Origin of the sequence: Janibacter sp. Soil728, from assembly GCF_001428305.1 — a bacterium.
Lineage (GTDB): Bacteria > Actinomycetota > Actinomycetes > Actinomycetales > Dermatophilaceae > Janibacter.
Map to the genome: position 1 here is coordinate 288,358 of NZ_LMRZ01000003.1, position 112,022 is coordinate 400,379.

At 71.0% G+C, this 112,022-nt stretch carries 113 protein-coding genes and 2 riboswitches (2 of these 115 only partly in view); of the genes, 39 read left to right on the forward strand and 74 right to left on the reverse strand.

The window, feature by feature from the left end; genetic code table 11:
- The 8 genes from truB to rimP form a co-directional block, all read right to left on the reverse strand.
- Positions 1-393: the start of a tRNA pseudouridine(55) synthase TruB gene (truB, locus tag ASG73_RS05545; RefSeq protein WP_055992072.1), read on the reverse strand. The gene continues 528 nt to the left of window position 1, outside the view; 393 of the gene's 921 nt are visible here — the first part of the coding sequence; its start codon is at positions 391-393; the stop codon falls past the left edge of the window.
- Complete coding sequence (gene rbfA, locus ASG73_RS05550; RefSeq protein ID WP_055992075.1) at positions 390-845, reverse strand: 30S ribosome-binding factor RbfA; 456 nt, start codon at positions 843-845, stop codon at positions 390-392. Before rbfA ends, truB begins: the two co-directional genes overlap by 4 nt.
- Before the next feature lie 91 nt (positions 846-936).
- Positions 937-1,434 carry a DUF4190 domain-containing protein gene (locus ASG73_RS17820; RefSeq protein ID WP_156466153.1) on the reverse strand — a complete coding sequence of 166 codons (498 nt, stop codon included), beginning with the start codon at positions 1,432-1,434 and terminating at the stop codon, positions 937-939.
- Between the two features lie 81 nt (positions 1,435-1,515).
- Positions 1,516-1,968, reverse strand: coding sequence for a DUF4190 domain-containing protein (locus tag ASG73_RS05560; protein WP_082567059.1), 453 nt, complete (start codon positions 1,966-1,968; stop codon positions 1,516-1,518).
- 186 nt (positions 1,969-2,154) lie between these two features.
- A complete protein-coding gene (infB, locus tag ASG73_RS05565) occupies positions 2,155-5,016 on the reverse strand; it encodes a translation initiation factor IF-2 (RefSeq protein ID WP_055992084.1) in 2,862 nt (953 codons plus the stop codon).
- Between the two features lie 133 nt (positions 5,017-5,149).
- Positions 5,150-5,500, reverse strand: coding sequence for a YlxR family protein (locus ASG73_RS18610; RefSeq protein WP_442905329.1), 351 nt, complete (start codon positions 5,498-5,500; stop codon positions 5,150-5,152).
- A complete protein-coding gene (gene nusA / locus ASG73_RS05575) occupies positions 5,497-6,594 on the reverse strand; it encodes a transcription termination factor NusA (RefSeq protein WP_055992087.1) in 1,098 nt (365 codons plus the stop codon). The genes ASG73_RS18610 and nusA overlap by 4 nt, the downstream gene beginning before the upstream one ends.
- Before the next feature lie 3 nt (positions 6,595-6,597).
- A complete protein-coding gene (gene rimP / locus ASG73_RS05580) occupies positions 6,598-7,158 on the reverse strand; it encodes a ribosome maturation factor RimP (protein ID WP_055992092.1) in 561 nt (186 codons plus the stop codon).
- An 85-nt stretch (positions 7,159-7,243) separates the two neighbouring features.
- Here rimP and ASG73_RS05585 point away from each other — a divergent pair, with 85 nt between their 5' ends.
- Together ASG73_RS05585 and ASG73_RS05590 are read left to right on the forward strand one after the other, a co-directional pair.
- Entirely contained in the window at positions 7,244-8,098 is an 855-nt protein-coding gene (locus tag ASG73_RS05585; protein ID WP_156466154.1) for a hypothetical protein, read from the forward strand.
- A complete protein-coding gene (locus ASG73_RS05590; protein ID WP_055992098.1) occupies positions 8,095-8,994 on the forward strand; it encodes an aminoglycoside phosphotransferase family protein in 900 nt (299 codons plus the stop codon). The genes ASG73_RS05585 and ASG73_RS05590 overlap by 4 nt, the downstream gene beginning before the upstream one ends.
- 91 nt (positions 8,995-9,085) lie before the next feature.
- On the opposite strand, the gene ASG73_RS05595 is transcribed toward ASG73_RS05590, so the two are convergent.
- On the reverse strand, positions 9,086-10,009 hold the full coding sequence (locus tag ASG73_RS05595) for a hypothetical protein (RefSeq protein ID WP_156466155.1): 924 nt from the start codon (positions 10,007-10,009) through the stop codon (positions 9,086-9,088).
- A 237-nt stretch (positions 10,010-10,246) separates the two neighbouring features.
- Between ASG73_RS05595 and ASG73_RS05600 the strand changes: the two genes are divergently transcribed.
- Complete coding sequence (locus ASG73_RS05600; protein WP_055992104.1) at positions 10,247-12,226, forward strand: thioredoxin domain-containing protein; 1,980 nt, start codon at positions 10,247-10,249, stop codon at positions 12,224-12,226.
- Here the strand turns inward: ASG73_RS05600 and ASG73_RS05605 are convergent.
- The 3 genes from ASG73_RS05605 to ASG73_RS05615 form a co-directional block, all read right to left on the reverse strand.
- On the reverse strand, positions 12,214-13,236 hold the full coding sequence (locus ASG73_RS05605; protein WP_055992107.1) for a pirin family protein: 1,023 nt from the start codon (positions 13,234-13,236) through the stop codon (positions 12,214-12,216). The genes ASG73_RS05600 and ASG73_RS05605 overlap by 13 nt on opposite strands.
- A gap of 68 nt (positions 13,237-13,304) precedes the next feature.
- Positions 13,305-13,970: a response regulator gene (locus ASG73_RS05610; RefSeq protein ID WP_055992110.1), complete on the reverse strand. Its 666-nt coding sequence runs from the start codon at positions 13,968-13,970 to the stop codon at positions 13,305-13,307.
- A 4-nt stretch (positions 13,971-13,974) separates the two neighbouring features.
- Positions 13,975-15,207 (reverse strand): sensor histidine kinase, encoded by a 1,233-nt coding sequence (locus tag ASG73_RS05615; RefSeq protein WP_082567031.1) that lies wholly within the window; start codon positions 15,205-15,207, stop codon positions 13,975-13,977.
- 164 nt (positions 15,208-15,371) lie between these two features.
- Between ASG73_RS05615 and ASG73_RS05620 the strand changes: the two genes are divergently transcribed.
- Positions 15,372-17,219: an alpha/beta-hydrolase family protein gene (locus ASG73_RS05620; RefSeq protein ID WP_055992116.1), complete on the forward strand. Its 1,848-nt coding sequence runs from the start codon at positions 15,372-15,374 to the stop codon at positions 17,217-17,219.
- On the opposite strand, the gene ASG73_RS05625 is transcribed toward ASG73_RS05620, so the two are convergent.
- Positions 17,216-17,818, reverse strand: a complete 603-nt coding sequence (locus ASG73_RS05625) for a histidine phosphatase family protein (RefSeq protein WP_162253964.1) — start codon at positions 17,816-17,818, stop codon at positions 17,216-17,218. The two genes, ASG73_RS05620 and ASG73_RS05625, sit on opposite strands and share 4 nt — an antisense overlap.
- Before the next feature lie 38 nt (positions 17,819-17,856).
- Between ASG73_RS05625 and ASG73_RS05630 the strand changes: the two genes are divergently transcribed.
- From ASG73_RS05630 to ASG73_RS05640, 3 genes are read left to right on the forward strand one after another with little or no spacing between them, the layout of a single operon-like run.
- Complete coding sequence (locus ASG73_RS05630; protein WP_055992121.1) at positions 17,857-19,326, forward strand: cobyric acid synthase; 1,470 nt, start codon at positions 17,857-17,859, stop codon at positions 19,324-19,326.
- The gene (gene cobF / locus ASG73_RS05635; RefSeq protein WP_082567033.1) at positions 19,323-20,123 is read left to right on the forward strand and encodes a precorrin-6A synthase (deacetylating); all 801 of its coding nucleotides are present in this window, start codon (positions 19,323-19,325) and stop codon (positions 20,121-20,123) included. Before ASG73_RS05630 ends, cobF begins: the two co-directional genes overlap by 4 nt.
- Entirely contained in the window at positions 20,123-20,674 is a 552-nt protein-coding gene (locus ASG73_RS05640) for a hypothetical protein (protein ID WP_055992123.1), read from the forward strand. Before cobF ends, ASG73_RS05640 begins: the two co-directional genes overlap by 1 nt.
- Before the next feature lie 88 nt (positions 20,675-20,762).
- Here ASG73_RS05640 and bluB read toward each other — a convergent pair whose 3' ends face one another.
- The 3 genes from bluB to ASG73_RS05655 all read right to left on the reverse strand — a co-directional run bounded on the left by bluB (position 20,763) and on the right by ASG73_RS05655 (position 27,316).
- Positions 20,763-22,508 (reverse strand): 5,6-dimethylbenzimidazole synthase, encoded by a 1,746-nt coding sequence (bluB, locus tag ASG73_RS05645; RefSeq protein WP_055992126.1) that lies wholly within the window; start codon positions 22,506-22,508, stop codon positions 20,763-20,765.
- Positions 22,505-26,188: a cobaltochelatase subunit CobN gene (gene cobN / locus ASG73_RS05650; RefSeq protein ID WP_055992129.1), complete on the reverse strand. Its 3,684-nt coding sequence runs from the start codon at positions 26,186-26,188 to the stop codon at positions 22,505-22,507. Before cobN ends, bluB begins: the two co-directional genes overlap by 4 nt.
- Positions 26,189-26,270: 82 nt before the next feature.
- Positions 26,271-26,332, reverse strand: a riboswitch (cobalamin riboswitch).
- An 84-nt stretch (positions 26,333-26,416) separates the two neighbouring features.
- Positions 26,417-27,316, reverse strand: a complete 900-nt coding sequence (locus tag ASG73_RS05655) for a 3-hydroxyacyl-CoA dehydrogenase (protein WP_055992756.1) — start codon at positions 27,314-27,316, stop codon at positions 26,417-26,419.
- Positions 27,317-27,471: 155 nt separating this feature from the next.
- Between ASG73_RS05655 and ASG73_RS05660 the strand changes: the two genes are divergently transcribed.
- From ASG73_RS05660 to ASG73_RS05670, 3 genes are read left to right on the forward strand one after another with little or no spacing between them, the layout of a single operon-like run.
- Positions 27,472-28,644 carry a hypothetical protein gene (locus tag ASG73_RS05660; RefSeq protein ID WP_055992132.1) on the forward strand — a complete coding sequence of 391 codons (1,173 nt, stop codon included), beginning with the start codon at positions 27,472-27,474 and terminating at the stop codon, positions 28,642-28,644.
- On the forward strand, positions 28,641-29,309 hold the full coding sequence (locus ASG73_RS05665) for a precorrin-8X methylmutase (protein ID WP_055992135.1): 669 nt from the start codon (positions 28,641-28,643) through the stop codon (positions 29,307-29,309). Before ASG73_RS05660 ends, ASG73_RS05665 begins: the two co-directional genes overlap by 4 nt.
- Positions 29,306-30,910, forward strand: coding sequence for a precorrin-2 C(20)-methyltransferase (locus ASG73_RS05670; RefSeq protein WP_055992138.1), 1,605 nt, complete (start codon positions 29,306-29,308; stop codon positions 30,908-30,910). The genes ASG73_RS05665 and ASG73_RS05670 overlap by 4 nt, the downstream gene beginning before the upstream one ends.
- Positions 30,911-30,946: 36 nt before the next feature.
- Here ASG73_RS05670 and ASG73_RS05675 read toward each other — a convergent pair whose 3' ends face one another.
- Positions 30,947-31,513 carry an acyl-CoA thioesterase gene (locus tag ASG73_RS05675; protein WP_055992141.1) on the reverse strand — a complete coding sequence of 189 codons (567 nt, stop codon included), beginning with the start codon at positions 31,511-31,513 and terminating at the stop codon, positions 30,947-30,949.
- 63 nt (positions 31,514-31,576) lie between these two features.
- Between ASG73_RS05675 and ASG73_RS05680 the strand changes: the two genes are divergently transcribed.
- Entirely contained in the window at positions 31,577-32,200 is a 624-nt protein-coding gene (locus ASG73_RS05680; protein WP_055992759.1) for a dihydrofolate reductase family protein, read from the forward strand.
- Here ASG73_RS05680 and cobM read toward each other — a convergent pair.
- Both cobM and cbiE read right to left on the reverse strand, forming a co-directional pair.
- Positions 32,179-32,952, reverse strand: coding sequence for a precorrin-4 C(11)-methyltransferase (gene cobM, locus ASG73_RS05685; protein WP_055992144.1), 774 nt, complete (start codon positions 32,950-32,952; stop codon positions 32,179-32,181). The two genes, ASG73_RS05680 and cobM, sit on opposite strands and share 22 nt — an antisense overlap.
- Positions 32,949-34,166 (reverse strand): precorrin-6y C5,15-methyltransferase (decarboxylating) subunit CbiE, encoded by a 1,218-nt coding sequence (cbiE, locus tag ASG73_RS05690; protein WP_235499366.1) that lies wholly within the window; start codon positions 34,164-34,166, stop codon positions 32,949-32,951. The genes cobM and cbiE overlap by 4 nt, the downstream gene beginning before the upstream one ends.
- A gap of 20 nt (positions 34,167-34,186) precedes the next feature.
- Positions 34,187-34,314, forward strand: a riboswitch (cobalamin riboswitch).
- Between the two features lie 53 nt (positions 34,315-34,367).
- Between cbiE and ASG73_RS05695 the strand changes: the two genes are divergently transcribed.
- From ASG73_RS05695 to cbiB, 7 genes are read left to right on the forward strand one after another with little or no spacing between them, the layout of a single operon-like run.
- On the forward strand, positions 34,368-36,470 hold the full coding sequence (locus ASG73_RS05695; protein WP_055992150.1) for a magnesium chelatase subunit D family protein: 2,103 nt from the start codon (positions 34,368-34,370) through the stop codon (positions 36,468-36,470).
- Positions 36,470-37,084 (forward strand): cob(I)yrinic acid a,c-diamide adenosyltransferase, encoded by a 615-nt coding sequence (cobO, locus tag ASG73_RS05700; protein WP_055992153.1) that lies wholly within the window; start codon positions 36,470-36,472, stop codon positions 37,082-37,084. The genes ASG73_RS05695 and cobO overlap by 1 nt, the downstream gene beginning before the upstream one ends.
- Positions 37,078-39,717, forward strand: coding sequence for a cobyrinate a,c-diamide synthase (locus ASG73_RS05705; protein WP_055992156.1), 2,640 nt, complete (start codon positions 37,078-37,080; stop codon positions 39,715-39,717). Before cobO ends, ASG73_RS05705 begins: the two co-directional genes overlap by 7 nt.
- Entirely contained in the window at positions 39,714-40,472 is a 759-nt protein-coding gene (gene cobA, locus ASG73_RS05710) for a uroporphyrinogen-III C-methyltransferase (protein WP_055992159.1), read from the forward strand. Before ASG73_RS05705 ends, cobA begins: the two co-directional genes overlap by 4 nt.
- Positions 40,469-41,290: an adenosylcobinamide-GDP ribazoletransferase gene (locus tag ASG73_RS05715; protein ID WP_055992162.1), complete on the forward strand. Its 822-nt coding sequence runs from the start codon at positions 40,469-40,471 to the stop codon at positions 41,288-41,290. Before cobA ends, ASG73_RS05715 begins: the two co-directional genes overlap by 4 nt.
- Positions 41,291-41,292: 2 nt before the next feature.
- On the forward strand, positions 41,293-41,838 hold the full coding sequence (locus tag ASG73_RS05720; protein WP_055992761.1) for a bifunctional adenosylcobinamide kinase/adenosylcobinamide-phosphate guanylyltransferase: 546 nt from the start codon (positions 41,293-41,295) through the stop codon (positions 41,836-41,838).
- Positions 41,835-42,818 (forward strand): adenosylcobinamide-phosphate synthase CbiB, encoded by a 984-nt coding sequence (gene cbiB, locus ASG73_RS05725; RefSeq protein ID WP_235499368.1) that lies wholly within the window; start codon positions 41,835-41,837, stop codon positions 42,816-42,818. The genes ASG73_RS05720 and cbiB overlap by 4 nt, the downstream gene beginning before the upstream one ends.
- 13 nt (positions 42,819-42,831) lie before the next feature.
- Here the strand turns inward: cbiB and ASG73_RS05730 are convergent, their stop codons facing one another.
- On the reverse strand, positions 42,832-43,587 hold the full coding sequence (locus tag ASG73_RS05730; RefSeq protein WP_055992767.1) for a cobalt-precorrin-6A reductase: 756 nt from the start codon (positions 43,585-43,587) through the stop codon (positions 42,832-42,834).
- 62 nt (positions 43,588-43,649) lie between these two features.
- Between ASG73_RS05730 and ASG73_RS17825 the strand changes: the two genes are divergently transcribed.
- A complete protein-coding gene (locus ASG73_RS17825; RefSeq protein ID WP_156466156.1) occupies positions 43,650-44,351 on the forward strand; it encodes a M50 family metallopeptidase in 702 nt (233 codons plus the stop codon).
- A gap of 3 nt (positions 44,352-44,354) precedes the next feature.
- Positions 44,355-44,789, forward strand: coding sequence for a DoxX family protein (locus ASG73_RS17830; RefSeq protein ID WP_055992165.1), 435 nt, complete (start codon positions 44,355-44,357; stop codon positions 44,787-44,789).
- Positions 44,790-44,795: 6 nt separating this feature from the next.
- Here the strand turns inward: ASG73_RS17830 and ASG73_RS05745 are convergent, their stop codons facing one another.
- From ASG73_RS05745 to ASG73_RS05755, 3 genes are read right to left on the reverse strand one after another with little or no spacing between them, the layout of a single operon-like run.
- Positions 44,796-45,602, reverse strand: a complete 807-nt coding sequence (locus tag ASG73_RS05745) for an HAD family hydrolase (protein WP_055992167.1) — start codon at positions 45,600-45,602, stop codon at positions 44,796-44,798.
- Positions 45,599-47,374: a proline--tRNA ligase gene (locus ASG73_RS05750; protein WP_055992773.1), complete on the reverse strand. Its 1,776-nt coding sequence runs from the start codon at positions 47,372-47,374 to the stop codon at positions 45,599-45,601. The genes ASG73_RS05745 and ASG73_RS05750 overlap by 4 nt, the downstream gene beginning before the upstream one ends.
- Before the next feature lie 51 nt (positions 47,375-47,425).
- Entirely contained in the window at positions 47,426-48,334 is a 909-nt protein-coding gene (locus ASG73_RS05755) for a LysR family transcriptional regulator (RefSeq protein WP_055992169.1), read from the reverse strand.
- A gap of 72 nt (positions 48,335-48,406) precedes the next feature.
- Between ASG73_RS05755 and ASG73_RS05760 the strand changes: the two genes are divergently transcribed.
- Positions 48,407-49,333: an EamA family transporter gene (locus ASG73_RS05760; RefSeq protein WP_082567034.1), complete on the forward strand. Its 927-nt coding sequence runs from the start codon at positions 48,407-48,409 to the stop codon at positions 49,331-49,333.
- Positions 49,334-49,395: 62 nt separating this feature from the next.
- On the opposite strand, the gene ASG73_RS05765 is transcribed toward ASG73_RS05760, so the two are convergent.
- The 4 genes from ASG73_RS05765 to poxB are packed head-to-tail and all read right to left on the reverse strand — an operon-like array spanning position 49,396 to position 53,246.
- Complete coding sequence (locus ASG73_RS05765) at positions 49,396-50,178, reverse strand: SIR2 family NAD-dependent protein deacylase (RefSeq protein ID WP_055992175.1); 783 nt, start codon at positions 50,176-50,178, stop codon at positions 49,396-49,398.
- Positions 50,175-51,095: a GNAT family N-acetyltransferase gene (locus tag ASG73_RS05770; RefSeq protein WP_055992178.1), complete on the reverse strand. Its 921-nt coding sequence runs from the start codon at positions 51,093-51,095 to the stop codon at positions 50,175-50,177. Before ASG73_RS05770 ends, ASG73_RS05765 begins: the two co-directional genes overlap by 4 nt.
- Before the next feature lie 4 nt (positions 51,096-51,099).
- A complete protein-coding gene (locus tag ASG73_RS05775) occupies positions 51,100-51,492 on the reverse strand; it encodes a DoxX family protein (protein ID WP_055992181.1) in 393 nt (130 codons plus the stop codon).
- 11 nt (positions 51,493-51,503) lie between these two features.
- Positions 51,504-53,246, reverse strand: a complete 1,743-nt coding sequence (poxB, locus tag ASG73_RS05780) for a ubiquinone-dependent pyruvate dehydrogenase (RefSeq protein WP_055992183.1) — start codon at positions 53,244-53,246, stop codon at positions 51,504-51,506.
- A gap of 181 nt (positions 53,247-53,427) precedes the next feature.
- On the opposite strand from poxB, the gene ASG73_RS05785 reads away from it, so the two are divergent.
- A complete protein-coding gene (locus ASG73_RS05785; RefSeq protein ID WP_055992186.1) occupies positions 53,428-54,399 on the forward strand; it encodes a zinc-binding dehydrogenase in 972 nt (323 codons plus the stop codon).
- Positions 54,400-54,457: 58 nt separating this feature from the next.
- Here ASG73_RS05785 and ASG73_RS05790 read toward each other — a convergent pair whose 3' ends face one another.
- From ASG73_RS05790 to ASG73_RS05825, 8 genes are all read right to left on the reverse strand, one after another.
- Positions 54,458-55,303, reverse strand: a complete 846-nt coding sequence (locus ASG73_RS05790; protein ID WP_055992189.1) for a GNAT family N-acetyltransferase — start codon at positions 55,301-55,303, stop codon at positions 54,458-54,460.
- 60 nt (positions 55,304-55,363) lie between these two features.
- Entirely contained in the window at positions 55,364-56,521 is a 1,158-nt protein-coding gene (ispG, locus tag ASG73_RS05795) for a flavodoxin-dependent (E)-4-hydroxy-3-methylbut-2-enyl-diphosphate synthase (RefSeq protein ID WP_055992776.1), read from the reverse strand.
- Between the two features lie 46 nt (positions 56,522-56,567).
- Positions 56,568-57,902, reverse strand: coding sequence for a M50 family metallopeptidase (locus tag ASG73_RS05800; protein WP_055992192.1), 1,335 nt, complete (start codon positions 57,900-57,902; stop codon positions 56,568-56,570).
- Between the two features lie 76 nt (positions 57,903-57,978).
- Entirely contained in the window at positions 57,979-59,154 is a 1,176-nt protein-coding gene (gene dxr / locus ASG73_RS05805) for a 1-deoxy-D-xylulose-5-phosphate reductoisomerase (protein WP_055992195.1), read from the reverse strand.
- Entirely contained in the window at positions 59,151-59,654 is a 504-nt protein-coding gene (locus ASG73_RS05810; RefSeq protein ID WP_235499369.1) for an acyl-CoA thioesterase, read from the reverse strand. Before ASG73_RS05810 ends, dxr begins: the two co-directional genes overlap by 4 nt.
- A gap of 238 nt (positions 59,655-59,892) precedes the next feature.
- Positions 59,893-60,252 carry a barstar family protein gene (locus ASG73_RS05815; RefSeq protein ID WP_055992201.1) on the reverse strand — a complete coding sequence of 120 codons (360 nt, stop codon included), beginning with the start codon at positions 60,250-60,252 and terminating at the stop codon, positions 59,893-59,895.
- On the reverse strand, positions 60,249-60,758 hold the full coding sequence (locus ASG73_RS05820; protein WP_055992204.1) for a ribonuclease domain-containing protein: 510 nt from the start codon (positions 60,756-60,758) through the stop codon (positions 60,249-60,251). The genes ASG73_RS05815 and ASG73_RS05820 overlap by 4 nt, the downstream gene beginning before the upstream one ends.
- Positions 60,759-60,776: 18 nt before the next feature.
- On the reverse strand, positions 60,777-62,240 hold the full coding sequence (locus tag ASG73_RS05825) for an NAD-dependent succinate-semialdehyde dehydrogenase (RefSeq protein WP_055992207.1): 1,464 nt from the start codon (positions 62,238-62,240) through the stop codon (positions 60,777-60,779).
- A 96-nt stretch (positions 62,241-62,336) separates the two neighbouring features.
- On the opposite strand from ASG73_RS05825, the gene ASG73_RS18530 reads away from it, so the two are divergent.
- The 3 genes from ASG73_RS18530 (at position 62,337) to ASG73_RS05840 (ending at position 66,586) form a co-directional block, all read left to right on the forward strand.
- Positions 62,337-64,550, forward strand: a complete 2,214-nt coding sequence (locus ASG73_RS18530; protein WP_327077479.1) for a DUF6421 family protein — start codon at positions 62,337-62,339, stop codon at positions 64,548-64,550.
- On the forward strand, positions 64,547-65,623 hold the full coding sequence (locus ASG73_RS05835) for a threonine aldolase family protein (protein WP_055992210.1): 1,077 nt from the start codon (positions 64,547-64,549) through the stop codon (positions 65,621-65,623). Before ASG73_RS18530 ends, ASG73_RS05835 begins: the two co-directional genes overlap by 4 nt.
- A gap of 69 nt (positions 65,624-65,692) precedes the next feature.
- Positions 65,693-66,586, forward strand: coding sequence for a phosphatase PAP2 family protein (locus tag ASG73_RS05840; protein WP_055992213.1), 894 nt, complete (start codon positions 65,693-65,695; stop codon positions 66,584-66,586).
- Between the two features lie 116 nt (positions 66,587-66,702).
- Here the strand turns inward: ASG73_RS05840 and ASG73_RS05845 are convergent, their stop codons facing one another.
- A complete protein-coding gene (locus ASG73_RS05845; protein WP_055992216.1) occupies positions 66,703-68,148 on the reverse strand; it encodes a gamma-aminobutyraldehyde dehydrogenase in 1,446 nt (481 codons plus the stop codon).
- Positions 68,149-68,317: 169 nt separating this feature from the next.
- Between ASG73_RS05845 and ASG73_RS05850 the strand changes: the two genes are divergently transcribed.
- From ASG73_RS05850 to ASG73_RS05860, 3 genes are all read left to right on the forward strand, one after another.
- Entirely contained in the window at positions 68,318-68,776 is a 459-nt protein-coding gene (locus ASG73_RS05850; RefSeq protein WP_055992219.1) for an Lrp/AsnC family transcriptional regulator, read from the forward strand.
- A complete protein-coding gene (locus tag ASG73_RS05855) occupies positions 68,773-70,167 on the forward strand; it encodes an aspartate aminotransferase family protein (protein ID WP_055992222.1) in 1,395 nt (464 codons plus the stop codon). The genes ASG73_RS05850 and ASG73_RS05855 overlap by 4 nt, the downstream gene beginning before the upstream one ends.
- Positions 70,168-70,263: 96 nt before the next feature.
- Entirely contained in the window at positions 70,264-71,418 is a 1,155-nt protein-coding gene (locus ASG73_RS05860) for an LOG family protein (RefSeq protein WP_156466157.1), read from the forward strand.
- A 153-nt stretch (positions 71,419-71,571) separates the two neighbouring features.
- On the opposite strand, the gene purU is transcribed toward ASG73_RS05860, so the two are convergent.
- The 5 genes from purU to pyrH all read right to left on the reverse strand — a co-directional run bounded on the left by purU (position 71,572) and on the right by pyrH (position 75,920).
- Positions 71,572-72,435 (reverse strand): formyltetrahydrofolate deformylase, encoded by an 864-nt coding sequence (gene purU / locus ASG73_RS05865; protein ID WP_235499370.1) that lies wholly within the window; start codon positions 72,433-72,435, stop codon positions 71,572-71,574.
- An 8-nt stretch (positions 72,436-72,443) separates the two neighbouring features.
- Positions 72,444-73,667, reverse strand: a complete 1,224-nt coding sequence (gene rlmN / locus ASG73_RS05870; RefSeq protein ID WP_055992784.1) for a 23S rRNA (adenine(2503)-C(2))-methyltransferase RlmN — start codon at positions 73,665-73,667, stop codon at positions 72,444-72,446.
- Positions 73,668-73,680: 13 nt separating this feature from the next.
- Positions 73,681-74,556 (reverse strand): phosphatidate cytidylyltransferase, encoded by an 876-nt coding sequence (locus ASG73_RS05875; protein ID WP_082567036.1) that lies wholly within the window; start codon positions 74,554-74,556, stop codon positions 73,681-73,683.
- A 1-nt stretch (position 74,557) separates the two neighbouring features.
- Positions 74,558-75,115: a ribosome recycling factor gene (gene frr / locus ASG73_RS05880; protein ID WP_055992230.1), complete on the reverse strand. Its 558-nt coding sequence runs from the start codon at positions 75,113-75,115 to the stop codon at positions 74,558-74,560.
- Between the two features lie 76 nt (positions 75,116-75,191).
- Entirely contained in the window at positions 75,192-75,920 is a 729-nt protein-coding gene (gene pyrH, locus ASG73_RS05885; RefSeq protein WP_055992233.1) for a UMP kinase, read from the reverse strand.
- A 213-nt stretch (positions 75,921-76,133) separates the two neighbouring features.
- Here pyrH and ASG73_RS18535 point away from each other — a divergent pair, with 213 nt between their 5' ends.
- Positions 76,134-77,597: a fatty acid desaturase gene (locus ASG73_RS18535; protein WP_055992236.1), complete on the forward strand. Its 1,464-nt coding sequence runs from the start codon at positions 76,134-76,136 to the stop codon at positions 77,595-77,597.
- Positions 77,594-78,172: a TetR/AcrR family transcriptional regulator gene (locus ASG73_RS05895; RefSeq protein ID WP_055992239.1), complete on the forward strand. Its 579-nt coding sequence runs from the start codon at positions 77,594-77,596 to the stop codon at positions 78,170-78,172. The genes ASG73_RS18535 and ASG73_RS05895 overlap by 4 nt, the downstream gene beginning before the upstream one ends.
- 72 nt (positions 78,173-78,244) lie before the next feature.
- Here ASG73_RS05895 and tsf read toward each other — a convergent pair whose 3' ends face one another.
- The 7 genes from tsf to ASG73_RS05930 form a co-directional block, all read right to left on the reverse strand.
- Complete coding sequence (tsf, locus tag ASG73_RS05900) at positions 78,245-79,075, reverse strand: translation elongation factor Ts (protein WP_055992242.1); 831 nt, start codon at positions 79,073-79,075, stop codon at positions 78,245-78,247.
- Positions 79,076-79,127: 52 nt separating this feature from the next.
- Entirely contained in the window at positions 79,128-80,114 is a 987-nt protein-coding gene (rpsB, locus tag ASG73_RS05905; protein WP_055992246.1) for a 30S ribosomal protein S2, read from the reverse strand.
- A gap of 273 nt (positions 80,115-80,387) precedes the next feature.
- Positions 80,388-81,722, reverse strand: coding sequence for an ABC transporter substrate-binding protein (locus ASG73_RS05910; protein WP_055992249.1), 1,335 nt, complete (start codon positions 81,720-81,722; stop codon positions 80,388-80,390).
- Positions 81,719-82,792 (reverse strand): branched-chain amino acid ABC transporter permease, encoded by a 1,074-nt coding sequence (locus tag ASG73_RS05915; RefSeq protein WP_055992252.1) that lies wholly within the window; start codon positions 82,790-82,792, stop codon positions 81,719-81,721. The genes ASG73_RS05910 and ASG73_RS05915 overlap by 4 nt, the downstream gene beginning before the upstream one ends.
- Positions 82,792-83,667 (reverse strand): branched-chain amino acid ABC transporter permease, encoded by an 876-nt coding sequence (locus ASG73_RS05920; protein ID WP_156466159.1) that lies wholly within the window; start codon positions 83,665-83,667, stop codon positions 82,792-82,794. Before ASG73_RS05920 ends, ASG73_RS05915 begins: the two co-directional genes overlap by 1 nt.
- A 12-nt stretch (positions 83,668-83,679) precedes the next feature.
- Positions 83,680-84,384 carry an ABC transporter ATP-binding protein gene (locus tag ASG73_RS05925; RefSeq protein ID WP_082567037.1) on the reverse strand — a complete coding sequence of 235 codons (705 nt, stop codon included), beginning with the start codon at positions 84,382-84,384 and terminating at the stop codon, positions 83,680-83,682.
- Positions 84,377-85,225 (reverse strand): ABC transporter ATP-binding protein, encoded by an 849-nt coding sequence (locus tag ASG73_RS05930; RefSeq protein ID WP_235499371.1) that lies wholly within the window; start codon positions 85,223-85,225, stop codon positions 84,377-84,379. The genes ASG73_RS05925 and ASG73_RS05930 overlap by 8 nt, the downstream gene beginning before the upstream one ends.
- 216 nt (positions 85,226-85,441) lie before the next feature.
- Between ASG73_RS05930 and ASG73_RS05935 the strand changes: the two genes are divergently transcribed.
- The 3 genes from ASG73_RS05935 to ASG73_RS05945 all read left to right on the forward strand — a co-directional run bounded on the left by ASG73_RS05935 (position 85,442) and on the right by ASG73_RS05945 (position 88,406).
- Positions 85,442-86,656: a PucR family transcriptional regulator gene (locus ASG73_RS05935; protein ID WP_055992261.1), complete on the forward strand. Its 1,215-nt coding sequence runs from the start codon at positions 85,442-85,444 to the stop codon at positions 86,654-86,656.
- Between the two features lie 10 nt (positions 86,657-86,666).
- On the forward strand, positions 86,667-87,824 hold the full coding sequence (locus ASG73_RS05940; protein WP_055992264.1) for a pyridoxal phosphate-dependent aminotransferase: 1,158 nt from the start codon (positions 86,667-86,669) through the stop codon (positions 87,822-87,824).
- Between the two features lie 87 nt (positions 87,825-87,911).
- Positions 87,912-88,406 carry a murein hydrolase activator EnvC family protein gene (locus ASG73_RS05945; protein WP_055992266.1) on the forward strand — a complete coding sequence of 165 codons (495 nt, stop codon included), beginning with the start codon at positions 87,912-87,914 and terminating at the stop codon, positions 88,404-88,406.
- Between the two features lie 65 nt (positions 88,407-88,471).
- Here ASG73_RS05945 and ASG73_RS05950 read toward each other — a convergent pair whose 3' ends face one another.
- From ASG73_RS05950 to rplS, 9 genes are all read right to left on the reverse strand, one after another.
- Complete coding sequence (locus ASG73_RS05950) at positions 88,472-89,416, reverse strand: tyrosine recombinase XerC (protein WP_082567038.1); 945 nt, start codon at positions 89,414-89,416, stop codon at positions 88,472-88,474.
- Between the two features lie 46 nt (positions 89,417-89,462).
- The gene (gene dprA / locus ASG73_RS05955; protein WP_156466160.1) at positions 89,463-90,650 is read right to left on the reverse strand and encodes a DNA-processing protein DprA; all 1,188 of its coding nucleotides are present in this window, start codon (positions 90,648-90,650) and stop codon (positions 89,463-89,465) included.
- Entirely contained in the window at positions 90,647-92,191 is a 1,545-nt protein-coding gene (locus ASG73_RS05960; protein ID WP_055992792.1) for a YifB family Mg chelatase-like AAA ATPase, read from the reverse strand. Before ASG73_RS05960 ends, dprA begins: the two co-directional genes overlap by 4 nt.
- Positions 92,192-92,193: 2 nt before the next feature.
- A complete protein-coding gene (locus ASG73_RS05965; RefSeq protein WP_055992274.1) occupies positions 92,194-92,571 on the reverse strand; it encodes a YraN family protein in 378 nt (125 codons plus the stop codon).
- 105 nt (positions 92,572-92,676) lie between these two features.
- Positions 92,677-92,991, reverse strand: a complete 315-nt coding sequence (locus ASG73_RS05970; RefSeq protein WP_055992277.1) for a DUF2469 domain-containing protein — start codon at positions 92,989-92,991, stop codon at positions 92,677-92,679.
- Positions 92,988-93,770, reverse strand: coding sequence for a ribonuclease HII (locus ASG73_RS05975; RefSeq protein WP_055992280.1), 783 nt, complete (start codon positions 93,768-93,770; stop codon positions 92,988-92,990). Before ASG73_RS05975 ends, ASG73_RS05970 begins: the two co-directional genes overlap by 4 nt.
- On the reverse strand, positions 93,767-94,588 hold the full coding sequence (gene lepB / locus ASG73_RS05980) for a signal peptidase I (RefSeq protein ID WP_055992283.1): 822 nt from the start codon (positions 94,586-94,588) through the stop codon (positions 93,767-93,769). Before lepB (ASG73_RS05980) ends, ASG73_RS05975 begins: the two co-directional genes overlap by 4 nt.
- 108 nt (positions 94,589-94,696) lie before the next feature.
- Complete coding sequence (gene lepB / locus ASG73_RS05985; RefSeq protein WP_082567039.1) at positions 94,697-95,377, reverse strand: signal peptidase I; 681 nt, start codon at positions 95,375-95,377, stop codon at positions 94,697-94,699.
- Between the two features lie 33 nt (positions 95,378-95,410).
- Positions 95,411-95,767: a 50S ribosomal protein L19 gene (rplS, locus tag ASG73_RS05990; RefSeq protein WP_055992286.1), complete on the reverse strand. Its 357-nt coding sequence runs from the start codon at positions 95,765-95,767 to the stop codon at positions 95,411-95,413.
- 252 nt (positions 95,768-96,019) lie between these two features.
- Between rplS and ASG73_RS05995 the strand changes: the two genes are divergently transcribed.
- On the forward strand, positions 96,020-96,313 hold the full coding sequence (locus ASG73_RS05995) for a hypothetical protein (protein WP_055992289.1): 294 nt from the start codon (positions 96,020-96,022) through the stop codon (positions 96,311-96,313).
- A 13-nt stretch (positions 96,314-96,326) separates the two neighbouring features.
- Here ASG73_RS05995 and trmD read toward each other — a convergent pair whose 3' ends face one another.
- The 4 genes from trmD to rpsP all read right to left on the reverse strand — a co-directional run bounded on the left by trmD (position 96,327) and on the right by rpsP (position 98,989).
- Positions 96,327-97,526 carry a tRNA (guanosine(37)-N1)-methyltransferase TrmD gene (trmD, locus tag ASG73_RS06000; RefSeq protein ID WP_055992292.1) on the reverse strand — a complete coding sequence of 400 codons (1,200 nt, stop codon included), beginning with the start codon at positions 97,524-97,526 and terminating at the stop codon, positions 96,327-96,329.
- A 4-nt stretch (positions 97,527-97,530) separates the two neighbouring features.
- Positions 97,531-98,079 (reverse strand): ribosome maturation factor RimM, encoded by a 549-nt coding sequence (gene rimM / locus ASG73_RS06005; protein ID WP_055992295.1) that lies wholly within the window; start codon positions 98,077-98,079, stop codon positions 97,531-97,533.
- A gap of 93 nt (positions 98,080-98,172) precedes the next feature.
- Positions 98,173-98,415 (reverse strand): RNA-binding protein, encoded by a 243-nt coding sequence (locus ASG73_RS06010; protein WP_055992297.1) that lies wholly within the window; start codon positions 98,413-98,415, stop codon positions 98,173-98,175.
- 1 nt (position 98,416) lies between these two features.
- Entirely contained in the window at positions 98,417-98,989 is a 573-nt protein-coding gene (gene rpsP / locus ASG73_RS06015; protein WP_442905334.1) for a 30S ribosomal protein S16, read from the reverse strand.
- A 267-nt stretch (positions 98,990-99,256) separates the two neighbouring features.
- On the opposite strand from rpsP, the gene ASG73_RS06020 reads away from it, so the two are divergent.
- Positions 99,257-100,618 (forward strand): alkaline phosphatase PhoX, encoded by a 1,362-nt coding sequence (locus tag ASG73_RS06020; RefSeq protein ID WP_055992302.1) that lies wholly within the window; start codon positions 99,257-99,259, stop codon positions 100,616-100,618.
- 57 nt (positions 100,619-100,675) lie between these two features.
- On the opposite strand, the gene ASG73_RS06025 is transcribed toward ASG73_RS06020, so the two are convergent.
- Complete coding sequence (locus ASG73_RS06025) at positions 100,676-101,137, reverse strand: RrF2 family transcriptional regulator (protein ID WP_055992305.1); 462 nt, start codon at positions 101,135-101,137, stop codon at positions 100,676-100,678.
- 165 nt (positions 101,138-101,302) lie between these two features.
- Between ASG73_RS06025 and ASG73_RS06030 the strand changes: the two genes are divergently transcribed.
- Positions 101,303-102,223: a sulfite exporter TauE/SafE family protein gene (locus ASG73_RS06030; protein ID WP_055992308.1), complete on the forward strand. Its 921-nt coding sequence runs from the start codon at positions 101,303-101,305 to the stop codon at positions 102,221-102,223.
- An 11-nt stretch (positions 102,224-102,234) separates the two neighbouring features.
- On the opposite strand, the gene ASG73_RS06035 is transcribed toward ASG73_RS06030, so the two are convergent.
- The 4 genes from ASG73_RS06035 to ASG73_RS06050 form a co-directional block, all read right to left on the reverse strand.
- Complete coding sequence (locus tag ASG73_RS06035) at positions 102,235-103,008, reverse strand: hypothetical protein (RefSeq protein ID WP_055992310.1); 774 nt, start codon at positions 103,006-103,008, stop codon at positions 102,235-102,237.
- 68 nt (positions 103,009-103,076) lie between these two features.
- Positions 103,077-104,165: an amidohydrolase family protein gene (locus tag ASG73_RS06040; RefSeq protein ID WP_055992313.1), complete on the reverse strand. Its 1,089-nt coding sequence runs from the start codon at positions 104,163-104,165 to the stop codon at positions 103,077-103,079.
- Between the two features lie 68 nt (positions 104,166-104,233).
- Positions 104,234-104,875 carry an SDR family oxidoreductase gene (locus ASG73_RS06045; RefSeq protein ID WP_055992316.1) on the reverse strand — a complete coding sequence of 214 codons (642 nt, stop codon included), beginning with the start codon at positions 104,873-104,875 and terminating at the stop codon, positions 104,234-104,236.
- Between the two features lie 65 nt (positions 104,876-104,940).
- The gene (locus tag ASG73_RS06050; RefSeq protein WP_055992319.1) at positions 104,941-105,741 is read right to left on the reverse strand and encodes an alpha/beta fold hydrolase; all 801 of its coding nucleotides are present in this window, start codon (positions 105,739-105,741) and stop codon (positions 104,941-104,943) included.
- Positions 105,742-106,029: 288 nt separating this feature from the next.
- Here ASG73_RS06050 and ASG73_RS06055 point away from each other — a divergent pair, with 288 nt between their 5' ends.
- The 3 genes from ASG73_RS06055 to ASG73_RS06065 all read left to right on the forward strand — a co-directional run bounded on the left by ASG73_RS06055 (position 106,030) and on the right by ASG73_RS06065 (position 107,455).
- Complete coding sequence (locus ASG73_RS06055; protein ID WP_055992322.1) at positions 106,030-106,437, forward strand: hypothetical protein; 408 nt, start codon at positions 106,030-106,032, stop codon at positions 106,435-106,437.
- A gap of 103 nt (positions 106,438-106,540) precedes the next feature.
- The gene (locus tag ASG73_RS06060) at positions 106,541-106,810 is read left to right on the forward strand and encodes a hypothetical protein (protein ID WP_055992325.1); all 270 of its coding nucleotides are present in this window, start codon (positions 106,541-106,543) and stop codon (positions 106,808-106,810) included.
- A 390-nt stretch (positions 106,811-107,200) separates the two neighbouring features.
- Positions 107,201-107,455, forward strand: coding sequence for a hypothetical protein (locus tag ASG73_RS06065; protein WP_055992328.1), 255 nt, complete (start codon positions 107,201-107,203; stop codon positions 107,453-107,455).
- 433 nt (positions 107,456-107,888) lie between these two features.
- Here the strand turns inward: ASG73_RS06065 and ASG73_RS06070 are convergent, their stop codons facing one another.
- The 8 genes from ASG73_RS06070 to ASG73_RS06095 all read right to left on the reverse strand — a co-directional run.
- Positions 107,889-108,278: a hypothetical protein gene (locus ASG73_RS06070; protein WP_055992331.1), complete on the reverse strand. Its 390-nt coding sequence runs from the start codon at positions 108,276-108,278 to the stop codon at positions 107,889-107,891.
- A gap of 196 nt (positions 108,279-108,474) precedes the next feature.
- Positions 108,475-109,254, reverse strand: a complete 780-nt coding sequence (locus ASG73_RS06075) for a hypothetical protein (protein WP_055992334.1) — start codon at positions 109,252-109,254, stop codon at positions 108,475-108,477.
- Positions 109,255-109,256: 2 nt separating this feature from the next.
- Positions 109,257-109,529: a hypothetical protein gene (locus tag ASG73_RS06080; RefSeq protein ID WP_156466161.1), complete on the reverse strand. Its 273-nt coding sequence runs from the start codon at positions 109,527-109,529 to the stop codon at positions 109,257-109,259.
- Positions 109,526-109,690, reverse strand: coding sequence for a hypothetical protein (locus tag ASG73_RS17835; RefSeq protein WP_156466162.1), 165 nt, complete (start codon positions 109,688-109,690; stop codon positions 109,526-109,528). The genes ASG73_RS06080 and ASG73_RS17835 overlap by 4 nt, the downstream gene beginning before the upstream one ends.
- On the reverse strand, positions 109,687-109,947 hold the full coding sequence (locus ASG73_RS18615) for a WhiB family transcriptional regulator (protein WP_082567040.1): 261 nt from the start codon (positions 109,945-109,947) through the stop codon (positions 109,687-109,689). Before ASG73_RS18615 ends, ASG73_RS17835 begins: the two co-directional genes overlap by 4 nt.
- Positions 109,944-110,165 carry a hypothetical protein gene (locus tag ASG73_RS06085; protein WP_055992340.1) on the reverse strand — a complete coding sequence of 74 codons (222 nt, stop codon included), beginning with the start codon at positions 110,163-110,165 and terminating at the stop codon, positions 109,944-109,946. The genes ASG73_RS18615 and ASG73_RS06085 overlap by 4 nt, the downstream gene beginning before the upstream one ends.
- Positions 110,162-111,892, reverse strand: coding sequence for a hypothetical protein (locus tag ASG73_RS06090; RefSeq protein ID WP_055992343.1), 1,731 nt, complete (start codon positions 111,890-111,892; stop codon positions 110,162-110,164). The genes ASG73_RS06085 and ASG73_RS06090 overlap by 4 nt, the downstream gene beginning before the upstream one ends.
- Positions 111,889-112,022 carry the 3' portion of a hypothetical protein gene (locus tag ASG73_RS06095; RefSeq protein WP_055992346.1) on the reverse strand. 121 nt of this gene lie beyond the right edge of the window, so the window shows 134 of its 255 coding nt (coding positions 122-255); the start codon falls outside the window, past its right edge — the gene reads right to left on this strand; it ends in the stop codon at positions 111,889-111,891. Before ASG73_RS06095 ends, ASG73_RS06090 begins: the two co-directional genes overlap by 4 nt.

Consider the following 112,022-nt stretch of genomic DNA (forward strand, 5'->3'; position numbering starts at 1 on the left):
GCGGGCATAGGAGCGCTCTCCCTTGATCTTGATCGCGCTCACCGAGCTCGGGACCTGCTGGATGTCACCGGTCAGGCGCGCGACCGCGGCGTCGATCGCCGCGCGGTCGATCCCGGCCACCTCGCCGACGGTGGTGATCTCCCCTTCGGCGTCGTCGGTGATCGTCGCCTGCCCCAGGCGGATCGTCGCCGTGTACTCCTTGTCGGCACCGACGAGGAAGGTCAGCAGCTTGGTGCCGCGACCGATCCCGAGGACGAGGACACCAGTGGCCATCGGGTCGAGGGTGCCGGCATGCCCGACCTTCTTGGTCCGGTAGAGCCGCCGGCCCCGAGCGACGACGTCGTGGCTCGACCAGCCGGCCGGCTTGTCGACGACGACGAGACCGTCGCTCACGCCTCGGGCGAAGGGGGCAGCGGCTCCCCTTCGTCGTCCTTGGTGCGGTACGGGTCGGCCTCGCCGGCGGGCTCGGCCCCGGAGCGCGAGCGGGCCAGGTCCTCGTCACGCTCGCGGGCGGACCGGAGCAGGTCATCGATGTGCGAGGCATTCTCCGGGACGCCGTCCGGGAGGATCTCCAGGGTCGGCGTGAGCCGGATGCCGAGCTGCTTGCCGACGAAGGAGCGCAGCTTGCCCCGGTTGGCCTCGAGGACCTGGGCGCTGCGCTCACGCTGCGCCGCGTCACCGAAGACGGTGTAGAAGACGGACGCGTTCTGCAGGTCGCCCGTGACACGCACATCAGTGATCGTCACGAACCCGAGGTCGGGGTCCTTGACGATCTGCTGCAGGTTGGCTGCGATGAGCTCCTGGATGCGATCGGCGATCTTGCGGGCGCGGGCCGGGTCGGCCATGGCACACCTCCGTGAGGGGCTGGGTGGGGACAGGGTCCACGGTATGCGAAAGGCCCACGGTCCTTGGCCACCGTCACCCGACCGGGGACGATCAGCCGCCGGAGAAGATGCTCGCGACTCCCCACACCGCGGTGATCGCCGTGAGGAAGAGACTGATCGCCCCGAGCACGATCCCGGCGATGAGGTAGGGCTTGGCGTCGGCCGTCGACGGGTCGTGCTTGACCTCGCTCAGGCCGTAGGCGCCGGTCCCGAGAGCAGCGAGCGCGGGGATCCAGGCGAGGAACCAGCAGCAGCACCCGGCCGGGATCGCGAAGATGCCCATGCCGAGCGAGAGATAGCCCAAGGTCATCGGGGTGCTGGTGCGCCGCGGCGGCGCTCCGTAGGGGCTGGGCGTCCCGTAGGCGCTGGGCGTCCCGTAGGGGCTGGGCGTCCCGTAGGGGCCCGGCTGCTGGCCGTACTGCGGTCCTGCCGGACCTGGCGCGGGATAGGGCTGGCCGGGGGTCTGCCCGGCCGGGTACGGACCCCGCTGCGGCTCCTCCGGGTCGGGCGGAAGCGTCCCGTAACCGGGCGGGGGTGGTGGCGTACTCATGCAGCGTCCTGGCTCGAAGGTGGTGTGTGCGTAGTACAACGCCCCCGGCGCGCAAGGCACCGGGGGCGTCGACGAGGCGACCTAGCTCATGTCGGAGTAGGCGTCGAGGTTGATGACGCCGGCAGCCAGGAGGATCCAGTACAGGATCGCGATGGCCAGACCGATCGCACCCGTGATGAGACCCACCATGAGGAAGGTCTTCAGGTCGGGACGAGGAGCGGTCTTGGTCTTGTTCTTCGCGATGAACCCCGTGACGAGCGCGGCGATCGGGAAGATCGGCAGCGCCCAGCAGAAGCACAGGACGAGACCGGCGATGCCGGTACCCATCGAGACGAGGGACAGGATCTTGGTGGAGTCACTGCCTCCCTGCTGCTGCGGGTAGCCGCCGGGAGCCGGCGGAGGAGCCTGCGGCGGCATGCCACCACCTGGGGCGGAGCCGTAGCTCGGGGCGCCCGTGGGCGGGTTGGGCGGCGTGCTCCCGGACCCCGAGGAGGGGTAAGGGTTGTCGCCGGGCGGAGGAGGTGGCGTCGTCATGATCGTCCCCTTGATGTCGAGATTGTGGTCAGGCACACCCTAGTGCGCGACCGCCCTTCTTCCCTGCATTTGGTGGAGGGGAGCGCTCCCCGTCCCGACCTGCTGCATCTGCCCATGACGAAGGGGGACGGGCAGCTCGCGCTGCTCGTCCCCCTTCGCGGTGGTGCGGTGAAGGTGTGCGCGTGATCAGGCGCGCGGCTTCTCCCGCATCTCGTAGGTGGTGATGAGGTCACCGTCCTGGACGTCGTTGTGGCTGCCCAGGTTGATACCGCACTCGAAGCCCTCGCGGACCTCGGTGACATCGTCCTTGAAGCGACGCAGACCGGTGAGCTCGAGGCCCTCGGTGATGACGACGCCGTTGCGGGTGATGCGCGCCTTGGAGCCGCGCTTGATCTCACCGCTGCGGACGATCGAGCCGGCGATGTTGCCGAACTTGCTCGAGCGGAAGATCTCGCGGATCTCCGCCGAGCCGAGCTCGACCTCTTCGAACTCCGGCTTGAGCATGCCCTTGAGCGCCTGCTCGATGTCGTCGATCGCCTGGTAGATCACGCCGTAGTAGCGGATCTCGACGCCCTCGCGCTCGGCGACGTCAGCGTTCTGACCCTCGGCCCGCACGTTGAAGCCGAGGATGATCGCGTCGGAGGCCATGGCCAGGTTGATGTTGTTGAGCGTGATCGCGCCGACGCCGCGGTCGATGATCCGCAGGTCCACGTCGTCGCCGACGTCGATCTGCAGGAGGGCATCTTCCAGAGCCTCGACGGAACCCGACACATCACCCTTGAGGATGAGGTTGAGGGTGTCGATCTTGCCCGCCGCGATGACCTGGTCGAGGTCCTCGAGGCTGATCCGCTTGCGCGCCTTGGCCAGGCTGGCCTGACGGTCCGCGGCCTCACGCTTCTCAGCGATCTGGCGAGCGGTCCGGTCGTCCGGCGCCACGACGAAGGTGTCGCCGGCACGCGGGACGGAGGACAGACCGAGCACCTGCACGGGGCGGGAGGGCCCCGCCTCGTCGACGGTGTTGCCGTGCTCGTCGAGCATGGCGCGCACACGACCGAAGGCCGAGCCGGTGACGATCGCGTCACCGACGCGGAGCGTGCCGGACTGGACGAGGACGGTCGCGGTCGCACCGCGGCCCTTGTCGAGGTTGGCCTCGATCGCGACACCGCGGGCGTCACGAGTGGGGTTGGCCCGCATGTCCAGCTCGGCGTCGACCGTGAGCAGGACGGCGTCGAGCAGGGTGTCGATGTTGGTCCCCTGCTTGGCGGAGACGTCGACGAACATCGTGTCGCCGCCGTACTCCTCGGCCACGAGGTTGTACTCGGTGAGCTGACCGCGGATCTTGCCCGGGTCAGCCCCCTCGACGTCGATCTTGTTGATCGCGACCACGATCGGGACGTCGGCAGCCTGGGCGTGGTTGAGCGCCTCGATGGTCTGCGGCATGACGCCGTCGTCGGCAGCGACCACGAGGATCGCGATGTCGGTGACCTTGGCTCCACGGGCTCGCATGGCCGTGAAGGCCTCGTGACCCGGGGTGTCGAGGAAGGTCAGCGCCCGCTCGGCACCTTCGTGCTCGGTGTGGATCTGGTAGGCACCGATGTGCTGGGTGATGCCACCGGTCTCGCCGGAGCCGACGTCGGCCTTGCGGATCGCGTCGAGGAGACGCGTCTTGCCGTGGTCGACGTGACCCATGACGGTGATGACCGGCGGACGAGCCACCAGGTCCTCGTCGTCCTCGTGCTCGAGGCCGATGTCGAGGTTGACGTTGTAGGCGTCGAAGAGCGCGCGCTCCTCTTCCTCCGGCGAGACCATCTCGATGACGTAGCCGAGCTCGGCTCCGAGCAGCTGGAAGGTGACCTCGTCGAGGGACTGCGTCGCCGGGGCCATCTCACCGAGGTTGAACAGCACCGTGACCAGCGATGCGGGGTTCGCATCGATCTTCTCGGCGAAGTCGTTCAGCGAGGCACCCTGACGGATGCGGATGACGGTCGAGCCGTTGCCGCGAGGAACAATCACGCCGCCGATCGACGGTGCGGACATCTGCTCGAACTCTGCCCGCTTCGCGCGCTTGCTCTTGCGCTGCTTGCGCTTGCCGCCACCGCGACCGAAGGCACCCTGGGTGCCACCACGGCCACCGGGGCCACCGCGGTATCCACCGGGACCGCCGCCGGGGCGGGCGGGGCCGGCACCGGGACGACCACGACCGGCACCGGGGCCGCCACGGCCGCCGGGACGCTCACCCGGCCGCGGGACGGCCGAGCTGGCCGGCATCATGCCGGGCGACGGGCGGGCACCACCGGGGCGCGGGGCGCCGGCGGGGGGACGGGGACCACCGGTACCGGCGGGCGGGCGCGGACCGGCCGCACCTGCTGCTGCCCCACCACGACCAGCGGGACGCTGGCCCGGACGGGGCATGCCCTGGCTGGAGGCGAAGGGGTTGTTGCCCGGACGGGTACCGCCACCCTCGCGACGGGTCCCCATGCCCTGGCTGGAGGAGAAGGGGTTGTTGCCCGGACGGGGACCGCCCGCCGGCTTGGCGGCCGGCGGCGGCTTGGGTCCGGGCGTGGCCGGCTTGGGGCCGGGGGTCGCGGACGCAGCCGGCTTCTCCGGGGCGGCGGGCGCCTCGGGAGCAGCCGGAGCCTGGGCAGCCGGAGCCTGGGCAGCGGGAGCCTCGGCAGCGGGCGCCGGAGCCTCAGGCGCCTTGGGAGCCTGCGGACCGGGGGCGGGGGCCTTGGGGCCGGGCGTCGGCGCTGCCGACGGGGCCGCGGGGCCGGGGGTGGGTGCGGACGGCTGCGCCGCAGCGGGCGCCGCGGCAGCCGGCGTCGCCGGAGCCTGAGGACCTGGCTTGCCGGCCGGGGCCGGCTTGGCCGCAGCCTTCTTCGCCTTGGGGTCGGCGGCGGGCGGGTTGTCCTTCACCCGACGCACGACAGGTGCCTCGATCGTCGAGCTGGCCGACTTCACGAACTCCCCCATGTCGCCCAGATGGGCGAGGAGGGCCTTGCTGGAAACCCCGAGCTCCTTGGCGAGCTCATGGACACGGACCTTAGCCACGTTTCTCCTTCATCTGGTCCGTACCGGATGAAGGCGCGGACCGTCGTCAATTGAGGTGAATGCTCATTGCTGAGTACTCATCGGGTGCTCATCAGCGTCAAACCCGCTCTCGGTTGCTGTGCGAACTTGGTCGTCATTGCTGGTTGCTGCTCAGGTCCTGGATCCAGGCACGAAGGGCGTCGGTCTCCTCGACCCGTTGCCGGAAGGCTCGGGAGAGGGCCCGCCGCCGGACGGCGAGGTCCAGACAGGCGATGTCGGGATGGAGCCACGCCCCACGACCCGGCAAACACTTGCGTGGATCCGGCGCGGCCGTGGTCTCCCCACGGTCGTCCCTCACCACGACGATGCGCAGCAGTGTCGACCGGCTATCCCGTCCACGACACCCGATGCAGGTCCTCGAGGGACCGGCAAGGGCGGCGTCGGACTGGAGTCCAGCCCGGTCGACCTCAGACAGTCTACCGCCTGCCGGGTCCGGCTCGGTCACGCGCCCGGCTGACCGGGGACGGCGACGCCCCCGCTCGAGTCCGGCGCGGTGTCCGGGCGGATGTCGATGCGCCAGCCGGTGAGCTTGGCCGCCAGCCGGGCGTTCTGACCTTCCTTGCCGATGGCGAGCGAGAGCTGGTAGTCGGGCACGACGACGCGCGCCGAGCGCAGCTTGGGGTCGACGATCGTCACGGACACGACCTTGGACGGCGAGAGCGCCGCGGCGATGAACTGCTGCGGGTCCTGGGAGTAGTCGACGATGTCGATCTTCTCGTCCTGCAGGTGGCTCATCACGGCTCGCACCCGGGCACCCATGGCGCCGATGCACGCACCCTTGGCGTTGAGGCCGGGGATCTTGGTGTGGACAGCGATCTTGGTGCGGTGTCCGGCCTCGCGGGCCAGGGCAGCGATCTCGACCGAGCCGTCGGCGATCTCCGGGACCTCCATCGCGAAGAGCTGGCGCACGAGGTTGGGGTGGGTGCGCGACAGGCCGATCTCCGGCCCACGCATGCCGCGCTTGACCGACACGACGTAGACGCGGATCCGGTCGCCGTGCTTGTAGACCTCACCCGGGACCTGCTCGGCCGAAGGGAGGAAGCCCTCGACCGTGCCGAAGTCGACGAGGACATTGCGCGGGTTGGAGCTCTGCTGGATCACGCCGGCGACGATGTCGCCCTCGCGCCCGCGGAAGTCGCCCATGACGGCCTCGTCCTCGAGGTCGCGCATCCGCTGGGTGATGACCTGGCGGGCGGTCGCGGCAGCCACTCGACCGAAGTTGGTCGGGGTGTCGTCGAACTCCGGACCCAGCTCGCGACGGGTACGGGTGCGCATCAGCGGCTTGCCCTCGTCGTCGAGGGGCATCTCCTGCCCGTCGTCCACCTCGACGGGGACCTCTTCCTCGACGACGTTCTCCTCGCGGGCCCACACGACGACGTGCCCGTCCTTGCGGCCGAGCTCGGCGCGGGCGTTCTTGAAGGCACCCTCGGTGCGGTGGTAGGCGCCGAGGAGCGCCGCCTCGATGGCGTCGACGAGGATGTCGAAGGGGATCTCGCGCTCGCGCTCGAGGGCCTTGAGGGCGTGGATGTCGATGTCCATGGGTCAGTCCTTGGTCTCGTCGGCGTCGGGTGCGCTCTGGGGTCGGTTGAACTCCACCTGGGCGACGCCCTTGGTGATGGCGGCGAAGGGGATGTGCTCGGTGCGCGGCGCCTGCTGCTTGGTACCCGCGATCTGCAGGTCGACCCCGTCGGCGGTCGTCGCGAGGACGCGGCCGGTGAGGGACCCGTCGGTACCCGCTCCCTGAGGTGCGTCGAAGTCGTCTCGCAGGGTGAGCTCGACAAGGCGGCTGACGGCGCGGCGGAAGTGCATCGGCTCGGTGAGCGGGCGGTCGGTGCCGGGGGTGCTGACCTCGAGGGTGTAGGGCTGGCTGCCCAGGACGTCATTCGTGTCCAGCGCGTCGCTGATGAGCCGGGTGGCGTCGGCGACCTCGTCGAGCGTGAGGGCGTCGATCGGGGTGTCGCCGGCCGCGTCCTGCAGCGGTCGCTCCACGGTGATGCGGGCGACGCGGCGCTTGCCGGCGGGGGTCACGGTCACTGAGGCCACGGTGAAGTCGTCACCCAGTGCGCCGGACACCTGCTCGAGGATGTCGTGGTCCAAAGCCATGGGAAGCCTTCCGTGTGGAGTTGCCGTGCTGGCCCGTCACTCTAGTCATGATCGAGGCGTCCTGAGACATGCGAAGATCGACGGCGTGCCCGTCCGACCCAGCCGCCGCCTTGTGCTCACCGCAGCCCTGACGCTCTCCTCGTCGACGCTGGCGGGCTGCGGGGTCCGGCTCGAGGACGACGCGCCGGACATCCCCTTCGTCCCGAAGCGGGAGCCGATCCCCGGCGAGTCCGCCCTGCTCGCCCTCCTGGGCGCACTCGAGACCGGCGATGTCCAGCACTCCTCGCAGCGGGCCCACCTGCTCCGCAAGGCGCTGCAGGATGCGCAGGTTCCGGCCGGGCTCGTCGCCGGCGCGACATCGCCCACGACACCGGCCGAGGTGGCCGCCGCCTTCGAGGCATCGGTCCGCGAGTGCGGCCCCGGCCTGCTACGGCTCGTCGGGCAGCTCACCGCGACGCAGCGCATCCTCTCCCCCATCGGCGACAAGGCCGTCCTGTGGACCGCAGCCGGCGATGGCGCATGGACCGCAGGCAAGGTCGCGACCACCGCCCTCGACGCCACCCGGGCGACGATGTACGCCCTCGAGGTCGTGGCCGGTCAGCAGAGCACCGGAGCGGTGGCCAAGGCAGCGCTCACCGCCAGCCACGAGCTGCAGGCACTGAGCATCCGCCAGACGACCGCCGCGGGTGACTCCGTGCAGCCGCTCGTCCTCGGCTACGACCGGCCCGAGGACGTGGCCGGCGACGCGGGACGCGACTGGGTGGTCGGCAGCTTCATCCGGCTGCAGGCGGCCTATGCGGACTGCTTCGCCCGGTTGGACGCGGACCGCGACGCCGCCCTCGAGGTGACGCAGTGGATGGTCACCGCCGAGGAGATCTCGCACACGCACTTCCCCCAGATCGTCCCCACGCTGTTCGGGGACGGCAAGCACCAGCCGTGAGGGTCGAGGACGCCGCGGCCCTCGTGCCTGCGGGCTTCGTCGCGGACCTGTCGTCGCTCCCTGCCGAAGGGGGTCCCTCCGGCAGTGACTGGGTCGCGGCCCTCCCCCACCTGCTCGCAGAGATCGTCGACCAGTGGTCGCTGTCGGTCGGGGGCGAGGCGATGACCGGGCACTGCGCACTCGTGCTGCCCGTGCGCGGGCCCGAGGGGTCGGCCGCACTCAAGCTCGGCTGGCCGCACCGCGAGGCCAGCGGCGAGCACCTGGCCCTGCGCGCCTGGGACGGGCACGGCGCCGTACGGCTGCTGCGGGCTGACCCACGCCGCTCGGTGCTGCTGCTCGAACGACTGACCACCGAGGACCTGACGGACCAGTGGGACGAGGAGGCGGTGGCGATCGTCGCGAGGCTCTACGCGGACCTGCACATCGCACCCCTGCCCCAGGTGCCGGCGCTGGTGCCGTGGGTCGAGGAGATCCTGTCGCGTCCTGCCGCTGCCGGGCTGCCCCGCAGGTACGTGGAGCAGGCGAGGTCCACCCTTCGCTCGCTGGGGACGCTCGGTGGAGAGCGACTGCTGCACGGCGACCTGCACTACGGCAATGTCCTGTCCGACGGCACCGACTGGGTCGCGATCGACCCCAAGCCGGTCACCGGCCATCCCGCGTGGGAGGTCGCTCCCCTGCTGACCAACCGCGTCGAGGAGATGGGCACGGGCGCCTCCCTGCGCTGGTCGGTGCGCCGTCGCGTCGAGGTGGTCTGCGCCGTGGCGGGGCTGGACGACGAGGTCGTGCGGGCGGTGAGCGCGCTGCGCGCCGTGGTCGGTGCGGTCTGGGCCACGCAGGACGGTGACGCCGAGCAGGTCTCGCGGGCGGTCGCGCTGATCAAGGCGCTGGGCGACTGACCCCCTTCGGGCCTGGCGTCGTTGTGCAGGCTCGGCCGACGGGCGGTTGTCGGCCAAGCCCGCACAACGACACCACCCCTGCAGATCGATGTCAGGCCTCGGCCCGCGCGACGCCGTCGAGCACCTTGCGCCGAACGACCAGGTGGTCGGCCAGGTCAGCCCAGGTCAGCCGCACGAACTCGTAACCCAGCGCGCGCAGACGGTCTTCACGCAACTTTTCGGCGATCAGGTCTGCCCTGCTCTGGTACTTGTCCAAGCCATCGACCTCGATGATGAGCTTGAGCTCCTCGTAGAGGAAGTCGACGCGCGCCACGTACTCGCCATCGTCGTCATGGATGCGTACCTGCGGTGTCGGCTGGCGGAAGCCCAGCATCTGAAAGGCCCACCGTGCCCGGGACTCGGCCGCTGACTCGATCCGGGCGTCCGCGAGGTGACACATGTGCCCCGGAGCGCGCGACCAACGCCCCGGCGCAAGGGCCACGAGTGCCTCGTCCAGGTCTTCGCGCGCGATGCGCTTGGTGTGCAGGACGTGGTCCGCGCTCACCAGACCCGCCTCAGCGCCAAAGCATGCGGCCACCTGGAGGCAGGCGACGGCCGTCTTGACGATGCGAATGCCCTGATGGACCTCGACCAGGCCCTCCGCGACGGGGCGGTGCCCGACAACCACACCATCTGATCGACCGCGCCCCGCGCCCACATGGACCAGGTGGACCCGGTCATCGACCCCGTGCAGCGGGACCTCTCGGAGCGCGAGGGCGCTGTGGTGGCTCAGAGCGGCAGTGTGTCCCTTGGGCAGGCCGGCCATGACGGCCCGCGCCCTCAGCTGGTGGCGGTCCCATGGCTTGGCGTCTCGCCAGATCCTGCCGTCGACGAGGCAGTTGCGTCGGATCCTCACGACGTCGCCCGCACGCACCGCTCGGCCGATGTCGTCTCGGCTGATCCCGAGCCCGAGGAGTGTTTTGGCCGAGGTCGCTCCCATTCCTGCGGCGAGCGTCGTGCGGATACGTGGGTCCATCTGGACAGCCTGCCGAGGACGCGGGATCCGGGCGGCAGCTTGTCCACAGGCCGGGGTCTGCGCCGCTGTGCTGGGTCTGCGTCGATGTGCTGGGTCTGCGTCGATGTGCTGGGTTGACGTCGCTGTGCAGGGTTGGCCGCCAACCGACCGTCGGCCAACCCTGCACATCGACACCATCCCCTCCGACCGACGCCGGGCTCCTGGTGGGGCTCGGGGCGAGAGTGAGAGCGTGGGGGCATGGGCAACCGACTCGCCGACAGCCTCTCCCCCTACCTGCGCCAGCACGCCGACAACCCGGTCGACTGGTGGGAGTGGGGCGACGACGCCTTCGCCGAGGCGCGGCGGCGTGATGTGCCGATCTTCCTGTCGGTCGGGTACGCCGCCTGCCACTGGTGTCATGTCATGGCGCACGAGAGCTTCGAGGACGAAGGGGTGGCCGCGGCCCTGTCGCAGGGCTGGGTGAGCATCAAGGTCGACCGTGAGGAGCGGCCCGATGTCGACGCTGTCTACATGCTCGTGACCCAGGCGATGACCGGGCAGGGAGGGTGGCCGATGACGGTGCTGATCACGCCCGACGGCGAACCCTTCTTCGCCGGGACCTACCTGCCCAAGCCGCAGCTGCTGCAGCTGCTCGACGCGGCCGGCACCGCATGGCGCGAGGACCGCGAGCGCCTCACCGCGAGCGCGACGAACATCGCCTCCCAGCTGGCCGGCATCGCCGACCCCGGGCGTGGCGCGCCGATCGAGGACGAGCAGGTGGCGCTGGCGGTGCACTCCCTGCGCAAGACCTTCGACGACGCACGGGCCGGCTTCGGCGGGGCCCCGAAGTTCCCCCCGTCGATGACCCTGGAGCACCTGCTGCGCCACCACGCGCGCACCGAGGACGCCGACGCGCTCGCCATGGCCGAGCGCACCCTCGAGGCGATGGCGCGAGGTGGGATCCACGACCAGCTCGCGGGTGGCTTCGCCCGCTACAGCGTCGACGCCGACTGGGTGGTCCCCCACTTCGAGAAGATGCTCTACGACAACACGCTGCTGCTGCGGGTCTACGCGCACTGGCTCCGGCAGACCGGCTCCGAGCTCGCTGCCCGCGTGTCCGGCTCCACCGCGGACTTCCTGCTCCGGGATCTGCGCACGGCCGAAGGGGGGTTCGCCTCCGCCCTCGACGCGGACACCCTCGTCGACGGGCACGGCGTCGAGGGGGCCACCTATGTGTGGACACCGGCCCAGCTCGTCGAGGTCCTCGGCGCGGAGGACGGACGCCGGGCGGCCGAGCTGCTCGAGGTGACGCCGGAGGGGACCTTCGAGGAGGGCGCGTCGACCCTGCAGCTGCTCGCCGACCCCGACGACCCGGCCTGGTGGGAGGCCGCCCGGGTGCGCCTGCTCGCCGCCCGCGACGAGCGCCCCCAGCCGGCCCGCGACGACAAGGTCGTGACGAGCTGGAACGGCCTGGCCATCGCCGCACTCGCCGACGCCGGCGTCGTCCTGCAACGACCCGATCTGATCGAGGCCGCCTGTGCCGCAGCGCAGCTCGTGCTCGACACCCACCTGATCGACGGCCGTCTCCGCCGCACGTCACTTGCCGGACGGGTCGGCGAGGCGCCGGCAGTGCTCGACGACCACGGCAACCTCGCCGAGGGCCTGCTCGCCCTGCACCGGGCCACCAGCGACACCACCTGGCTCGCGCGCGCCGGCGAGATCATCGACCTGGCCGTCGACGCCTTCCACGACGAGGACGGCTGGCACGACACGGCGCACGACGGCGAGGCCCTGATCACCCGGCCTCGCGGTCGCACCGACAATGCCGAGCCGGCAGGTGTCTCCGCGATCGCCGGGGCCCTGCTGACCCACTCCGCACTCACCGGCAACACCGCGCACCGCTCTCTCGCAGAGGAAGCCGTCGCGTCCCAGTCGCGGATCATCACCCACGACCCGCGGTTTGCGGGGTGGGGCCTGGCCGTCGCGGAGTCGATGCTCACCGGACCGCTGCAGGTGGCGATCGTCGGCGAAGGGGAGGACGGCCCCCTTCGTCAGGTGGCGGAGGCGAGCTCCTCGCCCGGTCTGGTGATCGTGAGCGGGCCACCGGATGCTCCCGGTGAGCCGCTGCTCGCCGACCGTCCGCTCGTGGACGGTCAGCCGGCCGCCTACGTGTGCCGGGGGTTCGTCTGCGACCGACCGGTCACCGACGCCGAGGCGCTGGCCGCTCAGCTGGCCTGATCGCCCGGGTGCTCGGTGCGCCCGTCGCCGTAGGTGGCGAAGCGTGGGGTCTCGCGCGGGTGCACCGGCGAGCGGCTCTCCCAGCCCCAACCACCGAACTCGGTGCGCTGGTAGTCCTCGAAGGCCTGGACGATCTCTGCCTGGGTGTTCATGACGAAGGGGCCGTAGCTGGCCACCGGCTCGCCGAGGTCGACGCCCTGCAGGACGAGGACGACCGAAGGGAGGTCACCGGCGGTGATCGTCGGGGCAGCACCCGAGCCCGGCGCGAAGCCTGACCCGGAGGCGACCGCGACACCGTCGATCTCGACCGGCCCGTCGCCGTGGACGTACAGCATCCGCTGGGTCTCGGCAGCGCCGGTCGCGGGCAGGGTGATCGAGGCGCCCGGCTCGAGGTCGACGAGCCACACGGCGACGTCAGAGGTCGGGTCGGTCGCCCACGAGGCGACCGGGGGCGACAGCGGGGCACGACCGTCGTACGTCCCGGCGACGACGGTCACCCGGGCGCCGTCCTGCTCGACGACCGGGATGTCCTCGTGCCAGAGCATGAGGAACTCGGGGTCCACGCCCTTGCTGCGTGCCGGGAGGTTGAGCCAGATCTGGTACAGCTCGAAGGGGTTGTCCGCGTCCTGCTCCAGGAGCGGAAACATCTCGGAGTGGCTCACTCCCTTGCCGGCGGTCACCCACTGCACGTCGCCTCCGCCGAAGCGGGCCGTCGCGCCGGTCGAGTCTGCGTGGTCGACGACCCCGCGACGCACCAGCGTGATCGTCTCGAAGCCGCGGTGCGGGTGCGCGGGGAAGCCCGGGACCTGCTCACCGTGGTACATGTTCCACCCCGACGGGTTGCCGAAGTCCTGCCCGATCGGACGATCCGAGATGCCCTGCGCCGGGCCCATGTCGGCGTTGCCGCGCGGGTAGGCGTCGAGGTGGTGCACCGCGAAGATGAAGGGGCCGACGCCACGCCATGGGTGGCCGAGGTCGACGACGGTGCCGGTGGACGTGCTGACGCTCATGGGTGCTCCTCGACGTGCGGGTGGTGTACCCGGTCAACGCTGGCGGGACCGCGGATATTGCCCCGCGGTCATCGTCCCGGGACGACGACGCCGTGCTCGTAGGCGAAGACGACCGCCTGGGCCCGGTCGCGCAGGGCCAGCTTGGCGAAGACGCGTGACACGTGGGTCTTGACCGTCTGCTCGGCGAGGAAGAGCTCGCCGGCGATCTCGGCGTTGGACAGCCCGGCCGCGACGAGCCCGAGGACCTCGTGCTCGCGGGCAGTGAGCTGCTCGAGCCGGGGTGATCGGCGGGGCACGGTGCCGCGACGGCGGGTGGACTCCTCGATCAGCCGCCGGGTGATGCTCGGGGCCAGCAGCTGGTCCCCGGCCGCGACGACACGGACCGCGCGGACCAGCTCCTCGGCGGGCGCGTCCTTGAGCATGAATCCGCTCGCCCCCAGACGCAGCGCCTCGTAGACGTAGTCGTCGACGTCGAAGGTCGTGAGCATGAGGACCCGCGGACGTGTGGGGCTCGGCGAGGACAGGATCGTCGCAGCCGCCTCGAGTCCGTTGACCTCCGGCATGCGCACGTCCATGAGGACGACGTCGGGTGCCAGTCGGGCGACCTCGGCCACCCCGCGGGCACCGTCGGCGGCCTCACCGACCACCGAGATGTCGTGCTGGGCGTCGAGCAGCGCGCCGAAGCCCTGCCGCACCATCGCCTGGTCGTCGACGATGACCACCGAGATCGTCATGCGGCTACTCTCCCAGCCGCGGTCGGTCGGCGAGCGGCACGCTCGCGGTCACCGCGAAGCCACCCGCGGCGGTCGGCCCGGCGGTGAGGGTGCCACCGACTGCCTCCACCCGGGTGCGCATGCCCGGGATACCTTGTCCGCCACCCCGCTCCGTGCTGCCCTCCGAGGACGAAGGGGAGGTCGCCACCGTGAGCAGGGCACCCTCGGGAGCGTCGGCAGGGTGGACGCGCACGAGGTCGACCCGCACGGCGGCGCCGGGCGAGTGCCGGCTGGCGTTGGCGAGCGACTCCTGGACCACGCGGTGCAGGACGAGCCCGGTGCCCGGCGGGCAGTCCTCGGGGGGCAGACCGAGGTGCCACGAGAGGTCCACGCCCGCGGAGCGGGAGGACTCGAGCAGAGCGGGCAGGTCCGCGAGGGTGGGCTGAGGTGCGGTCTGCACGGGCGCTCCCTCCTCGCGGAGCACCCCGAGCACGCCCCGGACCTCCTGAAGCGCGGCCCGGGCCGACGCCTCGATGGCGACGAACTCTCCCTTCGCCTCCGGAGTGAGGTCGGCGACGCGGTAGGGGGCGGTCTGCGCCTGCACGACGACCATCGACATGTGGTGGGCCACGACGTCGTGGAGCTCGCGGGCGATGCGGCTGCGCTCCTCGACGACGGCTCGACGGGCTCGCTCGACCTCGGTCTCCTCCTCCTGCACCGCCAGCGCTCGGCGGGAGAGGACGAGCCAGCGGGCGAGCAGGCCGAAGGCGACGATGATCGCGGCGCCGAGCGCCCACGGCTTCATGCCGTCGGGCATCGCGACGAGGAAGAGCAGGACCGAACCCGCGAGGACCGCGGCGACCAGGCGCAGCTGCGCGTACATCGCGGCGACGAGGATCGCTGCGAGCAGGACGAGGAAGTGCACGACCGGCCACGGCATGGGCGCATCGGCCAGGCGAGGCAGCGGGACCCACACGAGGGCTCCGACCGCGCTCACCGCCCACGCGACGAAGGGGGCCCGCCGCATGATGAGCAGCGGCGCCACCGACATCGCCGCGAGGACCGGCATGACCGAGGCGGTGACGGCGTGGCTCTGCGAGATCGTCGACCACCCGATGACGAACATCAGGAGGGCCAGCAGGGCCGTCACGACGTCGGGGTGCGACCCGGCCCCCTGCGTCAGCCATCGCGCGCCTCGGGCGCTCGCCCCCAGGGCGCGCCCCAGCCGCGGTCGAGGCGGTCGCGGGGTCCTGGGCATGGGACTCAGGCTACGGACCGGCGGGTGCGGCGTCGTCATACTCGGGAGCCATCCGCGCTCACCCCGGGGTAGGGCCCAAGGCGCTGCGCCACCCGTGGCGGGCACGTCAGGACCGCTCCGAGGGGTGATGCGGCTCGCGGTGGCCGACGGCGAGCTTCGGTCCCATGACCACGGCACTCACCCGAACCGCCCTGCTGACCCTGCTCGCCGCCCTGCTCTGGGCGGCCCTCGTGGTGGCCGGCCGTCCGCCGGCTGCGGTGCCCGACCCCGGGTCGAGCGCGGCGGTCGCGGCGCTGACGAGCGGCTCGGCGGCCCGGGCTGCCGGCGCCGTGCCGGCGGACTTCGTCGCGGACCTCGGGTACGTCCCTCGGCTCGAGGGCCGGCGACTGGTCAACCCGGCAGGGTCCTGCTCCTCGCCCGTGCCGCTGCCGGCGGAGTTCGACGGCCCGTGCCGGCAGCACGACCTGGGGTACGACCTGCTGCGGCACGCCGCCCACAAGGGTGGCGCCCTGCCCACTGCGGCCCGACAGCACCTCGATGCGCACCTCACGGCGTCGGCTCGTGCGTCCTGCGCTGCCCGACAAGGGATCTCACACGGGTGGTGCTCGGCGTGGGCCGACATCGCCGGGTTCTTCGTCCGGGTCAACTCGGTGCGGCAGCACGACTCAGCTCCGCTGCCGGAGGACGCGGTCTCGAGGGGCGCGATGGTGGCCGGGTCATCGACGCTCGTCGGGGGTGCGGGCACCGTCGTGCTCGGTGGGGTGCGACTGCGGCGCAGGATCGACCGGTCGCGGCTGGCGGCACGGGTGCGGGGCTGGCTGGCCCGGTGGCCCCTCCCCGTCCCTCGGGTCTCCGGTGCCGCGGCTGCGGTGACCGGCCTCGCGCTCAGCATCTCGCCGAGCCACCTCGCGCACGGACCCGTCCTGCAGGGCGGGCTGACCGCGGTCTGCGTCGGTGCCAGCGTGCTCGTGGTGGGTGCACTGCGACCGCGCGTCCCACGCCTGGCCGACAAGGCACGGGTCCGGGCGCTCACGGGCGTCGCGGCGGGCGCGATGGGCACCCTCGCGTGGGCCCAGCCCGCGCTGAGCGCCCGGCGCATGGCCATCGGGATGCCACCCACCGACGTGACCTGGTGGGCGACGGTGGGCGCCGTGGTGGGGGCTGCGTGGCTGGCGGTCCGCTCCCTTCGCTGGGGGTGGTCACGGCGGAGCACCGCGTGGCGCCCGGCCGCGGTCGTCGCGATCGGATCGATGGCGGTCTTCTCCGGCGGGCCGGTGCACGGTGCGGTCACCGCGCCGGAGGACCGGGTGCTGCTGCAGCCCTCCCCCGTCGGCGCCGTGCGGACCTACGCCGAGATGCGGGAAGGGGAGGTCCCGGCCGACCGGGCGGAGCGCGCCGCCGACGACCTGGTCCGGTCGGGCGGGCTGGAGCGGGATCACGTCGTCATCGCGGTCCCGACAGGATCGGGGTGGATCAACCCGCAGGTCGTGGCGGGACTGGAGGAGCGCTTCGGCTCGCAGGTGGCGACGGTGGGCATGCAGTACGACGACGCGCCGAGCTGGGTCTCCTACCTCGTGCGCCGGGACGAGGCCGTGACGGGGACGCGAGAGGTCTTCGATGCGGTCACCGACCGGGTGCGGACGCTGCCGGCGAGCCGGCGACCCCAGGTGCACGTCTACGGGGAGAGCCTGGGCGCAACAGCCGGCCAGGCGATCTTCGGTGGACCCGGCACCCGCCGGGCTCGTGAGGTCTGCTCCGTGCTGTGGACGGGCCCACCCGGTGGTCACCGGGTGGGCCTGCCCCGCGAGGCCGCGGTGGTCAACGACGACGACCCCGTCGTGCACGCCGCGCCGCGCGACCTGCTGCTGCCGCCCGGCGACGACCGGCCGTGGCTCCCGGTGGTCGGTGCAGTGCACAGCGCGGCCGACCTCGTGGGGTCTCTCGACGTGCCCGAGGGCAGCGGTCACCGCTACGGGTCCGGCGCAGCAGATCGGCTGGCCACGTGCCCCTAGTCGACGACGGAGTGCGTGGTGATCGAGCCCGGGGCGATCGGCTCGTCCCAGTCGATGTCCCGGTGCGAGGTGGAGCGCAGCCACGCCAGGGCCGCCCGGATCGTGTGCTCGTGGCTCACGACGATCAGGTGCTCGGGCTGCTCGATGAGTGCGGGGGCGAACCACTCACCGACGCGCTCGAAGACGTCCTGCATCGACTCACCACCGCCCCAGCGCACCTCGCTGATGTGCGCGTCATCCGGCACCGACTGCGCGCGCAGGGCATCCGACCGCTCCCCCTCCAGCTCACCGAGGGCCTGCTCCCGCAGACCCGCCTCATGTCGCACCGAGGCACTCCACCGCAGAGGGCGCAGTGCGACGGAGACGATCTCGGCGGTCTGCAGGGCTCGCATCAGGTCGCTGGTCCACAGGTCGAGGGCGTGCTCGCGCCGTGGTGGTCCGACGAGGGCGCTCAGGGCGAGGCCGGCGCGCGCGGCCTGGGCCCGGCCCTCGTCGGTGAGCACTGCCTGGTTGGGCCCCCGGTGGGCACCCTGGACGAGCCCGTCACGGTTCCACGTCGACTCCCCGTGACGGATGAGGTGCACGTGTGTCGGACTCACGGGGCCCACGCTATCGGCGAACCGTAGAGTGGCGGCTCGTGAGCGGACTGCTGATCACCGGAACCTCCTCCGACGCGGGCAAGTCGCTCGTCGTGACGGGGCTGTGCCGCGTGATCGCCCGTCGCGGGATCTCGGTGGCGCCGTACAAGGCGCAGAACATGTCCAACCACTCGATGGTCTGCCGTGACGGCTCCGAGATCGGGCGCGCGCAGTACCTGCAGGCGCAGGCCGCTGGTGTCGAGGCGACCTCCGCGATGAACCCCGTGCTGCTCAAGCCGGGCAGCGACCGGCGCGCGCACGTCGTCGTGCGCGGGCGACCGGCCGGTGAGCTGATGGCGGGCGAGTACGCGACCGGACGCCGGCACCTGGCCGAAGCGGCCTTCGCCGCCTACGAGGAGCTGGCCGCTCAGCACGAGGTGATCGTCTGCGAGGGTGCCGGGTCCCCCGCGGAGATCAACCTGCGCGCGGGTGACTACGTCAACCTCGGTCTGGCTCAGCGCTTTTCGCTGCCCACCGTGCTCGTGGGCGACATCGACCGCGGGGGTGTGCTCGCCGCGCTCTACGGCACGTGGGCGCTCGTCTCGGACGAGGACCGGCCGTTGCTGCGCGCCTACCTGATCAACAAGTTCCGCGGCGACGCGTCGGTGCTCGACCCCGGACTGGACGAGATCACCCGGCGCACCGGGATGCCGTCGCTGGGGGTGCTGCCGTGGCTGCAGGACGTGTGGCTGGACTCGGAGGACTCGCTGTCGATGGGGGCCTGGGGCGACGGCGCGGACGGAGTCCCCGAGGACCGGCGGCTCTCGGTCGCGGTCGTCCGGCTGCCGCGCACGTCCAACGGGACCGATGTCGATGCCCTCGCCGCCGAGCCGGGGGTGGACGTGCGGGTCACGGTCGACGCCGACCACGCGCGTGAGGCCGACCTGCTGGTCCTGCCGGGGTCGCGCGCCACGACCTCCGATCTCGACTGGTTGCGACGGACCGGGCTCGCGGACGTCGTGCTCGACCGGGCCCGGCGCGGCGCCCCGGTGCTCGGGATCTGTGGTGGCTACCAGATGCTCCTCGACGAGATCGTCGACGACGGGGTCGAAGGGAGCGAGACCTCCGCTGGTGCAACGGTGCCGGGGCTGGGGCTGCTGCCGGGACGCGTCGTCTTCCACGAGGACAAGGTGCTTGATCGGCCGAGTGGGACCTGGCGCGGCCACGACGTCGAGGGCTACGAGATCCACCACGGAGTCGTCGAGCCGAGCGGCGGCGAAGACTTCCCGGGTGGGCACGCCGTCGGCGCCGTCCGCGGGTCGATCTGGCACGGCACCCTGGAGTGCGACGACTACCGGCGGGCACTGCTCGCCGACGTGGCGAGCGCCTCGGGGGCGAGGTGGTCTGCAGAGCCGGGGGCGGCCCCCTTCGCCGCACGTCGTGAAGGCATGATCGACACCCTCGCCGATGCCCTCGAGACCCATGTCGACGTCGACGCCATCATCACCCTCGCGAAGGAATCCCGTTGAGCACCAATGCTGCCCATGCCATCCAGGTCATCGGCATCGGCGCCGGCTCCCCCGGGCACGTGACCGCCGAGGCTGCCGCTGCGTTGGCCAAGGTCGACGTCTTCCTCGTCGCGGACAAGGGCGGGAGCAAGGACGAGCTGGTCGCCGTGCGGCGGGCGATCTGCGACCGGTTCATCCCCGCCGACCATGCCTACGAGTTCGTCACCGTGCCGGACCCGAAGCGCGGACCGGACGCCGATCGGGACACCGAGGCCTACGCCCAAGGGGTGCGTGACTGGCACGCCGCGCGCACCGATGCCTACGTGCAGATCATCGAGGACCTGCCGGACGACGCGGTGGTGGGCTTCCTCGTGTGGGGCGACCCCGCCTTCTACGACAGCACGATCCGCATCGTCGACGCGATCGGCGAGCGCATCGACACCCGCGTGCGGGTGATCCCGGGGATCTCGGCCTTCCAGACCCTGGCTGCCGCGCACGGGATCGTCCTGCACCGGGTCGGCGAGCCGGTCCACGTCACGACCGGACGACGACTCGTGGAGGAGTGGACGCGCGCCGAGGCCGCGGGCCTGCACCTCGGGACCGTCGTCGTGATGCTCGACGGGCACCTGCACTGCCGCGAGCTCGCGGCCACCCACCCCGACACGGTCATCCACTGGGGTGCCTACGTCGGGATGCCCCAGCAGGAGCTGCGCTCCGGGCGGCTCGCCGACGTCATCGACGAGATCGTCGAGCTGCGGGCCAGGCTGCGCCAGACGCACGGGTGGGTCATGGACGTCTACGCCCTCACCCCCGCCTGATGGACGCGGCACGGCGCTGCGTCATCACACCCGGCGACGAGGTGACGGTGACCGGAGAGCTCACGGACGGTGAGAGTCCGTCGGTCTGGGTGCACCAAGGTTTCGGGCTCACGGGTCGCGTCGAAGGGGGCCAGGTCCGCATGGAGGGCCGCGTGCAGCACGGGTCCGGACCGGCACGCGTCACCGGCGTCTGGGACGGTCAGCGCATCGTGTCGGCGACGTCCACCCCTGTCGCGGACGACGCCGCACCTCCGGTCGTGCTTCGGGCCAGCGAGAGCCTGCGTGGTCCGCAGGACCTGACCGACGCGGAACGGGGATCGGCGATGGACACGCTGTACGCACGCGCCGGAGACCGGCTGCTCGGCTTCGGTGGGACCTCGCACAGCACCTTCGCGTGCCTGCTCCTCGTGGATCTTGCCTTCGTCGACTGGTGGCTCGACGTCTCGACCCTGCGCATCGATCTGTCGATCGCGATGCTGCCGGCCTCACTGTGGGATGACGCCGGGATGCTGCCACGCCACGTCCTGCCGGGTGCCCACGCCCGACCGTGAGGGCGATGGCGCGGATCACGGGTGGGGCCATGGACGTCCGGGCCTGAGACCTGCATTGCCATAGGGCAATGCAGGTTCTGCACGTTCGTCAGGTGGTGCGGGCGGCGAGGCGGCGGACGGCCAGGCCCTGGAGCACGAGCGATGCCGCGAGGCAGGCGCCGACGCCCTCGCCGGCGCGCAGGCGCAGGTCGAGCAGCGGCTCGAGGCCGAGCTCGCGCAGCACGAGGGCGTGGGCACGCTCGCGGCTGACCTGGCCGGCGAGCAGGTAGGCCTGGGTCGCCGGCTCGATCCGTGAGGCGATGACCCCCGGCAGCGACCCCGCCAGGCCGTCCAGGACCACCGGGGCGCCTGCTGCAGCAGCCCCGAGCGTGACCCCCGTGAGCAGGGCGATCTCGGGCCCACCGACCATCGCGAGGAGGCGAAGGGGGTCTGACTCCCCCTGAGTCCGGGCCAGCGCAGCGGCGACGACGTCGCGCTTGCGCGCGACCATGTCGGCATCCGATCCGGAGCCGAGGCCGACGGCGTCCTGGGGCTCGAGGTCGAGCAGGGCGCAGGCGAGTGCTGCGGCGACGGTGGTGTTGCCGACGCCGACCTCGCCGAGACAGACCAGACCGCTCGTGGCTGCCTCGCGGCCGATCTCACGACCGGCGGCGACGAGTGCTGCGACGTCGGTGTCGCTCATGGCGTCGGTCGTCGCGAGGTCACCCCGATCCCCCGCGGGCCGAGCATCATGTGCACCCGGGATCGCTTGTGCCACACCGCAGTCGGCGGCGATGACCGACAGCCCAGCACCCGCCGCGGACGCCGCGCCGAGAGAGGTCCCGGCCACGGTCGCGGTGAGCACGTCGGCCGTCGTCGAGGCGGGGAAGGCACTGACGCCGAGATCGGTCACCGGGTGGTCGGCACCGGCCAGCACGAGGGTGCCGCCCGTGACGTCGTGGGCGCCGACGGCGAGCACCCGGTTGAGCGCCCGGTCGAGGACACCGAGCGAGTCCGGTGGCGAGAGCAGCTCGTCGGCGGCGTCGGTCGCCCCCACGAGGCGCTCCGGATCGGGGCCCCGCAGGTGCGAGACCGGCTGCTGCGGTGCCGACTCGTCGGCGGGCCACCGGTCGCGGATGACGACCTGCTCGAGCGGGGTCTTCTTCGACCAGGCCGCCCGCTCCAGGCCCGGCGACGGGGGCCGCTCGTCCGGCCAGCCGAGGCACAGCCAGCCGAGGGTCACGACGCCCTCGGGCAGGCCGAGCAGGTCGGCCAGCTCGTCGGGGTCGAAGAGGGTCACCCAACCCATGCCCAAGCCGTGGGCTCGGGCGGTGAGCCACATGTTTTCGATCGCGGTCGCGCAGGACCACATGTCGGCGTCGGGGAAGGTCGCCCGACCGAGCACACCCGTTGCGGGAGTGCGGCGGTCGCACGCGACGACGATGCCGACGGGTGCCTCGCGCAGGCCCTCGAGCTTGAGGTCGAGCATCCGCGCCGCGCGCTCGGAGGCCAGGTGCGCGGCCTGGTCGACCCGGGCCCGGTCGGCCATGGCGGCGGCCCGGTCACGGGTCGTGGGGTCGGTGACGACGATGAACCGCCACGGCTGGGAGTGCCCCACGCTCGGGGCACGGTGACCGGCCTCGAGGACCGAGGTGATCAGGTCCTCCGGCACCGCGTCGGGGCGATAGCGGCGGATGTCGCGTCGGCCGGCGACGACCGCAGCCAGCGCCTCGGTGACGGACTCCCCCATCGCCCAGCCCGACGGGTCCTCGCGCCGCTGCGCGGCACTGCTGGTGTCGCCGATCGTCGGGACGGGCCGGGAGTACCGGGCCCGACCCCCTTCGGCCCGGGTCATCGCTCGTCGTCCGCGGAGTCTTCCAGGTCACCCTCGATGTCGAGGTAGACCTGCTGCATGCCGCGCACGACCTCGGGGTCCGGCTCCTCCCACAGGCCCCGGTCGGCGGCCTCGGTGAGCTTCTCCACGATCCCCCGCAGTGCCCACGGGTTGGCGCGGCGCATGAACTCCTGGTTGGTCTCGTCGAGGACGTAGTCCTTGGCGATGCGGTCGTACATCCAGTCGTGCACGACGCCCGCGGTGGCGTCGAAGCCGAAGAGGTAGTCGACCGTCGCCGCCAGCTCGAAGGCCCCCTTGTACCCGTGCCGCTGCATGGCCGAGATCCACCGCGGGTTGACCACGCGCGAGCGGAAGACGCGGTTGGTCTCCTCCTGCAGCGTGCGGGTGCGCACCGCGTCGGGCGAGGTCGAGTCGCCGACATAGGCCTTGGGCTCGGTGCCGGTCAGCGCGCGCACGGTCGCGACCATGCCGCCGTGGTACTGGAAGTAGTCATCGGAGTCGAGGATGTCGGACTCGCGGTTGTCGACATTCTTGGCCGCCACCTGGATGCGGCGATAGGTGCGCTCCATGTCCTCGGCGGCCGGCTTGCCGTCGAGGTCGCGGCCGTAGGCGAAGCCGCCCCAGGCCGTGTAGACCTGCGCGAGGTCGTCGTCGCTGCGCCAGTTGCCGGACTCGACCACCTGGAGGATGCCCGCCCCGTAGGAGCCGGGCTTGGAGCCGAAGATCCTTGTGCGAGCGCGGCGCTCGTCACCGTGGTCGGCGAGGTCGACGGCGGTGTGCGCCCGCACGGGGTTGTCCTGCGGCGACTCGTCGAGCCCGGCGACGAGCGCGACGGCGTCGTCGATGAGGGCGATGACGTGCGGGAAGGCGTCGCGGAAGAAGCCCGAGATGCGCACGGTGACGTCGACCCGGGCGCGGCCGAGCTCGGCGAGCGGGATGGCCTCGAGGCCGGTGACGCGGCGGGACTGCTCGTCCCACACCGGGGTGACCCCGAGCAGCGCGAGGACCTCACCGATGTCGTCGCCGGAGGTGCGCATCGCGGAGGTGCCCCACATCGACAGGCCGACGGAGGTGGGCAGCTCGCCCGTCTCCTCGCGATAGCGCTCGAGCAGCGAGTCGGCCATGGCCGTACCGGTCTGGTAGGCCAGCCGCGACGGGATCGCCTTGGGGTCGACGGAGTAGAAGTTGCGTCCGGTGGGCAGCACGTTGATCAGCCCACGAAGGGGGGATCCGCTCGGCCCCGCGGGGACATAGCCACCGTCGAGGGCGTGCAGCACCATGGTCAGCTCGCGGTCGGTCGCGGCCAGTCGCGGCACGACCTGGAGAGCCGCGAACTCGAGGACCCGGGCGACCTCCGCGGCGCGGTCGGCAGCGAGGTCCGGCTCTGCCTCGGCGACGAGATCCGTGGCGGCAAAGGGGTCCCAGCCTCGGGCGGCGAGCCCCTCGACGAGGTGACGGGCTCTCCCTTCGACCTCGTCGGTCTCGGTGGAGGAGGCGTCCTCGCCGAGGCCGAGAGCGGCCCGCAGACCGGGGACCGAGCCGACCTGGCCGGAGAAGACCTGCGACGCGCGCAGGACGGCGAGCACGAGGTTGACCAGCTCCTCCCCCTGCGGCGCCTGGCCGAGCACGTGCAGGCCGTCGCGGATCTGCACGTCCTTGATCTCGCAGAGCCAGCCGTCGACGTGCATGACGAGGTCGTCGAAGCCGTCCGCGTCGTCGAGGTCGACGTCCTCCAGACCGAGGTCCACGTGCATCTGCGCGGCGTGGATCAGCTGCCAGATCTCGCCGCGCAGGGCGGGCGCCTTGGCCGGGTCCATCGCGGTGACATTGCCGTACTCGTCGAGCAGCTGCTCCAGGCGGGCGATGTCGCCGTAGGACTCGGCGCGAGCCATCGGCGGGACGAGGTGGTCGACGATCGTCGCGTGCGCACGGCGCTTGGCCTGGGTGCCCTCACCGGGGTCGTTGACGAGGAAGGGGTAGATGAGCGGCAGGTTGCCGAGCGCGGCGTCGGTGCCGCAGGAGGGCGACATCGCGAGGTTCTTGCCGGAGAGCCACTCGAGGTTGCCGTGCTTGCCGACGTGGACGATGGCGTGCGCGCCGAACTCCTCCTCGATCCAGCGATAGGTCGCCAGGTAGTGGTGGGTCGGCGGCAGGTCGGGGTCGTGGTAGATCGCGATCGGGTTCTGCCCGAAGCCGCGCGGCGGCTGCACGAGCAGGGCGACATTGCCGCGGACGAGGGCGGCGGTGACGATCTCTGCCTGCGCGTCCCGGGTGGTGTCGACGAAGACCTCACCGGGCGCCGTGCCCCAGTGCTCGGTCATCGCCTCGCGCAGGTCGGCCGGGAGGCGCTCGAACCACTCGCGGTAGCGGTCGGCGGGGATGCGCACCTGGGCACCCTCGACCTGCTCCTGGGTGAGCCACTCCTCGTCCTGACCGCCAGCGGCGATGAGCTCGTGGATGAGGGCATTGCCCGACGTCGTGTCAGCTGCTTCGCCCTCGACCGAAGGGAGCGGGTCCATGCCGACGAAGCCGTCACCGACGTCGTAGCCCACCTCGCGCATCGCGCGCAGCAGCCGGATCGTCGACACCGGGGTGTCGAGGCCGACGGCATTGCCCAGGCGGGAGTGCTTGGTCGGGTAGGCCGACAGGACGACCGCGATCTTGCGCTCGGCCACGGGTGTGGAGCGCAGGCGGGCGTGGTTGACCGCGATGCCGGCGACGCGGGCGGCGCGCTCGGGGTCGGCGACGTAGTGCGGCAGCCCCTCGTCGTCGAACTCCTTGAAGGAGAAGGCGACCGTGATCAATCGTCCGTCGAACTCGGGGACCGCGACCTGGGTCGCGACGTCGAGGGGGCTCATGCCGTCGTCGGAGTCCAGCCAGTCCTGGCGGCCCCAGGTCAGGCACAGCCCCTGGAGGATCGGGATGTCGAGGGCGGCGAGGGCCTCGACGTCCCAGGCCTCGTCGTCCTCGCCGGCAGAGGCGGTCGCAGGCTTGGTCCCGCCGGCCGCGAGGACGGTGGTGACGAGCGCGTCGAGGGTGCCGAGGTGCTCCAGCAGCCCGTCGGGGGCGTCACGCAGCGAGGCGGAGTGGATGACGACGCCCTGGCCGCCAGCCGCGTCGATGGCGTCGGCGAGCGCGTGCGCGTAGTCGGTGTTGCCGGCCGCGTACTGGGCCCGGTAGATCAGGACGCCGACCCGTGGGCGCCGGGCGGCGGACTCGCCGGGAGCGGTGTCGAGCGCCGCGGGCTCGTCGCGGTCGAGCAGTCCCCACTGGGGCAACGCCGCCGGCGCCTCGAAGCCCTCACCGGTGAGCAGGAGGGTGTCTCCGAGGAAGGCGTGGAGCTGCGCGAGGTTGGCGGGTCCCCCTTCGGCCAGGTAGCGGTGGGCCTCCGCGGCGGTGCCGGGCGGGACCGTCGAGAGCTCCATCAGGGCCGCGTCCGGCTCCTGGGTGCCACCGAGCACGACGAGCGGGGCACTCGCGCTCCGCAGGTCGTCGAAGCCCTCCCACAGCCCCTGCGGGCTGCCGAGGTAGCGGACGACCACGATGTCGGCGTCCGCGACCCGTGCGGCGATCTGCTCGCCGGTCAGGCGAGCAGGGTTGGCGACCACGTAGTCGACCCCCGCGCTGCGCGCGCTCAGCAGGTCGGTGTCGGAGGTGGACAGCAGGGCGACGGTCGTCACGTCGTGGGCTCCTTGAGCGGGGATCCGCGCCCCGCGGTCGATCGGAAGGCCCGTGCCGTGTGGACGGACCGGCCGAGCGAACGTGTCTGACTCGCGATCAATCGCTCACAGTGGCGGGACCGTCCCGGACTCGCACCGGGTTCCATCCTGCTCAGCCGAACGGCAGCCTACCCACAGGACTGCTCCACGACGCCGCTGCGTCCACTCGACGGCGCCCGCCGCACCCGATCAGAGCTTCCAGTCGGCGACGGGCTCCTCACCGATGCCGTCGGAGTCATACGTGTAGAAGCCCGCGCCGTCGCCGAGTCCGGACCTGCCGGCGTCGATGCTCTGCTGCAGCAGGTCGGCGAACTTCTGCAACCTCTTGTCGGCCGGGTTGCTGCGCGCGACGTGGACCGCGACGTTGAAGCCGACGGTGTCGTAGATCTCGAACGGCCCCTTGGGCGACCCTGTGGCGATCTTCCACACCGCGTCGATGTCGCTGGGATCGGCGACCTCCTCGACGTAGAGATATGCGGCTGCGTTCAGGAGGGGGATGAGCAGGCTGTTGAGGATGTACCCGGGGACCTCCTTGCGCAGCGGGATCGGCACGAGGCCGATCTCACCGGCGAACTCCAGGACCGCGTCGAAGTAGCGCTCCTCGGTCTTCTCGATCTTCATGACCTCGCCGGTGTTGGATCGCCACACGAGGTTCGCGAAGTGCAGGGCCAAGAACTTCTCCGGTCGGCCCGTGGCGTCGGCGAAATCGCTCGGTCGCAAGGACGACGTGTTGGTGGTGAAGATCGTCTTGTCGGGAGCGGCCTGACCGATCTGCCCCCACACCTTCTTCTTCAGCTCCAGGTCCTCCGGCACGGACTCGATGACCAGGTCCGCGTCGGCGACCGCCTCGTTCACGTCCGTCGTCGTCCTGATGGCAGCGATCGCGTCGTCGAAGCGCTTCTCGTCGAAGTCGGGCAGGTCCCGTCGGTAGCCGGCACGCATCCACTCCCAGCGAGCCGGCAGCTGGGCCAGCGCCTCGTCGGAGATGTCGTACGCGATCACCGACTTCCCGTGGTAGGCGGCCTGCATCATGATCTGGGAGCCGAGCACACCGGTGCCGAAGACGGAGACGTTCTCGATGTCGGTCATGTTGATGTCCTTGAAGTTGGTCAATCCGTGATGTCCGCATGCTCGTGATGGATCACGTGCCTGCTTGCCCCAACGAGCCAGAAGGCAGGATCGCACATGTGTGATCCTCGAAGGCCGGAAATCGGGGAGACCAGCGACACGTATGCTGCATCGGCGTGACCACCCCTCCGCCCTCCCGCGACGGTGCCGATCGGTGCCCGGGGCTGCTCACCCCCTTCGTCTCGGCGGACGGGGCGATGGTGCGGCTGCGGCTGCCCGGCGGGCGTGTGGACACTGCGACTCTGGGCGAGATCTCTTCTCTGGCAACACGTTTCGGCGACCCAGACATCACACTCACCTCACGCGGGAGCCTGCAGCTGCGCGGCCTGCCCGACCCGCTCCCCCGCGAGCTCGTCACCGCCATCGGCGACCTCGGCCTCGTCCCGTCGGGTGAGCACGACAAGGCCCGCAACATCGTCGCGGACCCGGAGGCTGGCCTCGACGACCTGGTCGGCGCGCTCGACGACGGACTCCTCGCCGACCCCGGGCTGGCGCAGCTGCCTGGGCGATTCCTCCTCGCCGTCGGCCGACCGGGCGGTCCCGTGCTCGGTGAGCCGTGGGACATCGCGATCGTCGACGAAGGCGGTGTCCTGAGGTGCGACGCAGGAGCCTCGAAGGGGGGGGCCGCCCGCGTCCTCGTGGGCGCCCACGGCGTGGTCGTACCCCGCGACGAAGCGGCACGGACCGCCCTCGACGTGGCTCGTCGCTTCCTCGCGGCTCGCACTGATGCGAAGACGTGGAATGTCCGCGACCTGCCCGCCACTGCCCGCGGGTCGCTGCTGCCGGAGGGGACCCCCTTCGTCGAGCCGGCCGAGACGCCACCGCTCCCCGGTCCGGACGGGGACGACCTCGTGGCACTCGTGCCGCTCGGGCTGCTGACGCCCGCGATGGCCGCGGCCCTCACCGCGCGTCGAGGCTCGTCGCAGGGCTCCTCGCCCCTCAGCGAGCGTCTCGTGGTCACCCCCTGGCGCGCGATCGTCGTCCCGGGCGGAGCGGCCCTCGCCGGCGACCTCGCCGACGTCGGGTTCGCCACGGCACCCGACTCCCCCTGGAGCGTCCTGACCGCCTGCGCCGGCGCCCCTGCGTGCGCACGGACCACCACCTCCACCCGCGACCTCGCTCGGGCCGCCGCAGCCCTGGTCGACCCCGCCGGACCACCCGTCCACGTCATCGGCTGTGAACGCTCCTGCGGTCACCCCGCCCGAGCGCACACCATCTCGCTGAACCCCTCGACCGTGGCTGACGTCGTTGCTGCGCAACGCTCTCCGAACTCCGAAAGGTCCTCATGACCTCCCTTCGCCAGCCGTCCAGGCGCTACGACTACGTCACCGACGGCCAGGAGATCTACCGGCGCTCCTTCGGCATGATCCGCGACGAGGCCGACCTCACCGGCCTGCCCGCGGACCTCCACGGTGCCGCCGTACGGATCATCCACGCCGCGGGCGATGTCGCGATCACGAGCGACATCGCCGGGCACCCGCAGGTTGCAGCGGCCGCGCACACGGCACTCCGCGCAGGCGCGCCGGTCCTCACCGACAGCAACATGCTGGCCTCCGGTGTCACGCGTCGACGACTGCCTGCCGACAACGCGGTCATCTGCACCCTGCGGGACGAGCGCGTGCCTGCTCTCGCGGCCGAGTGGGACACCACCCGCGCCGCCGCTGCCGTCTCCCTGTGGGTCGACCGGCTGGAGGGCTCGGTCGTCGCGATCGGCAATGCGCCCACCGCGCTCTTCCACCTGCTCGAGATGCTCCACGACGGGGCGCCACGGCCGGCCGCGATCGTCGGGATGCCCGTCGGCTTCGTCGGGTCCGCCGAGTCGAAGGTCGCGCTCGCCGAGCACGACCTGCCCGGGGGGCCGATCCCCTGGCTCGTCGTCCACGGCCGCCGCGGCGGGTCCGCCATGGCGGCCGCCGCGCTCAACGCCCTGGCGAACCCGGACGAGCTCGCATGAGCGGCAAGGCAGCTGGCCGCTTCTACGGCGTGGGCATCGGCCCCGGCGACCCTGAGCTGATCACCCTCAAGGCCGCCCGGCTCATCCGCGATGCCGATGTCATCGCCTACCACGCGGGCGTCGGCAAGCAATCGATGGCGCGAGGCATCGCCGCCGACCTCATCCCCGCAGGTGTCATCGAGGAGGAGCTGCGCTACCCGGTGACGACCGGCTTCACCGACCACCCGCGCGGGTACTACGGAGCGCTGGCCGACTTCTACGACGAGTGCTCGGCGCGCCTCGACACCCATCTGTCACAGGGCCGCACGGTCGTCGTGCTCGCCGTGGGTGACCCGCTCTTCTTCGGCTCCTTCATGTACGTCCACGACCGGCTCAGCCCGCACTACCCCACCGAGGTCGTCCCCGGCATCACCTCGCTGTCGGCGGCCACTGCGGCCGTCGCGACCGGCCTGTGTCGCCACGAGGACACCCTCACCGTGCTGCCCGGGACCCTGCCCGTGCCCGAGCTCGCCCGGCGCCTCGCCGACACCGACGCGGCGATCATCATGAAGCTCGGCCGCACCTTCGCCGGGGTGCGTGAGGCGCTGCGTCAGGCAGGGGTCCTCGACCGGGCCGTCTACGTCGAGCGCGCCTCCGGCGCAGGCGAGGTCGTCCTCCCCGCCGCCGAGGTCGACGAAGGCCGCGTCCCGTACATGTCGCTCGTCGTCGTCCCCGGCGAGGGACTGCGCGACGACGCTGCAGGGCGGGCCGCGGACTTCGCCCGGATCACCGCAGGGTCGGACGACGCCTCGAGACTCCTCGCTGGCGCTCGTCGCACCGCCCACGCGGAACGTGGGACCCAAGGGAGCAAGGCCACCGGGACCGTGCACGTCGTCGGTCTGGGCCCCGGGCCCGAGCGTTGGCTCACCCCCGAGGCGTCGGAGGTCCTCGCGTCGGTGGACCACGTCGTCGGTTATGCGCCGTACGTCGCAAGAGTGCCCCAGCGTGACGGCCTGACCCGACACTCCTCCGGCAACACCGTCGAGCTCGACCGTGGCCGGCTCGCCCTCGACCTGGCGAAGGGGGGCGACGACGTCGCGATCGTCTCCGGCGGCGACGCGGGGGTCTTCGGGATGGCGACGGCACTCTTCGAGTCGCGCGAAACCGCGCTCACCGACGACGCCGGTTACGCCGACGTGCCCGTGCGCGTCGTGCCCGGGGTCACCGCCGCACACGCTGCGAGTGCGCTCGTCGGCGCAGTGCTCGGAGGCGATCACGCGCTGGTCAACCTCAGCGACAACCTCAAGCCGTGGGAGGTCCTCGCCGACCGCCTCACCGCCCTGGCCAGCAACGACATCTCGATCGCGCTCTACAACCCGCGCTCGGCCTCGCGCCCGGACACCCTGGGGCGGGCTCGTGACCTGCTCGTCGCGGCAGTCGGCTCGGAGCGTGTGGTCGTGATCGCCCGTCACGTCGGTCGCGACCAGGAGTCGGTCGTCGTGACGACGCTCGGGGAGCTCGACGTGGAGTCCGTCGACATGGGCTGCCTCGTGGTCATCGGCGCCTCGACCACGCGGGTCACCGACGACGGGCGGGTCTGGACCCCACGCTCGGTGGGGTGAGTCGCTTCGAGGCTCCTCGCTGCAGCTCGTCACACCTCAGCGAGCGTTGGTCCAGAAGGGCGCCGGTCCTGCCGGCGCATCCGCGCGGGGCGAAGGGAGCCGGGCTCCGTCTCCCCACCCCTTCGCCCAGTCGGGGACGGCTGATGGAGGCGGGTCGACGCCGAGCAGCTGCCACAGGCGGTCGGTGTCGACGCCCTTGCCGCGCTGCAGGAAGCGCATCCGCACGAGAGCCTGCGCGCACACCTGTCCGTCGACGACGAAGCGCTGCTCGTAGTAGACGCTGATCCGGTCCCACCCCGCGAGGGCACTGTGCAGCTCGTAGGGCTGCAGCGGCTGGAGCGAGGTGCGGAAGGTCATCGTCTCCTGCATGACGACCGGCGAGACGCGGTGACGCACCTGGGCGCGCAACCATCCCGAGCGGACCGCGAGGTCGATCCGGCCGAGGTCGGCCATCGTGAAGTAGACGCCGTTGTTCATGTGCCCGGCGAAGTCGATGTCGGTGGGCAGCACCCGTAGCGGGAGCACGGCGTGCTCGGTGGGGCCGACCCGGCCGCGGCGGCGGGCGGACGCGACGGTCCAGACGACGCGAAGGATCTTGTTCACGCCGTCATCCTCTCCCGTCCCGCGCCCTCGACCGTTGTCGGCAGTCGGTGCCACGCTGTGAGCATGGCCACGATCTACTGCACCGCCACGAGCCTCGACGGCTTCATCGCCGACGACGACGAGAGCCTCTCGTGGCTCTTCGCCACCACCGGGCACGACCAGGACCCGCAGGGACGGTACGGCGATGACGCGAGCCTCGACTTCGACCAGTTCATGCCGACCGTCGGGGCGGTGGTGTGCGGCGCCAACACCTACGCGTGGGTGCACCGCGAGCTGACGCACGACGGATCGGACTTCGTCTGGCCCTACGAGCAGCCGTCCTGGGTCGTCACCCACCGTGACCTCGACCTGCCCGCGGGCGTGCGGACCTTTGCCGGTGACGTCACCGACCTGCATGCTGCCGCGACCGAGGCCGCTGCCGGCAAGGACGTGTGGATCGTCGGTGGCGGAGACCTCGCCGGTCAGTTCGCCGACGCCGGGCTGCTCGACCGGGTGTGGATCCACCAGACGCCCGTCACCCTCGGGGCAGGCGCACCGCTCCTCCCCCGCCGGTTGCGCCTGCAGCGCCTGCGGGTCGAGCGCGACGGTCAGTTCACCGCGATGCTCTTCGACGTCGTGGGCCCGGAGCCCCGGCGCGCCGGGGAGGTGGACGGTGCGGCGCAGGTCTACGCCGAGGGCGGTCCCTGAGTCGGCTCGAGCGCGGCGACCCGACGGCACGAGTAGAGGTGCGACTCGACGAAGCCCTCGGCCCGCAGCGCCCAGCCGACGACGATGATCGCGGCCTGACGCAGGTCGTGGGCCTCGACCTGGTCGGCGATGTCGCCGAGCGTCCCGCGCAGGATCAGCTCCTGCGGCTGCTCGACCCGGTAGGCGACGGCGACCGGGCAGTCGGCGCCGTAGTGCTCGGCCAGGCGACCCGTGAGCTCGCGGGCGCGGCGGATCGCCAGGTGCAGCACCAGGGTCGCACCCGTCGCGGCGAAGGCCTCGAGCGACTCCCCCGTGGGCATGGCCGTGGAGTCGCGCTGCGCCCGGGTGAGCACGACCGACTGGGCCACCTCGGGGACGGTCAGCTCGCGTCCGAGGCGTGCGGCGGTTGCCGCGTAGGCCGCGATGCCGGGCGTGATGTCCCACGGGACGCCCGCAGCATCGAGTCGGCGGGTCTGCTCGGCGATGGCGGAGTAGACGGAGGGGTCCCCGGAGCAGAGGCGGGCGACGTCCTCGCCGCGCTCGTGGGCGGCGAGGATCTCGGCGGTGATGCCGTCGAGGTCGAGGCGCTGCGTGTCGACGAGCCGGGCGCCCTCCGGGCAGTGCTCGAGGACGGCCGCGTCGAGGTAGGTCCCGGCGTAGAGACACACCGGGCTGGCCGCCAGCAGTCGCGTGGCCCGGACGGTCAGCAGGTCGGCGGCGCCGGGGCCGGCGCCGATGAAGTGGACGGTCATGGGGTGCCCTTCGTCGTGGCGAGCTGGACGACGGCGCGCGCCGGGGTCCAGGACAGGAATCGGCCGAGCGTGACGGCGTGCTCGACGGACAGCCGGGTGAGCTCACCGCCGGCTCGGTTGTGGGTGGTGATGAGCGCCGACTCCCCTTCGAGGGTGACGGCGTGGGCGACGAGCCGACCACCGGGGCGAAGGGAGGTCCACGCCCGGTCGAGCAGGTCGACGTCGAGTCCCCCACCGACGAAGACGGCGTCAGCGTCGGCGAGCCCGGCGAGGTCGGCCGTCGTGGTGTCGCCGACGACGACCTCGACGCGGCCGGCCAGGCCGAGGGAGGCGGCATTGGCGGTGATGCGTGCTGCGCGACCGGGGTCGCGCTCGACGCAGGTGGCGGTGGCCCGGTCCGCGGCGAGGCACCACTCGAGGGCCACCGAGCCATTGCCCGCGCCGAGGTCCCACAGGTGGGCGCCGGGTGTCGGACGCAGCCGGGCCAGGGCCGAGGCGCGCACATCGCGCTTGGTCAGCTGACCGTCGTGCTCGATGAAGTCCTCGGGTCGTCCGGGAGCCATCCCCGCGGTCCGGGAGGAGCCGGCCGGGTCATCGGCCCGTGCCTCGATGCAGACGACAACGAGGTCCGCGGTGGTCGAGGTGAACTCCTGCGCCGGCGTGGCCATCGCCCCTTCGTCCGGGCCGCCCAGGTGCCAACGTGCGGTGAGCAGGCTTGTCCCCCAACCATGCTCGGTCAGCAGCGCCGCCAGCCGGGCGGGGTCCGCGCCACCGGAGCAGAGCACGACGAGTCGCGCGCCGGACGCGAGGTGGGGCAGGACGGCACGCAGGTCACGGCCGACGGTGGTCACCACGGTGGTCTCCTCGGCGGACCACCCCTGCCGAGCGCGGGCGAGCGCATCGCTGCCGACGGCGGGGTGGATGCGCACGTGGTCGGCCCCGAGGAGGTCCACGAGCGTGGTCCCGATGCCGGAGCGCAGCGGGTCACCACTGGCGACCACGACCGCGTCCCCCACCCGCTCGATCAGCGCCGGGAGAGCAGCGCGAAGGGGGCTGGGCCAGGGCACGACCTCGGCGCCGGCAGCGACGTGGTCGGCCACGAGGTCGAGGTGACGCTGCCCTCCGATGACGGTGCCGGCACGCTCGATGAGGCCACGCCGCCCGTCGTCCAGGCCGGCCCAGCCATCATCTGCGATACCCACGACGTCGATCACGGACGCCAACACTAGGCCCATGTCCGTTGTGGCATGCTGGCGCGCGGCGCAGCCAACCGAGGAATCCGGTGCGAATCCGGAGCGGTCCCGCCACTGTGAAGGCCCCTAGGGGCCAAGCCAGGACATCGGTCTGCGTTCGTCGGAGCGAGCCCGCCCGGCGTGTTGTGACGGCGAGCGTGGACACTCGCCAGGAGGTTCGGCGTGACTGCTCCCGTTTTCCCCTTCACCGCCCTCGTCGGTTCCGACGAGCTCATCACCGCCCTGCTGCTCAGCGCGATCTCCCCCGAGATCGGCGGAGTCCTCGTCCGCGGCGAGAAGGGCACCGCCAAGTCGACGGCCGTGCGAGCGCTCGCGGCGGTGCTGCCCGAGCAGCAGGTCGCCGTCGGCTGCCGATTCGGGTGCGACCCCGAGCGCACCGATGACTGCCCCGACGGCCCCCACACCGGCCCGGCGACCACCCGACCGGCCCGCCTGGTCGAGCTGCCTGTCGGCGCGACCGAGGACCGGGTCGTCGGCTCGCTGGACCTGCGCCGCGCCCTCGGCGAGGGCGAGGCCGCCTACCAGCCGGGTCTGCTCGCCGATGCCCACCGCGGCATCCTCTACGTCGACGAGGTCAACCTGCTGCACGACCACCTCGTCGACGTGCTCCTCGACGCGGCGGCCATGGGACGCAACACCGTCGAGCGCGACGGCGTCTCGATCTCGCACCCCGCCCGGATCACGCTCGTCGGGACGATGAACCCCGAGGAGGGCGAGCTGCGGCCCCAGCTGCTCGACCGCTTCGGCCTGACCGTCCACGTCGCCGCGAGCCGCGACCCGCACGTACGGGCCGAGGTCGTCCGGCGCCGGCTCGCGGCGGACCTCGACCCCGCAGGTTTCGCCGACGGCTATGCCACCTCCGAGGCCGCGCTCACCGAGCGGCTCGCCGCCGCCCGCGAGAGCGTGACGCGCATCCGGCTCGAGGACGCGACGCTGCAGACCATCGCTCGGGTGTGCGCCGGATTCGACGTCGACGGCATGCGTGCCGACATCGTCACGGCCCGCACCGCCGTCGCCCACGCGGCCTGGGCCGGGCGCGAGCACGTGAGCCGCGAGGACATCCGGGCCGCAGCACTGCTCGCCCTGCCGCACCGGCGCCGGCGTGCCCCCTTCGACGCTCCCGGCCTCGACGAGGACCTGCTCGACCGACTGCTCGACGAGGAACCCGAGGACGAGCCGCCGGGTGGCGGCGAGGACGCCCCCGACGGGGGTCCCGCATCCGACACCCCGGAGGGTGGTCCGAGCGACTCCGGCCGTGACTCGCCCGGTGAATCACCCGAGCGGCCGACTCCCCCGGACCCGGCCCGCGACCCCGAGGCCCGCAGCGACACGACCGACTCGACTGACTCGACTGACTCGACTGACCCGACCGATTCACCGGGTGAGTCACGGCCGGAGGCGGACCACCCCCCGGCCGGCGCCCTCCCCACGCCCACCGGCACGGCGAGCGCGCAGGCTCCCTTCCGCGCCCGTCGTCTCGAGCTCAGCGGTGTCGGCTCCGGCCCCACCGGACGCCGCTCCCCCGCCCTCACCCCGCGCGGGCGCGTCGTCGGAACCCACCCGGCCGGCCTCGAGCCGGCCGGGTCGCCGGTGCACCTGACCGCCACCCTTCGCGCCTCTGCAGCCCGCCGCGCTGGCCGCACCGGACCTGCCCGCGTGACCGGCGACGACCTGCGCCACGCGATCACCCGCGGCCGCGAGGCCAACCTCGTGCTGCTCGCCGTCGACGCGTCCGGCTCGATGGCCGCCCGCAAGCGGATGGGCGAGGTCAAGACCGCGGTGCTGTCCCTGCTCCTGGACGCCTACCAGCGGCGCGACCGCGTGGGGCTCGTGACCTTCCGCGGTGCCGGCGCCGAGGTCGCGCTCCCGCCCACCTCGTCGGTGGACGCGGCCGCAGCGCGCCTGGCCGAGCTGCCCCACGGCGGACGGACGCCGCTCGCAGAAGGCCTCACCGAGATCGCCAGAGTCGTTGCGAGAGAGCGCATCCGTGACCGCAACCAACGCGCTCTCGTCATCATCGTGACCGACGGTCGGGCGACCGCGGGCCCCGACGCACTCGCCCGCGCCCAGCACATCGCAGACGCCTGGGGGCACACGGCGGACACTGTCGTCGTCGACTGCGAGTCCGGCCGCTTCCGCATGGGGCTGGCCGCCGACCTCGCCCACCGGATGGGCGCCGAGCACATCGCCCTCGAGCAGGTCGCCGCGAGCGGCCTCGTCGAGATCGTCACCGACCGCACCGGCTCACGAAGGAGCGCTGCCTGATGGCCCAGGGACAGACCCCCGTCACCCCCACGGACGGACTCACCACGCGGCAGCGCCGCAACCGACCGCTCGTCGTCGTCCACGGCGGCACCGGCAAGGGCAAGTCGACCGCTGCCTTCGGCCTGGCCCTGCGGGGCTGGAACCAGGGCTGGGCAATCGGCGTCTTCCAGTTCGTCAAGTCCGCCAAGTGGCGCATCGGCGAGGAAGAGGTCTACAAGACGCTCGGCCGGGTCCACGAGGAGACCGGCGAAGGGGGTCCCGTCGAGTGGCACAAGATGGGCTCCGGCTGGTCGTGGTCGCGCAAGGCCGGCAGCGAGGAGGACCACGCTGCCGACGCCCGTGAGGGCTGGGCCGAGATCAAGCGCCGCCTGGCCGCCGAGACCCACACCGTCTACGTGCTCGACGAGTTCACCTATGTCATGAAGTGGGGCTGGGTCGAGCTCGACGACGTCATCGACACACTCACCCACCGCCCCGGCTACCAGCACGTCATCATCACCGGCCGTGACCCGCACCCGCGCCTGCTCGAGATCGCCGACGTCGCGACCGAGATGACCAAGGTCAAGCACCCCTTCGACCAGGGGCAGAAGGGCCAGAAGGGCATCGAATGGTGACCCTCCCCCGGGTGCTCGTCGCGGCCCCCGCCTCGGGTCACGGCAAGACGACGATCGCCGTCGGGATCATGGCGGCTCTCTCCCGCCGAGGCCTCACCGTCGCGCCGGCGAAGGTCGGCCCCGACTACATCGACCCCGGCTACCACGCACTGGCGACCGGGCGACCCAGCCGCACCCTCGACCCTTGGCTCGTGGGCGAAGGGAGGGTCGCTCCCCTCCTCGTGCGCGGGGCCACCCACCCGACGGCGGCGGACATCGCGGTCCTCGAGGGCGTCATGGGCCTGATGGACGGTCGCCTCGGGACCGACGGCTTCGCCTCCAGCGCGCACGTCGCCGGCCTGACCCGCACGCCCGTCGTGCTCGTCGTGGACATCAGCTCGACCTCGCGCACCGTGGCCGCGACCGTCCACGGCCTGGCGACGATCGACCCATCCGTCGACGTCGTCGGCGTCGTGCTCAACAAGGCCGGCACCCTGCGCCACGGCGACGAGGCCCGCCGCGCCGTCGAGTCCGTCGGTGTGCCGGTGTGGGGCGTCCTGCCGCGCGATGCAGCCATGCACGTGCCCTCACGTCACCTCGGGCTCGTCCCGGCAGCAGAGCGGGGCGAGGCAGCCGCGACCCTCGACCACATCGCCGCCGTCGCCGAGGAGCACCTCGACCTCGATGCCCTGCTCGCCGCGGCCCGTACCGCCCCCGACCTCGATGCCGCGCCGTGGGACCCGGCCGCCGCCCTCACGCAGCGGGCCACACACACGCTCCCTGAGGAGCTTGCGCAGCAAGCGTCTCGAAGGGAGCCCCCCGTCATCGCCGTCGCCGGCGGACGCGCCTTCACCTTCCGCTACCCCGAGACGGTCGAGCTGCTCGAAGCCGCGGGAGCCCGGGTCGTCGAGCTCGACCCCGCCCGCGACGTCGAGCTGCCGGACGGCACGCAGGGCCTCTACCTCGGCGGTGGATTCCCCGAGGTGCACGCGCGCACCCTGGCGACCAATCGCCCTCTCGTGCACCAGATCCGCACCGCCATCGCGGCCGGGATGCCGACCATCGCCGAGTGCGCCGGGATGCTCTACCTCGCCGAGACCCTCGACGACCACCCGATGGTCGGCGCGCTCCCCGCCCGCACCGCCATGGGCCGACGTCTGACGCTCGGCTACCGCGAGGCCACCTCGCTCGTCGACTCCGTGCTCGGCCCGGCAGGCACCCGCGTCACCGGTCACGAGTTCCACCGGACCACGACCACCCCCTCCGCCGGCACCCCCGCCGCGTGGGACCTGGGCGAGCGCACCGAAGGCTTCGCCCTCGACCCCGCCGGCACGGGCTGGGCCACACTCGTGGCGTCCTACCTGCACACCCACTGGGCCGGGTCCCCGTCCGTTGCGGGGACCTTCGTCGACGCCGCCGCTGGCTGGGAGGTCCCGCAGAGGCAGGACCCGCGTGGCTGGCGTGCCGAAGACCCGCGTGGTCGGGACGGCCGCGGACCGGGAGGGGCGGCCCTAGGGGCTTCGCACGTGCGTCACCCGTCATCGTCTCCCTCGCCCGCTGCGCCGCAACCGGCTCAGCCCTTGAGTCGGGCCACCCGCACCCGGTCAGCGTCCTCGCTGGACGTGGTCGCGGACCCCCTTCGACACCACGGGGATGTCGAGGTGTCGGGCGATCTTGTTGATCTCGCGGTCAACGTCAGGCTGACGCAGCCCCCCGCGTGGCTTGCCGCCGCCCTCGTCGACGAGCTGGGCTCTGTGGCTGCATATCCCGACCCGACGAGGGCTCGGGATGCGCTGGCGGCTCGTCATGGGCTGGCGCGGGAGCAGGTGCTGCCGACGAGTGGTGGGGCGGAGGCCTTCACACTGCTTGCCCGGGCCCTGGCCCCGCGGGACGCGGTGGTCTTGCACCCGCAGTTCACCGAGCCGGAGGCCGCGCTGCGCGCAGCCGGCCACGAGGTGCGCCGGGTGCTGCTGCGACCCGAGGACGGCTTCGCCCTCACCACTGGCGCGATCGAGCAGATCGGCGACGCCGACCTCGTCGTGATCGGCAACCCGACCAACCCGACGGGCGTCCTCCACCCGGCCCATGCGATCCGCTCGATCGTGCGACCGGGGCGGGTCGTGCTCGTCGACGAGGCCTTCATCGACGCCGTGCCCCGCGAGTGTGAGTCGCTCCTGACCGGTGACCTCGACGGGGTGCTCGTCGTGCGCTCGCTCACCAAGACCTGGGCCGTCGCCGGCATCCGCGCCGGCTACCTCGCGGGCGACCCCGACCTCGTGGCCACCCTCGCGGCACACCAACCGCACTGGTCGGTCGGCTCCCTCGCCCTGCGCGTCATGACCGAGACCGCCGCCCCGCATGCCCTGGCCGAGGCCGAGCGAGCCGCCGAGGAGCTCGCCTCGTGGCGGGCCCACCTCCTCGCCGGACTGCACGCCCTGGCCATCCCGACAGGGGGCAGCGACGCTCCCTTCGTCCTGGCGCAGGTGGGTGACGGTGTACACACCGCCCTGCGCGAGTCGGGCTGGGCGGTCCGCAGGGGAGATACTTTCCCCGGGCTCGACCCCACGTGGGTGCGGATCGCCGTCCGTGACCCCCACACCATCGACGGGCTGCTGCGAGAGCTGACCCACCTGCTCCACCGGAGGACCGCATGACCGACGCCACCACCACACCCACCGGCCGCGTCCTGCTCGTCGGCGGTGGCCCGGGCGACCCCGGGCTGCTCACCGTCGCGGGTCGTGACGCCCTGATTGCCGCCGACGTCGTCGTCACCGACCGTCTCGCGCCCATCGCCGCGATCGCCGAGCACGCCCCGCAGGCCGAGGTCATCCACGTCGGCAAGATCCCGCGCGGCGAGTTCACCCCGCAGGAGCGCATCAACGAGCTGCTCGTCGAGCACGCCCGGGCCGGCAAGGTCGTCGTGCGGCTCAAGGGCGGCGACGGCTACCTCTTCGGCCGGGGCGGCGAGGAGTGGCAGCACTGCACCGCAGCCGGCATACCCGTCGAGATCGTGCCGGGGGTCTCCTCCGCCTTCTCCGTACCCGCTCTCGCCGGCATCCCCGTCACCCACCGCGGCCTCTCACAGGGGGTCGCCGTCGTCTCCGGGCACGTCGCTCCCGAGGACCCGCGCAGCGAGGTCGACTGGACCGCCCTGGCGACCTCGCGCCTCACGATCGTCATCCTCATGGGCGTCGCCACCCTCGGCTCGATCGCCCGGGCACTCATCGCCGCGGGCCTGCCCGCAGACACTCCCGCGGCGTGCATCGCCGACGGCGCCAGCCCGCAGCAGCGCACCGTGCGCGCGGCCCTGTCCGAGATCGCCTCCGCCGCGGACGAAGGGGGCTTCGCGCCCCCCGCCATCACCGTCATCGGTGACGTGGTGGACGCGCTCGAGGTGGCCTCGTCGTGAGCCTCGGCGACGGGATGCGGCTGGCGACGGGCACCTTCACCCGCCGCACGAGCGGGCAGGTCACGGTCTCGCGGGACAGCGCCCGATCGGCACTGCTGCTCGCGCCCCTCGCCGTCCTGCCCCTCGCTCTGCAGGTCGTCCTCGTCGGCACGAGCGTCGAGCTCGGAGTCCCTCCCCTCGTCGCCGCCGCCGCAGCGCTGGCGGTCCTGGCGTACGGCTCGCGGGCGATGCACCTCGATGGCCTCGCCGACACGGTCGACGGACTCGGGGCGGGTCTGGCCAAGGACCCCCTCGAGGTCATGCGCCGGGGCGACGTCGGGCCCATGGGTGCCGTCGCGCTCGTCCTCGTACTGCTCGTCCAGGCGGGCGCCATCACCGCACTCCTCGGCTCCGGGTGGCGTGGTGCACTTCTCGTCGGTGCATCAGTCATCGCCTCGCGTGCGGCGGCCGCGGTCGTCTGCGGTCGCGGACAGCGCACCGCCGACGGGTCCCGCCTCGGGGCCGCCTTCGTCGGGACCATCCCCTTCGGCGCGGCCGCGCTGCTCACCATCGCCGTCGCCGCAGTGCTCGTGGCCGCAGCCCTCCCCGTGGTCGACACGCTCCCGCCTGACGGGTCGCCCGGCTCGCCCGACCTCGCGTGGTCGACGATCCGCATGCTCGCCGTCGCGGCACTGGCCGCACCGATCGCCGTGCTTGCGGCAGCACGGTTCCGGGACAAGGCCGCTCGCGCCTTCGGCGGCGTCAACGGCGATGTCATCGGCGCTGGCATCGAGGTCGCCCTCACCGTCGTCCTCGTCCTGCTCACGGTGGCTTGGTGACCATGCGACTCCTCGTCACCGGTGGCGTCCGCTCGGGCAAGTCACGCCACGCAGAGGGCCTCCTACTGCCTCCTCATGTGGGCCCAGACATCCCCGTCACGTACCTGGCGACCGGTCCTCAGAGCGACGACGCCGACTGGCGGGCCCGCATCGACGCGCACCGGTCCCGTCGCCCCGCGACGTGGCGCACGGTCGAGAGCACCGATGCCGCAAGCAGTCTGTGGGACGCAGACGGGCCGGTCCTGCTCGACTGCCTCGGCACCTGGCTGACCGCGCAGCTCGACGAGATGGAGGCCTGGGAAGCACCCGAGTCGCACTGGACCGAGGCCCTCGACGAGCGCATCACCGACCTCGAGGCGGCCTGGCTCGCCACCGACCAGGTCGTCGCCGTGACCAACGAGGTCGGGTGGGGCGTGGTGTCGGAGCACCGCTCCGGACGGATCTTCGCCGACCGCCTCGGCTGGCTCAACCAGCGTCTGGCAGCGTCCGCGGACCGGGTCGACCTGGTCGTCGCCGGTCAGGTGCTCACCATCAAGGGCGGGGCGTGACTCTCCCCCACCGAGGTCGTGGTCTCGACCCCGTCACGGTCGGATTGGTCCTCGGGTGGGTCGCCGACGAGCTCGTCGGGGACCCTCGGCGTGGTCACCCGGTGGCCCTCTTCGGCTCGTGGACCTCATGGGTCGAGCAGCGCACACACCGTGACTCGCGGGCCGCCGGCGTCCTCACCGAGGCAATCGTCCTCATGCCCGTCCTCGCGCTCGGGTTCGCAGCGACCCGGCTGCCACCCGCTGGTCGCACCGGCGCAACCGCAGCGCTCACCTGGGCAGCTCTCGGGGGCACGAGTCTGGGGCGCGAGGGCAACGCCGTGCACGACCTGCTCGTGACCGGCGACCTGCCCGGTGCGCGGCGGCAGGTGCGCAACCTCGTGGGCCGGGTCACCGACGACCTCGCCCCGGACGACGTCGCCCGGGCCGCGATCGAGTCGGTCGCGGAAAACACCTCGGACGCCGTCGTCGGCACCCTCGTCTGGGGCGCCCTCTTGGGCCCTCTCGGCGTCGTCCTCCACCGGGCTGCCAACACGCTCGATGCGATGCACGGGCACCGCACACCGAGGTTTGCCCGCTTCGGCTGGGCGGCGGCCCGGCTCGACGACGTCCTCGGCTGGCTCCCCGCCCGGGTGACCGTGCTCGCGACCGCGGCGGCTCGCCCCCTTCGTGCTCGTGAGGTCGTGAGCACCGCGCTGCGTGACGGTCGGGAGCACCCCAGCCCCAATGCCGGACCGGTGGAAGCCGGCTTCGCCGCCGCCCTGCGCATCCGGCTCGGCGGACGCACCGTCTATGCCAGCGGCGTCGAGGAGCGTGTGGTGATGGGCACGGGGCCGGCCCCCAGGGCCGCCGACCTGCCGCGCACCGTCGCACTCGCCCGGCGCGTCGGGCTCATCACGCTCATCGCGGTCGTGGGCATGCGCCTCGGCGGAGTGGCGGGCTGCTCCTGGGCCTCCGGTCGTGACTCACCCGGTGCATCGTGATCCACCTCGTGAGTCACCCCCGTAGGGAGTCGAGCGAGGTCACCCAGGTGGCCGCCGCGACGGCGTCAGCCGCCGATGCGACCCCTGCCGCCCGCTCCGGCCGCGCCACGACGACCACCGGCACGCCCAGGTGGCGGGCCGCGTCGAGCTTGGCCTGCGTGTAGCGCCCACCCGAGTCCTTGGTGAGCAGCACCGACACCCCGTGCTCGCGCATCAGGGCCTCCTCACCAGCCACGTCGAAGGGGCCACGCGAGCGCAGCACCGTCCACGCTGCCGGCAGCGGCGTCTCCGGCGGCTCGACGAGCCGCACGACGACCGGCCGGTCGGCCCACGCCTCGACGTGATGGTGCAGGGTCTGTCGACCCGTCGTGACGAAGGGGACTCCCCCCACCTCGTCCGCCGCCTCCCGCGCGGCCACGTGGTCGGCCACCCACGTCCACGACGCGGCATCCGGGTGGGTCGCCCAGCCGGGCCGAGCCAGCCGCAGCAGCGGCACACCAAGTGACGAGCAGACCTGTGCCGCATGGCTGCCCATCGTCGCAGCGAAGGGGTGCGTGGCGTCGACGACTGCACTCACGTCGTGCTCGCGCAGCCACCGGGTCAGCCCCTCGACTCCCCCGAAGCCGCCGATCCGCACCGGTCCGACCGGCAGCCGGGGACGGGAGACCCGGCCGGCCAAGGAGGAGGTGATGGCCACTCCCTTCGCCTCGAGGTGAGCAGCGAGGTCACGGGCCTCGGCGGTCCCGCCGAGGAGGAGCACGTGCGTCATGCCAGTCAGAATCTCACGCCCGGCCGTGCCGGCTGACAGGTTGACCACCTACGGTCACCTGCGTGGACCAGATCATCGACCGTCTCGCGCCCGCGACCTCGGCACCCGACCTCACCGGCTGGACGCTCGTCGCCGTGCTGGTACTCGGCGGGGTCGCCGCGACGTGGTGGCCGGCGTGGCGCGTCCTGCGCATGGCCGTGACCCTCGTCCACGAGCTCGGCCACGCCGTCGTCGGGATCCTGTGCGGCCGGCGGTTCACCGGCTTCGTCCTGCGCTCCGACATGTCCGGTCATGCCGTGAACGTCGGACCCGCTCACGGCGCCGGGGTCATCGCGACGACCTGGGCGGGCTACCCGGCTCCGGGGATCGTGGGCGCCGGGCTCATCCCGGTCGCCACGCACGGCTGGTCCGCCCCGGCGCTGGCCGTGCTCGGCGTCGGTCTCCTCGCGTCCCTGACCCGGGTGCGCTCGGCACTCACCGGGCTCGTCGTGCTCTCCGTCATCGCCGCCACAGCATCCTTGTGGTGGTGGGGCGACGACACCCTCCAGGCCCGACTGCTCGTCGGGGTCGGGGTCCTGCTGCTCGTCGGCGCCTGGCGCCACCTCGGATCGATGTTCCCCCACGTCGAGGCGGGCAGCGATCCGGGTGTGCTCGCCCGGGCCACGGGGATCCCGGCACCGCTGTGGGTCGCCAGCTTCGTCCTCGTCCTCGCCGCGGCAACCTGGCTCGTCGTCGCCGAGCTGCGGGGTTCCGTGGGAGCGTGAGGCATGCCCTCATCGCTACGCGCCGTCGCCCAGGTCCTCCTCGGCGCCTTCCTCGTGCTCGCGGGCATCGCCCACCTGACCGTCGCGCGGACCGCCTTCAGAGCCCAGGTGCCACCGTGGGTCCCCCTGGACGTCGACCTCGTCGTGGTCATCTCCGGGGTGGTCGAGATCGTCTGCGGCGCAGCGTTGCTGCTCGCCTGGCGTCAGCCGCACCGGGCGATCGTGGGGGGCGTGGTGGCGCTCCTCTTCATCGCGGTCTTCCCCGGCAACATCGCCCAGTTCACCGAAGGACGTGACGCCTTCGGTCTGACGAGTGACACGAGCCGGGCGGTGCGGCTGCTCTTCCAGCCCGTCCTCGTGGTCTGGGCCCTGTGGTGCACGCAGGCAGTGCAGGAGACCCTGCACTGGTGGCGCCGACGGCGTGAGCAGCGCTCCTGAGGCGGCTCAGACCTCGCGCCACCCGTCGACGATGTCGAGCACGTCCAGCAGCTGCGTCGCCACCCCGTCGGGCTCCACATCGACGGTGACCTGCTGGTCAGCGGGGATGTCGCTGTGCGGCACCCAGATGGCGCGCATCCCGACCTCCTGCGAGCCGAGCACGTCCTCGAAGAGGCGGTCACCGACATAGACGACATTGGCCACCGGCACACCGAGCTGCGCGGCGACCGCCTCGAAGGCCTCCCGGTGCGGCTTGACCACGCCGATCTCCGAGGAGTACACGTCCCCGTCGATGAGGTCGAGCACGCCGTCGCGCTCGAAGATCTCTCGGTGGTAGTCGCCGCTCCAGATCGTGTTGGACAGCACCCCGACCTTGAGACCGCGCTCGCGCAGCCCCTCCCACAGCGTGCGCACCTGCGGGTCGGTGCGGGTGTGCGGCTCCCAGAAGCGGCGGTAGGCCGCCAGCGCCACGTGGTGCCGGTCCTCGCTCGGGTCCAGGCCGGCCTCGCGCAGGATCCCGTCGAGCTGCGCGCTGGAGCGGTCGTCCGCGCGACCGCGCTGCCAGGCCCGGTCCTCGACGGCGAGGATCCGGTCAGCGAGCTCCTGCGCGCGGTCCAGGTCGTCCTGCGGCACGTCGTCGGACTCGAGCGGGATGCCGTGGATCTCGCGGGCGAAGACGCGCCACTGCTGCCCCAGGTCGACCGTGTGCCACGGCGTGAGCGTGCCGCCCCAGTCGAAGACCACCGCCTGCACCGGGCCGGCCGGCGGGCGCTCGTGGACGGTCAGCGGGTGACGCATCTCGTCGACGCTCATGACTGGTCCCGCACCTCACGGACCAAGGCCTCGACGGCCTCGGCCACGGGGACCTCCCGGCGCTCGCCGGTGCGACGGTCCTTGATCTCGACGACGCCGTCGGCCAGGCCCTTGCCGACGACGAGGATCGTCGGGACACCGATGATCTCGGCGTCCTTGAACTTCACGCCCGGGCTGACCTTGCCCGCACGGTCGTCGTAAAGGACGCTCACGCCCTTCGCCTCGAGCTGGGCAGACAGGTCGCCGGCGGCGGTGAAGATCTCCTCGCTCTTGCCCGCGGCCACGACGTGGACGTCGAAGGGGGCGAGCGCGCGCGGCCAGATCAGGCCCTGCTCGTCGTGGTTGTCCTCGGCGACGACCCCGACGGCGCGCGTGACGCCGACGCCGTACGAGCCCATCGTGACAGTGACGAGCTTGCCGTTCTCGTCGAGGACCTTCAGCCCCAGCGCCTCGGCGTACTTGGTGCCGAGCTGGAAGATGTGGCCCATCTCGACGCCGCGCGCGAGCGTCAACGTGCCCTCGCCCGTGGGGCTGGGGTCGCCCTCGCGGATCTCGGCGGCCTGGATGGTGCCGTCAGCGGTGAAGTCACGACCGTGGACCAGGTCGATGACGTGCTTGCCGTGCTCGTCCGCCCCCGTCACCCAGGCGCTGCCCTCGGCGATGCTCGGGTCGAGCAGGTACCTGATGCCGGACGCACGCTCCGCACCGAGGACACCGGGGCCGATGTAGCCCTTGGCCAGCGTCGGGTGCTTGGCGAAGTCGGCCTCCTCGAAGGCCTCGACCTCGGCGGGCGCCACCTGCGCCTCGAGTCGCTTGGCGTCGACCTCACGGTCACCGGGGACACCGATGGCCAGCGCCTCGCGCCACGGCTCCTCGTGCTCCTCGTCAGCGGGGTGGAGGAGCATGACGATGACATTCTTCAGCGTGTCCGCGGGGGTCCACTGACGCCCGTCGGTGCGCGGGTGGCTTGCGTTGAGCGCGGCCACGAGCGTGTCGATCGTGGGGGTGTCGGGGGTGTCCTCGACGTGCGCGGGGCCGGCAGTCACCTCGAGCGGCGGCGCCTGCGGCACCTCGACGGCCTCGACATTGGCGGCGTAGCCCGAGGCGTCACGCACGAAGGTGTCCTCGCCGTTGGGGCTGACGGCGAGGAACTCCTCGCTCGCGCTGCCCCCCATCGCACCCGAGTCGGCGTGGACGATGACGTACTCGAAGCCCAGCCGGTCGAAGATCTTGATGTAGGCGTCGCGGTGCGCGTCGTACGCCTTCTGCAGGCCTTCTGCGGTGATGTCGAAGGAGTAGCTGTCCTTCATGATGAACTCACGCCCGCGCAGCACACCAGCGCGCGGCCGGGCCTCGTCGCGGTACTTGTTCTGGATCTGGAAGAGCGTCAGCGGCAGGTCCTTGTAGGACGTGTACATGTCCTTGACCGCGAGGCAGAACATCTCCTCGTGCGTCGGGCCGAGGAGCATCTGCGTGCCCTTGCGGTCGGTCAGGCGGAAGAGGTTGTCGCCGTACTCGGTCCAGCGGTTGGTGGCCTCGTAGGGCTCCTTGGGCAGCAGAGCCGGGAAGGAGAGCTCCTGCCCGCCGATGGCCTCCATCTCCTCCCGCACGATCGCCTCGACCTTGCGCAGCACCTTCAGCCCCAGCGGCAGCCACGTGTAGACGCCCGGCGCCGCACGCCGGACGTAACCGGCCCGGACGAGGAGCTTGTGGCCGGGCAGCTCGGCGTCCGCCGGGTCCTCGCGAAGGGTGCGAAGGAAGAAGGACGACATGCGTGTGACCACGGAAGGGACTCCTGGTGAGGCGAAGGGGGATGTGCCTCCTCAGCGTATCCGCTCACCCATGAGCGCCGCCCCTGCAGCAGCCAGCTGCCGGGTCACGAGAGCGACGGCGGCGCGCTCGGCCCGGTCGGGTCGGGACAGCGCCACGATCCAGCGGGCGGAGTGGACCTCGGTCAGGGGGACGAGCACGAACTCGTCGGCCGTGCGCGTCGTGTAGCGCGGCAGCAGGGCGATGCCCTCCCCCGAGGCGACGAGCGCGGCGACGAGGTGGTTGTCACGGATCCGCAGCCGTCGGTGCAGCGCCGTCCCGCAGGCGCTCTCGATGCGCTGGAGCACGGTGTCGAAGGGATAGTGCTCAGGCACGCTGATCCAGTCCTCGCGGATGACATCGCGTGGGCGCAGGTGCGCGCGTCCGACGAGCGGGTGGTCGGGCGGCAGCGCCACGTCGAGCGGCTCGCGGGTGAGGACCGTGCTGCGCAGGCCCTCGCTGCCTGCGGGCACCTCGCTCGTCAGGGAGTGGGCGATGACGATGTCGGCGTCGGCTGCCGCGCTCGCGTAGTCGTGCTCGGCCAGGTCGAAGTCGTCGACGGTGATCTCGACGTCGGTGTCGGCGAGCAGGGTCAGCACGCCGGGCAGCAACGCGGTCAGCCCGCTCGGCAGCCCGGCGATGCTCACCCGCCCGGTAGGTCGTCCGCGGTGCTCGTCGAGCCGGGCGGCCACCCGCGCGAGGGCGGCGGCCACGTCATCGGCGCCGTCGGCGAGCAGCTCTCCCGCGTCGGTCAGCCGCAGCCCACGACCGTGCGGTTCGACGAGGGGCACGCCCACGGCTCGCTGGGCGGTGCGCAGCTGCTGGGACAGCGCCGACGGGGTGCGGTGCGTGGCCGCGGCCACCGCCGCGAGGCTGCCACGCTCCCGCAGGTCGCGCAGCAGCTCCAGATGCCGGATGTCCATGTAGCGACCCTAACGTGTTACGTCATGACGATTCGCTTGTCCTGCACTGTCGTGAGAGCGCACCATCAGGGAGTGCCCATGCCTCATCGCCTGCTCGCCGTCTTCGTCGCCGTCCTCTGGGGTGCGAACTTCGTCGCCATCCACGCCTCGCTGGCGATCTTCCCTCCCTTCCTCTGCTCGGCGCTGCGCTTCCTGCTCCTGGCCATCCCCACGATCCTGCTCGTCCCGCGACCGCAGGTCCCGACGCGGTGGCTGCTCGGCTACGGCATCGGCTTCGGCGTCCTGCAGTTCGCCTTCCTCTATCTCGCGATGGACATCGGCATGCCGACCGGCCTCGCGTCGCTCGTGCTCCAGAGCTCGGCCCCCTTCACCGTCGTCCTCGGGGCCGTCCTCCTCGGTGAGCGCCTGTCGACCCGGGCCGCCACGGGCGTGGGCGTCGCGGCCCTGGGCATGGCGATCGTCGGGTCCCAGCGGCTGTCCGCGGAGGCCGGCCTCCTCCCCTTCGTCCTGACACTGCTCGCGGGTCTGGGCTGGGCCTTCGGCAACCTCGCCGCCCGTCGGGCCGCGGCACCCAAGCCGCTGCACCTGACGATGTGGATGACGGTGGTCCCGCCCGTCCCCCTGCTCCTGCTGTCGTTCGCCGTCGAAGGGCCGGACCGCATCGCCGGCGCCTTCGGCGACTCGCTGACCGCCGCGGCGATCCCCGCCTGGCTGGGCCTGGCCTACACGACCCTCTTCGCGACCGTCATCGGCTCGGGGATCTGGACCTGGCTCATGTCGCGGCACCCGTCGGGAACGGTGGCCCCCTTCTCCATGCTCGTCCCGGTCACCGGGCTCGCGCTCGCGTGGATGATGCTCGGTGAGGTCCCGGCGCCGCTCGAGCTCGCCGGTGGGGTGCTCGTCGTCGGTGGGGTGCTGTGGGCCTCGCGTCATCGGCCGACCGCGCTGCCCGAGCCCGAGCCGCTACCCGAGCCGGAGGCCCAGCCCCTGCGGACGTGACGTGCAGAAGGAGTCGTCCTGGTGCATCCGGTGGCGGACTCCGCCACGGATGGCACCAGGGACTACCTGTCGTGCAGGGCCTCGACCAGAGCCGGCAGCACCTCGGCGGCCGGCTCGCGCACCACGTGGTGGCACATGTCAGAGATCTCGCTCTCGTGCGGGTTGATCTCGATGACGGTCGCGCCCTCGGCGCGGGCCATCGCCGGGTACCCCGCGGCCGGGTAGACCAGACCCGACGTCCCGATCACGAGGACGACATCGCCCGGCTCGAGGGCTTCGACGGCCGTCTCGGTGGTCTCGACCGCCTGCTCGGGGAGCATCTCGCCGAACCACACGACACCGGGACGCACGTCCCCTTCGCACAGCGGGCAGGTGGGTGGGTCGAGGCGCTCGACCGGCTCTTGCGGCAGCTCCACCTCGCCCTCGTAGGGGGTGCCGCACTCGCTGCACCGCGGCTCGAAGAGCGATCCGTGCAGGTGCGCTGCCACGCTCGACCCGGCGCGCTCGTGCAGGTCGTCGACATTCTGCGTCGAGATCGTCACCTCTCGCAGTCGCGCCAGGTCGGCCAACGCGACGTGACCGGCGTTGGGGTCGACCCCGCGCACGAGCTGCATCCGCCACGCGTACCAGGCCCAGACGAAGGGCGGGTCCATCTGGAAGGCCTCGAGCGTCGCCAGCTGGGTGGGGTCGAAGGCCTCCCACAGCCCGGTCTGCGCGTCGCGGAAGGTCGGGACCCCGGACTCCGCGCTCATCCCCGCGCCGGAGAGCACGAGGACCCGACGGGCACCCTGCAGCGCCGCGATGACCTCGTCGGGCACGGTGGTGGTCTGGTCGGTCGTCGTCATGCGTCCTCCTGGGCTGGGCGGGAAGGGCGTTCGCGCACATCTTCGCAACTGTCGTCGGGAGGGGCGAGCTCGTAGAGCGCCCGGGTGCCCCGACTGCGGTACCCGAGGCGCTCGTAGAGCGAGCGCGCGGGGTTGTCGCAGCCGACGGCGAGCCACGCGGCCTCGGCCTCGTCGCGGGAGACCGCCGTGAGGGTCCGGGCGACGAGGTGCGCCCCGAGACCGTGGCCGCGCCACTGCGGGACGACACCGACCTCCTCGATCCACCCGTCCGAGACCGTGACGAAGCCGGCGACGTGGCCGCTGGAGTCCATCGCGACCCGGGAGTTCTCGGGCTGGAAGCCGCGCTGCTCGCGCAACCACCGGCCCCACGCACGCGACCTGCCCGCGTCGTAGCCGGGCTGATCACCGAAGGACGCCGCGTAGGCATGCTGGAAGGCCTCCGACGTGTCGTCGGTGAAGGGCAGGGTGACGATCCCCTCGGGGCGGCGGACGAAGGGGATGTGCTTGAGCGAGTGGCGCATCACCGTCTCCGCGAAGACCCGGTGCAGGCCGAGCTCGGCGAAGAGCTCCTCCGCCTCGGGGCTCACCGAGTCCAGGACGAAGCGGACCTGGTCCCCGCTGTGCGCGACCAGCCAGTCGGCGAGCTCGCGCCCGATCCCGCGCCCCATCACGGCCGGGTCGACCAGGCCGGTCGCCGCGATCCCGCTGGCCCCGACCCGTCCGACCGCGGCTGCCGCCACGATGTCGCCGAGCTCGTCCCTGCCACTGATCGCCAGATCGGTGACGAAGGCCGAGCGCATGTGCTCCGGATCCGCCAGGTCGGGCAACCCGCCATCTCGCTCCAGGCAGGCCTCGCCGAGCCGGACGAGCGCGTCGAGGTCGTCCTCCGTGGTCGGTGACCACTGCAGCTGGCTCACCGGGTCACCCGCGGTGCGCAGCCCGCAGCGCGACCCGCACCAGGGGCCACTGCAGGGGCAACCGGGCGAGCGTGCCGGCGAAGACGCCCACGGCCTGCGGGGTGCGCTTGCGCTGCGCCCGTCGGCCGTGGTCGATGCTCATCTGGACATTGGCAGGGAAGACACCTGCCAGCAGGGCTGCGCTGGCCCACCCCGCGGCGGGTCGGGTCGTGGGGACGAGCAGCCCTGCGGCGCAAGCGATCTCAGCGACACCAGACGCCTTGACGAGCATCTGGCCGTGCTGGCGCAAGGGCGCAGGGACGATCGGCTCGAAGACCTGCGGGCGCACGAGGTGGATGACGCCCGAGGCGATGAAGAGGCCGGCGAGGCCGGCGGTCGGGAGGTCGGGGCGAGACATGGGACTCCTTGTCAGAAGATCTGCCGCAGGTTGACCCGCGACAGGTCGAGCAGCTCGTCGCCACGGCCGGACATGACCGTGCGCAGTGCGTAGAGGGTGAAGCCCTTGATCTGCTCCGCCGAGATCGCCGGCGGGATCGTCATCTCCTGGCGCTCGGTGACGACGTCGACGAGGGCGGGGCCGTCGTGCGCGAAGGCCGCGCGCAGGCTCCCTTCGAGGTCGGCGGACTCGGTCACCCGGAAGCCCTTGATGCCGCAGGCCTCGGCGACCTGTGAGAAGTCGGGGTTGTGCAGGTCGGTGCCGAACCCGGGCAGCCCGGCTGCCTTCATCTCCAGCTCGACGAAGTTGAGCGAGGAGTTGTTGAGCACCACGATCTTGATCGGCAGGTCGTGCTGACGCACGGTGAGCAGCTCTCCCATGAGCATGGCGAGCCCGCCATCACCACTCAACGTGACGACCTGCCGGTCGGGGAAGGCCAGCTGGGCGCCGATGGCCTGCGGGATGGCATTGGCCATCGAGCCGTGGATGAAGGACCCGATGAGCCGGCGGTCCCCGCGACACTCGAGATAACGCGCGGCGTAGACGACCGGCGAGCCGACGTCGGGGATGAAGACGGCGTCCTCAGAAGCGATCTCGTCGACGAGACGCGCGAGGTACTGGGGGTGGATCGGCTGGTCCTTCTTGCCGAAGATCCCCTTCCTGGGCGGCTGCGCCAGCTCGTCGAGCTTGTCTCGGGTCTTGGCGTAGTGCTTGACCGCGTCCTCGAGGTGCTTGCGGTCGGACGCCGGCTGCAGGAGCGGGAGCAGCGCCCGGATGGTGTCGCCGACGTCGCCGACGAGACCGAGGTCGAGTGGTACGCGGCGGCCGAGGTGCTCCCCGCGCAGGTCGACCTGGATGAACTTCGCACCCTCCGGGTAGAACTGGCGGTACGGGAAGTCGGTGCCGAGCATGAGGATGGTCTCGGCCTCCTCCATCGCGCGGTACCCGGACGCGAAGCCCAGCAGCCCGGTCAGGCCGACGTCGAAGGGGTTGTCCCCCTCGATCACCTGCTTGGAGCGAAGGGTGTGCACCACCGGTGCCGCAAGACGATCCGCGAGTGCGAGGACGTCGCCCTTGGCCCCGGCGGCGCCGGCACCCACGAGCAGGGTGGTGCGCCTGGAGGACGCGAGGAGCTGGGCGGCACGCTCGAGCTGGTCGGCCGCGGGCACGACTCTGGCACGGGCGCGCTCGATGATGGTGACGCGCTCGTCGACCGCCTCGGCCTGGGCCACCTCGCCGGGGACCACGAGGACCGCGACACCGCGCTCCTGGACGGCCGCACGCATCGCCGTCTGGAGCATGCGAGGCATCTGCGAGGGATCGGAGACCATCTCGCAGTAGACGCTGCACTCCTGGAAGAGGTTTTGCGGGTGGGTCTCCTGGAAGTACCCGCTGCCGATCTCCGCGCTGGGGATCTGCGCGGCGATCGCCAGGACCGGCACGCGGCTGCGCTGGGCATCGAAGAGGCCGTTGATCAGGTGCAGGTTGCCGGGTCCGCAGCTGCCGAGGACGACGGCGAGGTCGCCGGTCAGCTCGGCGTCGGCCGCGGCGGCGAAGGCCCCCGACTCCTCGTGACGGACCAGGCGCCAGGTGATCGAGCCGTCCCGGCGCATGGCCTCGGTGAAGCCGTTGAGCGAGTCCCCGGGCACGCCGTACGCGCGGGTGACCCCGTTGGCCCTCAGCGTGGCGATGACATTGTCGGCAATCGTGCCCATGGTGACTCCTGACGACGGGGGTACCGGTCGCTTCCACGCTATCCCTCCCGCCGGAACCCGGTCATGCGCACGAGAGGCGCATCTCCATGAGGTCGTGCTCCGAACCCACACGCCCTCAAGGTCGTGGGCACCGGGCTGGCAGAGTATGGAAGGAGTGACCCCGACCGAGAGGAGCGCACCGATGCGCGCCGTGTACGCCGAGAGCATCAACCCGCAGGACCCGCTGGCCGGACTGGTGGTCGGTGAGCGACCCGCCCCGGTCGCCCCCGAGGGCTGGGCCACGGTGACCGTCAAGGCCGCCGCGCTCAACCACCACGACGTCTGGTCGCTGCGCGGCCAGGGCCTGGGTGCCGACGCCCTCCCGATGATCCTCGGCTGCGACGCGGCCGGCATCGACGAGGACGGCAACGAGGTCGTCGTCCACGCGGTCATCAACGACCCGGCGTTCACCGGGGCCGACGAGACGACCGACCCGCGCCGCTCCCTGCTCTCGGAGCGCTACCAGGGCACCTTCGCCGACACGGTCGTCGTCCCCCGCCGCAACCTCGTCCCCAAGCCCGAGGGCCTGAGCATGGTCGAGGCCGCGTGCCTCCCCACGGCCTGGCTCACCGCGTACCGGATGCTCTTCGTCCGCGGGGCGATGCGTCCCGGCGAGAGCGTGCTCGTCCAGGGCGTCGGCGGTGGCGTCTCGACCGCGCTCATCACCCTGGCGCGCGCGGCCGGGCTACGGGTGTACGCCAGCTCCCGCAGCGAGGCCAAGCGCGCCCGCGCCCTCGAGCTCGGCGCCCACGAGGTCTTTGCCACCGGTGAGCGGCTGCCGGTCAAGGTCGACGCCGTCATGGAGACGGTCGGCCAGGCCACCTGGACGCACTCGATCCGCGCCCTGCGCCCCGGCGGTCGCATCGTCATCGCCGGCACCACGAGCGGGCCCAAGCCCGACGACGCCGAGCTGACGCGCATCTTCTTCCTCCAGCTGAGCGTCATCGGCTCGACGATGGGCACGCGCGACGAGCTCGACTCCCTCGTGCAGATGCTCCACTCGACCGGCACGCGCCCGCTGGTCCACGCCGAGCTGCCCTTGGACCAGGCCCGCGACGGGTTCGCCCAGATGATCGACGGCGACCACGTGGGCAAGATCGTCTTCACCCTCTGAGAGGCATCGCTGACACCTCGACCCCGCCGCGAGCGGGGTCGAGGTGTCAGAAGAGGTGTCAGAAGAGGATCGTCGAGAAGGTCCCGACGCGCTCCATGCCGATGCGTCGGTAGGTCGCCAGCGCCGGCGCGTTGAAGTCGTTGACGTAGAGCGTGGCCAGCGGCGCGTGGTCGATCATCGACTGCTCGAGGGCCGCGGCCATCATCGGCGCGGCGAGACCCTGCCCGCGCAGCTCCGGGCTCAGCCACACCCCTTGGATCTGGCAGGCCCCGAGCGCCACCGACCCGACGTCGGCCTTGAAGATCACCCGACCGCCCTCGATGACGACATAGGTCCGACCGGCGCGGACGAGCCGCCAGATCGAGTCGCGGTAGAAGGCGGGGCTGCCGGTGTAGGGCCGGTACCCGATCTCCTGGGTGAACATGTGCTCCGCGGCAGGCAGCACGAGGTCGACCTCGTCGAGGGTGGCGGGGCGTACGCGCGGGTCGAGTCGGATGCCCAGCTGTGAGGGTGGCGTGTGCGATGCCAGCAGCGGCTGCTCACCCCGGATGGTCCGCGGCGCAGGGAAGTCGCCACCTGCTGCCCGCCACAGCCCGTGCACCTCCTCGCGCGGTCCGAGGAAGGACGCGGAGCGGCGGCGCACCTTGCGCACCTGTGCCGCGAGCGCCGCCCAGCTCGCGGGCGTGGTCGCCACCGGTACGACATTGGCGAGGGTCCACACGAGAGCCTCCAGCTCACCGTCGTCGAACCAGCCGTAGGCCGCGGAGGAGCCGGCGCCGAGACCGCCGTCGAGGATGCGGCTGGCGACGAAGACGTGGGACGCGGGATCGCGCGCGCACAGGTCCAGGGCGGCATCGACATCGTCGGGGCCCAGGAGCCGGGTGGGTTGGCGGGTGCGCAGCACCCCTCCAGACTAGTGAGCGAGCAGCGCGGCGGGTGGCGAAGGGGGGTGCCCCCCTTCGTCCTAGCCGACCGAGACGGTCGCGCCGGACTCCTCGCCGTCGAGCGGCTCGCCCATCTCCTCGGCGAGGCGCATGGCCTCCTCGATGAGGGTCTCGACGATCTGGCTCTCGGGCACGGTCTTGATGACCTCGCCCTTGACGAAGATCTGGCCCTTGCCGTTGCCGGAGGCGACACCGAGGTCGGCCTCGCGGGCCTCGCCCGGTCCGTTGACGACGCAGCCCATGACGGCGACGCGCAGGGGCACGGTCATGCCCTCGAGCCCGGCGGTGACCTCCTCGGCGAGCTTGTAGACGTCGACCTGCGCACGGCCACAGCTGGGGCAGGAGACGATCTCGAGCTTGCGCGGGCGCAGGCCGAGGGACTGCAGGATCTGCTGGCCGACCTTGATCTCCTCGACCGGCGGGGCGGAGAGGGAGACGCGGATGGTGTCCCCGATGCCGCGGCTGAGCAGCGCACCGAAGGCGGTCGCGGACTTGATCGTGCCCTGGAAGGCGGGCCCGGCCTCGGTGACACCGAGGTGCAGCGGCCAGTCACCGGCCTCGGCGAGCAGCTCGTAGGCGCGCACCATGATCACGGGGTCGTTGTGCTTGACCGAGATCTTGAAGTCGTGGAAGCCGTGCTCCTCGAAGAGTCCGGCCTCCCACACGGCCGACTCGACGAGAGCCTCGGGGGTGGCCCTGCCGTACTTCTCCAGCAGTCGCTTGTCGAGGCTGCCGGCGTTGACGCCGATGCGGATCGAGGTGCCGTGGTCCTTGGCCGCCTTGGCGATCTCCTTGATCTGGTCGTCGAACTTGCGGATGTTGCCGGGGTTGACCCGCACCGCTGCGCAGCCGGCCTCGATGGCCGCGAAGACGTACTTGGGCTGGAAGTGGATGTCGGCGATGACCGGGATCTGGCTGTGCTGGGCGATCTCGGCGAGCGCGTCGGCGTCATCCTGGCTGGGGCAGGCCACGCGCACGATGTCGCAGCCGGCGGCGGTGAGCTCGGCGATCTGCTGCAGCGTCGTGTTGACGTCGGACGTCAGCGTCGTCGTCATCGATTGCACCGAGATCGGCGACTCACTACCGACGCCGACCGAGCCGACCTTGATCTGGCGGGTGGGACGACGGGGTGCGAGGACCGGGGCCGGAGCCTTGGGCATACCGAGGGAGACGCTCATGCCTCCCATTATGCGGCCTCTGGCCTGAGCGCTCGCTGTGGACCCGCTAGGTCAGCCTGACCGGCTTGACGATGTCGGCGTAGACGAGCAGCAGGGTCATGCCGATGAAGGCCAGCGCGACGACATAGGCCAGCGGCATCGCCTTGGCCACGTCGACGGGGCCGGGGTCGGGCAGGCCACGCAGCCTGGCCCAGCCCTTCTTGATCCCCTCCCACAACGCGCCGGCGACGTGGCCGCCGTCGAGCGGGAGGAGAGGGACGGTGTTGAAGGCGAAGAGGACGAGGTTGAGCGAACCCAGGAGGGTCAGCAGGAGGATCGCCTTGTCCCCCGCGTCACCGAAGATGTCGGAGCTGGCGACCTCACCGGCGATCCGGCCGACACCGACCACGGACATCGGTCCGTTGGGGTCGCGCTCGCTGCTGCCGAAGGCCGCCTCGGCGACGCCCACGAGCTTCTGCGGGATCTTGACGAGGAGCTCGTAGGTGGCGCCGACCTGGTCCCCGAAGAGTCCCGGGACCGCGGTGATCGGCTGCTTCTGCATCTCGACGCTGCCGGAGGCGCCGAGGAAGCCCGCCCGCTCGGTGCGGACTGCTCCCTTCGCGTCCTTCTCCGGCTGGCCGTCGTCGCCGTAGACCGGCATGTTGAGCACGATCGGGTCGGCGGTGAGCTTCTTGGTCGACCCGTCGCGGTCGACCGCCATCGTCAGCGGCTTGTCGAGGTTGGCCCGGATCGCCATGCGCACATCGGTCCAGGACTCCACCGGGGTGCCGTTGATCGCGGTGATCTTGTCGCCGGGCTTGAGGCCAGCCGCGTTGGCGGGGGCCACGGGCATGTCGGCGGTGCAGGTGTTGGCCGCCTGCTGGCCCATCTGCTGGATGTCGACGCACTCGTTGACCGAGGAGATCGTCGGGGTCGTGACGGCCACACCGTGGAGGGTGAAGATGCCGGTGAAGAGGACGAGCGCGATGAGCAGGTTCATCACCGGTCCGCCGAGCATGATGATGATGCGCTTCCAGATGGGCAGCTGGAAGAACATCCGACCGTCGTCGCCGGGCTGCACCTCTTCGAGGCTCTGCTGGCGGGCCTCCTCGACGAGCTGGCTCATCCGGCCGGTGCTGGAGGAGCGCATCGTGCCCTCGGCCTGGTCCTTGGCGGGAGGGAACATGCCGATCATCCGGATGTACCCACCCAGAGGGATCGCCTTGACCCCGTACTCGGTCTCACCGCGGCGGCGCGACCAGATCGTCGGCCCGAAGCCGACCATGTACTGCGGCACCCGGACGCCGAACTTCTTGGCCGGCACGAGGTGGCCGATCTCGTGCAGTGCGATCGACAGACCGATCCCAAGCACGGCGAGAAGGACCCCCAGCACGTAGAGCATGAAGAAATGATCTCACGGTGACCTGACAGTTCCCTCCCCTTCGTCTGCATTCCCCTAGGGCAATGCAGACGAACGGTCAGCTCCCGAGGATGGCGGCGGCCTCGGCCCGCGCCCACGCGTCCGCTGCGAGCACGCCCTCGACCGTGTGCGCGTCGAAGCTCGCGTCATCGTGCCGCTGGACCACCTCGGCGATCGTGTCGACGATGTCGGTGAAGGCGCAGGCGCCCTCGTGGAAGGCGTCCACCCCCACCTCGTTGGCTGCGTTGTAGACCGCCGGGTGGGTGCCACCCGCGGCACCGACCTGTTGCGCCAGCCGCACGGCCGGGAAGGCCTCGTCGTCCAGCGGCTCGAAGCGCCAGTCCTGGGCCGTGGTCCAGTCCACCGGCGTCTCGACATCGGTCAGCCGCTCCGGCCACGACAGCCCGAGCGCGATGGGTGCGAGCATCGTCGGCAACCCGAGCTGGGCGATGACGGCGCCATCGTGGAACTCGACCATCGAGTGGATGATCTGCTGCGGGTGGACGACCGCCTCGATGCGGTCCATCGGCACGTCGAAGAGCAGGTGCGCCTCGATCAGCTCCAGCCCCTTGTTGACCAGCGTCGCGCTGTTGGTCGTGATGACCCGTCCCATGGCGAAGTTGGGGTGCTTGAGCGCCGCGGCCGGCGTCACCTCGCGCAGCGCCGCCCGGTCCATCCCGCGGAAGGGCCCGCCGCTCGCCGTCACGACGAGCTTGCGCACCTCGTCGGCCCGGCCGGAGCGCAGGGCCTGGGCGATGGCGGAGTGCTCGGAGTCGACGGGCACGATCTGGTCCGGCGCAGCGAGCTCGCGCACGATCGGTCCGCCGATGATCAGCGACTCCTTGTTGGCCAGGGCCAGGCGCGCGCCCGAGCGCAGCGCGGCGAGCGTCGGCCGCAGCCCGATGGCGCCCGTGATGCCGTTGAGCACGACGTCCGTGGGTGCGGCGGCGGCCTGCGTTGCCGCCTCCTCCCCCACGATCACCTCGGGGGTGTAGCCAGTGATCCCGGCCGCGTCGGCAGCCGCGGCGATGGCCGCGGCCAGCTCCTCGCGGGTGCCGGTCGCGGCCGCCACGAGCGAAGGGAGATGACGCGCGGCCTGCTCGGCGAGCAGCCCGATGTTGGAGCCACCCGAGAGCACCTCCACCTCGAAGCGGTCTCGGTGGGCCTCGATGACCTGCAGCCCCTGGGTCCCGATGGACCCTGTGGAGCCGAGGAGCGTGACGCGGGTGCTCATGCGCCCACCTCGTCGCTCTCACGGCGGCTGTGGTCGATCGCCTCGCGCCGGGCCAGCCGGTTGGCGCGGCGGATCTCCGCCTCGCGGAAGTGGCGCCGCTCCTCGGGCGTCTCGATCACCAGCTCGGGAACGCGGCGGGTCCCCCCTTCGGCATCGACGGCGACGAAGACGAGGTAGGCGCTCGCGACGTGGACGCGCTCGGTGACGGCGTCCCATCTGTCGACCTCGGCTCGCACACCGACCTCCATGGAGGAGGTCCCCGCCCAGTTGACCTGCGCGCTCACGTGGAGCACGTCGCCGACGCGCACGGGGTTGAGGAAGGCCATCTCGTCCATCGCCGCGGTCACGGCCGGACCCTGGGCGAAGCGGTTGGCCGAGACACCGGCCGTGTCGTCAACCATCTTCATGATGTTGCCGCCGTGCACATTGCCCAGCAGGTTGGCCTCCGCCTGGGACATGACGCGGGAGAGGGTGATCCGGGTGTCGGTGGGTGTCGTCACGCCACCATCATGGCAAGTCCACGGTGCGATGATCGTGAGGCCACCCATCCAAGGCGGGCGCGGCCGCCGGGCTGGTCACTGCGGTGGGCTTCGCCCTCGCGGCCGGCCTGTCCAAGCTGACCTGACCCCGCGTCTGTGCGGCCGGGATCGAGGTCGGGGTCGGGCGGCGGGCCTTGCATTGCCCTATGGCAATGCAGACCAACGGTCACGGGCCTGCATTGCCATAGGGCAATGCAGGTCAGCGGTCGGCGATGACGATGCTCAGGTCCGGGTACTCGTCGTCCAGGTCGGCCAGCACCTCGAGGACGGCCGGGTCGGTCCCGACGCCGCCGCTGGGGTGGTGCGGATCCGGCGCGTCGTGGTGACCGGGGCGCCACACCAGCGTCCACGGTGCGTCGTGCCGGTCGGCGACCTCACGCAGGCAGTCCATGAGCGCGTCGAGGTTGCGCCCGAAGTGCTCCGGGAAGAGCAGCGACCGGGCGAAGCGGTCGTAGATCTCCTCGCGGTCGGCTCCCCCGTCGACGAGGTGCACGTGGTCGGTCCCGGCGACGGCCCGGGCGAGGAGCCCGTCGACCCCTGCGGCCTCGATGTGGATCACTGGCCCTCCTGGATCTGACGGAAGCTGTCGTAGTGGTCGTCCGTGTAGAAGCAGTCCCGGGCCTCGCCACAGACGATGCGCTTGGCACCTCTGTGGTCCAGCCCCGGAGTAGGCACCGTGTACTCGCTGTAGTAGCCCCGCTGCTGCGAAGGGAGGATCCCCTCCCTGTTCTGGAAGGTGATGCCGTCACGGTCGTAGGGGAAGGGCCCGCCGTCGCGGATCAGCCCGAGCGTCTCCTGCCCTTCGGCGGGCAGCGCCGACTCCGCGATGGTTGCGAGACCGGAGCTCGGTGTCGAGCCCTGGCCCGAGCCTGAGCCCTGCCCCGAGCTCGCGCCCGATGTGGAACCGGAACCCGATGACGGTGCGGCAGAGCGTGAGTGCGAGGTCGACGAACCGTCGTCGGTGCCGGAGCCGCCGGCGCCGCCCGTGATGACGATCCAGGCGGCCAGCAGGATGAGGACGAAGCCGCCGACGAGCTGCAGCCGGGTGCGCCAGATCTTTGTCATGTCAGAACCAGTGGCACGTCAGAGCGCCAGGCCGACGTACTTGGTCTCGAGGTACTCGTCGATGCCCTCGAAGCCCCCTTCGCGGCCGAAGCCGGAGTGCTTGACCCCGCCGAAGGGAGCGGACGGGTTGGAGACGATGCCCTGGTTGATCCCGACCATCCCGAACTCGAGCGCCTCGGCGACGCGAATCGTGCGGGTCGTGTGCTCGGTGAAGACGTACGCGACCAGGCCGTACTCCGTGGAGTTGGCCAGGGCGATCGCCTCCTCCTCGGTGCGGAAGGTCGTGATCGGCGCGACCGGCCCGAAGATCTCCTCGCTGAGCACGCGGGCGCTCGCCGGCACATCGGTCAGGACGGTCGGCGGGTAGAACCAGCCCTTGCCGGAGGGCACCTCGCCACCCACGAGGGCGGTGGCCCCCTGCGCGATGGCGTCGTCGACGAGCTCGGCGACACCGGTGCGCGCCTTCTCGGTGATGAGCGGGCCGACGTCGACCCCCTTGGTCGTGCCCTTGCCCATGCTCAGCGCACCCATGCGGTCGGCGAGCGCCGCGGCGAAGTCGTCGGCGACGGACTCGTGGACGATGAAGCGGTTGGCGGCCGTGCACGCCTCACCGATGTTGCGCATCTTGGCGAGCATCGCGCCCTCGACGGCGCGCTCGAGGTCGGCGTCCTCGAAGACGACGAAGGGGGCATTGCCGCCCAGCTCCATCGACGTGCGCAGCAGCTGCTCGGAGGACTGCTCGACGAGCTTCTTGCCGATCGGGGTGGAGCCGGTGAAGGTGAGCTTGCGCAGGCGTGGGTCGCGGATGATCGGCTCGCTGACCTCGCCGGAGGAGGTCGTCGGCACGACATTGAGCACGCCGGCGGGCAGGCCGACCTCCTCGAGGAGCCGCGCGAGCGCCAGCATCGTCAGCGGTGTCTCGTGGGCGGGCTTGACGACGGTCGTGCAGCCGGCGGCGATGGCCGGACCGATCTTGCGGGTGCCCATGGCGAGCGGGAAGTTCCACGGGGTGATGGCGAAGACGGGGCCGACGGGCTGCTTCATCGTCATCAGGCGGGTGCCACCCGTGGGGGCGACGGCGTATCGGCCGTGGATGCGCACCGCCTCCTCGGCGAACCAGCGGAAGAACTCGGCGCCGTAGGTCACCTCGCCGCGGGCCTCGGCCAGCGGCTTGCCCATCTCGAGCGTCATGAGCATGGCGAAGGTGTCGGCCCGCTCGGTGAGCAGCTCGAAGGCCGAGCGCAGCAGCTCCGAGCGCACCCGCGGGTCTGTGGCGGCCCACTCGGCCTGGGCTGCGACGGCGGCGTCGAGGGCGGCCTTGCCGTCGGCGACGCTCGCGTCGGCGACCTCGGTCAGGGTCTTGCCGGTGGCGGGGTCGCTCACGGCGAAGGTGGCCCCCTCACCGGCGTCGCGCCACCTCCCACCGATGAAGAGCTGGGTGGGTGCGTACTCGAGGGCTGACTTCTGCGTGACGGCTGCCATGGGCTCTACGGTACGAGGAAGTCGCGTCCACGGCACAGTCTCTGCGCCCGATCCTCGAACTGGCGTAAATCCTCCCGTTTTGAGACGCTATTGGTGATGAACTTCCCGCAGATGTCTCCGGAGACCGTGATGACTGTCAACTCCCCCTTCGCCCGCGTCCTCCTCGACCAGGCCCACAGCAGCGCCTGGTCGATCGATGCCGACCTCGCCGCGCGGATGAACCCCGCCAACCCGGGCGACGCGAGCCTGGCGCGGGCCGCGGCGGTCCTGCGCGAACGCGGCACGGACGTCCTGGCCCACACCGACGGCGAGCTGACGCCAGCGGCTCTGGACGTCGCAGACGTCCTCGTCATCACCCACCCCGCGGCCGCCGCCAGCGAGCGTGTCGCCGGCGACCTGCCCCCCGTCCTCTCCCCCGCCGAGATCGAGGCGGTCACCGACCACGTGGCGAAGGGGGGTGGCCTGGTCGTCCTCGCCGAGTGCGACCACGACGCCCACGGCAACAACGTGAACGACGTGCTGGCCCCCTTCGGCGTGCGCATCGTCTCCACCCTCGTCCACGAGCGCGCCGACGGCGGGCGCCGCCACCTCGGCAACGCGACCTGGGTCCTGGCCGAGACCGCCACCGGCCCCGGGCAGGGGGTCATGGCCGGCATCGGCGAGCTGTGCTTCTACCGCGCGGGGACGATCGACATCTCAGGAGCGCCCGACGCGCGCGTCCTCGCGCGCACCTCCGCGAGCGCCCACCCTGCCGGCCAGCCGCTCGCCGTCACCGTCGAGCACGGGCGGGGCCGCGTCGTCGTCCTCTCCGACTCCGACCTCGTCGGCGACGACTCGATCGGCGACCTGGACCACGAGGAGCTGTGGGTCAACCTCGTGACGTGGGCGGGCAACGGCTCACGGGCACTCGAGACCGGGACCCCGGCTGCCGACGGCGTCGCCGACGCGAGCAGCGTTGTCGCAGCTGACGATCCCGCCTGGCTCGCTCTCAAGACCGCCGTCGAGGAGCTGCGTCTGATGCAGACCAAGGACGGCTCCCTGGCCCAGGACGCCGACCGCGAGCGCGCCACCGCCCTCGTCGCGACGATGATCGAGCGGATCGCCGGGCTGGCCCCGCGCTTCCCCCACGACGCCGACTACCTCGCCGCGCTGCCGGTCGATCTGCAGCGCTGGGTCGACGGCGGTTTCGCGGTGCCCGACTTCCTCGACTCGCTCATGGCCTTCCGTCCGGACCAGTACCGCGTCGACGGGGCCGAGCACCTCGTCGTCTTCCCGATGTACACCCAGAACGGCAACCTCGACCGGGTCTTCGAGGCGGTGCTCCTCGACGTCATGTGGCCGCAGTGGCTGGCCGACGTCGAGGCCCGCTACGACAACCCGATGTTCCTGCCGGTGCGCTTCATCGACTTCACCCCCGGCTACGACACCAACTCCGCGGTGCTCTTCCCCGAGACGGTCGCCGTGCGCGAGGTGCCGAAGTTCAGCTGGGGCGCGATCTTCTGCGACCGTGAGGCGGCCCGCTTCCGTCGCGTGACCGCCGCGTCCGCCGAGGTCCTGGGTCTCGACCTGCCGCCGGAGGGCGAGCGTCTCGTCGCCTCCCAGGAGGTCGCGCAGGCGACCTTCGCGATGTGGGACCTCATCCACGACCGCACGCACAGCCGCGGGGACCTGCCCTTCGACCCCTTCATGATCAAGCAGCGGATGCCCTTCTGGATGTACGCCCTGGAGGAGCTGCGCTGCGACCTCAACACCTTCCGGCAGAGCGTGACGCTCGCCGCCGAGGGCCACCCCTACGCCCGGGCCGTGCAGCTCGCGATCCTCTTCGACCGCCTCTTCCGTTTCCCTGTGACCGGCGACCGGGTGCGCAACTACGACGGACTGGGCGGGCAGCTGCTCTTCGCGTGGCTGCACAAGCACGGCGCGCTGCGTTGGACCGACAACACCCTGACCTTCGACTGGGCGCAGGTCCCGGCCGTGGTCGTCGCCCTGTCCGACGAGGTCGAGACGCTCTACCGCGAGGGCATCGACCGCTCCCGCGTCGGTCACTGGATGGCGGCGCACGGCTTCATCTCCCGATATGTCGCGCCGCATCCGGCTTCGGTCTGGGCGAAGGGGGCCGAGCACCTCCCCCTCGACGCCCCGCCCAAGGGTCTGACCGATCTCGCCCAGCCCGACGAGTTCCCGCTCAACGTCTTCTACGAGGCGCTGCGCAAGAAGCTGGCGCCGGTCATCGAGTCCACCCGCGGCATCACCGGCACGCGGGACCCGCGGGCCGAGGAGCGCGTCGAGGTTGAGAGGATCTCCGCGTGACCGACACGAGCACCCAGGCCTCCCCCTTCGCCCCCATACACGACCCGGCGACGCGGGGCTTCGCCAGCGACAACTACGCCGGCATCCATCCCGAGGTCCTGGCGGCGATCGTCGCGGCCAACGGCGGGCACCAGGTCGCGTACGGCGAGGACGTCTACACCGCACGGCTGACCGAGGTCCTTGCTGAGGTCTTCGGCACCGCGGTCGAGGTCTTCCCGGTCTTCAACGGCACGGGCGCCAATGTGCTGGCGCTGCAGGCCTGCACGAGTCGCTGGGCCTCCGTGCTCACGACGAGCAGCGCCCACATCCACGTGGACGAGGCGGCCGCCCCCGAGCGGGTGGGCGGCTTCAAGGTCAATGTCATCGACACTCCTGACGGCAAGCTGACGCCCGAGCTCATCCGCGCGTACCCCGCCCGGGTGGAGGACGAGCACTTCGCCCAGATCGGGGTCGTGTCGATCACCAACTCCACCGAGGTCGGCACCGTCTACACGCCCGCCGAGATCCGGGCGATCGCCGATCTGGTCCACGAGCTCGGCTGGGTGCTGCACCTCGACGGGTCTCGCCTGTCCAACGCCGCGGCCGCACTGGGAGTCGAGCTGCGCGAGCTGACCACCGACGCCGGCGTCGACATCCTCTCCCTCGGCGGGACCAAGGGTGGGGCCATGCTCGCGGAGGCCGTCGTCGTCCTGTCCCCCGAGCGGGTCCACGGAGCGACCTTCCTGCGCAAGCAGTCGATGCAGCTGGCGAGCAAGATGCGCTTCGTCTCCGCGCAGCTGCTCGCGCTCTTCGAGGGTGACCTGTGGCGGCGCAACGCCCAGCACGCCAATGCGATGGCCCGCCGCCTGGCGGATGGCGTCGCCGGCGTCGAAGGCCTGGTACTGCCCAACGAGGTCGAGGCCAACGCCGTCTTCCCGATCCTGCCGCGCGAGTCCAGCGAACGACTCATGGAGAGCTTCCGCTTCTACTTCTGGGACGAGACGACCGGTCAGGTGCGCTGGATGTGCGCCTGGGACACCACCGAGAGCGATGTCGATCGCTTCGTCGAGGCGGTCCGCGCAGAGCTGCGCTGACCCTGTGCCGTTGCTCACAAACGGCGGTTTGCACAGGAAGTTCCCAGTCTGATCCTCTACACCTGAAGGGTGGCCCGTCTCCCTCGACTCACCAGCGCACCGGTACTCGCCGGTGCGCTCGTCGTGTTCACCCTGCTGGCTGCCGGCCCCCTTCGCCCGTACGACGAGATGTTCCAGGGCTACTGGGCCAAGCACTACACCCCCAACTGGTGGCTCTTCCTCGACACCGTGCCCAATGCCGTGGCCGGCCAGGCCGTCTGCCTGCCCATCCTCGCGGGCGTCGCGATCTTCCTCGCCTGGCGCCATCGCACGTGGCACCCGCTGGCCATCGTCGTCGCGGCCGAGGTCGGTTTCTACGGCGGCATCGGCGGCATGAAGGTGCTGCTCGGCCGCACCGCGCCCTCGGCCGGTGAGGGCAGCTTCTGGGAGGGCGGCCCCTTCGCCCACGGCTGGTACGGCATCGCCTACCCGTCCGGCCACGCCGCCGAGGCCGTCCTGATCTACGGCGCCGCGGCCTATCTCGTGCTCTCCTACGCCGGTCCCGACACCCGCCTGCGTCGCCGGTTGACCTGGCTCGTGGGGCTCATCGCGCTCAACGCCATCGTCGTCGCCTTCTACCTCGGGTACCACTGGCCGACCGACCTCGTCGCCGGGCTCCTGGCCGGCGGTCTGGTGCTGCGCTGCATCGTCAACGCCGACCGCGCGCTCGCCCGACGCGGCCTCCCCTTCGGGTGGAGCCATCGACTGCCGAGGCTGTCGCGACCCGAGCCTGGGGCCGCTCCCGCGGCGCACCGCCCGCAGCCCCTGCCCGTCCCCGCGGCGATCTGGCTGCGGACCCACCCCTTCGACCTGCCGAAGCCGAGCGTGACCAACCTCCAGCCGCTCACGGCCGCATGGTCGGCACGCGTGCCCGGTCAGCCCCCGGTCGCAAGCCCCGAGCGCAAGCTGCTCACCACCCGCTGAGGAGCGTGCATTGCCATAGGGCAATGCACGCTTTCTTGCATTGCCCTATGGCAATGCAGGTTTTTTTCAGGGTCGAGCGGTGGCGGAGCTGCCGTTGGGGGTGTCGCTCTCGAGGGTCAGCTGTCGATGTTGGCCATGACGTGCTTGATGCGGGTGTAGTCCTCGAAGCCGTACATCGACAGGTCCTTGCCGTAGCCGGACTTCTTGAACCCACCGTGCGGCATCTCGGCGACGAGCGGGATGTGGGTGTTGATCCAGACACAACCGAAGTCCAGGCGCTTGCTCATGCGCATCGCCCGTCCGAAGTCCTTCGTCCAGACCGAGGAGGCGAGCCCGTACTCGACGCCGTTGGCCCACGCGAGCGCCTCCTCCTCGTCGGTGAAGCGCTGCACGGTGATGACGGGCCCGAAGATCTCGTCCTGGATCGCCTCGTCGTCCTGGCGCAGGCCGGAGACGACGGTCGGCGCGTAGAAGAACCCGTCTCCCATGGCCGTCAGCCGCTCGCCACCCTGGGCGAGGTTGGCGTGGTCGGGCAGGCGGTCGATGAAGCCGGCGACCTTGGCCAGCTGGTCGCGGTTGTTGACCGGGCCCAGGAGCGCGTCGTCGTCGTCGGGCATGCCGACCTTGGCGTGGTCGCGGGCGTACTCCGCCAGCGCCGCGACGAAGTCGTCGTGGATACCGGGCGCGGCGAGCACCCGCGTCGCGGCGGTGCAGTCCTGACCGGCGTTGAAGTAGCCGGCGGTGGCGATGCCCTCGACGGCCGCCTCGATGTCGGCGTCGTCGAAGACGACGACGGGGGCCTTGCCACCGAGCTCGAGGTGGGCACGCTTGAGGTTCTTGGCCGCCGAGGCGGCGACCTCGACGCCCGCGCGCACCGACCCGGTGATCGCGACGAGCGCGGGGGTGTCGTGCTCGACGAGCATGCGGCCGGTGTCGCGGTCTCCGGTGATGACGTTGAAGGTGCCGGCCGGCAGGAACTCGCTGGCGATCTCGGCCATGAGCAGGGTGGTCTCGGGGGTGGTGTCGCTCGGCTTGAGGACGATCGAGTTGCCGGCAGCCAGGGCCGGACCGATCTTCCAGGCGGCCATCATCATCGGGTAGTTCCACGGGGTCACCTGGCCGACGACACCGATCGGCTCGCGGCGCACCCAGCTCGTGTGGCCCTTCATGTACTCCGCAGAGGCACGCCCCTCGAGCACCCGGGCGGCACCGGCGAAGAACCGCAGCTGGTCGCACATCACCGGGACCTCCTCGGAGGCGGTGAGGGCGTGCGGCTTACCGGTGTTCTCCCCTTCGATCCGGATGAGGTCCTCGGCGCGGGCCTCGAGGGCGTCGGCGAACTTGAGCATCGCGTGCTGCCGCTCCCCCGGAGTCGTCTCGCCCCACTCGGCGAACCCGGCCTCCGCGCTCGCGTAGGCCGCGTCCACGTCCTCCTGGAGGGAGACGGGCGCGTTGGCCACGACCTTGCCGGTCGCCGGGTTGACCAGCTCGATGCTCGCATCGCCCGAGGCGTCGACGTACTCGCCGCCGATGAAGTTGCGCAGGGTCCGTGGCTGGGTCACGTGAGGGGTCCTTCCGATCGGGAATGTGACCCCGACCATAGTCGGCTGATGGCGATATCGACAGCCCCAACGCGGCAAACATGTGAAAACAACAGTCATGAACGGGCGTTAAGACGGATTCCGTCGCTCTCGGTTTGCCAAGCGCACTGGATGGGTCCACGATGGCAGCATGTCCGCCCCGGTCCAGCTCGACGCGATGAGCAAGCAGATCATCGAGCACCTCCAGGAGGACGGACGCCAGTCCTATGCGACGATCGCGCGCGCCGTCGGCCTCTCGGAGGCAGCAGTGCGACAGCGCGTACAACGCCTCCTCGACGCCGAGGTCATGCAGATCGTCGCCGTCACCGACCCGCTCCAGGTGGGCTTCCACCGTCAGGCCATGATCGGCATCTCCGTCGACGGTGACCTCCGTCCCGTGGGCGACGCGCTCGCCGCCATGTCCCAGGTGTCCTATGTCGTCACCACCGCCGGCAGCTTCGACCTGCTCGCCGAGATCGTCTGCGAGGACGACGACGAGCTGCTCGCCCTGCTCACCGGACGCATCCGCACCCTGCCGGGTGTGCGCTCCACCGAGACCTTCGTCTATCTCAAGCTCAACAAGCAGCACTACAACTGGGGGACCAGATGACCGACCAGCCGACCACCACCTCCTTCGGGACCACCTTGGAGGATGCCGCCCGGGACCACCTGTGGATGCACTTCACCCGCCACTCGGTCTACGAGGAGGGCGGCAAGGTCCCGATCATCGTCCGCGGTGAGGGCCACAAGATCTGGGACTCCGCGGGCCGCGAGTACATCGACGGCCTGTCCGGCCTCTTCGTCGTCCAGGCGGGTCACGGCCGCACCGAGCTGGCCGAGGCAGCGCTCAAGCAGGCCGAGAAGCTGGCCTTCTTCCCGCTGTGGTCCTACGCCCACCCGGCGGCGATCGAGCTTGCCGAGCGCCTCGCCAAGGGCGCACCGGGCGACCTCAACCGCGTCTTCTTCACCACCGGCGGTGGCGAGGCGGTGGAGTCCGCGTGGAAGCTGGCCAAGCAGTACTTCAAGCTGACCGGCAAGCCGCACAAGACCAAGGTCATCTCCCGGTCCGTCGCCTACCACGGCACGCCCCACGGCGCCCTGTCGATCACCGGGATCCCGGGGATGAAGGCCGACTTCGAGCCGCTCGTCCCGGGAGCGCACAAGGTGCCCAACACCAACATCTACCGCGCGTCCGAGGACCTGCGCGACGACCCCAAGGCCTTCGGTCGCTGGGCTGCCGACCGGATCGGTGAGGCGATCGAGTTCGAGGGTCCCGAGACCGTCGCCGCCGTCTTCCTCGAGCCGGTGCAAAACTCCGGCGGTTGCTTCCCCCCGCCGCCGGGGTACTTCGAGCGGGTGCGCGAGATCTGCGACGAGTACGACGTGCTGCTCGTCTCCGACGAGGTGATCTGCGCCTTCGGCCGGATCGGCTCGATGTTCGCCTGCACCGACTTCGGCTACGTGCCCGACATCATCACCTGCGCGAAGGGGATGACCTCCGGCTACTCCCCCATCGGCGCGATGATCGCCAGCGACCGGCTCTTCGAGCCGTACAAGAAGGACACCACGTCCTTCCTGCACGGCTACACCTTCGGCGGCCACCCGGTCAGCTCCGCCGTCGCCCTGGCCAACCTCGACATCTTCGAGCGTGAGGGTCTGAACGACCACGTGAAGGAGAACGCGCCGAAGTTCCGCGCCACCCTCGAGCGGCTGCTCGACCTGCCCCTGGTCGGGGATGTGCGTGGCGAGGGCTACTTCTACGGGATCGAGCTGGTCAAGGACAAGGCGACCCGGGAGACCTTCACCGAGGCCGAGTCCGAGTCGATGCTCCGCGGCTTCCTGTCCAAGGCGCTCTTCGACGCCGGCCTGTACTGCCGTGCCGACGACCGGGGCGACCCGGTGGTGCAGCTGGCTCCCCCGCTGACGATCGGCCAACCGGAGTTCGACGACATCGAGTCGCGCCTGCGCTCGGTGCTCACCGAAGCCGAGAACCACCTCTGACCCGGCCCTCCCCCTTCGCACCTCCTTGAGATCGTGCGCATCCCACGCCGCATCTCCTTGAGGCCGTGCGAAGGGGGGAGAAGTTAAGTTGGGCGGATGAGCGACAGGGAGACTCGCAGGCATCCGGTGCGCGACCCGTTGGGACGCTCGATGCACGACCCCGACTACCGCGAGGTCCACGACGCCGAGGCGCTGCAGGCCCTCACGGATGCCAGCGCCTCGCTCACCGGGTGGCGACTGCAGGGCATCGACCTCGAGCCGCACGCGCAGACCCTGGCCCGGGCCGACGTGCGTGGGCTCGTCGTCCTCGGCGGGCGGGTCCCCGAGGACGTGGCTCGCGACCTCGTCTCCCGCGGAGCGGTACTCATTCCCACCGACCCGACCTGCCCGGTCGAGCCCTTCCGCGCCACGCTGTACTCCCCCTTCGACCTCTACGGGGGCATGCAGTCCGAGGGCTATCCGAGCACTGTCGACGCACGGGCCTACGCGTGGAGTCGCGAGACCCGGACGCAGCACGATGCCTACGCCACCCTGCTGCGGGCGGCCCACGACGACGCCGTGCACGACGCGCTCATCGAGGCACTGCACGGGCGCGAGGTCGTGGGCGTGATGGGCGGGCACGCACTGGCGCGCGGCAGCAGCGACTACACCGACGCCGCGCGCCTGGGCCATGCCCTTGCTGCGGGCGGTCGCGCGGTCCTCACCGGAGGCGGGCCCGGTGCCATGGAGGCCGCCAATCTCGGCGCTCTCGCCGCCACCCCCGCGGCCGTCGAGTCCGCGCTGGTCCGGCTGGCGGAGGTGCCGAGCTTCCGCCCCTCGATCGACGAGTGGGCCGGCCTGGCGCTGTCTGTGCGCGAGGACCTCGCCGTGGCGGAGGGTGGAGCGCGCAGCTTCGGCATCCCCACGTGGTTCTACGGCCATGAGCCGCCCAATGTCTTCTGCGACGGGATCGCGAAGTACTTCTCCAATGCCCTGCGTGAGGACGTCCTGCTCGCGCAGAGCACCGGTGGTCTCGTCGTGCTGCCGGGCGCTGCCGGGACCGTGCAGGAGATCTTCCAGGCCGCCACCCCGCTGTACTACGCGCCCGACGACCAGCCCATCCCGCCGCTCGTGCTCGTCGACCTCGAGCACTGGACCGAGACGGTGCCGGTCTGGCCCGCGCTGCGCGCCCTCGGCGCCGGCCGCCCGCTCGGCGAGGTGCTGCACCTCGTCGCCACGCCGCAGGAGGCCGCCGAGATCGTCCTGCGCTGACTCCCCCCTTCGCCCGGTGGAGGTGAACGCGCCGATGATTGCTCGGCGAGTCCCCATCCACCCACGCCCTCCCCCTGATGGTTGGAGGTCAACACGCGGACGAAAGGCCCGCGCGTACACCTCGAACGAGGAGGTCGAGCACCTCGTCGTCGGTCAGTCGAAGACGATCGTGCGCCGACCGCGCAGGACGACCCGACGCTCGACATGCCAGCGCAGGGCGCGGGCAAAGGCCATGGCCTCGAGCTCGGCGCCGGTGGCCGCCAGCTGGGCCGGGCTCATCCGGTGATCGACGCGACGGAAGTCCTGCTCGATGATCGGCCCCTCGTCCAGGTCGGAGGTCACGTAGTGCGCCGTGGCACCGATGACCTTGACCCCGCGCTCGTGCGCCTGGGAGTAGGGGCGGGCGCCCTTGAAGGAGGGCAGGAGCGAGTGGTGGATGTTGATGATCCGGCCGGGGAAGTCCGCGCACAGGCCCTCGGAGAGCACCTGCATGTAGCGGGCCAGCACGACCGTCTCGACCTGCTCGGCCTCGATGATCTCGCGCAGCGCGGCCTCGGCCTGCGGCTTGGTCGCCCGAGTCACCGGGACGTGGTGGAAGGGGATGCCGTGCCACTCGACCTCGGCCCGGAAGTCCTCGTGGTTGGAGACCACCGCGGGCACGACGACATTGAGCTGACCGGTGCGCACGCGGAAGAGCAGGTCGTTGAGGACATGCCCCTGACGGCTGACCATGACCAGCAGGCGGTGCGGCTCGTGCGGGTCGTGGATGCTGACATCGGCGCCGAGCTCCGCGGCCAGACGTGCCCGCTCTGCCTCCAGGGCACCCCCGTCGAGGTCCGACTCCCCCTGCAGGTGCATGCGCAGGTGGAACTCTCCGGTGGAGGAGTCACCGAACTGCTGGCTGTCGAGGATGTTGAGCCCCAGACCGACCATCGCACCGGTGACGGCATGCACGATGCCGCGACGGTCCGGGCCGCTGAGGGTCAGGACGACCTCGCGGCCGAGGCCGCGGTCCACGAGTGCGCTCACTCTGCGCCCGAGGTGGCTGCCGCGAGCTGTCCGCAGGCTCCGTCGATGTCGCTGCCACGGGTGTCCCGCACGGTCGTCGGGATGCCGTGGGCGCGCAGTCGCTCGACGAACTGCTGCTCGACCCCGGGACGCGAGGCGGTCCACTTCGACCCCGGCGTGGGGTTGAGCGGGATCGGGTTGATGTGCACCCAGCCCTTGCCACGCTTGAGGAGCTTCTTGGCGAGCAGGTCTGCACGCCAAGCCTGGTCGTTGATGTCGCGGATCATCGCGTACTCGATGCTGACGCGGCGGCCGGTCTTGAGGTAGTACCGGTGAGCAGCGTCGATCGCCTCGTCGACCTTGAAGCGGGTGTTGATCGGTACCAGCTCGTCGCGCAGCTCGTCGTCCGGGGCGTGCAGGGACAGGGCGAGTGTCACCGGGATGCCCTCCTCGGTGAGCCGGTCGATCCCGGTCACGAGCCCGACCGAGGACATCGTGATGCCCCGGGCGCTCATGCCCAGACCCTCGGGCGAGGGGTCGACCATGCGCCGGATGGCGCCGATGGCGGCCTTGTAGTTGGCCAGGGCCTCCCCCATCCCCATGAAGACGACGTTGGAGACCCGCCGGCCACCGGACGAAGGGAGGGACCCCCCTTCGTCGTCGTCGGCCTCGTCGCCGAGCTCGGCGCCACCGTCGGAGGGGGCAGCGAGATCGCTCGCCTCGGCGAGCATCCGGTTGGCGGCGACGACCTGGTCGACGATCTCGGCCGTCGACATGTTGCGAGTCAGACCCTCCTGACCGGTGGCGCAGAAGGGGCAGTTCATCCCGCAGCCGGCCTGGCTGGAGATGCAGATGGTCGCGCGGCGCGGATAGCGCATGAGGACGGACTCGACGAGCGCGCCGTCGTGCAGGCGCCACACCGACTTCAGCGTCGCGCCCTGGTCCGCGGTGATCGTGCGCACCGGCGTGAGCAGACGCGGGAGCATCGCGGCGACGAGCTCCTCGCGCGCGGCCTTGGGCAGATCGGTCATCTGCTCGGGATCGTCCGTGTGGTGCGTGAAGTAGTGCGTCGAGAGCTGCTTGGCGCGGAAGCCCGGCAGGCCGAGCTCCTTGGCCAGCTCGACCCGACCGGCAAGGTCGAGGTCGGCAAGATGGCGCGGCGGCTTGCCGCGGCGCGGCGCGGTCATCGTCAGCTGGCCGGGCACCGGACGGGTGGTCGAGGGAGTGGGCAGATCGGTCATCGGGTCCATTGTCTCAGTGCGGCGCAATGATGCGAAGGGCCACCCACACCAGGGGTACGACCATGACGAGCGAGTCGAGGCGATCCATGAGCCCGCCGTGCCCCGGAATGATGTTGGACATGTCCTTGATCCCGAGGTTGCGCTTGAGGCTGGACTCGATGAGATCGCCGATCGTTGCCACCGGCGCGACCAGTGCGCCGAGCACTGCGCCCTGCCACCACGAGCCGTCCAGGGTCAGCGGGATGACGATGGCACCGACCACCGCGCACGAGACGACCGAGCCGGCGAAACCCTCCCAGGACTTCTTCGGCGACAGCTTGGGGGCCATCGGGTGCTTGCCCAGCACGACGCCGAAGGCGTACCCCCCGATGTCGGAGAAGACCGTGATGATGATGAAGACGAAGATGCGCCACTGGCCCTGGGGCTCGGCGAGCATCAACGCGGCGAACCCGGCGAGGAAGCACGGGTACAACAGGATCAGCGCGCCGGCACCGACATCACGCAAGGCACCCGTCATCCCGTCGGCCACGCGCCAGATCAGCGTGGCCACGAGGGTCAGCGCGGCTGCGAAGACGAGGGCCTCCGCCCCGCGCACGTAGGCGGCGGCGATCATGCTGACGGCACCGATGGCGACCGGCGCGAAGGGGGCGAAGAGCCCGCCCACGGCAAGCGCCTGGCGCATCTCCCACACTGCCACGACCATCGCCACGCAGATGAGGACGGCGAAGGCCACCGGGTGGATGACGAGCGTGCCGGCCGCCAGGATCCCCAGCACCAGCCCGGAGGCGATGGCGACGGGGAGGTTGCGGCCGGCTCGGCTCGAGGGCCCGGCAGGCGCTGGAGCGGCGGCCTTGATACTGCGTCGGGTCGCGGGCTGGGGCTCGGTCACATCAGACCTCGGAGAGCTCGGCTTCCTTGGCCTTGAGAAGGGCGTCGACGTTGTCCACGTACTTCTTGGTCAGCGCGTCGAGCTCCTTCTCACCCCGGTTGCCGTCGTCCTCCCCGACCTCGCCGTCCTTCACGAGCTTGTCGATCGTGTCCTTGGCGGCCCGCCGGATGTGGCGGATGGAGACCTTGGCGTCCTCACCCTGGTTGTGCGCCAGCTTGATGTACTCCTTGCGACGCTCGGCCGTCAGCTCCGGCATCGTCAGGCGGATGACGGTGCCGTCATTGCTCGGGTTGGCGCCGAGGTCGGACTCACGCAGAGCGCCTTCGATCGCAGTCATCGAGGACTTGTCGAAGGGAGTGATCAGGAGGGTCCGCGCCTCGGGCGTCTGGAAGGACGCCAGCTGCTGGAGCGGGGTCGGCGAGCCGTAGTAGTCGACGGTCACCTTGCTGAAGAGGCCCGGGTTGACGCGCCCGGTGCGGATGCCGGCGAAGTTGTCCTTGGCCACGTCGACAGCCTTCTCCATCTTGTCGTCGGCCTCGAGCAGTGCGTCCTCGATCATGTGCGTGATCTCCTTGTCCGGCCCAGGGGGCCTCGCGGGCGGCTGGGCCGCGTGTGGTCTGCGGTCAGTCTCTCACTCAGGTGTGCACGACGGTGCCGATGGGCTCGCCGAGGAGCGCCCGGGTCACATTGCCCTCGCCCTCCATGCCGAAGACGAGCATCGGGAGGTGGTTCTCGCGGCAGAGGCTGAAGGCGGCGGCATCGACGACCTTGAGGTTCTGCTGGATGGCCTGCTCGTACGTGACGCGCTCGAGCTTGACGGCGTCAGGGTTGGTGTTGGGGTCGGAGTCGTAGACACCGTCGACCCCGTTCTTGGCGATCAGCACCTCGTCGCACTTGATCTCCAGGGCGCGCTGCGCACTCACCGTGTCGGTGGAGAAGAAGGGCATGCCGGCCCCGGCACCGAAGATGACGACCCGGCCCTTCTCGAGGTGGCGGATGGCGCGGCGCGGGATGTAGGCCTCAGCGACCTGACCCATGGTGATGGCGGTCTGCACGCGGGTGTCGACGCCGGCGTGCTCGAGGAAGTCCTGCAGCGCCAGACAGTTCATGACGGTCCCCAGCATGCCCATGTAGTCGGCTCGGCTGCGGTCCATGCCCTGCTCCTGCAGCTCCGCGCCGCGGAAGAAGTTGCCGCCGCCGACGACGATGGCGACCTGGACGCCCTGGCCCACGGCGACCGCGATCTGCTCGGAAATGCCTCGGACGACGTCGGGGTTGAGCCCGACCTTGCCGCCGCCGAAGGCTTCGCCCGAGAGCTTGAGGAGGACCCTGCGGTCGGCCTGGGGGGTGTTCTGGTCGGTCACGGTGGTGCTCCCTGGGTCGTGTGCGGGTTCGCCCGATCCTTCCACAGGTCGAGACGGCGCGATGACCCTCCACGCCCGCTCCCGGGCTTGACATGGGCCACTCCCGCGCTTGACATTCGCCTTCCAGTTGTCAAGTAACCCCGGAGTCACTACCGTCGGCCGCACCCGTTCCCGCCGTCCGGCAGGGACAACCTCGACGATGAGGAGCACGGCATGACGGCAGCGTCCCTCGAACCGGCCATCTGGCGAGACGGCAAGCGGTACCTGTGGCTCATCGGCCTGGTCGTCCCGTCGCTCGCCTTCGTCGCCTTCGCCGGCCGTGCCCTGACGGGCTGGTCGTGGTGGCTGTGGCTCGGCCCGATCATCATCCTGGGCGTCATCCCCGCCATCGACCTGGTCGTCGGCCGCGACCGGACCAACCCGCCCGCGGAGGCCGTCAAGACACTCGAGGCCGACCCCTACTACCGCTGGATCGTCTACGCCTACATCCCCATCCAGTACCTCGGTTTCGCCGCGGCGATGTACCTCGTCACCCGCGGCAACCCGGTGCCGGACTCTCTGAACGCCCTCGGGCTCGGCGCCTGGCTGGACCATCTCCCGGGTCAGCTGGGAACCCCCTTCGAGCTGTCGACGATCGAGCGGATCGGGGCCTCGATCTCCATCGGCTGCGTCGGTGGCATCGCGATCAACACCGCCCACGAGCTGGGCCACAAGCGGCCCAAGCACGAGCGCTGGCTGTCCAAGGTCGCGCTCGCCCAGAGCGGGTACGGCCACTTCTACATCGAGCACAACCGTGGCCACCACGTGCGGGTGGCCACGCCGGAGGACCCGGCGAGCTCGCGCCTCGGTGAGAGCTTCTACGCCTTCTGGCCGCGGACGGTCTTCGGCTCCCTGCGCAACGCCTGGCGACTCGAGGCGACCCGCCTGCGACGACGGGGCAAGCCGGTGCTGCACCCGAGCAACGACGTGCTCAACGCATGGGCGATGACGCTCGCGCTCTGGGTCGCGATGATGCTCTGGCTCGGCCTCGGTGTCCTGCCCTACCTGCTCCTGCAGGGCATCGTCGGCCTGAGCCTGCTCGAGGTCGTCAACTACCTCGAGCACTACGGGATGCGACGCACCAAGGTCCACCACGGCGACGTGGAGCGTTACGAACGCGTCCTGCAGAGCCACTCGTGGAACTCCAACAACATCGCGACCAATGTCTTCCTGTACCACCTGCAGCGGCACAGCGACCACCACGCCAACCCCACCCGCCGGTACCAGGCACTGCGTGACCACGAGTCCGCTCCCGTGCTGCCCACCGGGTACGCGGGCATGATCGTGCTGGCCCTTGTCCCACCGCTCTGGCGCCGGGTCATGGACCCCCGCGTCGCGGCGCACTTCGACGGCGACCTCAGCCGCGCCAACATCGATCCGCGCAAGCGGGATCGGATCCTCGCCACGCACTCGACCGCCCCCTGCGCCGTCGCACCGCGGGCCATGCCCGACCTCGAGGCTCCGGATGCCGTCACGGCCGCTGCCTGCCCGGGGTGCGGCTACGAGTACCTCGTCGCCTCAGGGGACGAGCACGAAGGATTCGCCGCCGGCACTGCTTGGGCGGACATCCCCGCTGACTGGACCTGCCCGGACTGCGGCGTGCGGGACAAGCTCGACTTCGTGCTGCAGTCGACATGAGCGACTCCCCGCTTCGTGAACGGATCCTTGATGCCACCGCAGGCATCTCGCTCGGGGGTGGCTGGGCGGCGGTGTCGATGGGCAAGGTCGCATCGGTCGTCGGCGTCAGCCGACAGACGGTGCACACCGAGGTCGGGACCAAGGCCGAGCTGGCCGAGGCCCTCGTCATCCGTGAGGTCGAGTGCTTCCTCGCCGAGGTCGTCACGGGCTTCGACGGGGCGCCGGACGTCCCCACGGCGATCGAGCGGTCCATCACCCGCGTCCTCGAGCGCGCCGAGGAGAGCGCCCTCGTACGCGGTGTCGTTGGGGCAGCGCACGGCGCCGACACCGAGCTGCTGCCACTCCTCACGACCCGGCCCGAGCATCTCCTCGAGCTCGCGACGGCCACCGTCCAGGGGCTCGTCGCACCCTTCGCCCTCCCGCTGCCGCAGCCCCGGATCGACGCGACCATCGAGGTCATCGTGCGCGTCGCGCTCTCCCAGGTCATGCATCCGACGGGCTCACCCCACGAGGTCGCCGAGCACCTGGCGTGGCTGGTGCGGACGGTGCTCGGCGCACTGCCTCCCAGCGCCTGAGTCCGAGCGTGCATGACGAAGGGGGCCACACCCGAGATCGGGTGTGGCCCCCTTCGTGGGGTGCTGCGTGGGTCAGGAACCGACGCGGAAGCGGGCGAACTGCGTGGCAGTCGCCCCGGCCTCCTCGAGGACCTTGGCCACGGACTTCTTGGAGTCCTTGGCGAAGGGCTGGTCGAGCAGGACGTTCTCCTTGAAGAAGCCGTGCACGCGACCCTCGACGATCTTGGGCAGGGCAGCCTCGGGCTTGCCCTCCTCCTTGGCCGTCTCCTCGGCGATCCGACGCTCGTTGGCGACGACGTCGGCGTCGAGCTCGTCCCGGGTGAGGACGTTGGGGCTGAACGCCGCGATGTGCATCGCGACGTCACGGGCCACCTGTGCGTCGCCACCGTCGGTGCCCAGGAGGACACCGATCTGGGCCGGCAGGTCCGGGCTGGTCTTGTGCAGGTAGGCCGAGACCACCGGGGCCTCGACGCGGGCAACCCGCTTGACCTCGATCTTCTCGCCGATGGTGGCGTTGGCCTCGTCAAGGAGCTCCTTGACGGTGGCCCCGCCAGCGGGGGCAGCCAGGAGGCTGTCCGCGTCGGTGGCCTTGGCCTCGACGGCCGCAGCGAGGACTTCGTCCGCGAGGGCGCCGAACTTCGCGCCCTTGGCGACGAAGTCGGTCTCGCAGAGAACCTCGACGAGAGTGCCCACGCCGTTTCCGGCCTCGGCCACGACAAGCCCGTTGGAGGCCGTCCGGCCCTCGCGCTTGGTCACACCCTTGAGGCCCTTGATGCGCAGGAGCTCCTGAGCCTTCGACTTGTCGCCGTCGGACTCGTCAAGAGCCTTCTTCACGTCGAGCATGCCGGCGCCGGTGCGCTCGCGCAGCTCCTTGATGTCAGCGGCGGTGTAGTTCTTCGCCATGTGTGTCCCGTTCTCCTTCGTGAGGTGTGACGGTGGTCAGTTGAGGTGTCGCTCAGGCCTCGGGCGTGGCCTCGGCGGCCGGAGCCTCCGGGGTGGCCTCGGCGGCAGCAGCCTCGGCGGCAGCCTCGGTCGCGGCGGGAGCCTCGACGGGTGCAGCGGCCTCGGCCGGAGCCTCGGTCGCGGCGGGAGCCTCCACGGGTGCAGCGGCCTCGGCCGGAGCCTCGGTCGCAGCCGCCTCGGCGGGGGCCTCGGTCGCGGCGGGGGTCTCGCCCTCGCCGGCCAGGAGCTCGCGCTCCCACTCGGCCATCGGCTCGGACTCGGCGGACGCACCGGCGTTGGCGTTGCCGCCACCGCGGGACATCAGACCATCGGCAACCGCGTCAGCGACGACCCGGGTCAGCAGCGTGACGGAACGGATCGCGTCGTCGTTGCCGGGGATCTTGTAGTCGACCTCGTCGGGGTCGCAGTTGGTGTCGAGGATCGCGATGACGGGCAGCCCCAGCTTGCGGGCCTCGTCCACCGCGAGGTGCTCCTTCTTGGTGTCGACGATCCACACGGCCGAGGGAACCTTGGCCATGTTGCGGATGCCACCGAGCGTCTTGTGCAGCTTGTCGCGCTCACGACGAAGGATGAGGAGCTCCTTCTTCGTGTAGCCCGAGCCGGCGACGGTGTCGAAGTCCAGCTCCTCGAGCTCCTTCAGGCGCGTGAGGCGCTTGGAGATCGTCTGGAAGTTGGTGAGCATGCCACCAAGCCAGCGGTGGTTGACGTAGGGCATCCCGACGCGCGTCGCCTGCTCGGCGATGGGCTCCTGGGCCTGCTTCTTGGTGCCGACGAACAGGATCGTGCCGCCGTGGGAGACCGTCTGCTTGACGAACTCGTAGGCGTCGTTGATGTAGGTCAGCGACTGGCGCAGGTCGATGATGTAGATGCCGTTGCGCTCGGTCATGATGAAGCGCTTCATCTTGGGGTTCCAGCGTCGGGTCTGGTGCCCGAAGTGGACGCCGCTCTCAAGGAGCTGGCGCATGGTGACGACGGCCATGCCGAAGTCCTCTCGTCGAAGGGTTGTCAGTTGTCTCCTGGTGTCCCGGCCCACCCCGCCCGGCCGAGGGCCGGGACTGCCGTGGTGTGCCCCGGATTCAGAGAGATCTCGTCATCCGGTGCGGAACACGCGAATTCATCCAGACAGACTGGATGTGCCCTCCATCCTACGGCCGGGTGGGACGAAGGAAGAAATCCCATCGATCAGAGCCCCCGCACGACGACGGCGGGTACCCCGCAGGGCACCCGCCGTCGTCGTTCTGCGATCAGGCACTCACTTGAGCACCTCGACATCGGGCAGGCCGTCCTTCGGGGGCGCGACCGCGGCGACGTCGGTCTCGTCCTTGGTGATCTCGGCATCACCGATGTCGGTGACGAGCACGTCGGTGAGAGGGGTCGTCTTCAGCCCCTTGATCTCGGCCATCCGCATCCCGGAGATGCCCAGGTGGCTGTCGGCGGAGTAGCGGAAGGGTGCCAGGTTCGGACCGGGCCAGTTCTTGGCGTCCTTCTCGATGACGTCGACGATGCGCTCACGAGTGAGGTCCTTGCCGGACGCCTGGAGCGCAGAGGCGAAGAGGTAGGCCTGGGACATGCCGTAGACGCGGTAGTTCGTCAGCTCACCCTTGCCACCCTGCTCCTTCCAGACCTTCTCCCAGAGGTCGACCCATGGGCTCTCCTCGCCCACGCCGGGGATGTACTCGGTCGTCATGGCTCCGTCGAGGGCACCGCCGCCCTTGACCTTGCCCTTGGAGAAGGTGGAGAGCAGCTCTCCCGCGAGCTTCGGGTCCGAGCCGACATTGGTGTAGATCCACGTCGGGTCGTAGCCGAGCTTCATGGACGTCAGCTGGCTCAGCGCGGTGTAGCTCGGGGTGTTGAAGCCGACGACGAGGTCGGCACCCGAGGCCTTGAGCTTGGAGATCTGGGGACCGATGTCGGTGTTGCCGGAGGCGTACTCGACCCGCTCGACGATCTGGTCGTCGACGTACTGACGCAGGCCCTTCTCGCCGTCCCCGCCCAGCTCGTCACCCTGGAGGAAGAGACCGACCTTGGCGTTGGGCTTGTTCTCCTTGATCCACTGGCCCATGATCTTGCCCTCGATCTCGTAGTCCGGCTGCCAGCCGAAGGTCCACGGACGAGCCTCGGGGTCGTTGCCCCACAGCTGGGCGCCGGAGGAGACGAAGAGGTCGGGGACCTCTTCCTTGTTGAGGAAGTCGACGACGGCGGTGTGCGTCGGGGTACCGAGGCCACCGAGGATCGCGAAGACGTTGTCCTTGAGGACGAGCTCGTCGACGACCTTGGAGGTGTTGGTCGGGTTGTAGCCATCGTCCTTGACGGTCAGCTCGAGCTTGCGGCCATGGATGCCGCCCGCCTCGTTGACGTAGTCGAAGTAGGCCTTCATGCCGGTGTTGATCTCGGAGTAGCCGGGAGCAGCCACGCCTGTCAGGGGCTGGTGGGTGCCGACGGAGATCGTCGTGTCGGTGACCCCGGTGGTGTCACCACCCTCACTGTCCCCTCCCGAGCTCGCGTCTCGCCCTCCGGCTCCGCAGCCGGCCAGCACGACCGCGGCCGTGCTGGCGGCGAGAGCTGCCCGCAGGTGATTCCTGCTCATGATTGTTCTCCTCTGGTGATGGTGGTGGTGACGCTGGTGTCCGTTGAGGGGGTCCGCAGTCGGCGCAGGGCCGGTGCGATGGATCCGACGAGTCCCGCTGGAGCCAGGAGGACGACGGCGATGGTGGTCAGGCCGAGCACGAGGGGGGCGAGTTCTGCGGACTGGAGGTCCGACAGACCCAGGCTCGACCCGGCATTGGTGACGTAGGTGGGCAGCAGGGTGAGCAGCGCGGCGCCGATGAGCGCGCCCGTGAGGGTGCCCAGACCGCCGAGCACGACTGCCATGAGCAGGGTGAGCGACAGGATGAGCGTGAAGCCGCTCGGCGCGGCGACCCGGGTCACCATGGCCATGAGACCACCGGCGAGACCGGCGCACGCTGCACTCACGATGAAGCAGACGATGCGGCTGCGTCCGAGGTTGATCCCCGCGAGCTGCGCAGCGACCGGGTCATCGCGCACGGCCCGCCACTGCCGACCCACCCGTGACTGCGACAGGTTGCGCAGCAGGAGGAAGGTGACGACCAGGCAGGCGACGGAGACTGTTGCCAACCACTGCGAGGTGCCGGTCTCCGTGCCGGTGAGGAAGAAGAGTGCATCGTCGATGGACGTCGGCACGTCCGGGCTGCTCACGCGCAGACCGGGCTCACCGCCGAGGGCATCCCTGAAGTGGACGGCAAGGGCCGGCACCGCGACGGCCAGCGCCAGGGTGGCGCCTGCGACATAGGGCCCCTGCAGGCGGGCCGCTGCGACAGCGACGATGGCCCCGACGAGGGCGGTCACGATGACCGCGGCAACGAGGAGCACGAGCATCGGCGCCTCCTTGCCGTCCTGGAGCATCTTGGCCACGGTGTAGGCGCCGATCGCCATGAAGGCGCCGTGCCCCAGCGAGAGCTGGCCGTTGAGCCCGATGAGCACGCTCAGCCCGCCTGCAGCGATCGCGAGGTAGGCGACGGATGACACCTGGCTCTGCCGGTAGTCGGAGAGCATGTCGATCAGGAAGACCGAGACGATGAGCAGCGCGATCGCGGCCAGACCGCGACGCAGCATGGGGGAACTGACGATCCGGCGCATCAGACCGTCCTTTCCTTCGTGGTGGAGAACAGGCCGCCCGGTCGCACGAGGAGGACGACGACGAGGACGATGAGTGCGGCGAGCGGGACGAGTCCGGAGCCGAGGTAGCCGCTCACGAGGGCCAGCACGATGCCCATGACCAGCCCGCCGACGACCGCGCCCGCCGGGCTGTCGAGGCCGCCGAGCACTGCGGCGACGAAGCCGTAGACGACCACGCCGTCCATGTAGGCCGGGTGGACCAGGCCGCCTCCGGCGATGAGCAGACCCGAGAGGGAGCCGACGAGGGCGGCGAGCGCCCAGCCGAGCGTCAGGGCGCGGTTGACCTTCACCCCGAGGACGCTGGCCACCTCTCGGTTGAAGGCTGTCGCGCGCATCGTCAGACCGAGGTCGGTCTTCATGAAGAGCAGCCGCAGCGCTGCCATGACGGCGACGACGACGAGGATCGTGAAGATGCTGAAGGGAGTGAGGGCCAGGGTCTCCCCTCCGACCTTGATGCCGGTGAGGTCGAAGGCCGCGGGGAAGGAGCGAAAGCTGCTGCCGAAGACGATCGCGGCCAGCGCGTGGAGCACGATGAAGAGGCCGAGCGTGAGGATCACCGGGTTGATGTGGTTGTCGTGGTCGACGTACCGGATCACGAGGCGCTCGACGAGGGCCCCGAGGACGAGGCCGGCCACGAGCGCGACGGTGAACCCGATCCAGTAGCTCGCGCCCGACTCGATGACCTTGAGGGCGATGAAGGTCGTGATCATCGCCATCGGGGCCTGCGCGAAGTTGACGATCCGGGTCGACTGCCAGATGAGCACGAGGGCCAGGGCGAAGGCGGCGTAGATCATGCCGACCGAGAAGCCCCCCAAGAGGGTGTTGATGAGTTGCACGGGGTCTCCTTGTCAGTAGCCCAGGTAGGCGTGGCGCAGGTTCTCGTCGGCGCTGAGGACCTCTGCGTCATCGCAGGCGATGACCTTGCCGAGGCCGAGCACGATCCCGACGTCGGCGATGGACAGGGCGCTGCGGGCGTTCTGCTCGACGAGCAGGACCGAGAGGCCGTGCTCCTCCACCAGCTGCCGGATGACCCCGAAGATCTGGGCGCTGATCCGAGGTGCCAGGCCGAGGCTGGGCTCGTCGAGCAGCAGCATCCTTGGCGTGGCGAGCAGCGCTCGGGCGATGACGAGCATCTGTCGCTCACCGCCGGAGAGGGTGTGGGCCAGCGCATGCGAGCGGTCACCGAGGATCGGGAAGAGGTCGACGACGTCCGAGACCGACAAGGGTTCGCGGTGCCTGGACCGGCCGAGGAGCCCAAGGCGCAAGTTTTCGTGGACCGTCAGCTCGGTGATCACCCCACGCCCTTCCGGGACGTGGGCGAGCCCGGTGCGGGTCATCCGGTCGGCCGACATGCGGGTGATGTCCTGGCCGTCGAAGGTCACCTTGCCCGACTCCGGGCGGTGCAGGCCCGAGATGGTCCGCAGCAGCGTCGTCTTGCCGGCGCCGTTGGCGCCGAGGACGGAGGTGACCCGTCCCTCCCCCGCGACCAGGTCCACGTCCTGGAGTGCGGTGACCGGCCCGTACCTGCTCGTCACACCCTTGAGCTCAAGCACGTCCTGCTCCCTTCGTCGTCCCGCTCGCCTGCGCGTCACCGGGGGTGCGGGTGGGCGCGTCCTCGACCTCCGCGCCGAGGTATGCCTCCAGGACCACCGGGTTCTCCTTGATCTCCTCGGGGGTGCCAGCAGCGATGACCCGACCGAAGTCGAGGACGGTCAGGCGGCCACAGACGCGCATCACGAGATCCATGTGGTGCTCGACGAGGAGGACGGACACCTCGCGAGAAAGGTCGAGGATGATGTCGCCGAGCTCGGTCATCTCGGTCTCGGAGAGGCCGGATGCGGGCTCGTCGAGCAGGAGCACCCGGGGCTCCGCCACGAGGGCCCGGGCGAGGGCCACCCGCTTGCGAAGGGGGTAGGGCAGGCTGCCGACGACCCGGCCGCCGAGGTGAGCGATGTCCAGCCGGTCGAGGACCTCGACGGCCCGCTCCTTGAGCGCCGCCTCGTCGCGCGTCGCCCGGGGGGCGGACAGGAGGGAGGAGACGAAGCCCGTGCGGGCGTGCCGGTCAGCGCCGATGAGGACGTTGTCCTCGACGCTCAGCCGGTCGAAGAGGCCCAGGCCCTGCAGCGACCTCGCCACACCGTGGTCGATGAGGTCGTGCGGCTTCCAGCCCGTGACGTCCTCTCCGGCGAAGTGGATCCGGCCCTCGGTGGGCGGGACGAACCCGCAGGCGACGTTGAAGAGGGTCGTCTTGCCCGCTCCGTTGGGACCGATGACACCGTGGACCTCTCCCGGGCGGACGTCCAGGTGGACGCCGTCCAAGGCCACGACGCCGCCGAAGCGGACGACGATGTCGGTCAACGTGAGCAGGGGCTGCTGATCGGTGGGGACCGTCACGCGCATCCTTCCTCGAAGGGGGCCCGCACCACGGTGTGCGGGTATGACGAGACTGGCTGATGAGGCGCGCCTCACACCATGGCGGCGTGCACAAAAGAGTTTGTGCGCGACGCCCTCTGCTACTTTGGCCACTCCTTCGGGCAGGGCGGACGGACATGCAGTCACGACAGTGCGGGTGGGCCGCGCGCCACCCCCTCATGAAGACGGACCCCCTCGATGGATGAGACGCACCGCGAGCAGATGGCCAGGGCGGCGGCAGCCCTGCTGCCGAGGTCCAACGCGATCGCCGATGCCATCACCGACGAGCTGCTCGCGACCGAGGAGGCGTCCTACGGGTCGGCCGGCGACGAGGTCCGAGCCGATCTGCGCGCCAGCATCCGTGCCCACATCCGCGACGGAATCCTCATGCTGGCCGACCAGCCGGAGGCGCGCCGCAAGGCCGTCGACCTGTGGCGCGAGACCGGGCAACGACGAGCCCGGCAGGGTGTTCCCCTCGCGGTCGTGCTGCACTCGTACACCCTCGGCACCCGGCTGCTGTGGGACGCACTGGTGGAGAGCGGCCAGACGCTGGGTGTCGATCCCGCGGCCCTCCTGAGCACCGGCCAGACCTTGTGGAGCGACCTCGACACCCAGAGCCAGATCGTGCGGGAGAGGTACCGCCGCGAGGAGCTGGCGCTGCACGATCAGGACGCAGCCCGGGTGGAGGAGGTGCTCTCCGCGCTGCTGCAGGGTCGCGGCTCCGACCCTGAGTTCGCCGCCGAGGCGCGCCGTGTGCTCGGTCTGGGCGCCGACTCCGAGTTGTTGTGCCTCGTGTGGCTCCCCCGTCAGCAACTCTCCTCCCCCTCGCTCGCGAGCGAGCGCCTGCTGAACGCGGGCTACACGTCCTGCTGGTGGATGCACGGGGAGCATGCCGTGGGGATCGCGTCGGGATCCCCAGACGACTGGGGCCGGTTGCGGGAGGTCATGGCGCGCTCCGTGAGAGGCCGCGTGGGCACCGCCACCTGCCGGGACGGTCTGACCGGGGTCGTCGCCGCCTATCACCACGCGCTGACCGCGGCCACGACCCTTTCCCCGTCGAGCGACGGCGTCGCCGACATCGTCGACCACCTGCCGGAGGCCATCGTCGCAGGGAGCCCCGAGCTGGCCTCCCTCCTCGTCGAGGAGACGATCGCGCCCGTGCTGCACCTGACGGGAGCGACCCGTCAGGCGCTGCTGGAGACCCTCGGCGCCGCGGTGCGTCACGGCGGCTCCGCGTCCGGAGCGGCCGAGGCCCTCGTCTGCCACCGCAACACGGTCCTCTACCGGATGAAGCGCATCGAGGGCCTCACCGGCTACTCGTTCGACGTCCCCCGGGACCGACTGATGCTCACTCTGGCCTGGCTTGCCATCCGAAGGGGCGAGGCGCTCGAGCCCGAGCGCTCCACTCCGTAGGGTCACAGCCATGACCGAACCCTTGGTGACCCGGATGCGACCCTTCGGCGAGACGATCTTCGCCACCATGTCGGCGCTCGCGCTCGAGCACGACGCGGTGAACCTCGGCCAGGGCTTCCCCGACACCGACGGCCCGAGCGAGGTCCTCGAGGCCGCCCGCCAGGCGATCTCCTCGGGACACAACCAGTACCCGCCGTCGATCGGGATCCCGGCGCTGCGAGAGGCGATCGCCGATCACCAGGCGCACCACCACTCCCTTCGCCCGGACCCGGCGGACGAGGTGCTCGTGACCTCGGGGGCGACCGAGGCGATCGCCGCCTCGATCCTCGGCCTCGTCTCCCCCGGCGACGAGGTCGTCGTGCTCGAGCCCTCCTACGACAGCTACTCGGCCGTCATCGCGCTCGCCGGCGGGGTCAAGCGGTCCGTGCCGCTGCGCTGGCCGGACCTCTCCCTCGATGCCGGCGACCTGGCCGCCGCCTTCTCCGAGCGCACCCGCGTCGTCATCGTCAACAGTCCGCACAACCCGACCGGCAAGGTCTTCACCCTCGAGGAGCTGGAGGTCATCGCCGATCTCGCGCGTCGCCACGACGCCTGGGTGATCAGCGACGAGGTCTACGAGCACCTGACCTTCGGGGTGACGCACACACCGATCGCCACCTTGCCCGGGATGTGGGAGCGCACGCTGACGATCGGGTCGGCGGGCAAGTTCTTCTCCGTCACGGGGTGGAAGGTCGGCTGGCTCAGTGGGCCGGCCGAGCTCGTGCGGGCCGCGCAGGTGGTCCGTCAGTACCTGACCTTCACGACCGCGTCCCCCCTCCAGCACGCCGTCGCCCACGCCTTGCGGATGGGACCCCGGCCGCTCGAGGACCTGCGCGACTCGCTGCGCGCCCGGCACGACCTCCTCGTCGCGGGCCTGAGTGCGGCGGGGCTTGCAGTGCGCCCCTCGCAGGGCACCTACTTCGTCGTGGCGGATGCCGCGCCACTCGGCGTCACCGATGCCCTCCAGTGGTGCCTGGACCTGCCGGCCGCCGCCGGGGTCGCGGCGGTACCGGTCTCCGTCTTCTGCGACGACCCGAGCGACACGGCCACGCTCGTGCGCTTCGCCTTCTGCAAGAAGGACGAGGTGCTCGAAGAGGCGTGCCGACGGCTGGCCGCCTTCACCGGCTGATCCACAGGTCGATCGCCCCCTCCGCTCCCGTCCACAGGCCGGGCTCGTGGCGCAGCCGGTCCGGACGAAGGGCGGACGCTGGGCACCATGATCAGCGCACCCTTCCTCGCCCTCCTCTTCGCGGGAGCCCTCGTCGGGCCGCCACCACAGACGGCCGAGGCTCGGTGGTCGTGGCCGGTGGGAGGCGGCACCCGACCAGCGCTTGTCGCCCCCTTCGACGCACCGGAGGAGCAGTGGGGACCCGGCCATCGGGGCATCGACCTCACGGCAGCCGTGGGCGAGAGCGTCACGTCCGTCGACACCGGGGTGGTGACACATCGCGGTCGCATCGCCGGGCGAGGAACCGTGACCGTGACGCACACGAGCGGGGTCCGCAGCACCTACGAGCCGGTCGACTCGACCGCTCGGGTGGGCGACCACGTCGAGCAGGGCGAGGCCATCGGCCGGGTCGGTGAGGAGGCTGGTCACTGCTCCCCCGCGACCTGCCTGCACCTCGGCGCCAAGCGGGGTCCGACCTATCTGGATCCCCTGACCTTCTTCGGCGCCCGGCGGGTCATCCTGCTGCCGGTGCCCTCGGTCTGACCTCGTCCCCGCCGGTGGAGGTGCACCCGCCGACGAATCGTCCGCGCGTCGACCTCCACCCACGGTCAGGCGCGCGGGTGCGCCTGACCGTAGCTGCGGCGCAGCCGGTCGAGGGAGACGTGGGTGTAGATCTGGGTGGTGGCCAGGGAGGAGTGGCCGAGCAGCTCCTGGACCATCCGCAGATCGGCCCCACCCTCGAGCAGGTGGGTCGCCGCCGAGTGGCGCAGCCCGTGCGGTCCGACGTCCGGGGCGTCGGGGACGTGCGCGAGGAGTGCGTGGACGACCTCGCGCACCTGCCGAGGGTCGACCCGACGACCACGACGCCCCAGGAAGAGGGCCGGTCCCGAGGCGGCCGTGACCACCCGTGGGCGCCCCCGCTCGAGCCAATCCCCCAGCGCCTCGTCCGCGGGTGCCCCGTAGGGGACGATCCGCTCCTTGCGTCCCTTGCCGAAGACCCGCACCACCCGGCGCGCGCGGTCGGCGTCATCGACGTCGAGACCGGTCAGCTCGCCGACGCGGATACCCGTCGCGTACAGCATCTCGAGCACCGCTCGGTTGCGCAGGTGGATCGGGTCGTCGTCGTCCGCCGCGACCGCGGCGACGTCGAGCACGCTCGTCGCGCTCTCGCGGCTGAGGACGTCCGGCAGGGTGCGCTGACGCTTGGGTGAGGCCAGCCGCAGCGCCGGGTCCGTCTCGAGCCGGGCGGTGCGACGTGCCCAGGCGAAGAAGGTCCGGACTGCCGCGGACCGTCTGGACAGTGTGGCGCGAGCGGCGCCGGCGGCGGCGAGGGTGCCGAGCCAGGCCCGCAGCTGCTGCAGGGTGATGTCGCCGAGAGCGTCGCTGCCGTCGCGCGCACACCAGGTGAGACAGGCACGTGCGTCGGCCGCGTAGGCCCGAATCGTGTGCTCGGACCGATCACGCTCATGCTCCAGATGGGCGACGAAGTCGTCGACGCAGCCCGTCACCCAGGTAGGGGTGGGCGTCTCCTGCGGCGTCTGCGTCGTGCTCACCCCACCACCGTCCCACGAGCCCGGCCGACCCCGACGGAGCGACCCGTCACGACGGCCCGGGTCCTCGACGCCAGCCGCCCTCGTCGTCCTGTCCCGCCCACCCCTCCAAGGACATCACCGACAGCTCGGCGAGCACCTCCTCCACGGGGAGGACGAGCTCGTGGGCAACTGCGCCCGGGGACCGGCCCGAGCGAGCGCTGAGCAGGTCGTGGATGCGTCGTTGCGCAGTCGTCATGGCATCGAGCTCCCGCGCCGGTCCCAGCTGCTCGACCGGCTGATCGAGCGCATCACCGACGCGCGCGGCCAGGGCGAGCACGTCTGCGGCGTCGGTCACCAGTGAGGCGCGCCCCTTCTGGATCCACTCGTGGCAGCCGGCCGAGGACATCTGCGTCACCGGTCCGGGGACGGCCCCGACGGGCCGTCCGAGCGACTCCGCCCAGCCCGCGGTGTTGAGCGAGCCCGAGCGCAGCCCCGCCTCCACGACGATGGTGGCCGCCCCGAGCGCGGCGATGATCCGGTTGCGAGCCAGGAACCGGTGACGCATGGCCACCGTGCCGGTCGCCAGCTCCGTGACGACCACCCCACGCTCGGCCACGGCGTCGATGAGACGTCGGTTGCCTTCCGGGTAGGCACGGTCAGGACCGCAGGGCAGCACCGCGATGGCGGAGCCGTCCACCGCCAGCGCCCCTTGGTGGGCGGCGGCATCGATGCCGTACGCCGCCCCCGACACAACGGACCAGGAGCGATGGGCCAGACCTGCCCCGAGCTCGCGGGCGATGGCCTCGCCGTAGCCCGTGCTCGCGCGCGAGCCCACGACGGCGACGGCCCGGGCGGCGAGATCGCCGAGGCAGCCCTGCCCGCGCACGTGGAGCAGATGTGGCTCGATGTCCGGGTGGGACAGGCTCGACGGCCAGTCGGCGTCACCGGGGATGACCACCCTCGCTCCCCGTCGGGTCACCCGGTCCAGCTCGGCCTCGACATCGACGGCGGCCACGTGGGCCCGGGCGCTCGAGCACCGGGGCAGATCGTCATCGACGAGGCGGTGCCAGGCCTCGACATGGCCGATGCGCATCACCTCGCCCAGCAGCTCCAGGCGAGCATCGCTGGCCCGCTCGCGGCGATGCTCCAGCACCCGCGACCACGCGACCCTGGCACGTCGCTCGTCGGTCCCCACCTGCGCGTGCGCCCGGGCCACCTCGGCCGGGTTGGGCTGGGAACCGCCCCGCCTGCTCATGCCGCCACCGCGCCCTGGGTCCGGTACATGAGGGCGAGGCCCACGTCCGCAGGACTCGGTGTCGGACGGCCGTTGAGGTCAGCGCTCGTCCAGGCCAGGCGCAGGACACGGTCATAGCCCCGCAGGGTCACCTGGCCGAGGTCGAGAGCGCGGTCCAGGGTCGCGGTCGTGGCGGAAGGGAGCCGCCACGGTGCACGACGCAGGACCGGGCCCGGCACCTGGCTGTTGAGCTGCCACCCGTGCGCCTCCCACCGGCGACCCTGGGCGGCGCGCGCGAGCAGCACTCGCTCGGCCACCGCTGCACTCGAGTCCGAGGGGGCCTCGTGCAGCTCGGCCAGGCTGACCTTGGGCACCTGCACCTGGATGTCGACACGATCGAGCAGCGGTCCGCTCAACCGGGCCGCATACGCACGCCGCTCGGTCGGCCGGCAACGGCAGAGCAGTCCCTTGCCATGGCCCTCCCCGCAGGGGCACGGGTTGGCAGCCAGCACGAGCTGCACCCGCGCCGGGTAGACCACCTGCTCACGGGCCCTGGCGATGACCACCTGCCCTGACTCCAGTGGTTGACGCAGCGCCTGCAGCACCGCGCCGCCGAACTCTGCTGCCTCGTCCAGGAAGAGCACCCCGTGGTGCGCCTGGGACACCGCGCCGGGCAGCACGACTCCTGTCCCGCCACCCACGAGGGCCGCGACGCTGGCCGAGTGGTGCGGGGCGACGAAGGGAGGCTGCAGGTCGATGCCCGAGGTCGGCATCGCACCGACGAGCGAGCGCACCGCGAGGGTCTGCAGGGCCTGCTCCCGGGTCAGCGGCGGCAGGATCGTCACCAGCCTCTCGGCGAGCATCGTCTTGCCCGACCCAGGAGGACCGTTGAGCAGGACATGGTGCCCGCCCGCAGCCGCCAGCATGAGCGCCGCCCGCGCCTCGTGCTGACCGGAGACATCAGCGAGGTCCAGTCGTCGCCCGCCGATCTCGCCGCCAGGGACCGAGGGCGGGGCGACGGCCGCCTCGGGGAAGCTGCCGCCGCGCGCCGTCTGCCCGTAACCGCGCACGAGTTCCTCCACAGTCTGCGCGGTGCAGACGCGCACACCCTCGACCAGTTGGGCCTCCGCCACGTCGTCGGGAGCGACGACCACCTGCTCGCAGCCCGCACGCTGTGCCGCGAGGACGGCCGGCAGCACGCCGGCGACATGGCGCAGTCGTCCGTCGAGGCCGAGCTCGGCCAGGTGTGCGACAGGGCGCACCGCATCTGCCGGTAGCTCACCGCAGGCGGCGAGTGCCGCCACCGCGATGCCGAGGTCGAAGCCGGTGCCGTGCTTGGGGATCGCTGCCGGTGACAGGTTGAAGGTCAGCTGGCGTGAGTTGAGGGAGAATCCTGCAGAGATCGTGGCCGCACGTACCCGCTGCGGGGCCTGGCGCAGGGCGGTGTCGGGCAGCCCGCTGATCTCGAAGGAGGGTAGCCCCTGGCCCACGTGGCACTCGATGTCGACGAGGTGTCCGGAGATGCCGCGCAGGGCGACACCACGGGTCACACCGACGCTCATCGTCACGCCCCCACGACATGGGTGACGGCGTAGTTGCCCGCGGGGTCACGGTGCAGGGCGACGATGTCGATGCGCACCCCGCGGGAGGAGACCTCGTGCTCCGCGAGCCATCGTCCGGCGAGCCGCCGCAGTCGACTCATCTTGGCCCGGGTGATGGCCTCTATCGGCTCACCGAAGGCGCGGCTGCGCCGAGTCTTGACCTCGCAGACGACGATGGTGTCCCCGTCGCGCAGGACCAGGTCGATCTCCCCCGTGCTGCACCGCCAGTTGCGGTCCAGCACCTGCATGCCGGCTCGCGTCAGATGGCGCTCGGCAAAGGCCTCACCATCGGCTCCCACGCTGGCTCGTGTGGGCTGCGCATCGATCCTCGTGCGGGTCATCGGTGACCACCTCCGACACCCAGTCAAGGGCCGCAGAACGGTGGTCGGGAGTCCCCTCGTCGAGCTGGGGACGACGCTGAGCTCAGGGGTGGGGCTGTGGACCGGTCAGAAGCCGCCCTCTGGCATCTCCAGCTCGGACTTGGCGAGCTCCTCGACGTTGACGTCCTTGAAGGTGACCACCCGCACCTGCTTGGCAAAGCGCGCCGGCCGGTAGATGTCCCACACCCAGGCGTCCTGCATCGTCACCTCGAAGTAGACCTCGACGCCCTCGCCGCGCACCGTGACGTCCACGCTGTTGGCCAGGTAAAAACGCCGCTCGGTCTCGACGACGTGGCTGAAGAGGTGCACGACGTCGCGGTACTCGCGGTAGAGCGCCAGCTCCATCTCGGTCTCGTACTTCTCAAGGTCCTCCGAGCTCACCGGGACCTCCCTTCGCTCACCGTGTCGGCGAGGAGGTGGCCCTCGACCGATCCGTCCACATCATCTCCCACCGAGGTGCTGCCACCAGCAGCCGGGGTCACGCCCGGGAGCGACCAGGACCGTCGATGCTCGACGCACGGCCCGTGCACCCGCAGGGCGTCCATGTGGACGCTCGCCGAGTAGCCCTTGTTGTCCGCCCAGCCGTAGTGGGGGTGGACGCTCGCGAGCTCCACCATCTGCTGGTCCCGCTCGACCTTGGCCAGGACGCTGGCGGCAGCGACGCTGCTGCACCGCATGTCGGCCTTGATCATCGTGCGCACCGGTGGGATCGATGCCCCGCTCCCGAGCTCGGCGAAGAGGCCGGCCTCCTGCGGGTCGGTCAACCAGTCGTGGTTGCCGTCGAGCAGCACGAGGTCGGGGACGACGTCCAGCTGCGCCAACGCCCGCGTCCCCGCGAGACGCAGTGCGGCGATGATGCCGACCTCGTCGATCTCGGCCGGCAGGGCATGGCCCACGGCGTGCGCGAGCGCCCACCGCCGCAGGCGAGGGACCATCGCCACCCGGGCCGCGGGGGTCAGCAGCTTGGAGTCGCGCACGCCGGCAGGAGCGGTGCGGCAGGTCTCGTCGATGACGACGACCCCGACGCTCACCGGGCCCGCCAACGAGCCCCGCCCCACTTCGTCCATCCCGGCGAGCACACGGTGCCCGGCCCGCTGCAGCTCACGCTCGACGCGCAGGCTGGGGCGCCCCGAACGGGTGGCTCGACGGTCGGTCGTCACGACGAGTGCAGCTCGCGCACCGGCAGGCCGAGGGAGCGGTTGCTCCCCGCGTCCGGCACCTGGGAGAAGACATCGTCGTGGGTCGACAGGCGCCCCGTGCGGTCAAAGGGCCACACGGTGACGACGGCCTTGCCGACGACGAGATCGAGGGGCACGGATCCGTCGCTGCCGGTGCCACCGGGGTCGTGGTAACGAGAGTCCGAGGAGTCGCTGCGGTTGTCGCCCATGACCCACATACGGCCGCTGGGCACCGTGATGTCGAACTCCATGTCGCTCGGGTTGACTCCGGGCTTGAGGTAGGCGGACTCCTCGACGGGTTCGCCGTTGACGAGCAGGCGGCCCTCGGCGTCGCAGCACTGCACGTGGTCCCCGGGCATGCCGATGACTCGCTTGATGAGGTGTCCCTCCGAGGTGTCGGGCAGCAGGCCGACGAACATCATCGCGTCTCGCAGGCCGTTGAGCACGGCACCGCGGTTGGTCACCTGGACGGGGCTGAGCCAGTCACCCGGGTCGGCGAAGACCACGACGTCACCCCGCTTGAGCTCGAAGGGGCCCGGAGTGAGCTTGGAGACGACGACCCGGTCACCCACGAGCAGCGTGTTCTGCATCGACTCGCTCGGGATGAAGAAGGCCTGGATGAGGAAGGTCTTGACGACGAAGGAGAGGGTCAGCGCCATCGCGAGGACGACGACGGTCTCCCGCACGGCACCCCCCAGCCGCGCTCCGGCGCCCCGCTCATCACGGACCCTCTCCTCGCGGGCACGGTCCTTGTGAGAGTCCTCGGCCTCTGCGTGAGCCGAATCAGGATCGTGTGCCACGGGTCTCTTCCTCTAGCGCGCCCGGCAGGTCGGGCATCTCGGCCCCCAGTATGCGCGCTCGCGGTCCTCGCGGACGTGAGCACGGGGCCCGTGTCCTGACGACCCTGCTCAGGAGCCGAGGCCACCGATGCGGTCGAGGGGCCAGTAGCGCCACGACACATGGCCCACGACATCGTCCACCTGCACCATGCCGCCGCCCGGATCGCCGAGGTGGGCGCGGGAGTCGGCCGAGTCGCTGCGGTTGTCCCCCAGGACGAAGAGGCGCCCCTGCGGGACCACGACGTCGAAGGGGGTGTCGCAGGCCGCGGTGCCAGGCGCGAGCCACGGCTCGGCGACGGCCTCGTCGTTGACCAACAGACCGCCCGCCGGCGTGCACGTCACGTGGTCCCCACCGACGCCGGCCACCCGCTTGAGGAAGTCCTGCTCACCGAGGTCGATGGACAGGGCCGACGCAGCGCCGGACAGGACCGTGCCGATGAGCCCGTCCGAGACGAAGGGGGTGCGGTCGGCCGCGGCGAAGGTCGTGGTCCCGTCGAAGACGATGACATCGCCCCGCTCGACGTGGGAGGCGCCGATCTTGGTGACCACCACCCGGTCCCCGGCAGCGATCGTCGGCGCCATCGAGGCACTCGGCACGTGGAAGGACTCCATGACGAAGATGCGCACGAGCATGACGAGCAGCACCGCCACCGCGATCTCGACCAGGAGACGGCGTGCGGGACGCACGTCGACCCCCGCCGGAGGTCCGGCGGGGGTCGAGGAGTCTTGCTGCGTGGGCTCGGTCGACATCGGGGTCAGCCTAGGCCCGCACGCTGGCGAGGGTCAGTTCGCGGGGGTGTCGCGACGCTCGCGGATGCGAGCAGCCTTGCCGCGCAGGTTGCGCAGGTAGTACAGCTTGGCGCGGCGGACGTCACCACGGGTGGCGACCTCGATCTTCTCGATGACCGGGGTGTGCAGCGGGAAGGTCCGCTCCACGCCGACGCCGAAGGAGACCTTGCGGACGGTGAAGGTCTCGCCGACGCCGCCGCCGTGGCGACGGATGACGATGCCCTGGAAGAGCTGGACACGGGAGCGGCTGCCCTCGATGACCTTGACGTGGACCTTGACGGTGTCGCCGGCCCGGAACTCGGGGATGTCGTCCCGCAGGGACGCCTTGTCGATCTCGTCGAAACGCTGCATGGCGCTGTCGCTTTCTTGCGAACGCCACAGGCCGTCCGCCCTCGTCAGTAGTGTGTGAGGAGTCGCGCCCACCGCCGCGTGCCGTGGGGTGGACCCGCACACTGTGCGGGCCCGGGTCTCGGCACTCCCCCTGTGGCAGGGGCGGTGTCGTTGAGCGCAATGTCCGATTCTGCCAGAGGGGAGCGCGTGACCAGAAATCGCGATGATGCACCGTCTCGCCCGATCGAGGACGAAGCCCCTGACCGCCACCTCGTGAGCAGCCTGCTGACGCTGCTCCTCATCGCTCCGGCAGCGGCCGTCCTCGCGTCGCGCGTCCACGGCCTGGTGGCGATCGGCCAGCCCGATGGGAGCATCTGCAGCGGGACGGACCTGCTGTGGCCGATCGTGCAGCTCGGCCTGCCGGCCATCGCCATGATCATCGCGATCCCCGTCGCCCTGCTCTCTCTCGCGCACCGGGCCCGTGGGTGGCTCTGGTTGACGGGCGCACTCCTCGGCACGCTCCTCCTCGAGGTCGCGCTGCGCCTGTGGGTGCCCGGCTGCTCGTGAGGTCGTCGGCCCGTCAGCGACGCAGGCGTCGGGTGAGGTCGACCGTGCCGGGTCCCTCACCGGGCCCCGCGACGCGATAGCCCGCCTTCTTGTACATCTTCAGCAGTCGCGGCTGGTCGGCGCCGGTGTTGAGCCACAGCGTCGTGACATCGGTCGGGGCCAGCGCCTCGGCATGCGCGAGGAGCGCCCGACCGAGCCCACGCCCCTGCAGGTCCGGAGCGATCATGAGTCGGCCGATCTGCCAGGTGGTCGGCTCCTGCGGATCCCGCCGCACCCGCACCGACCCCACGAGGCGTCCTTCAGACCTGAAGAGATGGGTGCTCCACTGCTCGAGGGTGTCGGCCACCGTGGCCGCGTCCTCGGCAGGAGCGCCCCACCAGTGCTGCTCCGGCGTCACCATCTCGATCCAGCAGGCCTTCTGCAGCACCGCCAGCTCCGCAGCATCCCCGCGCCCGGCCACGGAGTGCTCGAGACCCGAGAGCTCCCTGGTCGTGGCCGCTGCGGTCAGCAGGTCGGGACGGCGGGCCGCCGTGCGGGCCAGCCGCTGCTCGTACCGCCACTGCGCGATGGCGCCGTGGTTGCCGCCGAGGAGGACCTCCGGCACGGATCGCTCCACGCCGGCGGCATCCGTCCAGGACGACGGCTTGGTGTAGATGGGGTACTCGAGCAACCCCCCTTCGTGCGACTCCTCGACGAGGGACTCGGCGTTGCCGACGACCCCCGGCAGGAGCCGACCGATGGCCTCGACCATGGCCAGGACGGCGACCTCACCGCCGTTGAGCACGTAGTCCCCGAGCGACACGACCCGCACCTCCATGCGGTCGCCGGCCCACTCGTAGACGCGTTCGTCGATGCCCTCGTACCGCCCACACGCGAAGGCGAGCCAGGGTGCCTGGGCCAGCTCCTTGGCCATCGCCTGGCTGAAGCGCTCACCGCCGGGTCCCGGGACGATCAGCACCGGGGCCGCTCCCGTGGCCTCGTCCGCGGAGTCGAGCACGTGGGTGAGCGCCTCGCTCCACGGCTGGGCCTTCATGACCATGCCTGCTCCCCCGCCGTAGGGGGTGTCGTCGACCGTGCGGTGCCGGTCGTGGGCGAAGCCGCGCAGGTCGTGCACCCGCAGGTCGATCAGTCCGTCCCGTCGGGCCTTGCCGATGAGCGAGATGTCCAGGGCTTCGAGGTACTCCGGGAAGATCGAGACCGCGTCGATGCGCACCGAGTCAGTCCCCCTTCACATCGAGGTCGAGCAGCCCGGGGGGCGCGTCGACGACGACGCGGCCGGCCTCGGGGTCGACCTCGGGGACGATCTCCTCGACGAAGGGGACGAGAGCCTCCGTGCCGTCGGGGCGGCGCAGCCGGAGCCGGTCCTGGGCGGCGCCGAGCTCCAGGGCGATGACCTCGCCCAGGACCCGACCGGAGGGGTCGACCGCTTGCAGGCCAACGAGGTCCTCCTCGTACCAGCCCTCGTCGTCCCGCGTCGGGTCCGGCTGGTCCAGGGCGAGCACCAGGCGGGTACCGCGCAACGACTCGGCGCCCGTGCGGTCGGGGATGCCCTCGAAGCCCAGCAGCCAGACGCCCTGGTGCACGCGGGTCGTGGCGAGCGTCAGCTGGCGGGGCACGCCGGTTCCCTCCTGGGCTCGGGTGTCGAAGACGACCCCGGGCACGAAGCGTGCCTCCGGGTCGTCGGTGTGCAGCTGCACGGTGACCTCACCGCGCAGGGCGTGGGGCTTGCCGATGCGGGCGACCACGTGGCCATCGGTGCGACTCATGCGGGACAACCTATGCAGCCGGGCCCCGACATGGCGAATGGCCGCCCTCCCCGTGGGGATGGCGGCCATTCGACCAGAGGTCAGCGCTGGGTCTCAGCGCTCTCGGTCGGTGTCGACGATGTCGATCCGCACGTTGTCGCCGCCGCCGAGCGCACCGAGAACGGTGCGCAGCGCAGAAGCGGTCCGGCCGGAGCGACCGATGACGCGACCGAGGTCATCGGGGTGCACGCGCACCTCGAGGATCTCTCCGCGACGCAGGTTCTTGCTCCGGACGACGACATCGTCCTTGTGATCGACGATGCCGGTGACCAGGTGCTCGAGCGCCTCGTCGAGCATCTCAGGCCTCGGTGGTGGTCTCGGCCTCGTCAGAGGACGCAGCGGCGTCCTCGGAGGTGGCGTCGGCCTCGGCGGCAGCCTTGTCCTCGGCAGCCTTGGCGTCGGCCGCAGCCTTCTCCTCGGCGGCCTTCGCGTCGGCGGCCTTCTTGTCAGCGGCCTCCTTGGCGGCCTTCTTCTTCGCCGTGATGGCCTCGTGCTCGGCACCCTCCTTGTCGGAGGACGCGAGGGCAGCCTCGTAGAGGTCCTTCTTGGAGGTCTTGGGCTCCTTGACCTTCAGGGTGCCCTCGGCGCCGGGCTCGCCCTTGAACTTCTGCCAGTCACCGGTGATCTTCAGCAGCGCGGCGACGGCCTCGGTGGGCTGGGCGCCCTGGGAGAGCCAGTGCTGGGCGCGCTCGCCGTCGATCTTGATGACCGAGGGCTCCTCGGTGGGGTGGTACTGACCGATCTCCTCGATCGCCCGGCCATCGCGCTTGGCGCGCGAGTCCATGATGACGACACGGTAGAACGGCTTGTGGATCTTGCCCATACGCTTCAGGCGAATCTTGACGGCCACGTGAGTGGTCCCTTCAGTCATGAGCACGGCGAGACCGTGCGCTGGTCGCACGGGGTATCGGGCTCGGGGTGTAGGCATCCGGCGCGCAGGAGAGATCACCGGCGCGGACGGGTACGCAGGGGATTCTTCCACGGGGGCGCCGCAGGGCCAAAACAGGACGACGAAGCGTCACCCGCAGGGCCCCGGCAGTTGCTCTCGCGGTCACCGTGACGTCGCTCACCCCGACTTGGCTGAGCCCGTCCCGGTCCCCTTGCCCGGAGACGACCCCTGATCAAGGAGAGCATTTCCGTGAGTACCGAGCACTCCCCCTCCGTCCAGCGCCGCACGATCATCCAGGGCGCGGCCGCCCTCGCGGCCCTCGGCCCGCTGGGCGCCCTCGGCGCACGCACCGCCGGTGCCGCCCCGATGGCCCGCGCCCCCTTCGGACCCGACTACGGGCCGCTGCGCCCGACGAAGGACCAGACGACCGGCCTCGAGCTGATCACGCTGCCCAAGGGCTTCGAGTACGTCAGCTTCGGCTGGACGGGCTCGCTGATGTCCGACGGCCTGCGCACCCCCCGAGCGCACGACGGCATGGCGGCCTTCCGCGACGGCGACCTGGTCCGCCTCGTGCGCAACCACGAGGTCGGCGGCGGACCCGCCTTCGCCTCGCCCGCGTACGACGCCCTCGAGGCCGGCGGTGGCACGACCACCCTCGTCTTCGACCCGGACAAGGGCGAGCTCGTCGAGTCCTACGCCTCGCTCGCCGGCACCCGGACCAACTGTGCGGGCGGCCCGACCCCGTGGGGCACGTGGCTGTCCTGCGAGGAGACGACGCACATCTCGGCCGACGGCACCCGCCACGGCTACGTCTTCGAGGTGCCGACCAAGGGCATGAGCAATGGTGTCCCGCTCACGGCGATGGGCCGCTTCTCCCACGAGGCGACCTGCATCGACCCCTCGACGGGCATCGTCTACCTCACCGAGGACGCGACGCCCTCCGGCCTCTACCGCTTCCTCCCGAAGACCCCCGGCACGCTCGCCGACGGCGGCGAGCTGCAGATGCTCGCCATCGGCTCGGCGACGCGCCAGACGTACTCCGACGCAACCGGTACCACCTACACCGACCTGTCCTGGGTCACCATCGACCAGCCCGACCCGGGCCGCGGCGAGACCAGCACGGTGCGGCAGGGCATCGCCAAGGGCGGCGCGCAGTTCGCCCGCCTCGAAGGGGCCTGGTGGGGCAACGACCGCGCCTACATCGTCTCCACGAGCGGCGGTCCGGCCAAGCAGGGACAGGTCTTCGAGTACGACCCCAAGACGGAGACCCTCACCGTCCTCATCGCCTCGCCGAGCGCTCAGACGCTCAACAACCCCGACAACATCAGCGTCTCCCCGCGCGGTGGCATCGTGCTGTGCGAGGACGGCAGCGGGAGCGAGTACCTGCACGGTCTGACCGCGACGGGCGAGATCTTCCCCTTCGCCCAGAACACCGTGGTCCTGCCGAGCGACAACCTCGCCGGGAGCACCGTCAAGGCCGGCAACTACGTCGGGTCCGAGTGGTGCGGCTCCACCTTCGAGCCGAAGAACGGCAACTGGATGTTCGCCAACATCCAGACCCCGGGCATCACGCTGGCCATCACCGGCCCGTGGCGCAAGGGCGCTCTCTGACGCAGATCGAGCACGCAGGGGAGGCCACCGTCACGGTGGCCTCCCCTGCGTCGCCGGTCAGCGGTTCTCCCAGGCACCGGGCGCGGCGACGGCCGTCCGGACGGCATCGGGGAAGTCGCCCGCGAGCACGTCGGCGAGGCTCGTGCCGTCGAGGACCGACCGGACGCTGGAGCGCACGGCGACCCACAGCGTCGGCAGGTGCGCGGCCGCGCCGTCGTAGCTCGTCGCCTGCGGCCGCTCCCCACGGACCTCGGCGAGGGGACCGTCGACGGCGCGGATGACGTCGCCGACCGCGATCTCGTCCGCCGGCCGCGCGAGCCGGTACCCACCGTTGGCCCCCATGCGGCTCGTGACGAGCTGCGCGCGACGCAGGTCCGCGAGGATCGCCTCGAGGAACTTGCGCGGCAGCTCCTGCTCGGCGGCCAGCCGCACGACGGAGACCGGGGTCCCCCCTTCGCCGGAGGCCGCGAGGGTGAGCATCGCGCGGACCGCATAGTCCGACCGGGCCGAGATGTCCATGCCCCCCAGTATCCCGGCTCGCGGGCGTCCCGACCGCCCACGTCGTGAGACATAACGCGGCGTTACTTGACCCATAAGCAAACGTTGGATCAAACTCCTGCACAACGGGTGGGAGATCGTCTCGCCCGTCGCGCCGCACACTCCTCACGGAAAAGAGTCCTCCGTATGCGCAAGCTCGTCCTCCTGGCCATCGTCGGCCTGCTCGCCCAGCTCGTCGACGGGTCACTCGGCATGGCCTACGGCGTGACGACGACCACCCTCCTGCTCGCCATCGGCACCAACCCCGTCGCCGCCTCGGCCACCGTGCACCTCGCCGAGATCGGCACGACCCTCGTCTCGGGCGCCTCGCACTGGCGCTTCGGCAATGTCGACTGGCCCGTGGTGCTCAAGATCGGCGTCCCCGGCGCCATCGGCGCCTTCGCCGGCGCGACCTTCCTCTCCAGCCTCGACACCTCGACCGCCAAGCCGCTGATGTCCGGCATCCTGCTGGCGCTCGGTCTCTACGTCCTGGTCCGCTTCACCTTCAAGGGCCTGCGCAAGGACCGCCTCGGCACTCCTCTGCGCAAGCGCTTCCTCACCCCCCTGGGCCTCTTCGGCGGCTTCGTCGACGCGACCGGCGGCGGCGGGTGGGGTCCCGTCGGCACCCCGGCGATCCTCGCGAGCGGTCGGCTTGAGCCGCGCAAGGTCATCGGCTCGATCGACACGAGCGAGTTCCTCGTCTCCGTCGCCGCGAGCATCGGCTTCCTCGCCGCACTCGGATCGCAGGGCATCAAGTTCTCATGGGTCGCCATGCTCTTCATCGGTGGCGCGATCGCAGCCCCCATCGCAGCGTGGATCGTGCGCACGATCCCGCCGCGCATCCTCGGCTCGCTCGTCGGCGGGATCATCGTCCTGACCAATGCCCGCACGATCATCGGCACGGACGGCCTCGGGCTCTCCGGTGGCGCGACGTGGCTCGTCCACGTCCTCGTCGTGGTCGTCTGGGTCAGTGCCGTGCTCTACAGCCTGCGCGCGCACCGGGCCGAGGTGGCCGCATCGGCGGACTCCCCCGAGGCGGAGCGAGAGCTGGTCGGCGACCCCGCCTAGCGCGGGCGGACCTACCTCGTCGGGGCGTGATGCGATGCTGCCTGGGCCACGTCGACCGTGGTCGCTGTCGTCGGGGCCGAGGCGTACCGGTCCTCGGCTCCGGTGAAGATCGTGACGACCGCCGAGAGCACCGCGAAGACTGCCAACGACGCGAGGGCCGTCGCGAGCTTGAACGCCCAGCCGCCGGTGACCGACGAGTGCGTCGGCAGCCGCCCCGACCATCGCGGATCGGCATCTCCGACGGCGACTTCGGCCGGGGGTACACGGGTGTCCAGGACGGCGACATCACGCCGGGTCGGATGCAGGACGAGCGGCAGGGCCGTCCCCCTGCGCACGGGGACGTGGTCGGGCACGAGTGCGGCCACCCGACGAGGGCCGGCAGGGGCCAAGACAGTCGCGAGCACGCGGCGCCCGGTCCCGGAGTGTGGGTGACCGACCGCGCCGACCACGCTGCCCGAGCGATCGGGGAGGCTCTGGACGACCCGGCCGGGGACGGTCCGCCCCTGCACCCGGCCACTCACGACCTCGGCATTGCCGTCGGCGAGCGCGCGGGTGAGCCGAGCGTCGTGGCGCATCAAGGTGACCACGTACCACGCAACGACCCCCACGAGCACACCCATCGCGAGCACCGGGACGACGAAGGCCGCGCCCGAGGGCTCGCGGTCCCCGATGGTGATCGCGACGACAACGCCGACGAAGGCACCCACAGGGGCCATGAGTGCGGCCAGCACGATCGCCATCGGGCGTGACAGGTCGTTGAGCGGGTCGCGCCACAGGTCGGTCATGGCGTCAACCCGGGAAGCGACGACCGGCTGATCAACGGTGAGCCCTCCGGGCGCCCGGGTTCGAGCCGTCAGCGTCCCCCGACACGAGCGCCCCTCAGGATCACGTGCTCGGGTGTGCCACAGGCCCGCACGTCCTCTCGGGGGTCCTCGGCGAGGACCACGAGGTCGGCGTCCTCCCCTTCGGCGATGGCGGGACGACCGAGCCAGGTCCGTGAGGACCAGGTCCCGGCGGCGAGCGCCTCGGTCATCGAGAAGCCCGCTCGCACGAGCAGCTCCATCTCCTGCGCGACGAGACCGTGAGGGAGGGAGCCACCGGCATCGGTGCCCACGTAGATCGGGACACCGGCATCGTGGGCGGCAGCGATCGTCTCGAAGCGCCGCTCGTGGAGCTGCAGCATGTGGCGGGCGTAGTCGGGGAACTTGTCGGCCGCGGGGGCCGCGATCTGGGGGAAGGTCTCGATGTTGACGAGGGTCGGCACGATGGCGATGCCCTGCTCGGCGAAGGTCGAGATCGTCTCGGGCACCAGCCCGGTCGCGTGCTCGATGCAGTCGGTGCCGGCGGCCGCGAAGTCCGCGAGCGACTCCTCGCCGAAGCAGTGCGCCGTCACCCGCGCACCCTCCTCGTGGGCGGCGGCGATGGCCTCGACGAGGACCTCGCGCGGCCAGCACGGCGCGAGGTCCCCCACGCCGCGGTCGATCCAGTCACCGACGAGCTTGACCCAGCCGTCACCCGCGCGCGCCTCGGCCCGCACGCGGGAGACGAGCTGCTCCGGCTCGACCTCGTGCGCGAAGTTGCGGATGTAGCGCTTGGTCCGCGCGATGTGCCGCCCGGCCCGGATGATCTTGGGCAGGTCGTCACGCTCGTCGATCCAGCGGGTGTCGGCAGGTGAGCCGGCGTCCCGGATGAGCAGGGTGCCCGCGTCGCGGTCGGCCACGGCCTGGGCCTCGCTCGTCGCGTCGTCGACCGCCCCGTGCGCGTCGAGGCCGACGTGGCAGTGGGCATCGACGAAGCCCGGCAGGACGAACCCGCTCACTGTCTCCACGTCACCGCTCGTGGGCGGGGTGAAGGAGACCTTGCCGTCGATCACCCACACCTCAGGGACGCTCTCCTGCTCGGAGATGAGAACCTCGCCAGTGACGTGCAGCACATCAGCCATGGCCGCAGGCTAACCCGAAACGTCGACGACGGCGCCGCAGGAGCTCACCCCGCGAGCGTCTCGAAGGATCAGCCGATCGCGTCGTCGATGGGCGTGGAGCCGTCGTGGAACTCGATGGTCCGTCGGCTGGTCGCGTTGGCGCGCAACGTCGCTGCGATGACCCGGGCGACATTGGCGCGCGAGACCTTGCCGCTGCCCTCGCGTCCGACCGCGATCGATCCGGTGGGCGGGTCGAGGGTCAGTCCGCTCGGGCCGAGGACGGTCCAGTCGAGCTCGCTCGCGCGCAGGTGCTCGTCGGCAGCAGCCTTGGCCTGCGCGTAGGCGAAGAACGGGGTGGTGGGATCCACGCCGTGGTCGCTTCCGGCGCCGCAGTAGCTGACCATCACGTAGCGCTGGACCCCGGCCGCCACCGCGGCGTCCATGGAGCGGATCGCCGCGTCCTGGTCGACGTCCTTGGTCCGCTGCGGGTCGCCGCCGCCCGCGCCGGCAGACCACACCACGGCGTCGTGGCCGGCGATGACCTCGGCGATGCCTGCGACGTCGAGCTGCTCGACGTCGGCGACGACGGGCGTCGCGCCGGCCTCCTGGACCTCGGAGGCGTGGTCGGGGTTGCGGATGACGGAGGTGACCGAATGGCCCTCCTCGACGAGGAGCGGCGCGAGCAGCAGGGCGATCTTGCCGTGCCCGCCGATGATGGCGATGCGAGACATGACGAGTCCTTCCGGTGGGAGGGTCCGGTGGGCGCCGGACACCTCCACCTCATCACATCGTGGCGTCAGCGGTCAGACGTGGTGAGCGCCCGCAGCGCGGCGATGGTCACCTCGGGCTGCTCCGAGTGGACCCAGTGCCCGGCGTCCTTGACGGTGACGAGCCGCACTCGCGGGAAGAGGCGTCTCATCTGCGCCTGGTCCTCCTGCGTGACGTACCGCGAGCGCTCGCCCGAGAGCCACAGCACGGGCTCGTCGAAGGGAGGCAGTCCCGCGATCTCGTCCTGCGGCCACCCGCCGATCGTGGCGATGTCCCGACCGATGACCTCGAGGTTGGGCTGCCAGCGCCAGCCACTCCCTTCGCGGCGGAGGTTCTGCAGGAGGAATCCCCGGACCCCCGGGTCCGGCGCGGCCTCCTGCATGGCGGCATCGGCGTCGGCGCGCGACTCGATCGCGTCGAGGTCCATGGCCTGCATTGCCGCGATGTAGGTCTCGAACTCGGTGAAGCTCGTCGTGGCCGCCGGGGAGATGTCGACGACGCACAGCCGGGACACCAGCTCGGGGTGACGCAGGGTGAGGAGCATCGCGATCTTGCCGCCCATCGAGTGCCCGACGACGATCCACGGCTCGTCCGGGTCGATGCCGCGCAAGGTGTCCGCGACGGTGTCGGCAGCGGCGACGTAGCCGAAGCGCTCGGTCCACCCTGAGCGCCCGTGGTCGGGCATGTCCAGCAGCGTCGGCCGAGCGATGTCGGCCAGCCCCTTGGCGATCTGGTTCCAGTTGCGCCCCTGCCCGAAGAGTCCGTGGCAGAAGGCGATCCGGGGACCTGAGTCACCGGAGGAGACCGCGTGGAGGGTGGGCGAGGTCATGTCGACGACGCTCAGCTGCCGCCGAGGAACTTCTCGAATGGGCGGGCGTTAGCGCTGTGCACCGTTCGGACTCCTAGCCGTTAGAGCGCATCGTTTCCGAGCGCTGTGGGTCGAAATATCCTCGGTTAGAGGATGCCCCCGCGATGCGCAAACATCCGGGGGCGTGACGCAGACACTGGAGGTCTCGCGCATGTTCACCCTACCCGCGGCCGTTGCCGCATCCCAGAACATCGGACTGCTCGGCGCGCTCGTCGTCGTCGCGGTCACCTGCTTCCTCGAGGTGACCCGATGAGCACCGCAGCCGACCAGACGGCGCGGCTCGTCGTGGCCCTCGAGGGCGCGCTCATCGAGCATGGCCACGATGTCGAGGTGCCGGCCAACCTGACCGTGGACGATCTCGACCGGTTCTGCCGTCTGCTCGGCGTGAAGCCCTCGGACCTCATGGCCCGCATCGAGCAGCAGGACTGCCCTGGGTGGTGCCTTGGCGGTCACCCGGTGAACGATCCGGCGCACCACGTCGGCCTCATCTACGCGCGTAGCAACATCACGCTCAGCATGACGCAGGGCCTCGGTCAGGACGTGGCGATCTTCGTCCCCGAGGACGTCGAGCGGGGCCTGACCCCAGAGCGTGCACGGCACCTCGCGCTGGCCCTGACGATGGCCGCGGACGCAGCAGACGAAGGGGGTCAGCCGTGAGCGTGCTCGGCGTCGTCGTCGGCGTATGGCTCGGCGTGCTCGCGCTCGTCGTCGCATCGGTGGCGCTCGAGGTGTGGGCAGACCGGACGAAGGGGGGCCAGCGGTGAGTCAGCAGCTCGAACCGATCGCCGGCCACTTCCTGCGGGTCACACACGGCCCTGTGCGCGCCTACGTCGACTGCTCCTGTGACCAGCCACCACAGACCGTCCACGCGTCCATGCGGGCAGCAGAACGCACCGCGCTGCGGCACTACGTCGAGCACGCGCCACCCGGCGACGAGCGGGACCGTGCCGCGCGCCTGCTCGATCAAAGTGTCGACGGCACTTTGATCGGCGCCTCGCCGGACCCGAGCGAGGGCGTGGCGACCACCTAGACCGGCCGCGCGGGTCGTCCCTCCCCCTTCGGCTCGCGCGGCCACCCTCCGGGCTCTCCGGCGTCCACACGGCCTCTCACGGGTCCGTGTGCGCGCCAGGGCCACCCGGCCCGCGTCGTCTCCCATCACGGCTCTAGACGCCAGTAACCAGTAGCCGCCTGCGAAGTCCCATCGGCCGTGTGTGACAGGCACACGGCAGCACGTAGACCACCGTCTGATCAGCGGCCTACGTGTCCAGCACAGCCCGCGGCCTCACGGCCAGCGGGCCATGACTGCTGGCCCCTTCCGAGAGGGGTGGCTGGATCGGGGGTTCCCATCTGGGGGGGGGAGCCCAGAGGTCTGCCCCGCTCGCGGGTCCGCGCCTTGGCGGTGCCTGCTAGCGTCCCGCACATGGCACGAGATGGCAGGGAGAAGGTCGATCTGATCAGCTCGGAGGACCACGAGCGCATCGGCAAGCTGCTACTAGAGATCGGCGGCAAGAACGTCTCGTGGGGGGCGCAGGCGCACCTTGATGTGTGGCTAGCAGAATCCCGAATGGAGTCTGAGCGGCGGGCATCCCAGCGGCTATGGGTGGCGACGTGGGCCCTGGTTGTTGCGACCCTCGGGCTCGTCGCTGCGACCGTCGGGCTCATCTACGCGGGGTAGATGCGACCAGCCGACGTCGTCCGTCGATGACCTCGCTGGACAGGGCAATGCGCCCGGATCGCTCGAGCGAATGAGCCGCGCGACGTATCGAAACCTGCTCGGCCTCGGTGTCCTCGCAGCTGGTCAGCACCACGCCGTCGTCAGCGGTGCGCACGGCCTCGAGGATCAGCCGCTGCCATCGTCCATGACCTCGGGACACGCTTTCACCACCTTCGTTCTGTTCAGACGTAGCACTTGCCGGACCTGTTGAAGCGATTGATCCCCACCACAGGCGGGATGCAGGGCCATTCGTGCGGTTCCGCCCCACGTGGAAAAGAGGAATGGGGGGTAAAGCCCTATCCCAGAGGGTGCCGTCAGGACGACGAGGGGGTGGCCCCCCACCATCGCGCGGGGCGAGAGGTGTGCTCGCGCGTTGCCTCTCGCCCCGTCGAGGTCAGCCGGTGACGCGCGCCTTCAGGGCTGCGAGGTGCGCACGCTGCTCGTTGTCTGCAGAGTTGAGCGGGTCGAGCGCCTCGATCTTGCTGTCCAGGGCGGCGTTGATCGTCGCGGCCTGCGCGTTGATGGCAGCAGTCAGGGCTCGCTCGTATCGCTGCGCTGCGATGCGGTGACCTGTGAGCATCGAGGACTGGGCGAGCTTGGCCAGCGCTACGGCCTGCACCGTCGCGTCGTCGGCGCCTGATCCGTAGCTGTCTGCCACTGCGTCGCTGTCTGTGGGCTGTGGCTGTCGATCCTCGAACGTGGCTAGGGTGCCGGATGCCGTGGTCACGGGTGCGGGAATGGTGATGCCGGCTGCGATCAGCTCGGCGTGCAACTGCTTGGACATGTGCCCTCCTTGGGCGTTGGGTGAGTGCTGCAGGGGGTTGAACAGGGGGAGCCGGTGTGGCGCTGGGTGGTCTTGGCGGGAGAAAGGATTGCCATTCATGGCACCCACTCGCACCCATCGTTCGCGGACCTAGGGAGGCGACATCACGAGCCACCATCCGCGGGACGTTGACGCCACACCGGCAAGTCATGGGGGTCTAGCTGCTCATCAGTGATCCACGCTTGGCGCCGGTCGTCTCCGACCACGCCGAGTCAGCAGCCGCTGACGCCTTGGCCCGCTCGGCAGCGTGGACCTCGGTAGCCGCGGCCTGTGCCTGCGCTGGGGTGGGGAACCACAGCTGAGCACCGGCTCGCACGCCTCGCACGAACAGGTCGACAGGTCCGGTCGCGGGACGCATGGTCAGTGCTTGGCGCACGGGGCGCGGGTCGCTCCACGTTCCACAGTCCCAGCCACTGACTGCGTACTCAGCACCTGCGGTGACCATGCCTCGCAGGGCGTACATGGCTGCAAGGTCGGTGGCGTTGATGTCGAGCCGTGCGACGCCCTCGGCCTCCTCACCTCGGCCGTTGCGGATCAGCACGTTCAGGTCGTGGGTTTCCACGGCTGCGGCCTGCGTGACTGCGGCCATGAGCGGCTCAGCCACAGCGGCCAGGGCGGTCACGAGGTCGTCACCGTTGGCCCGGATGTCGGCAAGGACTGCGATGCCGGCGAGGATGCGGCCCTCGGTCCATGCCTCGAGGCGGTCGGTGATGGTGGCGAGGTCGAGGGCTACGCGGTCGACGGCCTTGGTGTCGGCCGTGGCGTATGCCTGCGCGAGGGCCTTCGCGTCGGCGCGCTGCGGTCGCATCTTCTCCACGACGTCGAGGTGTGCGAGAGCGGTGACGACACTGCTGGGCAGGTCCACGCCTACTGCCTGCAGGTCACCCGCGATCTTGCGTGCGCGGTCGGGTGCGGTCTTGCGCTGGAGGTTGCTCATGGTCAGTTCTCTTCTCTGCCGCTGAGCGGCGTGTAGGTGCTGGTGATGTGGTCGGCCTGGTTGGTGTGGCCCGCGATGTTCTCGAAGGTCTCGCCTTGGGTGGTGCCGATCCGTGTGCCGTCGCGGCGAGATCGCAGCGCTTCCACCACGGACTCGGGGGGCTGCGCGGTGCCGTTGCGCATGAGCTCTTGGATTGCTGCTCGTGCTGCGGTGTGGCGCTCCCGTCTGGTGCGGTCGTTGTCGCTGAGTTCGCCTAGGTCATGGCTGAGGCTCATTGGTCGGTCTCCTTCGTTTCCTTGTGGGTGTCTTCTGGGTGGGCCATCTCGTCGGCCAGGGCGTGCAGCGCCTCAGCGATGCGTGTCCAGTGCGCGTGACCGCCACGGGCAGCAGCGGCCTCGATGATCGCGGCGGCGGCTCGCAGGGTCGCGCCCGTCATGCCGCCCTCTTCCTGCGCTTCGGTGGGGTCATGCCCCTGTCGATGCCCCCGTAGACGCCTACCTCTTCGCTGTCGTCGCCAGCCGCCCGGCAGACCTGCGCGACGGGGCAGCCCTGGCACAGCACAGCGGCTCGGGCTCGGTCTGCGTCATCGTCGGATGTCCACCACGTGTGGTCCGCAGGCTCAGCGCACCTCACGCGCCGGCCATTGGCTGCGAGGTTGAGTAGTGCGCGGTCGAGGTCAGCACGAGCGGTCATGGCAGCAGCCCGTCAGGGTCGGTGAGCACGTACCCGTGCAGCGCGGTACAGCTGCTCGCGCGGTGCCCCAGGAAGTCACGGGCGATGCTCAGGTCACGACCGCCCCCGTGTGAGTGAGCGCGCCCGCAGTGGGGACAGACGATGTGCAGGATGACCTGTCCGTTGCCGTGCTCGGTGATGTGGGTCAGGGGTGCGTCTCGTTGGTTCGGGTGCGTCATGCGGTCCTCTCCTTGGTCAGCTCTTCGCAGGTCATGCAGCGGTCGGGGGCAAGCGCCCAACCGTGTCTGGGGCACTCGGGGTGACGAAGTGACGACGAAAACGCCTCTTCTCTGGTTGTGCCCCTACTGCCCTCTATTTCTTCCAAGTTGAAGACCGAGAGATTGGGGGGTTTTCTCGTCACCTCGTCACCTTTTGGAGGACTTCCGCCCGGCTCTAGGTCGACAGGCGGTGACGAAAGTGGTGACGAGAGGGTGACGGAATCCGCCGCGGCACTTCTCGTCACCGTTTCGTCACCCGTCTCGTCACCCTTTGGGGTCGGCGGTGAGATCTCCCAGACCTGGCCGCGCTTCGTCTTCTCGTCAGTCAGTTCGACAGACCATCCGACCTTGCGAAGGGAGGGTGCGCGACGCTTCAGCTCCGACGTGAGGGCACGAGCGCCAGACGGCCAGCCCTTGGGCGGACGGGTGTCCCCGAGAGTCGCCTCGAGCAACTCCAGCAGCTCTGCGGATGCACCGCGCCACGGTGAGGTCACGGCTCCTGTCAGGGCAGCCAACACGGGGGTGCTCGCCACCGCGTCGGACGCCAGCGCGCCGGCCTGGTCCCGGTAGCGACCTAGCCCGTCCGAGCCTTGGATGAGGTCGACGGCTGCGAGGACGTGAGCGAAGTCGGCCATGCGGGGCGCGCGCTCGAGCCTGATCGTCGGCAGCACCTCGAGCACCCGAGTCGTCAGGTCCAGCAGTCCACCGAGAATGTCGGGCAGCGCGTCCTGCCACCGCTGGGTCAGGTCATCGTCTCGGGCCCGGTCGGTCTCTTCGATCCGATGCAGGTCCACGGTCACGAGCCGGTCGGCCAGGTCATCGCGCACCGAGCCCACGTCGATGCCGTTGAGGATCACCACGCGCTTGAACTGGAAGACGAACAGGTCACCATCGGTGAACAGGGACCGCTTGACGTCACCGTCACCCGTGGCGGCACGGCACAGAGCGTCACTGAGCCAGTCAGGCAGCACCGAGAGGTTGTCCACGGCCACGACGTGAGACCCAAACGCGGCAGTCGTCCACGAGTCCAGATCGCGTGGTGGCTTGCGCAGCGGCACCGTGGACGCGTCGACGATCGAGGCAATGATCTTCGCCGCGGTGCTCTTGCCCGAACCCTGCTCGCCAGTCAGCAGCAAGATCGGGTGCGGGATGTCCGGCATGAGCGACGCCACCATGAACGCGGTCAGCACCGCCCGGTCGGCCGGCGCCACATTCAGCAGCGACCACAGACGCGACAGATCACCTTGGGCAACCGGACGGGCCAGCGGGGCGGTGAGAGCCGTCCGACGATGCAGCACGGGCGCCTCGTCGACGATCTCCCAACCGTTGGCACCGATGCGCACCAGCTGGCCCGTGTCGTCGCCCAGGTCAAGCCACAACTGATCGTCATAGTCGGCCACCCGCAACGCCAGCGCCCGCGCGGTCGCGCGCAGCGCCAGACCCTGCAGCGCCTGCATGGCGTCCTGCAATGCCTGCTGCGGTGGGGGCGATCCGTGCTCGTCGAGGTAGGCCGCTGCCAGCTCGGCCCGCAGCGATCCGCCCTTGCCGGTGAGCATCACCATGACGCGGGGACCGAACAGGGGCAGCGCGTAACAGTGGCCCGTCTCTGAGACACCGAACTCGTAGCGATCACGAGCGATCTCGGTCAGCAGCGCGGCCGCGGACTTCTTCTTGGGGGTCTCGCTCATGCTGCACCCCCTTCGCCGAACCGGGCGTCGATACGCGCACGACGGGCGGCGGCCTCGGCAGGGTCGACCTCGGGGACACGGATCATCGCGGTGACGACATCGGCGGCCGCACGATGAGCAGCGGATGCCT

Coding starts and splice junctions, on each gene's coding strand:
- ASG73_RS05785 (WP_055992186.1), top strand. CDS start 53,428: ATGCGCGCCGTGTACGCCGAGAGCATCAACCCGCAGGACCCGCTGGCC.
- ASG73_RS05940 (WP_055992264.1), top strand. CDS start 86,667: ATGACCGAACCCTTGGTGACCCGGATGCGACCCTTCGGCGAGACGATC.
- ASG73_RS06065 (WP_055992328.1), top strand. CDS start 107,201: ATGGCACGAGATGGCAGGGAGAAGGTCGATCTGATCAGCTCGGAGGAC.
- dprA (WP_156466160.1), bottom strand. CDS start 90,650: ATGAGCAGGCGGGGCGGTTCCCAGCCCAACCCGGCCGAGGTGGCCCGG.
- bluB (WP_055992126.1), bottom strand. CDS start 22,508: ATGACCCGGGCCGAAGGGGGTCGGGCCCGGTACTCCCGGCCCGTCCCG.
- ASG73_RS05745 (WP_055992167.1), bottom strand. CDS start 45,602: ATGAGCGTCGACGAGATGCGTCACCCGCTGACCGTCCACGAGCGCCCG.
- ispG (WP_055992776.1), bottom strand. CDS start 56,521: ATGAGCGTCTCCCTCGGTATGCCCAAGGCTCCGGCCCCGGTCCTCGCA.
- rlmN (WP_055992784.1), bottom strand. CDS start 73,667: ATGACCGATCTGCCCACTCCCTCGACCACCCGTCCGGTGCCCGGCCAG.
- ASG73_RS06075 (WP_055992334.1), bottom strand. CDS start 109,254: ATGAGCAACCTCCAGCGCAAGACCGCACCCGACCGCGCACGCAAGATC.
- ASG73_RS05825 (WP_055992207.1), bottom strand. CDS start 62,240: ATGGCAGCCGTCACGCAGAAGTCAGCCCTCGAGTACGCACCCACCCAG.
- nusA (WP_055992087.1), bottom strand. CDS start 6,594: ATGGACATCGACATCCACGCCCTCAAGGCCCTCGAGCGCGAGCGCGAG.
- ASG73_RS05670 (WP_055992138.1), top strand. CDS start 29,306: ATGAGCGGCAAGGCAGCTGGCCGCTTCTACGGCGTGGGCATCGGCCCC.
- tsf (WP_055992242.1), bottom strand. CDS start 79,075: ATGGCGAAGAACTACACCGCCGCTGACATCAAGGAGCTGCGCGAGCGC.
- ASG73_RS05655 (WP_055992756.1), bottom strand. CDS start 27,316: ATGACCGACATCGAGAACGTCTCCGTCTTCGGCACCGGTGTGCTCGGC.
- ASG73_RS05680 (WP_055992759.1), top strand. CDS start 31,577: ATGGCCACGATCTACTGCACCGCCACGAGCCTCGACGGCTTCATCGCC.
- ASG73_RS06055 (WP_055992322.1), top strand. CDS start 106,030: ATGAGCACCGCAGCCGACCAGACGGCGCGGCTCGTCGTGGCCCTCGAG.
- ASG73_RS05640 (WP_055992123.1), top strand. CDS start 20,123: ATGGACGCGGCACGGCGCTGCGTCATCACACCCGGCGACGAGGTGACG.
- ASG73_RS17830 (WP_055992165.1), top strand. CDS start 44,355: ATGCCCTCATCGCTACGCGCCGTCGCCCAGGTCCTCCTCGGCGCCTTC.
- dxr (WP_055992195.1), bottom strand. CDS start 59,154: ATGAGCACCCGCGTCACGCTCCTCGGCTCCACAGGGTCCATCGGGACC.
- ASG73_RS05965 (WP_055992274.1), bottom strand. CDS start 92,571: ATGACCCGCACGAGGATCGATGCGCAGCCCACACGAGCCAGCGTGGGA.
- ASG73_RS05775 (WP_055992181.1), bottom strand. CDS start 51,492: ATGTCTCGCCCCGACCTCCCGACCGCCGGCCTCGCCGGCCTCTTCATC.
- ASG73_RS05860 (WP_156466157.1), top strand. CDS start 70,264: ATGAGCGACAGGGAGACTCGCAGGCATCCGGTGCGCGACCCGTTGGGA.
- ASG73_RS18530 (WP_327077479.1), top strand. CDS start 62,337: ATGAACTTCCCGCAGATGTCTCCGGAGACCGTGATGACTGTCAACTCC.
- ASG73_RS05605 (WP_055992107.1), bottom strand. CDS start 13,236: ATGAGCGTCAGCACGTCCACCGGCACCGTCGTCGACCTCGGCCACCCA.
- ASG73_RS17820 (WP_156466153.1), bottom strand. CDS start 1,434: ATGAGTACGCCACCACCCCCGCCCGGTTACGGGACGCTTCCGCCCGAC.
- ASG73_RS05800 (WP_055992192.1), bottom strand. CDS start 57,902: ATGCTCTACGTGCTGGGGGTCCTTCTCGCCGTGCTTGGGATCGGTCTG.
- poxB (WP_055992183.1), bottom strand. CDS start 53,246: ATGGGCACGATTGCCGACAATGTCATCGCCACGCTGAGGGCCAACGGG.
- ASG73_RS05730 (WP_055992767.1), bottom strand. CDS start 43,587: ATGACGCACGTGCTCCTCCTCGGCGGGACCGCCGAGGCCCGTGACCTC.
- ASG73_RS05595 (WP_156466155.1), bottom strand. CDS start 10,009: ATGGACCCACGTATCCGCACGACGCTCGCCGCAGGAATGGGAGCGACC.
- ASG73_RS06090 (WP_055992343.1), bottom strand. CDS start 111,892: ATGAGCGAGACCCCCAAGAAGAAGTCCGCGGCCGCGCTGCTGACCGAG.
- ASG73_RS05895 (WP_055992239.1), top strand. CDS start 77,594: ATGAGCGACTCCCCGCTTCGTGAACGGATCCTTGATGCCACCGCAGGC.
- ASG73_RS06085 (WP_055992340.1), bottom strand. CDS start 110,165: ATGACGCACCCGAACCAACGAGACGCACCCCTGACCCACATCACCGAG.
- rimM (WP_055992295.1), bottom strand. CDS start 98,079: ATGAGTCGCACCGATGGCCACGTGGTCGCCCGCATCGGCAAGCCCCAC.
- ASG73_RS05600 (WP_055992104.1), top strand. CDS start 10,247: ATGGGCAACCGACTCGCCGACAGCCTCTCCCCCTACCTGCGCCAGCAC.
- ASG73_RS05935 (WP_055992261.1), top strand. CDS start 85,442: ATGGATGAGACGCACCGCGAGCAGATGGCCAGGGCGGCGGCAGCCCTG.
- rpsP (WP_442905334.1), bottom strand. CDS start 98,989: ATGACTGAAGGGACCACTCACGTGGCCGTCAAGATTCGCCTGAAGCGT.
- ASG73_RS06050 (WP_055992319.1), bottom strand. CDS start 105,741: ATGACCTCGCCCACCCTCCACGCGGTCTCCTCCGGTGACTCAGGTCCC.
- ASG73_RS06045 (WP_055992316.1), bottom strand. CDS start 104,875: ATGTCTCGCATCGCCATCATCGGCGGGCACGGCAAGATCGCCCTGCTG.
- rpsB (WP_055992246.1), bottom strand. CDS start 80,114: ATGGCCGTCGTCACCATGCGCCAGCTCCTTGAGAGCGGCGTCCACTTC.
- ASG73_RS05610 (WP_055992110.1), bottom strand. CDS start 13,970: ATGACGATCTCGGTGGTCATCGTCGACGACCAGGCGATGGTGCGGCAG.
- ASG73_RS06080 (WP_156466161.1), bottom strand. CDS start 109,529: ATGAGCCTCAGCCATGACCTAGGCGAACTCAGCGACAACGACCGCACC.
- ASG73_RS06030 (WP_055992308.1), top strand. CDS start 101,303: ATGCGCAAGCTCGTCCTCCTGGCCATCGTCGGCCTGCTCGCCCAGCTC.
- frr (WP_055992230.1), bottom strand. CDS start 75,115: ATGATCGAGGACGCACTGCTCGAGGCCGACGACAAGATGGAGAAGGCT.
- ASG73_RS05705 (WP_055992156.1), top strand. CDS start 37,078: ATGGTGACCCTCCCCCGGGTGCTCGTCGCGGCCCCCGCCTCGGGTCAC.
- ASG73_RS06070 (WP_055992331.1), bottom strand. CDS start 108,278: ATGTCCAAGCAGTTGCACGCCGAGCTGATCGCAGCCGGCATCACCATT.
- ASG73_RS06025 (WP_055992305.1), bottom strand. CDS start 101,137: ATGGACATCTCGGCCCGGTCGGACTATGCGGTCCGCGCGATGCTCACC.
- ASG73_RS05720 (WP_055992761.1), top strand. CDS start 41,293: ATGCGACTCCTCGTCACCGGTGGCGTCCGCTCGGGCAAGTCACGCCAC.
- cobO (WP_055992153.1), top strand. CDS start 36,470: ATGGCCCAGGGACAGACCCCCGTCACCCCCACGGACGGACTCACCACG.
- ASG73_RS05750 (WP_055992773.1), bottom strand. CDS start 47,374: ATGTCGTCCTTCTTCCTTCGCACCCTTCGCGAGGACCCGGCGGACGCC.
- ASG73_RS17835 (WP_156466162.1), bottom strand. CDS start 109,690: ATGACGGGCGCGACCCTGCGAGCCGCCGCCGCGATCATCGAGGCCGCT.
- ASG73_RS05960 (WP_055992792.1), bottom strand. CDS start 92,191: ATGAGCGTCGGTGTGACCCGTGGTGTCGCCCTGCGCGGCATCTCCGGA.
- cobA (WP_055992159.1), top strand. CDS start 39,714: ATGACCGACGCCACCACCACACCCACCGGCCGCGTCCTGCTCGTCGGC.
- ASG73_RS05855 (WP_055992222.1), top strand. CDS start 68,773: ATGACCGACCAGCCGACCACCACCTCCTTCGGGACCACCTTGGAGGAT.
- ASG73_RS05915 (WP_055992252.1), bottom strand. CDS start 82,792: ATGCGCCGGATCGTCAGTTCCCCCATGCTGCGTCGCGGTCTGGCCGCG.
- ASG73_RS05910 (WP_055992249.1), bottom strand. CDS start 81,722: ATGAGCAGGAATCACCTGCGGGCAGCTCTCGCCGCCAGCACGGCCGCG.
- ASG73_RS06040 (WP_055992313.1), bottom strand. CDS start 104,165: ATGGCTGATGTGCTGCACGTCACTGGCGAGGTTCTCATCTCCGAGCAG.
- ASG73_RS05620 (WP_055992116.1), top strand. CDS start 15,372: ATGACCACGGCACTCACCCGAACCGCCCTGCTGACCCTGCTCGCCGCC.
- ASG73_RS06010 (WP_055992297.1), bottom strand. CDS start 98,415: ATGCTCGACGAGGCGCTCGAGCACCTGGTCACCGGCATCGTCGATCAC.
- lepB (WP_082567039.1), bottom strand. CDS start 95,377: ATGTCGACCGAGCCCACGCAGCAAGACTCCTCGACCCCCGCCGGACCT.
- ASG73_RS06035 (WP_055992310.1), bottom strand. CDS start 103,008: ATGACCGACCTGTGGCGCGACCCGCTCAACGACCTGTCACGCCCGATG.
- ASG73_RS05765 (WP_055992175.1), bottom strand. CDS start 50,178: ATGACGACGACCGACCAGACCACCACCGTGCCCGACGAGGTCATCGCG.
- ASG73_RS05755 (WP_055992169.1), bottom strand. CDS start 48,334: ATGGACATCCGGCATCTGGAGCTGCTGCGCGACCTGCGGGAGCGTGGC.
- ASG73_RS05615 (WP_082567031.1), bottom strand. CDS start 15,207: ATGCCCAGGACCCCGCGACCGCCTCGACCGCGGCTGGGGCGCGCCCTG.
- ASG73_RS05560 (WP_082567059.1), bottom strand. CDS start 1,968: ATGACGACGCCACCTCCTCCGCCCGGCGACAACCCTTACCCCTCCTCG.
- rbfA (WP_055992075.1), bottom strand. CDS start 845: ATGGCCGACCCGGCCCGCGCCCGCAAGATCGCCGATCGCATCCAGGAG.
- ASG73_RS18535 (WP_055992236.1), top strand. CDS start 76,134: ATGACGGCAGCGTCCCTCGAACCGGCCATCTGGCGAGACGGCAAGCGG.
- ASG73_RS05820 (WP_055992204.1), bottom strand. CDS start 60,758: ATGACAAAGATCTGGCGCACCCGGCTGCAGCTCGTCGGCGGCTTCGTC.
- cobM (WP_055992144.1), bottom strand. CDS start 32,952: ATGACCGTCCACTTCATCGGCGCCGGCCCCGGCGCCGCCGACCTGCTG.
- ASG73_RS05665 (WP_055992135.1), top strand. CDS start 28,641: ATGACCTCCCTTCGCCAGCCGTCCAGGCGCTACGACTACGTCACCGAC.
- ASG73_RS18615 (WP_082567040.1), bottom strand. CDS start 109,947: ATGACCGCTCGTGCTGACCTCGACCGCGCACTACTCAACCTCGCAGCC.
- rimP (WP_055992092.1), bottom strand. CDS start 7,158: ATGGCTTTGGACCACGACATCCTCGAGCAGGTGTCCGGCGCACTGGGT.
- rplS (WP_055992286.1), bottom strand. CDS start 95,767: ATGCAGCGTTTCGACGAGATCGACAAGGCGTCCCTGCGGGACGACATC.
- ASG73_RS05945 (WP_055992266.1), top strand. CDS start 87,912: ATGATCAGCGCACCCTTCCTCGCCCTCCTCTTCGCGGGAGCCCTCGTC.
- ASG73_RS05850 (WP_055992219.1), top strand. CDS start 68,318: ATGTCCGCCCCGGTCCAGCTCGACGCGATGAGCAAGCAGATCATCGAG.